The sequence below is a fragment of the Kribbella sp. NPDC023972 genome, from assembly GCF_040639075.1.
GTDB lineage: Bacteria > Actinomycetota > Actinomycetes > Propionibacteriales > Kribbellaceae > Kribbella.
On record NZ_JBEZZH010000001.1, the window covers coordinates 1,138,793 to 1,250,713 of the forward strand.

At 67.7% G+C, this 111,921-nt stretch carries 114 protein-coding genes, 3 tRNA genes and 1 pseudogene (2 of these 118 only partly in view); 52 read left to right on the top strand and 66 right to left on the bottom strand.

From position 1 onward, the window contains the following. The 6 genes from mreD to AB0F43_RS05235 form a co-directional block, all read right to left on the bottom strand. Positions 1-72, bottom strand: partial view of a rod shape-determining protein MreD gene (mreD, locus tag AB0F43_RS05210; protein WP_360470867.1) — the beginning only. The gene continues 462 nt to the left of window position 1, outside the view; only the first 72 of its 534 coding nucleotides appear in the window; its start codon is at positions 70-72; its stop codon lies off the left edge, out of view. Between the two features lies 1 nt (position 73). Next, positions 74-1,027 (bottom strand): rod shape-determining protein MreC, encoded by a 954-nt coding sequence (gene mreC, locus AB0F43_RS05215; protein ID WP_360470870.1) that lies wholly within the window; start codon positions 1,025-1,027, stop codon positions 74-76. A 3-nt stretch (positions 1,028-1,030) separates the two neighbouring features. Next, on the bottom strand, positions 1,031-2,056 hold the full coding sequence (locus AB0F43_RS05220; protein WP_360470872.1) for a rod shape-determining protein: 1,026 nt from the start codon (positions 2,054-2,056) through the stop codon (positions 1,031-1,033). Positions 2,057-2,219: 163 nt separating this feature from the next. Beyond that, positions 2,220-2,630 (bottom strand): nucleoside-diphosphate kinase, encoded by a 411-nt coding sequence (gene ndk, locus AB0F43_RS05225; RefSeq protein WP_360470875.1) that lies wholly within the window; start codon positions 2,628-2,630, stop codon positions 2,220-2,222. Between the two features lie 40 nt (positions 2,631-2,670). Next, positions 2,671-2,997: a DUF4233 domain-containing protein gene (locus AB0F43_RS05230; protein WP_360470877.1), complete on the bottom strand. Its 327-nt coding sequence runs from the start codon at positions 2,995-2,997 to the stop codon at positions 2,671-2,673. Beyond that, the gene (locus AB0F43_RS05235) at positions 2,994-4,373 is read right to left on the bottom strand and encodes a folylpolyglutamate synthase/dihydrofolate synthase family protein (protein WP_360470880.1); all 1,380 of its coding nucleotides are present in this window, start codon (positions 4,371-4,373) and stop codon (positions 2,994-2,996) included. Before AB0F43_RS05235 ends, AB0F43_RS05230 begins: the two co-directional genes overlap by 4 nt. 74 nt (positions 4,374-4,447) lie before the next feature. Between AB0F43_RS05235 and valS the strand changes: the two genes are divergently transcribed. Beyond that, on the top strand, positions 4,448-6,988 hold the full coding sequence (gene valS, locus AB0F43_RS05240) for a valine--tRNA ligase (protein ID WP_360470883.1): 2,541 nt from the start codon (positions 4,448-4,450) through the stop codon (positions 6,986-6,988). Between the two features lie 143 nt (positions 6,989-7,131). Next, positions 7,132-8,568, top strand: coding sequence for a hypothetical protein (locus AB0F43_RS05245; protein ID WP_360470885.1), 1,437 nt, complete (start codon positions 7,132-7,134; stop codon positions 8,566-8,568). 6 nt (positions 8,569-8,574) lie between these two features. On the opposite strand, the gene AB0F43_RS05250 is transcribed toward AB0F43_RS05245, so the two are convergent. After that, on the bottom strand, positions 8,575-9,501 hold the full coding sequence (locus AB0F43_RS05250; RefSeq protein ID WP_360470887.1) for an AEC family transporter: 927 nt from the start codon (positions 9,499-9,501) through the stop codon (positions 8,575-8,577). Positions 9,502-9,730: 229 nt separating this feature from the next. Between AB0F43_RS05250 and AB0F43_RS05255 the strand changes: the two genes are divergently transcribed. The 8 genes from AB0F43_RS05255 to AB0F43_RS05290 all read left to right on the top strand — a co-directional run bounded on the left by AB0F43_RS05255 (position 9,731) and on the right by AB0F43_RS05290 (position 21,276). Beyond that, positions 9,731-11,887: a DUF222 domain-containing protein gene (locus AB0F43_RS05255; RefSeq protein ID WP_360470890.1), complete on the top strand. Its 2,157-nt coding sequence runs from the start codon at positions 9,731-9,733 to the stop codon at positions 11,885-11,887. A 961-nt stretch (positions 11,888-12,848) separates the two neighbouring features. Further along, positions 12,849-14,141 carry a phosphodiester glycosidase family protein gene (locus tag AB0F43_RS05260; RefSeq protein ID WP_360470892.1) on the top strand — a complete coding sequence of 431 codons (1,293 nt, stop codon included), beginning with the start codon at positions 12,849-12,851 and terminating at the stop codon, positions 14,139-14,141. Between the two features lie 122 nt (positions 14,142-14,263). After that, the gene (locus AB0F43_RS05265) at positions 14,264-14,722 is read left to right on the top strand and encodes a YbhB/YbcL family Raf kinase inhibitor-like protein (protein WP_360470893.1); all 459 of its coding nucleotides are present in this window, start codon (positions 14,264-14,266) and stop codon (positions 14,720-14,722) included. A 117-nt stretch (positions 14,723-14,839) separates the two neighbouring features. Continuing rightward, a complete protein-coding gene (locus tag AB0F43_RS05270; protein ID WP_360470896.1) occupies positions 14,840-15,904 on the top strand; it encodes a LacI family DNA-binding transcriptional regulator in 1,065 nt (354 codons plus the stop codon). Positions 15,905-16,013: 109 nt separating this feature from the next. Then, the gene (locus AB0F43_RS05275) at positions 16,014-17,393 is read left to right on the top strand and encodes a sugar ABC transporter substrate-binding protein (RefSeq protein ID WP_360470898.1); all 1,380 of its coding nucleotides are present in this window, start codon (positions 16,014-16,016) and stop codon (positions 17,391-17,393) included. Next, entirely contained in the window at positions 17,390-18,334 is a 945-nt protein-coding gene (locus tag AB0F43_RS05280) for a sugar ABC transporter permease (protein WP_360470901.1), read from the top strand. Before AB0F43_RS05275 ends, AB0F43_RS05280 begins: the two co-directional genes overlap by 4 nt. After that, on the top strand, positions 18,331-19,182 hold the full coding sequence (locus AB0F43_RS05285; RefSeq protein WP_360470904.1) for a carbohydrate ABC transporter permease: 852 nt from the start codon (positions 18,331-18,333) through the stop codon (positions 19,180-19,182). Before AB0F43_RS05280 ends, AB0F43_RS05285 begins: the two co-directional genes overlap by 4 nt. A 42-nt stretch (positions 19,183-19,224) precedes the next feature. After that, on the top strand, positions 19,225-21,276 hold the full coding sequence (locus AB0F43_RS05290; RefSeq protein WP_360470906.1) for a beta-galactosidase: 2,052 nt from the start codon (positions 19,225-19,227) through the stop codon (positions 21,274-21,276). Between the two features lie 41 nt (positions 21,277-21,317). On the opposite strand, the gene AB0F43_RS05295 is transcribed toward AB0F43_RS05290, so the two are convergent. From AB0F43_RS05295 to AB0F43_RS05310, 4 genes are all read right to left on the bottom strand, one after another. Beyond that, the gene (locus AB0F43_RS05295) at positions 21,318-22,574 is read right to left on the bottom strand and encodes a hypothetical protein (RefSeq protein ID WP_360470908.1); all 1,257 of its coding nucleotides are present in this window, start codon (positions 22,572-22,574) and stop codon (positions 21,318-21,320) included. A gap of 6 nt (positions 22,575-22,580) precedes the next feature. Beyond that, positions 22,581-24,122: an alkaline phosphatase D family protein gene (locus tag AB0F43_RS05300; RefSeq protein WP_360470911.1), complete on the bottom strand. Its 1,542-nt coding sequence runs from the start codon at positions 24,120-24,122 to the stop codon at positions 22,581-22,583. 158 nt (positions 24,123-24,280) lie between these two features. Next, positions 24,281-24,655 carry a DUF1304 family protein gene (locus AB0F43_RS05305; protein WP_360470913.1) on the bottom strand — a complete coding sequence of 125 codons (375 nt, stop codon included), beginning with the start codon at positions 24,653-24,655 and terminating at the stop codon, positions 24,281-24,283. Continuing rightward, the gene (locus AB0F43_RS05310; protein WP_360470916.1) at positions 24,652-25,092 is read right to left on the bottom strand and encodes a cupin domain-containing protein; all 441 of its coding nucleotides are present in this window, start codon (positions 25,090-25,092) and stop codon (positions 24,652-24,654) included. Before AB0F43_RS05310 ends, AB0F43_RS05305 begins: the two co-directional genes overlap by 4 nt. Positions 25,093-25,237: 145 nt before the next feature. Here AB0F43_RS05310 and AB0F43_RS05315 point away from each other — a divergent pair, with 145 nt between their 5' ends. Next, positions 25,238-26,287 carry a helix-turn-helix transcriptional regulator gene (locus tag AB0F43_RS05315; protein WP_360470919.1) on the top strand — a complete coding sequence of 350 codons (1,050 nt, stop codon included), beginning with the start codon at positions 25,238-25,240 and terminating at the stop codon, positions 26,285-26,287. Here the strand turns inward: AB0F43_RS05315 and AB0F43_RS05320 are convergent. After that, positions 26,274-27,182 carry an AraC family transcriptional regulator gene (locus tag AB0F43_RS05320; protein WP_360470922.1) on the bottom strand — a complete coding sequence of 303 codons (909 nt, stop codon included), beginning with the start codon at positions 27,180-27,182 and terminating at the stop codon, positions 26,274-26,276. The genes AB0F43_RS05315 and AB0F43_RS05320 overlap by 14 nt on opposite strands. Before the next feature lie 124 nt (positions 27,183-27,306). Between AB0F43_RS05320 and AB0F43_RS05325 the strand changes: the two genes are divergently transcribed. Next, entirely contained in the window at positions 27,307-28,161 is an 855-nt protein-coding gene (locus AB0F43_RS05325) for an SDR family oxidoreductase (protein ID WP_360470924.1), read from the top strand. Between the two features lie 81 nt (positions 28,162-28,242). On the opposite strand, the gene AB0F43_RS05330 is transcribed toward AB0F43_RS05325, so the two are convergent. The 7 genes from AB0F43_RS05330 to AB0F43_RS05360 form a co-directional block, all read right to left on the bottom strand. Next, the gene (locus tag AB0F43_RS05330) at positions 28,243-29,862 is read right to left on the bottom strand and encodes an alpha/beta hydrolase (RefSeq protein ID WP_360470927.1); all 1,620 of its coding nucleotides are present in this window, start codon (positions 29,860-29,862) and stop codon (positions 28,243-28,245) included. 150 nt (positions 29,863-30,012) lie between these two features. Beyond that, entirely contained in the window at positions 30,013-31,308 is a 1,296-nt protein-coding gene (clpX, locus tag AB0F43_RS05335) for an ATP-dependent Clp protease ATP-binding subunit ClpX (protein ID WP_360470929.1), read from the bottom strand. A gap of 236 nt (positions 31,309-31,544) precedes the next feature. Continuing rightward, entirely contained in the window at positions 31,545-32,156 is a 612-nt protein-coding gene (locus AB0F43_RS05340) for an ATP-dependent Clp protease proteolytic subunit (protein WP_337323247.1), read from the bottom strand. Between the two features lie 31 nt (positions 32,157-32,187). Beyond that, entirely contained in the window at positions 32,188-32,811 is a 624-nt protein-coding gene (locus AB0F43_RS05345; protein ID WP_360470932.1) for an ATP-dependent Clp protease proteolytic subunit, read from the bottom strand. 114 nt (positions 32,812-32,925) lie between these two features. Further along, positions 32,926-33,189, bottom strand: a complete 264-nt coding sequence (locus tag AB0F43_RS05350) for a hypothetical protein (protein WP_360470935.1) — start codon at positions 33,187-33,189, stop codon at positions 32,926-32,928. Positions 33,190-33,326: 137 nt separating this feature from the next. Beyond that, complete coding sequence (tig, locus tag AB0F43_RS05355) at positions 33,327-34,721, bottom strand: trigger factor (RefSeq protein WP_360470938.1); 1,395 nt, start codon at positions 34,719-34,721, stop codon at positions 33,327-33,329. A gap of 73 nt (positions 34,722-34,794) precedes the next feature. Further along, positions 34,795-34,870, bottom strand: a tRNA-Pro gene (locus AB0F43_RS05360). Between the two features lie 210 nt (positions 34,871-35,080). Between AB0F43_RS05360 and AB0F43_RS05365 the strand changes: the two genes are divergently transcribed. Beyond that, positions 35,081-35,151: transfer RNA gene (locus tag AB0F43_RS05365), tRNA-Gly, on the top strand. An 82-nt stretch (positions 35,152-35,233) separates the two neighbouring features. Here the strand turns inward: AB0F43_RS05365 and AB0F43_RS05370 are convergent. After that, positions 35,234-35,398, bottom strand: a complete 165-nt coding sequence (locus tag AB0F43_RS05370) for a hypothetical protein (RefSeq protein WP_360470940.1) — start codon at positions 35,396-35,398, stop codon at positions 35,234-35,236. A gap of 118 nt (positions 35,399-35,516) precedes the next feature. Between AB0F43_RS05370 and AB0F43_RS05375 the strand changes: the two genes are divergently transcribed. The 3 genes from AB0F43_RS05375 (at position 35,517) to AB0F43_RS05385 (ending at position 37,595) form a co-directional block, all read left to right on the top strand. Further along, positions 35,517-36,014, top strand: a complete 498-nt coding sequence (locus AB0F43_RS05375; RefSeq protein WP_360470943.1) for a DUF3592 domain-containing protein — start codon at positions 35,517-35,519, stop codon at positions 36,012-36,014. 361 nt (positions 36,015-36,375) lie between these two features. Further along, on the top strand, positions 36,376-37,059 hold the full coding sequence (locus tag AB0F43_RS05380; RefSeq protein WP_360470945.1) for a hypothetical protein: 684 nt from the start codon (positions 36,376-36,378) through the stop codon (positions 37,057-37,059). Between the two features lie 59 nt (positions 37,060-37,118). Then, positions 37,119-37,595 carry a GNAT family N-acetyltransferase gene (locus tag AB0F43_RS05385; RefSeq protein WP_360470948.1) on the top strand — a complete coding sequence of 159 codons (477 nt, stop codon included), beginning with the start codon at positions 37,119-37,121 and terminating at the stop codon, positions 37,593-37,595. A 507-nt stretch (positions 37,596-38,102) separates the two neighbouring features. Here the strand turns inward: AB0F43_RS05385 and AB0F43_RS05390 are convergent. Then, entirely contained in the window at positions 38,103-38,432 is a 330-nt protein-coding gene (locus AB0F43_RS05390; protein WP_360470950.1) for a nucleoside triphosphate pyrophosphohydrolase family protein, read from the bottom strand. Between the two features lie 236 nt (positions 38,433-38,668). Between AB0F43_RS05390 and AB0F43_RS05395 the strand changes: the two genes are divergently transcribed. Next, positions 38,669-39,220 carry a kinase gene (locus AB0F43_RS05395; protein WP_360470953.1) on the top strand — a complete coding sequence of 184 codons (552 nt, stop codon included), beginning with the start codon at positions 38,669-38,671 and terminating at the stop codon, positions 39,218-39,220. Here AB0F43_RS05395 and AB0F43_RS05400 read toward each other — a convergent pair. Next, complete coding sequence (locus AB0F43_RS05400; protein ID WP_360470956.1) at positions 39,162-40,442, bottom strand: MFS transporter; 1,281 nt, start codon at positions 40,440-40,442, stop codon at positions 39,162-39,164. The two genes, AB0F43_RS05395 and AB0F43_RS05400, sit on opposite strands and share 59 nt — an antisense overlap. A gap of 189 nt (positions 40,443-40,631) precedes the next feature. Between AB0F43_RS05400 and AB0F43_RS05405 the strand changes: the two genes are divergently transcribed. The 4 genes from AB0F43_RS05405 to AB0F43_RS05420 all read left to right on the top strand — a co-directional run bounded on the left by AB0F43_RS05405 (position 40,632) and on the right by AB0F43_RS05420 (position 47,681). Continuing rightward, the gene (locus AB0F43_RS05405) at positions 40,632-42,533 is read left to right on the top strand and encodes a hypothetical protein (protein ID WP_360470959.1); all 1,902 of its coding nucleotides are present in this window, start codon (positions 40,632-40,634) and stop codon (positions 42,531-42,533) included. A gap of 323 nt (positions 42,534-42,856) precedes the next feature. Continuing rightward, entirely contained in the window at positions 42,857-44,521 is a 1,665-nt protein-coding gene (locus AB0F43_RS05410; RefSeq protein WP_360470962.1) for an ABC transporter ATP-binding protein, read from the top strand. Next, positions 44,518-46,386: an ABC transporter ATP-binding protein gene (locus AB0F43_RS05415; RefSeq protein WP_360470965.1), complete on the top strand. Its 1,869-nt coding sequence runs from the start codon at positions 44,518-44,520 to the stop codon at positions 46,384-46,386. The genes AB0F43_RS05410 and AB0F43_RS05415 overlap by 4 nt, the downstream gene beginning before the upstream one ends. A 125-nt stretch (positions 46,387-46,511) precedes the next feature. Further along, positions 46,512-47,681: an AAA family ATPase gene (locus tag AB0F43_RS05420; RefSeq protein WP_360470967.1), complete on the top strand. Its 1,170-nt coding sequence runs from the start codon at positions 46,512-46,514 to the stop codon at positions 47,679-47,681. 49 nt (positions 47,682-47,730) lie between these two features. Here AB0F43_RS05420 and AB0F43_RS05425 read toward each other — a convergent pair whose 3' ends face one another. The 9 genes from AB0F43_RS05425 to AB0F43_RS05465 form a co-directional block, all read right to left on the bottom strand. Further along, complete coding sequence (locus AB0F43_RS05425; RefSeq protein WP_360470970.1) at positions 47,731-48,633, bottom strand: pyridoxal-phosphate dependent enzyme; 903 nt, start codon at positions 48,631-48,633, stop codon at positions 47,731-47,733. Between the two features lies 1 nt (position 48,634). Continuing rightward, the gene (locus AB0F43_RS05430; RefSeq protein ID WP_360470973.1) at positions 48,635-49,471 is read right to left on the bottom strand and encodes a hypothetical protein; all 837 of its coding nucleotides are present in this window, start codon (positions 49,469-49,471) and stop codon (positions 48,635-48,637) included. Then, on the bottom strand, positions 49,472-50,200 hold the full coding sequence (locus tag AB0F43_RS05435) for a CDP-alcohol phosphatidyltransferase family protein (protein WP_360470975.1): 729 nt from the start codon (positions 50,198-50,200) through the stop codon (positions 49,472-49,474). A 186-nt stretch (positions 50,201-50,386) separates the two neighbouring features. After that, positions 50,387-50,827 carry a nitroreductase family deazaflavin-dependent oxidoreductase gene (locus tag AB0F43_RS05440; protein ID WP_360470978.1) on the bottom strand — a complete coding sequence of 147 codons (441 nt, stop codon included), beginning with the start codon at positions 50,825-50,827 and terminating at the stop codon, positions 50,387-50,389. A gap of 37 nt (positions 50,828-50,864) precedes the next feature. Next, a complete protein-coding gene (locus AB0F43_RS05445; protein ID WP_360470981.1) occupies positions 50,865-51,248 on the bottom strand; it encodes a metalloregulator ArsR/SmtB family transcription factor in 384 nt (127 codons plus the stop codon). After that, positions 51,245-51,682, bottom strand: a complete 438-nt coding sequence (locus tag AB0F43_RS05450; protein WP_360470984.1) for an SRPBCC domain-containing protein — start codon at positions 51,680-51,682, stop codon at positions 51,245-51,247. Before AB0F43_RS05450 ends, AB0F43_RS05445 begins: the two co-directional genes overlap by 4 nt. 46 nt (positions 51,683-51,728) lie before the next feature. Further along, positions 51,729-52,229, bottom strand: a complete 501-nt coding sequence (locus AB0F43_RS05455) for a hypothetical protein (protein WP_360473022.1) — start codon at positions 52,227-52,229, stop codon at positions 51,729-51,731. Positions 52,230-52,264: 35 nt separating this feature from the next. Then, the gene (locus AB0F43_RS05460) at positions 52,265-53,359 is read right to left on the bottom strand and encodes a PP2C family protein-serine/threonine phosphatase (RefSeq protein ID WP_360470987.1); all 1,095 of its coding nucleotides are present in this window, start codon (positions 53,357-53,359) and stop codon (positions 52,265-52,267) included. A 63-nt stretch (positions 53,360-53,422) separates the two neighbouring features. Next, positions 53,423-54,250 (bottom strand): DNA-formamidopyrimidine glycosylase family protein, encoded by an 828-nt coding sequence (locus AB0F43_RS05465; protein WP_360473024.1) that lies wholly within the window; start codon positions 54,248-54,250, stop codon positions 53,423-53,425. A 10-nt stretch (positions 54,251-54,260) separates the two neighbouring features. On the opposite strand from AB0F43_RS05465, the gene AB0F43_RS05470 reads away from it, so the two are divergent. Then, positions 54,261-54,464 carry a hypothetical protein gene (locus tag AB0F43_RS05470; protein WP_360470990.1) on the top strand — a complete coding sequence of 68 codons (204 nt, stop codon included), beginning with the start codon at positions 54,261-54,263 and terminating at the stop codon, positions 54,462-54,464. Here AB0F43_RS05470 and AB0F43_RS05475 read toward each other — a convergent pair. From AB0F43_RS05475 to AB0F43_RS05485, 3 genes are all read right to left on the bottom strand, one after another. After that, the gene (locus tag AB0F43_RS05475; RefSeq protein WP_360470992.1) at positions 54,428-54,895 is read right to left on the bottom strand and encodes a ribose-5-phosphate isomerase; all 468 of its coding nucleotides are present in this window, start codon (positions 54,893-54,895) and stop codon (positions 54,428-54,430) included. The two genes, AB0F43_RS05470 and AB0F43_RS05475, sit on opposite strands and share 37 nt — an antisense overlap. Before the next feature lie 20 nt (positions 54,896-54,915). After that, entirely contained in the window at positions 54,916-55,719 is an 804-nt protein-coding gene (locus tag AB0F43_RS05480; protein ID WP_360470995.1) for a hypothetical protein, read from the bottom strand. Positions 55,720-55,795: 76 nt separating this feature from the next. Continuing rightward, entirely contained in the window at positions 55,796-56,410 is a 615-nt protein-coding gene (locus AB0F43_RS05485) for a DsbA family protein (protein WP_360470997.1), read from the bottom strand. Between the two features lie 109 nt (positions 56,411-56,519). On the opposite strand from AB0F43_RS05485, the gene pepN reads away from it, so the two are divergent. Both pepN and AB0F43_RS05495 read left to right on the top strand, forming a co-directional pair. After that, entirely contained in the window at positions 56,520-59,090 is a 2,571-nt protein-coding gene (pepN, locus tag AB0F43_RS05490) for an aminopeptidase N (protein ID WP_360471000.1), read from the top strand. A gap of 72 nt (positions 59,091-59,162) precedes the next feature. Then, complete coding sequence (locus tag AB0F43_RS05495; protein WP_360471002.1) at positions 59,163-59,693, top strand: hypothetical protein; 531 nt, start codon at positions 59,163-59,165, stop codon at positions 59,691-59,693. Here the strand turns inward: AB0F43_RS05495 and AB0F43_RS05500 are convergent. Further along, positions 59,690-60,829, bottom strand: coding sequence for a serine hydrolase domain-containing protein (locus AB0F43_RS05500; RefSeq protein ID WP_360471005.1), 1,140 nt, complete (start codon positions 60,827-60,829; stop codon positions 59,690-59,692). The two genes, AB0F43_RS05495 and AB0F43_RS05500, sit on opposite strands and share 4 nt — an antisense overlap. 414 nt (positions 60,830-61,243) lie before the next feature. On the opposite strand from AB0F43_RS05500, the gene AB0F43_RS05505 reads away from it, so the two are divergent. After that, positions 61,244-61,822 (top strand): hypothetical protein, encoded by a 579-nt coding sequence (locus AB0F43_RS05505; protein ID WP_360471008.1) that lies wholly within the window; start codon positions 61,244-61,246, stop codon positions 61,820-61,822. Here the strand turns inward: AB0F43_RS05505 and AB0F43_RS05510 are convergent. The 6 genes from AB0F43_RS05510 to AB0F43_RS05535 form a co-directional block, all read right to left on the bottom strand. Further along, positions 61,792-62,385, bottom strand: a complete 594-nt coding sequence (locus AB0F43_RS05510; protein WP_360471010.1) for a GNAT family protein — start codon at positions 62,383-62,385, stop codon at positions 61,792-61,794. The two genes, AB0F43_RS05505 and AB0F43_RS05510, sit on opposite strands and share 31 nt — an antisense overlap. After that, on the bottom strand, positions 62,382-62,780 hold the full coding sequence (locus AB0F43_RS05515; protein WP_360471011.1) for a DUF5130 family protein: 399 nt from the start codon (positions 62,778-62,780) through the stop codon (positions 62,382-62,384). Before AB0F43_RS05515 ends, AB0F43_RS05510 begins: the two co-directional genes overlap by 4 nt. Continuing rightward, the gene (locus AB0F43_RS05520) at positions 62,767-63,048 is read right to left on the bottom strand and encodes a hypothetical protein (protein WP_132207581.1); all 282 of its coding nucleotides are present in this window, start codon (positions 63,046-63,048) and stop codon (positions 62,767-62,769) included. Before AB0F43_RS05520 ends, AB0F43_RS05515 begins: the two co-directional genes overlap by 14 nt. A 68-nt stretch (positions 63,049-63,116) precedes the next feature. Next, complete coding sequence (locus AB0F43_RS05525) at positions 63,117-63,620, bottom strand: hypothetical protein (protein ID WP_360471015.1); 504 nt, start codon at positions 63,618-63,620, stop codon at positions 63,117-63,119. 173 nt (positions 63,621-63,793) lie between these two features. Further along, complete coding sequence (gene malQ, locus AB0F43_RS05530) at positions 63,794-65,911, bottom strand: 4-alpha-glucanotransferase (RefSeq protein ID WP_360471018.1); 2,118 nt, start codon at positions 65,909-65,911, stop codon at positions 63,794-63,796. A gap of 47 nt (positions 65,912-65,958) precedes the next feature. Beyond that, entirely contained in the window at positions 65,959-66,957 is a 999-nt protein-coding gene (locus tag AB0F43_RS05535; RefSeq protein WP_360471021.1) for a hypothetical protein, read from the bottom strand. A gap of 68 nt (positions 66,958-67,025) precedes the next feature. On the opposite strand from AB0F43_RS05535, the gene AB0F43_RS05540 reads away from it, so the two are divergent. Further along, on the top strand, positions 67,026-67,826 hold the full coding sequence (locus AB0F43_RS05540) for a mechanosensitive ion channel domain-containing protein (protein ID WP_360473027.1): 801 nt from the start codon (positions 67,026-67,028) through the stop codon (positions 67,824-67,826). 92 nt (positions 67,827-67,918) lie between these two features. Here the strand turns inward: AB0F43_RS05540 and AB0F43_RS05545 are convergent, their stop codons facing one another. From AB0F43_RS05545 to AB0F43_RS05560, 4 genes are read right to left on the bottom strand one after another with little or no spacing between them, the layout of a single operon-like run. Next, positions 67,919-68,347 (bottom strand): OsmC family peroxiredoxin, encoded by a 429-nt coding sequence (locus AB0F43_RS05545; RefSeq protein WP_360471024.1) that lies wholly within the window; start codon positions 68,345-68,347, stop codon positions 67,919-67,921. A 28-nt stretch (positions 68,348-68,375) separates the two neighbouring features. Further along, on the bottom strand, positions 68,376-68,795 hold the full coding sequence (locus AB0F43_RS05550; RefSeq protein WP_360471027.1) for a globin: 420 nt from the start codon (positions 68,793-68,795) through the stop codon (positions 68,376-68,378). Between the two features lie 15 nt (positions 68,796-68,810). After that, entirely contained in the window at positions 68,811-69,233 is a 423-nt protein-coding gene (locus AB0F43_RS05555; protein WP_360471030.1) for an acyl-CoA thioesterase, read from the bottom strand. Further along, a complete protein-coding gene (locus tag AB0F43_RS05560) occupies positions 69,230-69,655 on the bottom strand; it encodes a thioesterase family protein (protein WP_360471032.1) in 426 nt (141 codons plus the stop codon). Before AB0F43_RS05560 ends, AB0F43_RS05555 begins: the two co-directional genes overlap by 4 nt. A gap of 91 nt (positions 69,656-69,746) precedes the next feature. On the opposite strand from AB0F43_RS05560, the gene fabG reads away from it, so the two are divergent. Together fabG and AB0F43_RS05570 are read left to right on the top strand one after the other, a co-directional pair. After that, complete coding sequence (fabG, locus tag AB0F43_RS05565; protein ID WP_360471035.1) at positions 69,747-70,502, top strand: 3-oxoacyl-ACP reductase FabG; 756 nt, start codon at positions 69,747-69,749, stop codon at positions 70,500-70,502. Positions 70,503-70,523: 21 nt separating this feature from the next. Further along, a complete protein-coding gene (locus AB0F43_RS05570) occupies positions 70,524-70,979 on the top strand; it encodes a MaoC family dehydratase (RefSeq protein ID WP_360471038.1) in 456 nt (151 codons plus the stop codon). 57 nt (positions 70,980-71,036) lie between these two features. Here the strand turns inward: AB0F43_RS05570 and AB0F43_RS05575 are convergent, their stop codons facing one another. Continuing rightward, positions 71,037-71,921, bottom strand: coding sequence for a GNAT family N-acetyltransferase (locus tag AB0F43_RS05575; RefSeq protein WP_360471039.1), 885 nt, complete (start codon positions 71,919-71,921; stop codon positions 71,037-71,039). A 108-nt stretch (positions 71,922-72,029) separates the two neighbouring features. Continuing rightward, complete coding sequence (locus AB0F43_RS05580; protein ID WP_360471041.1) at positions 72,030-72,938, bottom strand: GNAT family N-acetyltransferase; 909 nt, start codon at positions 72,936-72,938, stop codon at positions 72,030-72,032. Positions 72,939-73,204: 266 nt separating this feature from the next. Between AB0F43_RS05580 and AB0F43_RS05585 the strand changes: the two genes are divergently transcribed. Then, positions 73,205-73,771: a hypothetical protein gene (locus tag AB0F43_RS05585; protein WP_360471043.1), complete on the top strand. Its 567-nt coding sequence runs from the start codon at positions 73,205-73,207 to the stop codon at positions 73,769-73,771. Positions 73,772-73,801: 30 nt separating this feature from the next. On the opposite strand, the gene AB0F43_RS05590 is transcribed toward AB0F43_RS05585, so the two are convergent. Genes AB0F43_RS05590 through AB0F43_RS05600 form a run of 3 tightly spaced genes read right to left on the bottom strand, consistent with a single transcriptional unit; the run spans position 73,802 to position 76,934 of the window. Further along, positions 73,802-74,557, bottom strand: a complete 756-nt coding sequence (locus AB0F43_RS05590) for an SDR family oxidoreductase (RefSeq protein WP_360471045.1) — start codon at positions 74,555-74,557, stop codon at positions 73,802-73,804. After that, on the bottom strand, positions 74,557-75,777 hold the full coding sequence (locus AB0F43_RS05595; RefSeq protein WP_360471048.1) for an acetyl-CoA C-acetyltransferase: 1,221 nt from the start codon (positions 75,775-75,777) through the stop codon (positions 74,557-74,559). Before AB0F43_RS05595 ends, AB0F43_RS05590 begins: the two co-directional genes overlap by 1 nt. A gap of 11 nt (positions 75,778-75,788) precedes the next feature. Further along, complete coding sequence (locus AB0F43_RS05600) at positions 75,789-76,934, bottom strand: acyl-CoA dehydrogenase family protein (protein WP_360471050.1); 1,146 nt, start codon at positions 76,932-76,934, stop codon at positions 75,789-75,791. Between the two features lie 72 nt (positions 76,935-77,006). Between AB0F43_RS05600 and AB0F43_RS05605 the strand changes: the two genes are divergently transcribed. Then, positions 77,007-77,606, top strand: coding sequence for a TetR/AcrR family transcriptional regulator (locus tag AB0F43_RS05605; protein ID WP_360471052.1), 600 nt, complete (start codon positions 77,007-77,009; stop codon positions 77,604-77,606). 42 nt (positions 77,607-77,648) lie between these two features. Here AB0F43_RS05605 and AB0F43_RS05610 read toward each other — a convergent pair whose 3' ends face one another. Further along, positions 77,649-78,224: a YceI family protein gene (locus tag AB0F43_RS05610; protein ID WP_360471055.1), complete on the bottom strand. Its 576-nt coding sequence runs from the start codon at positions 78,222-78,224 to the stop codon at positions 77,649-77,651. A 139-nt stretch (positions 78,225-78,363) separates the two neighbouring features. On the opposite strand from AB0F43_RS05610, the gene AB0F43_RS05615 reads away from it, so the two are divergent. Further along, entirely contained in the window at positions 78,364-78,822 is a 459-nt protein-coding gene (locus AB0F43_RS05615; RefSeq protein ID WP_360473030.1) for a MarR family transcriptional regulator, read from the top strand. 3 nt (positions 78,823-78,825) lie between these two features. Here the strand turns inward: AB0F43_RS05615 and AB0F43_RS05620 are convergent, their stop codons facing one another. Continuing rightward, the gene (locus AB0F43_RS05620) at positions 78,826-80,184 is read right to left on the bottom strand and encodes an NAD(P)/FAD-dependent oxidoreductase (RefSeq protein ID WP_360471057.1); all 1,359 of its coding nucleotides are present in this window, start codon (positions 80,182-80,184) and stop codon (positions 78,826-78,828) included. 90 nt (positions 80,185-80,274) lie between these two features. On the opposite strand from AB0F43_RS05620, the gene AB0F43_RS05625 reads away from it, so the two are divergent. Together AB0F43_RS05625 and AB0F43_RS05630 are read left to right on the top strand one after the other, a co-directional pair. Next, positions 80,275-80,724, top strand: coding sequence for a MarR family transcriptional regulator (locus AB0F43_RS05625; protein WP_360471059.1), 450 nt, complete (start codon positions 80,275-80,277; stop codon positions 80,722-80,724). 43 nt (positions 80,725-80,767) lie between these two features. Further along, on the top strand, positions 80,768-81,652 hold the full coding sequence (locus AB0F43_RS05630) for an aminoglycoside phosphotransferase family protein (RefSeq protein ID WP_360471062.1): 885 nt from the start codon (positions 80,768-80,770) through the stop codon (positions 81,650-81,652). Positions 81,653-81,703: 51 nt separating this feature from the next. On the opposite strand, the gene ettA is transcribed toward AB0F43_RS05630, so the two are convergent. Next, positions 81,704-83,386 carry an energy-dependent translational throttle protein EttA gene (ettA, locus tag AB0F43_RS05635; protein WP_360471063.1) on the bottom strand — a complete coding sequence of 561 codons (1,683 nt, stop codon included), beginning with the start codon at positions 83,384-83,386 and terminating at the stop codon, positions 81,704-81,706. Between the two features lie 149 nt (positions 83,387-83,535). On the opposite strand from ettA, the gene AB0F43_RS05640 reads away from it, so the two are divergent. Further along, positions 83,536-84,081, top strand: coding sequence for a single-stranded DNA-binding protein (locus tag AB0F43_RS05640; protein ID WP_360471066.1), 546 nt, complete (start codon positions 83,536-83,538; stop codon positions 84,079-84,081). Between the two features lie 214 nt (positions 84,082-84,295). Here the strand turns inward: AB0F43_RS05640 and AB0F43_RS05645 are convergent, their stop codons facing one another. The 3 genes from AB0F43_RS05645 to AB0F43_RS05655 form a co-directional block, all read right to left on the bottom strand. Continuing rightward, the gene (locus AB0F43_RS05645; protein WP_360471069.1) at positions 84,296-85,975 is read right to left on the bottom strand and encodes a YfjP family GTPase; all 1,680 of its coding nucleotides are present in this window, start codon (positions 85,973-85,975) and stop codon (positions 84,296-84,298) included. Further along, positions 85,972-89,502, bottom strand: coding sequence for an AAA family ATPase (locus AB0F43_RS05650; protein WP_360471071.1), 3,531 nt, complete (start codon positions 89,500-89,502; stop codon positions 85,972-85,974). Before AB0F43_RS05650 ends, AB0F43_RS05645 begins: the two co-directional genes overlap by 4 nt. A 90-nt stretch (positions 89,503-89,592) precedes the next feature. Continuing rightward, positions 89,593-91,053: a PrsW family intramembrane metalloprotease gene (locus AB0F43_RS05655; RefSeq protein WP_360471074.1), complete on the bottom strand. Its 1,461-nt coding sequence runs from the start codon at positions 91,051-91,053 to the stop codon at positions 89,593-89,595. 146 nt (positions 91,054-91,199) lie between these two features. Between AB0F43_RS05655 and AB0F43_RS05660 the strand changes: the two genes are divergently transcribed. Beyond that, positions 91,200-91,276: transfer RNA gene (locus tag AB0F43_RS05660), tRNA-Arg, on the top strand. Between the two features lie 59 nt (positions 91,277-91,335). Here the strand turns inward: AB0F43_RS05660 and AB0F43_RS05665 are convergent. The 3 genes from AB0F43_RS05665 to AB0F43_RS05675 are packed head-to-tail and all read right to left on the bottom strand — an operon-like array spanning position 91,336 to position 92,545. Continuing rightward, positions 91,336-91,923 (bottom strand): integrase core domain-containing protein, encoded by a 588-nt coding sequence (locus tag AB0F43_RS05665; RefSeq protein WP_360471077.1) that lies wholly within the window; start codon positions 91,921-91,923, stop codon positions 91,336-91,338. Then, positions 91,851-92,351, bottom strand: a complete 501-nt coding sequence (locus AB0F43_RS05670) for a hypothetical protein (RefSeq protein WP_360471080.1) — start codon at positions 92,349-92,351, stop codon at positions 91,851-91,853. Before AB0F43_RS05670 ends, AB0F43_RS05665 begins: the two co-directional genes overlap by 73 nt. Next, the gene (locus AB0F43_RS05675) at positions 92,318-92,545 is read right to left on the bottom strand and encodes a helix-turn-helix domain-containing protein (protein ID WP_360471082.1); all 228 of its coding nucleotides are present in this window, start codon (positions 92,543-92,545) and stop codon (positions 92,318-92,320) included. The genes AB0F43_RS05670 and AB0F43_RS05675 overlap by 34 nt, the downstream gene beginning before the upstream one ends. A 639-nt stretch (positions 92,546-93,184) precedes the next feature. Between AB0F43_RS05675 and AB0F43_RS05680 the strand changes: the two genes are divergently transcribed. Continuing rightward, positions 93,185-94,102, top strand: coding sequence for a hypothetical protein (locus AB0F43_RS05680; RefSeq protein WP_360471085.1), 918 nt, complete (start codon positions 93,185-93,187; stop codon positions 94,100-94,102). A 23-nt stretch (positions 94,103-94,125) separates the two neighbouring features. After that, a complete protein-coding gene (locus tag AB0F43_RS05685; protein WP_360471088.1) occupies positions 94,126-94,278 on the top strand; it encodes a hypothetical protein in 153 nt (50 codons plus the stop codon). 205 nt (positions 94,279-94,483) lie between these two features. Here AB0F43_RS05685 and AB0F43_RS05690 read toward each other — a convergent pair whose 3' ends face one another. After that, the gene (locus tag AB0F43_RS05690; RefSeq protein WP_360471091.1) at positions 94,484-94,801 is read right to left on the bottom strand and encodes a hypothetical protein; all 318 of its coding nucleotides are present in this window, start codon (positions 94,799-94,801) and stop codon (positions 94,484-94,486) included. Next, positions 94,798-95,145 (bottom strand): peptidase dimerization domain-containing protein, encoded by a 348-nt coding sequence (locus tag AB0F43_RS05695; RefSeq protein WP_360471094.1) that lies wholly within the window; start codon positions 95,143-95,145, stop codon positions 94,798-94,800. Before AB0F43_RS05695 ends, AB0F43_RS05690 begins: the two co-directional genes overlap by 4 nt. 143 nt (positions 95,146-95,288) lie before the next feature. On the opposite strand from AB0F43_RS05695, the gene AB0F43_RS05700 reads away from it, so the two are divergent. The 5 genes from AB0F43_RS05700 (at position 95,289) to AB0F43_RS05720 (ending at position 101,026) form a co-directional block, all read left to right on the top strand. Continuing rightward, positions 95,289-96,068, top strand: a complete 780-nt coding sequence (locus AB0F43_RS05700) for an IS110 family transposase (RefSeq protein WP_360471096.1) — start codon at positions 95,289-95,291, stop codon at positions 96,066-96,068. A 499-nt stretch (positions 96,069-96,567) separates the two neighbouring features. Next, positions 96,568-97,371 (top strand): hypothetical protein, encoded by an 804-nt coding sequence (locus AB0F43_RS05705; protein ID WP_360471098.1) that lies wholly within the window; start codon positions 96,568-96,570, stop codon positions 97,369-97,371. Positions 97,372-97,380: 9 nt separating this feature from the next. After that, positions 97,381-99,897 (top strand): PqqD family protein, encoded by a 2,517-nt coding sequence (locus AB0F43_RS05710; protein WP_360471101.1) that lies wholly within the window; start codon positions 97,381-97,383, stop codon positions 99,895-99,897. A gap of 386 nt (positions 99,898-100,283) precedes the next feature. After that, entirely contained in the window at positions 100,284-100,772 is a 489-nt protein-coding gene (locus AB0F43_RS05715; protein ID WP_360471104.1) for an SOS response-associated peptidase family protein, read from the top strand. Positions 100,773-100,810: 38 nt separating this feature from the next. Continuing rightward, on the top strand, positions 100,811-101,026 hold the full coding sequence (locus AB0F43_RS05720; protein WP_360471108.1) for an SOS response-associated peptidase family protein: 216 nt from the start codon (positions 100,811-100,813) through the stop codon (positions 101,024-101,026). A 141-nt stretch (positions 101,027-101,167) separates the two neighbouring features. On the opposite strand, the gene AB0F43_RS05725 is transcribed toward AB0F43_RS05720, so the two are convergent. Continuing rightward, positions 101,168-101,752 carry a hypothetical protein gene (locus AB0F43_RS05725; RefSeq protein ID WP_360471111.1) on the bottom strand — a complete coding sequence of 195 codons (585 nt, stop codon included), beginning with the start codon at positions 101,750-101,752 and terminating at the stop codon, positions 101,168-101,170. 194 nt (positions 101,753-101,946) lie between these two features. On the opposite strand from AB0F43_RS05725, the gene AB0F43_RS05730 reads away from it, so the two are divergent. Further along, on the top strand, positions 101,947-102,270 hold the full coding sequence (locus AB0F43_RS05730) for a hypothetical protein (RefSeq protein ID WP_360471114.1): 324 nt from the start codon (positions 101,947-101,949) through the stop codon (positions 102,268-102,270). Further along, positions 102,267-102,428 carry a hypothetical protein gene (locus AB0F43_RS05735; protein ID WP_360471117.1) on the top strand — a complete coding sequence of 54 codons (162 nt, stop codon included), beginning with the start codon at positions 102,267-102,269 and terminating at the stop codon, positions 102,426-102,428. Before AB0F43_RS05730 ends, AB0F43_RS05735 begins: the two co-directional genes overlap by 4 nt. A 71-nt stretch (positions 102,429-102,499) precedes the next feature. On the opposite strand, the gene AB0F43_RS05740 is transcribed toward AB0F43_RS05735, so the two are convergent. Further along, positions 102,500-103,102 (bottom strand): TetR/AcrR family transcriptional regulator, encoded by a 603-nt coding sequence (locus AB0F43_RS05740; RefSeq protein ID WP_360471120.1) that lies wholly within the window; start codon positions 103,100-103,102, stop codon positions 102,500-102,502. A gap of 65 nt (positions 103,103-103,167) precedes the next feature. Between AB0F43_RS05740 and AB0F43_RS05745 the strand changes: the two genes are divergently transcribed. The 4 genes and pseudogenes from AB0F43_RS05745 to AB0F43_RS05760 all read left to right on the top strand — a co-directional run bounded on the left by AB0F43_RS05745 (position 103,168) and on the right by AB0F43_RS05760 (position 107,737). After that, positions 103,168-103,848, top strand: coding sequence for a molybdopterin-dependent oxidoreductase (locus AB0F43_RS05745; protein ID WP_360471123.1), 681 nt, complete (start codon positions 103,168-103,170; stop codon positions 103,846-103,848). 426 nt (positions 103,849-104,274) lie between these two features. Then, positions 104,275-104,454 (top strand): DUF2867 domain-containing protein, encoded by a 180-nt coding sequence (locus tag AB0F43_RS05750; RefSeq protein ID WP_360473033.1) that lies wholly within the window; start codon positions 104,275-104,277, stop codon positions 104,452-104,454. A gap of 104 nt (positions 104,455-104,558) precedes the next feature. Further along, positions 104,559-105,061, top strand: a pseudogene (locus AB0F43_RS05755) (hypothetical protein); the annotation flags it as partial. A 2,073-nt stretch (positions 105,062-107,134) separates the two neighbouring features. Continuing rightward, entirely contained in the window at positions 107,135-107,737 is a 603-nt protein-coding gene (locus tag AB0F43_RS05760; RefSeq protein ID WP_360471126.1) for a hypothetical protein, read from the top strand. A gap of 89 nt (positions 107,738-107,826) precedes the next feature. Here the strand turns inward: AB0F43_RS05760 and AB0F43_RS05765 are convergent, their stop codons facing one another. Beyond that, positions 107,827-108,078, bottom strand: coding sequence for a hypothetical protein (locus AB0F43_RS05765; protein WP_360471130.1), 252 nt, complete (start codon positions 108,076-108,078; stop codon positions 107,827-107,829). A 555-nt stretch (positions 108,079-108,633) separates the two neighbouring features. Between AB0F43_RS05765 and AB0F43_RS05770 the strand changes: the two genes are divergently transcribed. Further along, a complete protein-coding gene (locus AB0F43_RS05770; RefSeq protein ID WP_360471133.1) occupies positions 108,634-109,218 on the top strand; it encodes a hypothetical protein in 585 nt (194 codons plus the stop codon). A 217-nt stretch (positions 109,219-109,435) separates the two neighbouring features. Here the strand turns inward: AB0F43_RS05770 and AB0F43_RS05775 are convergent, their stop codons facing one another. Both AB0F43_RS05775 and AB0F43_RS05780 read right to left on the bottom strand, forming a co-directional pair. Beyond that, positions 109,436-110,200, bottom strand: coding sequence for a PIN domain-containing protein (locus tag AB0F43_RS05775; protein ID WP_360471135.1), 765 nt, complete (start codon positions 110,198-110,200; stop codon positions 109,436-109,438). Positions 110,201-110,502: 302 nt separating this feature from the next. Then, a complete protein-coding gene (locus tag AB0F43_RS05780; RefSeq protein WP_360471138.1) occupies positions 110,503-110,883 on the bottom strand; it encodes a Rid family hydrolase in 381 nt (126 codons plus the stop codon). Between the two features lie 478 nt (positions 110,884-111,361). On the opposite strand from AB0F43_RS05780, the gene AB0F43_RS05785 reads away from it, so the two are divergent. The 3 genes in view from AB0F43_RS05785 to AB0F43_RS05795 are tightly spaced (at most 25 nt apart) and all read left to right on the top strand, a layout consistent with a single transcriptional unit that may run on beyond the window. Then, positions 111,362-111,616 (top strand): type II toxin-antitoxin system Phd/YefM family antitoxin, encoded by a 255-nt coding sequence (locus AB0F43_RS05785; RefSeq protein ID WP_360471141.1) that lies wholly within the window; start codon positions 111,362-111,364, stop codon positions 111,614-111,616. Further along, positions 111,613-111,864 carry a type II toxin-antitoxin system RelE/ParE family toxin gene (locus tag AB0F43_RS05790; protein ID WP_360471144.1) on the top strand — a complete coding sequence of 84 codons (252 nt, stop codon included), beginning with the start codon at positions 111,613-111,615 and terminating at the stop codon, positions 111,862-111,864. The genes AB0F43_RS05785 and AB0F43_RS05790 overlap by 4 nt, the downstream gene beginning before the upstream one ends. A 25-nt stretch (positions 111,865-111,889) precedes the next feature. After that, on the top strand, positions 111,890-111,921 hold the 5' portion of the coding sequence (locus tag AB0F43_RS05795; RefSeq protein WP_360473034.1) for a GntR family transcriptional regulator. Its footprint extends 151 nt past the window's final position; 32 of the gene's 183 nt are visible here — the first part of the coding sequence; it begins with the start codon at positions 111,890-111,892; its stop codon lies off the right edge, out of view.

Below are 111,921 nucleotides of genomic sequence, written 5' to 3' on the forward strand. Positions count from 1 at the left end.
CAGCAAGGACGTCTGCACGGTGACAGCGACCATCAGGAACAGGGCCGCCAACCCGATGCGTAGAGCGATCACGTCAGTTCCCCCCTCCTGAATCGGCACTGCCTTCGGTGACGGTCGTCTGTGGTTTGAGCTGTGTACGCGGTGTCCGGGCCGGTGGACCGGTCACCACGCCGACGGTGTCGATCCGGGTCGGATCGACGTACGGCTTGATGGTCGCCGTGGACCCGAGAGCTCCCTGGTTCGGCGTGACCGAGGTGACCACGCCGATCGGCACCCCGGGCACGTACGGCGCGTTGCCGCTCGAGCCCCAGGTGACGATCCGGTCCCCGACCTTCGGCCTGGCCTTGAGATCGACCAGTTTGTAGTCGAGCGTGCCGTTCACCTCGCCCCGGCCGGAGACGAAGCCGAGCGCCATCGAGGCGTTCAGCCGGCCGCCGACGGTCGAGTTGCGGTCGCCGATCAGCAGCACGGTCGCGGTCGCGTGGGTGGTGCGGACCACCCGGCCGACCAGGCCGTCCCCGTTCAGCACGGTCATGTCGACGTGCACGCCGTCCGCCGTACCGGCGTCGATGGTGACCGTGTGGTTGAAGCTCTGCGCACTGCCGATCCCGATCACCCGGGCAGGGGTCATCGCGTACGCCGGCGCGAGTTTGAGCAGCCGATCCAGCTCGGCCGCCCGGTTGCGGGCGTAGTCGGTGGTGTTCAGATCCTGGTGGAGCTTCTCGTTCTCACTCTTCAGTTTTTCGTTCTCGGCTTTCAACCTATCCATTTCCGCGAACCGGTCGCGGAGGTTGTCCACAGGCTGCCGGGCCGAGCTGGCGGTCGACTCGAGCGGACCGAACACACTCGCCGCCGCGTGCCGCAGCGGATCCACCGGCGAGCCGGCCGAGCGGCGGGCGTCGAGCACGATCAGGGTGAAACAGGCCAGCACGATCAGGACCAGCACGGTCCGGCGGCGCCGGATCTCGCGCGGCATCCCGGCCGAACGGACCAGGCCTCGCGCCGGCGTGCCGAGGTCTTTGAGCATGGGTCAGCGCCGGTCGGTGACGAGGATACGGTTCAGGGTCTCGATGTTGTCGACACACTTGCCGGCGCCGAGGACGACGGCGTCCAGCGGGTTCTCCGCGACATGGATCGGGATGCCGGTCTCGTGCCGCAGCCGCTCGTCCATCCCCTTCAGCAGCGCACCGCCGCCGGTCAGCACGATGCCGCGGTCGACGATGTCGCCGGCCAGCTCCGGCGGAGTCTTGTCCAGGGTTGCCTTGACCGCGTCGACGATCGCGGTGATCGGCTCCTCGATCGCCTGCCGGATGCTCGCCGAGGACACCTTCACGGTGCGCGGCAGCCCCGACACCATGTCCCGGCCGCGGATCTCGCTCTCCGGCCCGTCGGTGGTCGGGAACGCCGACCCGATGGTCATCTTGATCTGCTCGGAGGTGGCCTCGCCGAGCAGCAGCGAGTACTCCTTCTTGCAGTAGTTCACCACCGCCTTGTCGATGGCATCGCCGGCGACCCGGATCGACTGGCTGGTGACGATGCCGCCGAACGAGATGACCGCGACCTCCGTGGTGCCACCGCCGATGTCGACGACCATGTTGCCGGTGGCGTCGCGGACCTCGAGGTTGGAGCCGAGCGCCGCGGCCATCGGCTCCTCGATGATGTAGACCTTGCGCGCGCCGGCCATGTACCCGGCGTCGCGGACCGCGCGCTGCTCGACCGCGGTGATCCCGGACGGTACGCAGACCACGATCCGCGGCTTGGCGAAGTACCGGCGGCGGTGCACCCGCTGGATGAAGTAGCGCAGCATCTGCTCGGCGGCGTCGAAGTCGGCGATCACGCCGTCCTTGAGCGGGCGGATCGCGGTGATGTTGCCGGGGGTCCGGCCGATCATCTTCTTCGCCTCGTGCCCGAAGGCGACTGCCTCCCGCGGTTCGTCGGTCCGCGTCGCCACCACCGACGGCTCGTTCAGGACCACGCCGCGGCCGCGCACGTAGACGAGGGTGTTCGCCGTACCGAGGTCGACCGCCATGTCGCGGCCGAGCATGCTGTTCGCCATGGAGGCGCCTCCTGCTCGATCCGGTTCTCAGGCTAAGCGCGCGACCGACGTCGCCGACGCATCGACACGGGCCCGGGTCCGGATCACCAGGTCCACCGCGTACACATCGTATCCGACCGGACACCCACCGAAATGGCCGGGCTGAACGCGCCGGAGCACCCCATCAGGGCAGATCGGGGAACCAGATCTTGATCTCGCGCTCGGCCGACTCAGGCGAGTCGGAGCCGTGCACGAGGTTCTCCCGGTTGGACAGCGACAGGTCGCCGCGGATGGTGCCGGGGGCGGCCTTGCGGCCGTCAGTGGCGCCGTTCAGGGCGCGGACGACCTCTACCGCCTCGTCACCCTCGAGGACCATCGCCACCAGCGGCCCGCTGGTGACGAACTCGCGCAGCGGCGGATAGAACGCCTTCTCGACGTGCTCCGCGTAGTGCTGGTCGGCCAGGTCGCCGTCGATCGTGCGCAGGTCCATCGCCACGATCCGGAGCCCCTTGGCCTCGAACCGGCCGAGAACCTCCCCGACCAGGCCACGGCGTACCGTGTCGGGCTTCAGCAGGACCAGGGTGCGCTGCGACATCAGTCAGACTCTTTCTCGAAATAGGTCGGGCGCGCTGAGCCTAACCGGTGTGCGCCCGCTTCGCTTCCTCGATCCGGCGGCCGAGAACGATGGCCGCCACCCAGCAGCCGGCGAAGGCCAGCCCGAGCACGAACATCACCGTGACCACGAACCCGAGGCCGACCGCACCGACCTGGACCACCCACCCGAGGGCATACCCGACCTGACTCCGCAGCAGCGCGGTCGCAACCAGGGCCAGCGCGGCCAGCCCGAGGCAGACCGGCAGTGCGATCGCGGGCCGGACGTCGGCGATCGAGATCATCACCGGCGTCACCAGAGCGAGCACCAGCGACTCGAAACCGAGCACGATCGACGCGAGTGACCTCATTGCTCGTCACCCGGCTTGCTGTCAGTCTTCTTCGGTTTCCGGACCAGCAGGGCGCGGGCCTCACCGGCGGTGACGACCGACCCGGTGATCAGTACGCCGCCGGTCCCCAGCGCGATCGCGTTCTCCTCGGCCAGCCGGATCGCGTCGTCGATCGCGTCGATCAGGTGCGGCCGGACCAGGACCCGGTCCTCGCCGAACACCTCGGCCGCGAGCTCGCCCAGCTCCTCGGCCGGCATCGACCGGTCGACGAAACTGTTCCGGGTGCACACGACCGTTTCCATGATCGGCTCGTACGCCTCCAGGACGCCGTACACGTCCTTGTCCTTCATACACCCGAGGACGCCGATCAGCGGCTGGAACGCGAACGCCTCGGAGACGGTGGCCGCGGTCGCCTCGGCGCCGTGCGGGTTGTGCGCGGCGTCGACGATGATCGTCGGGCTGGTGCGGACGACCTCCATCCGGCCCGGGCTGGTCACCTCGGCGAAACCGGCCTGGACGAGCTCGGTGGTGACCCGGCCCTCGGTCTGCGCGCTGGCGCCGAAGAGCGCTTCCACGGCCGCGACCGCGGTGGCCGCGTTGTGGGCCTGGTACTCACCGTGCAGCGGCAGGAAGATGTCGTCGTACTCGCCGCCCAGGCCCTTGATCGAGATCAGCTGGCCGCCGACCGCGACCGACCGGCTGACGATGCCGAACTCGATCCCCTCGCGGGCGACCTGGGAGCCGACCTCGGCGGCCTTGCGGAGCAGGACCTCGAAGACGTCCAGGCTCTGCTGCGCCATCACCGTCGTACCGCCCGGCTTGATGATGCCGGACTTGTCCTTGGCGATGGTGACCGGATCCGAGCCGAGGATGTGCGCGTGGTCGACCGCCACCGGGGTGACCACCGAGACCGTCCCGTCCGCGACGTTGGTGGAGTCCCAGGTGCCGCCGAGTCCGACCTCGACGATCGCCACGTCGACCGGTGCGTCCGCGAAGACGGCGAAGGCCATCGCGGTCATCACCTCGAAGAACGACAGCGGGTGCTCCTGCTCGGCGTCGACCACGTCCAGGTACGGCGCGATCTCGGCGTACGTGTCGACGAAACGCTGCTCGCTGATCGGTTCGCCGTCCAGCGTGATCCGCTCCCGGACCGACTCCAGGTGCGGGCTGGTGAACCGGCCGGTACGCAGCCCGGCCTCGCGGACCAGAGCGTCGACCATCCGCGCGGTGGAGGTCTTGCCGTTGGTCCCGGTCAGGTGTACGACGGGGTACGTCTTCTGCGGATCGCCGAGCAGCTCGACGAGCCGCCGGACCCGGTCCAGCGTGGGTTCGATCTTGTGCTCCGGCCAGCGCTGCTGGAGCTTCGCCGATACCTCGGCATAGGAGAGGTCGCTCATCAGAACGCCAGTCTAGAGATGGGGTGTGGATAACCGGTCGGAAGCACCCCTTGACAACCACTACGATTGTGCGCATGAGCCAGACGTCCCGTGTTCCAGACAAGCCCAGCCTCGAAGGTCTCGAGGAGAAGTGGGCTGCGGTATGGAGGGAGCAGCAGACCTACGCCTTCGATCGGACGGCCGAGCGGGCCGAGGTGTACTCCATCGACACGCCGCCGCCGACCGTCTCCGGATCGCTGCACGTCGGGCACATCTTCAGTTACACCCACACCGACCTGGTCGCGCGCTACCAGCGGATGCGGGGGAAGAAGGTCTTCTACCCGATCGGCTGGGACGACAACGGCCTGCCCACCGAGCGCCGGGTGCAGAACTACTACGGCGTCAAGTGCGACCCGACCCTGCCGTACGACCCGGAGTTCACCCCGCCGGCCAAGCCGGACCCGAAGAAGCAGGTCCCGATCTCGCGGCAGAACTTCGTCGAGCTGTGCGGTGAGCTGACCCATATCGACGAGCAGGCGTTCGAGGCGATGTGGCGGCGGGTCGGCCTGAGCGTCGACTGGTCGTACCTCTACACCACGATCTCCGAGGACTCCCGCCGTACGTCGCAGCGCGCCTTCCTGCGCAACTTCGCCCGCGGCGAGGCGTACCTGGCCGAGGCGCCGACGATGTGGGACGTCACGTTCCAGACCGCGGTCGCCCAGGCCGAGCTGGAGGCGCGCGACTACCCGGGCGCCTTCCACCGGATCGCGTTCCACGGCGCCGACGGACCGATTTACATCGAGACCACCCGGCCCGAGCTGATCCCGGCCTGTGTCGCGCTGATCGCCCACCCGTCCGACGACCGCTACAAGCACCTGTTCGGTACGACGGTCCGCACGCCGCTGTTCGACGTCGAGATCCCGGTCCTCGCGCACGAGGCGGCCGAGCCGGACAAGGGCGCGGGGATCGCGATGTGCTGCACGTTCGGTGACCTCACCGACGTCCAATGGTGGCGCGAGCTGCAACTGCCGGTCCGGACCGTCATCGGCCGCGACGGGCGGCTGCTGCGCGACACTCCGGCCTGGCTGGAAGGCTCGGAGCTCTACGACGAGCTGGCCGGGAAGACTGTGTTCAGCGCCCGCGAGCTAATCGTCGCGAAGCTGCGCGAGAGCGGCGACCTGGACGGCGAGCCGACGCCGACCAAGCGGATGGCGAACTTCTACGAGAAGGGCGACAAGCCGCTCGAGATCGTCTCGACCCGGCAGTGGTACATCAGGAACGGCGGCCGGGACGCCGAGCTGAAGGCCGAGTTCGTTGACCGGGGCAACGAGCTGGCCTGGGTCCCCGAGCACATGCGGCACCGGTACCTGAACTGGGTCGAGGGACTGAACGGCGACTGGCTGATCTCCCGCCAGCGGTTCTTCGGCGTGCCGTTCCCGGTCTGGTACCCGATCGACGCCGACGGCGAGCCGGATTACGACCACCCGCTGATGCCGAGCGAGGCCGAGCTGCCGATCGACCCGACCTCACAGGCACCGCGCGGGTACGACGAGTCACAGCGCGGCAAGCCGGGTGGCTTCGAGGCCGACCCCGATGTGATGGACACCTGGGCGACCTCGTCGCTCACCCCGCACATCGTCTGCGGCTGGGAGCGGGACCCGGACCTGTTCGCCCGGACCTTCCCGATGGACCTGAACACGCACGCGCACGAGATCATCCGGACCTGGTTGTTCTCCCGCGTCGTCCGGGCCCACTTCGAGAACGGCACGCTCCCGTGGGCGCGCTCGATGATCTCCGGGTTCGTCGTCGACCCGGACCGCAAGAAGCTCTCCAAGTCCAAGGGCAACGCGATCATCCCGGACGAGATCCTGACCAAGTTCGGCTCGGACGCGGTCCGGTGGCGGGCGGCGATGGCCCGTCCGGGGCTGGACTCGCCATTCGACGAGTCGCAGATGAAGGTCGGCCGGCGGCTGGCGATCAAGGTCCTGAACGCGTCGAAGTTCGTCCTCGGGTTCGGGGCGACGACGGTTGACGCCTCGGCCGTCACCGAGCCGGTCGACCTGGCGATGCTGCAGCGGCTGCGGTCCGTGGTCGCGGACGCCACGACGGCCTTCGACCGGTACGACTACACCGGTGCCCTCGAGGTCAGCGAGCGGTTCTTCTGGACCTTCTGCGACGACTACGTGGAGCTGGTGAAGGAGCGCGCGTACGGCGGGCAGGGTGAGGCGGCCGCGTCGTCGGCCAAGGCTGCGCTGGCTGTCGCGTTGTCGGTCCAGTTGCGGTTGCTCGCGCCGTACCTGCCATTTGCGACAGAGGAAGTGTGGTCGTGGTGGCAGGAGGGTTCGATCCACCAGACCCGGTGGCCGGAGCCTGATGTCGACCTCGCGGTCGCGGCCCAGGAGCCGGAGGTGCTGGACGCGGTTGCCGAGGTGCTCGCGGGGATCCGCGGGGCGAAGTCGGAGGCGCAGGTCTCGATGAAGACCGAGGTCAGCAAGGTCGAGGTCAGCGGACCGGCGGCCCGGCTGAGCCTGGCAGAGCGGGCCGAGCCCGACCTGCGCGCGGCCGGCCGGATCACCGGCGAGATCGTCTGGAGCCCGGACGACGCCGACACGGTCACCGTCGTCGCGACCCTCTGAGGTTCGCGGTCGGCCTGGCGCCCGTCTCCTTCCGAGGAGGCGGGCGCTACCGTTTCAGTTTGAACGACTACGCTGCGGAACGGCTTTCCCGATGTGGAACCATCGGGACGAACCACGCGACCGCACAGGCCCGAGGAGCCCGCATGAGCGACCCCACCACCCCGGACCGCCCCACCGAGGCTCCCACCACCCCCGCCCCCGCCCCCGGCACCACTTCACCCAAGGGCTCGGCAGCCGACGGCGCTACCTCCGGTACCACCCCTCCCTCCCCCACCTCAGCACCTGGCAACACCCCGGTCGGCGGTGCGTCCTCCGGCGACACCACTCCCGCGGACGGCACCGCCACGGCGGCAACTGGGCTGCCCGGGGACAGCGCTCAGGATGTCGGCAGTACGAGCGGCCGGAAGAAGCCCGCGGCTGGACGTGCCGCGAAGAAGTCTGCAGCTGGCGACGCAGCGGCGAGCTCCGCGAGCACGCCAGCGGAGGACAAGGCCGCCGGGGGTGGCTCGGCCGGGGCGAGCGGGCGGGATGCTGCCGGAGAGGGCACGGAGGAAGCGGGCGTTGCGGAGAAGCCTGCGGGCGGCACCGCCACGGAGAAGCCTGCGGGTGACACCGCCACGGAGAAAGCTGCGGGCGGCGGGGTGGCTAGTTCTGCTGGTGAGGCTGGTGGCGAGGCGGCTGGCGGTGAGTGGGGGGATGGCAGCGACGGCAGTGCGGATGACACTGTCGAGCTCGGGAAGGTAGTCGACGGGGCTGGCTCCGTGGACAAGCCGGCCGAGGGAGCAAACGTCGGGTCCGCCGGGGAGGGCGGGAACAAGAGTCCGGATGAGACGACAGCTGACGGTAAGCCGGGGGCTGGGGAGAAGGCTGACGGTAAGCCGGAGACCGCAAAGGCAGCTGACGGCAAGTCGGCGGCTGCGACGACGGGCGACGGTAAGCCCGGAGCTGCGGCGGCGGGCGACGGTAAGCCCGGAGCTGCGGCGGCGGGTGACGGTAAGGAGAAGGCTGCGACGACGACTGATGGTAAGTCGGCGGGTGGGGGGACGAAGTCGCGGTTTGGGTGGTTGCGGCGGGGGCCTTGGGTGTCGGTGGGTGGGGCTGTCGTTGTGCTGGTGGTGCTGGCTGTGCTCGGCTATGTGTGGGGTCTGGGGCCGATGAACAGGTTGAACGCGGAGCGAGGGATCACGCCGCCGGCGAAGCTGGCCGGACTCGACCGGATCACCGATCAGGAGATTCGTCAGAAGCTGCAAGTGGATCAGACCCGGGAGAGGCTGAGCCGGATCAACGACGGCAAAGAGGTCATGGTCGAGGCGTACGGGAGTCTCGAGGGCGACCGCCTGTTCATGCTGATCGCGCTGCGCGGAAAGGTCGACATCGACAGGACCGTGGCGGACTCCGGTGCGTCACCCGAGCAGATCAAGAAGCTCGGCCAATCCACCTGCGTTGAGACCGAAGGGCTGCCGACCCAGTGCTACCGCGGCTCGAACACACTGACCGTGATCGCGCAGTCCGCCAATGAGGGCGTCAGCGTCGACCAGGTAGCCCCTGTTGCCGAGGAAGCTTTCAACGCGATGAAGTGACTAGGCCTAGGCCAGCAGACCGGTGATGGCGGTCATCACCGGGATGGACAGCAGTGTGCTGAGCAGTACGGCGCTCCGCGCCAGGGTCCGGCTCGCACGGTAGTGGACCGCGTAGACGTAGACGTTCTGAGCGGAGGGAAGCGCCGCCAGCAGCGTCGGCGCCAGGAGTGCGGTTCCGTGGAGGTCCAGGACCCAGCGGGCCACGACATACGCGATGACAGGTTGTAGGGCGGTCTTGAGTAGGACGGCCAGTACGACGTCTCGCCGCAACGTGATCGAGTCGCGAGTACCACCACTCAAGCTGAGTCCGTAGGCGATCAGGCCGACTGGGACAGCGGCCGCCGCGAGGAGGTCGATCGGCCGCATCACCACAGACGGCAGCTGCACATCAAGTGATGCGACCAGCAGGCCGAGCAACGACGCCACCGTCAGCGGATTCCGCAGCGGCCGCGCCAGCACGGTCCGCAACGACACCCGCCGCCCAGACCCCTGCCGGTCTCCGTCGAGTACGGCGAACGCCACCGGCGCCATCACCAGCAACTGGAACAACACGATCGGCGCGACCAACGCACCATCGCCGAGCACGTACGCCGCCACTGGCACACCCAGGTTGCCGGCGTTCACGTACGACGAAGCCAGTACGCCGATCGTCGTCTGGGACCGGGTACGTCGCCAGATCAACGCGGCCACCACGACAAAAACCACCTGCACCACGAACAGGCTGATCACGTTCGTGACGAGCACCGCCGAGAAGATGGAGTGCAGATCCGCCCGCGCGACGGTGGCGAACAGCAGCGCCGGCGTCGCAACGTAGAACGCCAGCCGCGACAGCACCAACTCGTCCTGTGCCCGCAGTACGCCGAGCAAGCCGACGACGTATCCGAGGACGGCGACGGAGACGAGCGCGACGAAGGCACCGACGACGGCTGACACAGCCGATCAGGCACTCAGCGACGTAGACACGGCCGCGATCCTATACGAAACCCTTTTCTCAGCAACGGCTGACCGTTCAGACACCGGACAGACACACGCCGATCCGACAGACTGGACGACAGGTTGCCTATGGCAACTGAATACGAAAACCCCACCACTGTAGGGATTCATGCCCACAATCCCTGGTCACCAGCTTGATCGACTCGAACACTTGTTCTAATATAAGTGCATGAGAGAGACGCTGATCCCTGAACCCGGCGGCGACACCTCGGTCCTCGCCGACACAGCCGCGCATGCCACAACCCGCGTCGTCCTCTCCCCGCCCCACTACTCCGATACGCCCCTCCCGCCCGACCACGCCCACTCTCCCCGCCCACCCGACCACGCCCGGACTCCCCTTCCACCCGACGAGGTCTGGGTGCCGGACGATCTCTACCTCCTCGCGGACGCCGATGTCCCGGGCGGCCCGAGAATGATCAGCGACGAGGACCTGTGGGACGCCGAGCTGGACGCACTCCTAGGCCGGAACCGGTTTTCGCAGGTCGACGCGGTGGAGTGGGAACTGTGGAACGGCGTCGACCAAGACGACGCCGAACGGGAGATGCTGCGCCGCGACGCCCCCGCCTGGGTCTTCCTGCCGCCCGGCGGTGACCTCGCGACCGCGCTGGAGAAGACACGCCCGCAGGCCATGTCGCCGATCGCCCTGATCGAATTGATGAAAGCCGCGACAAGATTGTCCGGGTGGGCCGAATCGATCAGATCCACTGCGATGGCGTCGTTCTACCGGCAGCGCCAGGCCGAACACGTCGCGACGCCCCGACCGACCCAACTCGACACTACCGGCCGCCCGATCGACCCCGAACGTTCCTGGTATGCCGAGATTGCCCTGGCCCTCTGCCTGTCGAGAGACACCATCGGCCGCCGCGTCGACACCGCGCTGCGCCTGGCCGGCCCGCTATCCGCGACCCACACCGCGTTGAGATGCGGCGCACTCAGCTGGGGCAAGGCCCTGGCCATCTCCGAAGCCACCGCAGCCCTGCCCGACAACGCCGCACAAGCCGTCGAAGCCCATGTCCTCAAGCGCGCGAGCTCACAGACCCACGCCAACCTACTGAGATCGCTGCGCACCCAAGTTGCCAAACGCACCACCCGAGAAGCCGCCGACAACCACCGCAAGTCCGTCACCGAACGCACCTGCAAGATCGTCCCCCTCGCCGACGGTATGGCCGGCCTGTGGATCGTCCACACCGCCGACAAGATCCAGCAGATGTGGGTCACCATCCAAGCCATGGCCACACTCGCCAAACGCGACACCCCGACGACCCCCGCCACCGCCCCCGACGCGGCCACCCCACCCCGCTTCCACAACACCTCAGACAGGAACACACCCGACGCCGGCGCGCCCAGGCCCAGCACACCCGACGCCCGCACGCTGGGTGCCAGCACACCCGATGTCAGCACACCCGATGCCAGCACGTGCGGTGCTCCTACTACGCCGCACCAGCACAGCACACGAGCCGCGCCACCCGCAGACACCGAACCGGCCACGGCGCCCACCGACCCCACACCAACTGCGGCGCCTGGAAGTGCTGATCGCACCAAGACAGATAGCGATGCCAGGCCGGATCCAAGGCGCACCGGCGATCATCCCGCCACCGCTCCAGTCTCGGTTGATGGTGCGATGAAGGCTGATGGTGCGATGAAGGCTGAGGGTGCGATGAAAGACGCGCGGTCAGCCGAACAACGCCGTGCCGACGTGACGGCCGAGCTGTTCGAACACATCCTGCACAACGGCCTGGACTGGCTCGGCCGCAGACTCCCCGACCAGCACCGCCGCCGCCCCCACATCGAGGTCGTTGTCCCGGCCCACACGCTGCTCGGTCTCGACGACGAACCAGCAGAACTGTCCGGCTATGGCCCCATCCCCGCCGAGATGGCCCGCCGCATCGCCGCCGACGGCACCTGGCGGCGACTCCTCACTGACCCGGTCAACGGTGCCGTCCTCGAAGCGTCCACCACGCGCCACGACCCCGGTGCCCTCATCACCGAAACCCTGCTCGCTCGCCATCCGGTCTGCGCATGGCCTGGCTGCAATCGCATTTCCCGCGAGTGCGACCGCGACCACACCACTCCGTTCGCCCAGACCGGCACCACCAGCCTTGCCGGGCTGGCGCCGTACTGCGAGTACCACCACGTCATCAAAGACACGCCCGCCTGGGGCTGGAACACCACCAGCCACCCCGATGGCTCCATCACCCTCACCACCCCGACAGGACACCGCTACACCACCGTTCCACCCGCCCGTGGCCCGATCGCCCACGACTCGACCAAGCCGCCACTACCCACCCCTCGGCGCCCGACCGACGCCCAGCCACCACCCTTCTGAACCGCGCCAACCGGATGCAGCACAGTGCAGTAGGCACCGCCCCGTGGCCGCAGTAGGCACACCATTGCGCCCGACTTCGACCCTGCCACGCCCGAGCAGCGCGCGCGGTCATCGCCCTCACCCGCCTGCCTCCCGGCAGCCGCACACAGCCTGCTGCCTCCAGCCCTTGCCTGCTGGCACCCGCTTGCCGCGCATCACCCACGCCTGCGGCCGCCTGCCCGTTACCCACCCCACCGCGGCTGACCGCTGCCTACCCGCCACACCTGGCGGATGCGCCGACTGCCACGCGCTCCCCGCTGCTCCCTACCAGCCGCCTTACGCCCGCTCGCCACTCGCTTGCCGCGCATCCCCTACGCCTGCGGCCGTCCGCCCGTGAACCACCCCACCGCCCGCTGACCGTTGCCTACCGCCACACCCGGTGATGCGCCGACTGGCGCACGCTCCCCCGCTGCCTCCGTACCTGCCGACTCACGCCCGCCCGCCACACGCATCCCTGCTCCGTACCTGCCGACTCACGCCCGGCCGCCACACGCATTCCTGCCCCGTACCTGCCGGCCTACGACCCACCCACCGCAGGCTCCCCGCAGCTTTCTACCTGCCGCCGTTGCTCCCGCTCGCCACTCGCTGCCGGCGCCGATGCCCGTCTGCACGCCGCCGACTGCTCGTCGCGCGCCCCCACGTCCGCCGGATGGAACGACCGCAGCCTCGACGACCGCTGCCTGCTGCCTGCTACCCGGCCGCTGCCAGAGACGGTGCGACGGATTCATGGGAATGCAGGGTTGGGTGTCCAGCGCTCGGAGCAGGGCCTAGTGCTGGTGGCGACTCAGTCAATGGACCTCGGCGACATCAGGCCCCTTGGCGAGATCTCCCCCGCACCGGCACGAAACCGTAACCTGTCAGATGCTGACGAGTCAGCGGCTCGATCGGAAAGATTCCACCAGCGACGAACAGGATGGCCGGCATGACAACCTTCGCGCGACTCCCCCGCGCCGCGGTGACCGCAGCTTCCGTGCTCGCGACCGTGGCCACACTCAGCGTCGTACCCACGGCGTACGCCGACAGCAGGACCTCCGAAGCGACCAGCGCAACGCTGCCGCTCGGCGACCAGGACCTGGCCGAGACGCGGACCAGCCAGCCGCTGGCCGACGGCGTGACGCTGACCCGGATCGTGCGCGGTACCGAGCCCGCGCCGCCCGACCAGATCAACACCACGACGCGCGGCCCGTGGGTCGTCAACGTGCTCACCATCGACCCGGCCACGTCCAAGGGCAGGCTGAAGGCGACGTACGGGCCGGACCTGGCGAAGGTGGAGAAGACCTCGGACCTGGTCCGGTCGTCCGGTGCGCTGGCCGGCGTGAACGCGTCCTTCTTCACGTTCACGGCCAACCCGCAGTACCCCGGCGACTCGGTCGGCCTGGGCATCTTCGACGGCAAGCTGCTGAGCGAGCCGCTGATCGACCCGGCCGAGGCCAACCTTCTGATCGATGCCCACAGCAACAAAGTTCTGACCGGTCACCTGCGCTGGTCGGGCGAGGTCCGCAACCGCACGACCGGTGCGGAGCTGCCGCTGGAGTTCGTCAACCACCCGCCGGTGATCCCGGCTGCTTGCACCACGCTGCCCGACCAGACGACCTGCACCGAGCCGGGTGACGTCGTACTGTTCACGCCTGAATTCGCCGCCGCGACCCCGGCCGGCCACGGCGTCGAGGTCGTCCTCGACCGGCGCGGTTGCGTCGTCAAGACGTCGGCAACCCGCGGAACGGCTCTCAGCAACGGCCAGGCCTCCCTGCAGGCCACCGGCAAGGACTCGGCCGCACTGCTCGCCACCACCGCCAACGGATGCCTGACCAAGGACCTCGATGTGTCCGACCAGGGCGGCAGGAAGGTGCCGCTGCGCGACGGCCTGTACGGCGTGACCGGCCGCTATCAGCTGACGGCCGGCGGCGAGATCGTCGTACCGGACGGAACCGGCAGCTTCTTCGCCCGCAACCCGCGCACGATCGCCGGCACGACGCGTGACGGCAAGATCCTGCTGGTGACGATCGACGGACGGCAGACGACCAGTGTCGGTACGACGATGGACGAGACGGCCGCGGTCGCGGACGCGCTCGGGATGCACGACGCGATCAACCTGGACGGCGGCGGCTCGACCGCGATGGCGCTGGGCGACGGAACGCTGGTGAACCGCCCGAGTGGAGCCGGAGGGGCCGAGCGGGCGGTCGGCGACGCGATCGTGTTCGTGCCGGGCCGTTAACCACTGGCCGGCGGTCGTGCGACTCTGAAGGGGTGCGACTGCGGTTGCTGCCTCTGTTCGTGACCGGCCTGGGGGTGGCCGGATGCGGCGGCGCGCAGCCGGAGTCGGGGAAGGAGCCGGCCATGACCGCACCCAGCAGCATCTCGGTGACGAGCAGAGCGTTCCAGGACGGCGGGAGGATCCCGACGAAGTACACCTGCGACGGGGACGACGTGTCCCCGCCGCTGGCCTGGAAAGGCGTCCCGCCGGACGCCGGTTCACTCGCACTCGTCGTCGACGATCCGGACGCGCCGCGCGGGACCTTCACGCACTGGGTCGTGTTCGACCTGGAGCCGACGACCACCGCACTCGACGAAGCGCGACTGCCGACCGGCGCAGCCAAGCAGGCGAAGAACTCGGCGGGCAGGCCCAAGTACTTCGGGCCCTGCCCGCCGAGCGGCACGCACCACTACCGCTTCACCGTCTACGCCCTGTCCGAGGCCACCGGCCTGCCCGACGGCGTCGAGCTCGACGAAGCTCTCAGCGCGATCGACGACAGAGCTCTCGCCCGCGGCCGACTCACCGGCCTCTACTCCCGTTGAAGGCCCGGTGAAGGCCCGTGAAGTCACAGTCCCGTAACTGGGGATTGACGTTCCTGACTACGTAGACACATTCTGACTACGCAGTCAGAACGACTGTCCGGCATAAGGTGAGGGCCCATGACCGAGGCGAAACCGGCATCCGACGGCGGTCGCGCCCGCCGTCCGGGCAGCACAGACGTCGCCCGGCTCGCGGGCGTCTCGCAGAAGACCGTCTCGCGGGTCCTGAACGGTGAGCCGTACGTGAAGGAGGAGGTCCGCCTCCGCGTCCAGGCCGCCATGCGTGAACTCGGCTACCGCCGCAACAACGCCGCCCGGGCGCTCAACTCGGGCCGGACCCAGCGGATCGGGGTGGTCTGTCTCGGTACGGCGCTCTTCGGGCCGTCGACCCAACTGGTCGCGATCGAGCGCACGCTGCGCAGTACCGGCTACTCGCTGAGCATCGTCAACACCCTCGAAGGCGACACCGGCGGCGTCAGCGGTGCCGTCGAGCACCTGCTCGAGCAGGGTGTGGACGGCATCATCCTGTCCGAGCCGATCGACGAAGGTGACGACCAGCCGATCGACCTCGACATCCCGGTGCTCAGCTTCGGGCGATTCCCCGGCCTGAGCGCGCCATCCATGCTCTTCACCGGCGGCGACAACACCAGCGCCGGCCGCCTCGCGACCGAGCACCTGCTCGGTCTCGGCCACAAGACCGTCTGGCACGTCGCCGGGCCGCAGCGCTGGTGGGCGGCCCGGGAACGGCTCGACGGCTGGCGGAACGCGCTGGCCGCTGCCGGTGCCCCGGAACCGCCTGTGCTGGAAGGCGACTGGCTACCGGCGTCGGGTTACGAGGCCGGCCGGGAACTGGGCGCGAACGACGAGGTCACCGCGATCTTCGTCGCCAACGACGACATGGCCATCGGGGTGCTGCGCGCGCTCGCCGAGGCCGGTCGAACCGTCCCCGACGAGGTCAGCGTCGTCGGCTTCGACGACATACCGTCCGCCGCGTTCCTGACCCCGCCACTCACCACGATCCCGCAGGACTTCGACGAGCACGTCGCGCGCGGGATCGCGAATCTGGTCACGGAGATCGAGTCGCCCACCGGCGACCGCTCCCCCGCGCCGGAGCCACCACCGCTCCGGCTGGTCATCCGTCACTCCACCGCGACTCGGCGCCGGCGGAGCCGCGACCACGGCTGAACGCCGCGCTCCAACCCACGTCCGCCCCGGTCTGTCCGGGCGGTCCCTCACTCGCCGGCCAACGCCGCGTCCAGGGCGATGCCTGCCCCCATCCAAGGAGTTGTTCCACGTGTTCCGTTTCCAACGCACACCTCTGCGCCGGCGGGCTGCGCTCGCCACGGCGCTCGTCCTCTCCGGCAGTCTCGCCCTGGCCGCCTGCGGCGGTGGCGACGACGGCGACGGTGAGGCCGGGCCGGCCCAGACCGTCAGCCAGGCCGACATCGACAAGGCCATGTCCACGCCCACCGAGCTGACGTTCTGGACCTGGGTGCCGAACATCCAGAAGGAAGTCGCCCTGTTCCAGAAGAAGTACCCGGCCATCAAGGTGAAGGTGGTCAACGCCGGCCAGGGCACGCCGCAGTACACCAAGCTGCGCACGGCCCTGAAGGCCGGCACCGGCGCACCCGACGCGGCCCAGATCGAGTTCCAGTACATCCCCACCTTCTCGCTGACGAAGAGCCTGGTGGATCTTCGTCCGTATGGTGCCGAGGCGCTGAAGGACCAGTTCGTCGAGTGGACCTGGCAGCAGGTCGTCGGCTCCGGCGGCGAGGTCTGGGCCGTACCGCAGGACAGCGGACCGATGGGCATGCTGTACCGCAAGGACATCTTCGACAAGCACGGCATCGCCGTACCGAAGACCTGGGACGAGTTCGCCGCGGCGTCCCGCAAGCTGCATTCCGCGGACCCGAAGGTCTTCATGACGAACCTCGCGCAGAGCCAGGCCGGGGTGTGGTTCGGCCTGCTCTGGCAGGCCGGGGTCAAGCCGTTCGAGAACCCCACCGCCGACTCGGTCAAGGTCAATCTGAACGACGAGGGGTCCAAGAAGCTCGCCGACTACTGGGGCGGCCTGATCAAGGAAGGCGTCGTCTCGGCCGATGCTGACTTCAACGACGCCTGGTACCAGGCGCTGAACCGGGGCAAGTACGCCACCTGGCTCACCGCAGCCTGGGGCCCGGTCTTCCTGGAAGGCAGCGCGAAGGCGACCAGTGGCAAGTGGCGCGCGGCACCGCTCCCCCAATGGGACGCCGGCAAGAGCGTCTCCGGTAACTGGGGCGGTTCGACGACCGCAGTGGTGCAGGGGACGAAGAACCCGATCGCCGCCGCGAAGCTGGCCGAATTCATCAACACCGATCCCGAGTCGACGAAGATGTTCGCCACCGAGCAGTTCCTGTTCCCCGTGACGAAGGCCCTGCTGGCCGACACGTCCTTCGTCGACCGGCCGCTGCCCTTCTACGGCGGTCAGCCGGTGAACAAGCTGTTCGCCGGGATCAGCGACACGGTGGACACGAAGTTCCAGTGGCCGCCGTTCCTGGACCAGGCCTTCACCGACTGGGGCGAGACCGTCGGGAAGTCGTTCGCAAACAAGAGCGATACAGGCGCGGCGCTCGACCAGTGGCAGGACCGGACCACGAAGTACGCACAGAACCAGGGCTTCAAGGTCGACCAATGAGCATCAACACAACCGATCGGCGGCTCGACGCGCGAGCGCCGAGCCGCAGTGAGGTCCGTCGGCGGAGGCGTGGTGTGAGCCACGCCCCCACCGGCTACCTCTTCGTGGCGCCGTTCATGCTGGTGTTCCTCGCCATGCTGGTCCTTCCGCTGGTCTACGCGGCGTACCTCAGCCTGTTCCGGGAGCGGTTGATCGGTGGCACGGTGTTCGCCGGGCTGGACAACTACACCCGCGCACTGACCGATCCGCGGTTGTTGGAAGGCGTGGGCCGGGTCGCGCTGTTCTTCCTGATCCAGGTTCCGATCATGCTCGTGATCGCGTTGCTGGCGGCGCTGGCCATCGACAGCGGCCTGCTGCGGATGGCGAAGGCCTTTCGGCTGGGCATCTTCCTGCCGTACGCCGTGCCGAGCGTGGTCGCTACGCTGATGTGGGGTTACCTGTACGGCCCGGACTTCGGGCCGTTCGCCCAGGTGGCCGACAGGCTCGGGCTGGCTGAACCGAAGTTCCTCAGCAGTGACTGGATGCTCGGGTCGTTGGCGAACATCGTCACCTGGGAGTTCACCGGCTACAACATGATCATCCTGTACGCCGCACTCCGGGCGGTGCCGCATGATCTGTACGAGGCCGCGGCGGTCGACGGAGCGGGCGCGATCCGTACGGCGTGGAGCATCAAGATCCCGGCGTTGCGGCCGGCGCTGCTGGTGTGCCTCATCTTCTCGGTGATCGGCAGCTTCCAGCTGTTCAACGAGCCCTGGCTTATGCGAGCGCTGGCGCCGAGCGTCATTGACAGCGGCTACACACCGAACGTCTACGCCTACACGCAGGCCTTCACCGGCCAGGAGGTGAACTACGGCGCGGCGGTGTCGTTCTCCCTCGGCGCGGTCATCGTCATCGCGTCGTACGCCGTCCTGCTCATCACGGCGATGAGGAGCCGGTCATGAGAGAACGACGCAGCAACGTACTCACCCTCGGCATGCTGGCACTGCTCATCTACTTCCTGCTGCCGTTGTTCTGGCTGTTCGTGGCCTCGACGAAAACGGTGGGCGACCTGTTCTCGAGCTTCGGGCTGTGGTTCGCCGACGACTTCTCGCTGCTGTCCAACATCCGCGAGACCGTGACCAACGGCGGATGGGTGTTCTCGCGCTGGATGGGCAACACCGTCTTCTACGCGGTCGTCAGCGCGGGCGGGGCGGCGTTCCTCTGCGCGCTCGGCGGTTACGGCTTCGCCAAGTACCGGTTCCGGGGGAACGGGTCGATGTTCGGGCTGGTGCTCGGAGCGATCATGGTGCCGACCACAGCACTCGCGATCCCGACGTACTTGTTGTTCAGCAAGGCCGGGCTCGTCAACACGCCCTGGGCGATCATCCTGCCGTCGCTCGTCAGCCCGTTCGGCCTGTACCTGATGCGCATCTATGCACAGGACGCGGTTCCGGACGGGATCATCGAGGCCGCCCGGATCGACGGCGCGGGCGAGTTCAGGATCTTCTTCCAGGTCGCACTTCGGATGCTTGCCCCAGGCATCGTCACCGTGGTGCTGTTCACGCTGGTCACGACCTGGAACAACTATTTCCTGCCGCTCATCATGCTCAACAATCCCGATCTGTACCCGATCACCGTGGGGCTGGCCCAATGGTCGTCGCAGGCCAGCGCCGGTGGCGGCACGACCGGTGCCGTGCTGTCGTTGGTGATCACCGGGTCCTTCCTCTCGATCATCCCGCTGATCGCGGCGTTCCTGCTGCTGCAGCGGTACTGGCAGTCCGGCCTGTCCACCGGCAGCGTCAAGGGCTGACAGTGCTTGTTTGATTTGGCTTTCTACCATTGGAGAAACGCTGTGCAAGAGCGTGTGCTCTTCGGAGCTGCGTACTATCACGAATACCAACCGCACGACCGGCTCGAGCAGGATCTCGACCTGATGGCCGAGGCCCGGTTCTCGGTGATCAGGGTCGGCGAGTCGGTCTGGTCGACCTGGGAACCCGAGAACGGGCGCTTCGACCTGGACTGGTTGCAGCCGGTCCTCGACGGCGCGCACGCGCGTGGCATCGCCGTACTGCTGGGCACCCCGACGTACGCCGTACCGCCTTGGCTGGCTCGGCTCTATCCGGAGATCGCCGGTGAGCGGAAGACCGGCGAGCGGATACCGTGGGGTGCCCGGCAGGAGGTGGACTTCACCCATCCCGGGTTCCGCTTCCACGCCGAGCGGGTGATCCGCAAGATCATCGGCCGGTACGCCGGCCACCCGGCGGTGATCGGGTTCCAGGTCGACAACGAGCCGGGTAACGAACTCTTCCACAACCACGGAGTGTTCCAGCGGTTCGTGGACAGCCTGCGGCACAAGTACGGCGACGTACAGAAGCTCAACGACGAGTGGGGGCTCGTGTACTGGTCGCACCGGCTGTCGGACTGGGCCGACCTGTGGACACCGGACGGCAACTACCAGCCGCAGTACGACGTGGCGTGGCGACAGTTCCAGGCCGACCAGACCACCGAGTTCATCGGCTGGCAGGCCGACATCGTCCGCGAGTACGCCCGCCCGGACCAGTTCGTCACCACCTGCATCTCCTACGAGCGCCCGGCCATGGCGGACGACGACCTGGTACGACGCCTCGACGTGACCGCAGGCAATCCGTACTACGCAATGCAGGACGGACTGCTGCACCCACAGACGAGTCCAGCCCGGCAGAGCTGGACGACCACCGGCACCTGGGCGCTCTACCTCAGCGCGGACCGCATGTACTCCTCACAGCAGCGACCGTTCCTCGTCACCGAGACGAACGCGCAGTCGATCGGATTCCCGTGGGACAACCGGCCGGCGTACGACGGCCAGTGGCGGCAGGCAGCGTGGGCACTCGTGTCGCGCGGGGCGAAGATGATCGAGTACTGGCACTGGCATACGCTCCACTTCGGTGCGGAGACCTATTGGGGTGGTGTGCTCCCCCACAACGGCAAGCCGGGCCGGACCTACCAGGAGATCGCCCAACTGGGTGCGGAACTGGAAGCCGCCGGCGAGCTCGTGGCGGACCTGACGCCCGACAGCGACGTGACCATGCTGTACTCGCTGCCGAGCAAGTGGTTGATGCAGAAGTACCCAGCGCTGTCCCACGAGGACGGGAGCCCGGACGACCGGGCGTATCACGGCCTGTTCGATCCCTTCTATCGTGGAGCTTTCGGTGCCGGGCTGCAGGTGCAGATCCAGCACGTTAGCCAGTTCACCGGGGCAGCGCATCCAGTGCTGGTGGTGTCGGGCCTCTACCTGGCCGACGACGCCTTGCTGGAGCGGCTGGTCGCGTACGCCGCGGCCGGCGGTCATCTGGTCGTCGGACCGCGCACTGGGTACGCCGACCAGGAGGCGCGGGCTCGCACTGCCACCATGCCTGCCGGACTCGCTGCAGCGGCTGGTGTCTCGTACGACGAGTACAGCAACCTCAGCACCGACTTGCCGGTCCGCGCCACCGCCGACTCACCGCTGCAGCTTGGCGATGACGCGGCCGCGACACGGTGGGCCGACGGACTCCAGGTCGACGGAGCCGACGTACTGGCGAGCTATGAGCACCCGCACTTCGGGCGGTGGCCGGCGATCACCACGCGGGCGCATGGTGAGGGCCGGATCACCTATGTGGGCACGGTTCCCAATGGTCCGCTCGCGGTCGCGCTGTTCCGCTGGCTCGCACCTTCGCCATGGACCGATCTGCCTTCCAGCGTGACCGTCACCTCGGCAACCGCGGCCGACGGCCGACGGCTCCGCTTCGTGCACAACTGGTCGTGGGACAGCCTGAGTATCGACCTTCCGGCCGCGCTGCACGACGTACTCGCAGACACGGCGGTGAGCGACAAACTCGACCTCGGGCCGTGGGACGTACGGGTTCTGGTGGAACCGGCTCAGTAGGCCGATTTGAGGCGGCCGGCCGGTTGGCCGGCCGCCTGCTGTCACCAGCTGTTGTTGGAGAAGTCTTGGCCCAGGTAGATCTGGTCGTAGGTGTTGCCGTCATTGTCGTCGGTGTAGGCGACGGCGACCTGGGCGTACGGCGAGACAGCAACCGTCATCTGTTCCTGGCGACCACCCGGGACCGAGTTGAGTTGCTGGGCTGACAGCCGGCCGGTGTCAGTGCCATTGGTGCCGAAGCCGCGGACCCAGACATCCAGGTCGGCGGCCTGGACCGTCCAGCCGACGACCGTCTGGGACTGGTCGTCGATGCCGATCGACGGCGCCTTGGCCCCCGCCGCGACCTGGACGTCGGCGAACCGAGCGGCGCCGGTAGCGGTGAAGCTGCGGGTCCAGGCACCCGCCGTACCGGTGTGGTCGGACTCCCACGCGACCGCGAAGTCGCCGTTGAAGTTGGCCGCCACCGACGGACGCGTCTGCTGGCCGGTGGTGTTGGAGTTCGCGACCCGGCGAGACAGCGTGGCCGCACCGTTGGTCCGGCCCAGCCGGATCAGTCCGATCTCGTACGACGAGTTGGCGTCGCCGTCGTCGTCCCACACAACGACAGCGTCACCGGATGCGGACACCGCCACATCCGGGTTGTGGTGCTGTCCGGTCGTGGTCGACGCGGTGACTTCCCACGCACGCGTGGTCGGACCGGTGAACCCGGCTGCCTTCACAGTCGCCGGCGCAGTGCCCTGAATGTCCTCCCACACCGCGGTGAACGACACGGCACCACTGGTCGGAGCGCCATCCGGGTCCACGGAGACGCGAGGGTTGAGCTGCTGACCGGTCGCACTGCTGTTGGCTGAGCCCGAGGCAGTGACGGTTCCCGCGGTGTTCACCACGCGATAGGGGATGTTGTAGAAGCCGTTCCCGTCCGGATCGTCCTGCCACACGACGACCGCGTTGCCCTTGTCGTCCAGTCCGACGTCCGGGTGCAGATGCCGCCAGGTTGTCACACCGCTGCCGCCTCCCGCGGACAGTCTGACCTCGTACAGCGCCGTACCGTTGCGGAACGTCCGAAGGTAGATCTCGCTGTGCACGTTGGTCGTCGCGTCGTCGGTGTCGCGGTCGTCCTCCCACACCACAGCGACGTAGCCATTGCGGTTGGTCGCGATCGCCGGATTGTCCTGGTCGCCCGTCGACACGCTGTTGGCCGTCGACCAGGTCGGTGCTGCGATGTGGGCCTGAGCGGGCGGCGCGATGAACGCGAGGGAGGACGCCGCCAGTGCGGTGATGGCCAGTGTCTTCTTCATCATTCCCCCTCACACAGCCTGCAGGCCGGGCCGGCCTTCTTCGATCACGAACGACTTCACCGTCGACGCCGCGGCACCGTGTTCGCTCACCTTCGCGACGGCCCGGAAGTCGGCCCGCAGCTGGGTCGGGCTGATCGTCGTACGGACGTAACCGCGCCGGTTGTTGAAGAACCTCAGCCACGGGTTTGTTGCCACGTCCGGGATCGTGGTCGAGCCGTCGCCGTCGCCGCCAGAGGTCGCCGAGCTGGTGACGAGCTCGCTGCCGATGGTGGCTGAGCTCGCGTTGCCGTAGTCCGCCTTGAGATCACTCGCCCAGGCACGGTGCACATCACCTGTGAGTACGACGGGATTGCGCGTCCCCCGAGCGACCCAGCCCTGCTGGATCCGGGCCCGCGAAGCGCGGTAACCGTCCCACGAGTCCATGCTCCCGGCACCGGACGAGTTGAAGCGGCGGGCGAAGAACACCTGCTGACCGAGGATGTCCCAGGTGCCGTAGTGCTGGGCCAGTCCGTCGAGCAACCAGGTCTCCTGCGCGTTGCCAGGCAGACTGCGCGACGCCAGGTCCGCGTCCGAGCACACCTGCCAGCCGTCACCACACGCCTGGTCGTTGCGGTACTGCCGGGTGTCGAGCATGTGGAAGGTGGCGAGGTTCCCCCACCGCTGCCGGCGGTACAGCGGGATGCTGTTGCCACTGTTGGCCTGCGCCGGCCGCAGCGGCATGTTCTCGTAGTACGCCTGGTACGCCGACGTCCGCCGAGCCGTCCACTGTGCGCTGGTGAGTGACGGCGTACTGTCCGCCCGCACCATGTTGGCGTAGTTGTTCTCCACCTCATGGTCGTCGGGTACGACGAGCCACGGCGCGGCCGCGTGGGCGGCCTGCAGGTCCGGATCCGTCTTGTACTGCGCATAACGCCGGCGATAGTCCGCGAGCGTGACGATCTCGGTGGTGCCGGCATGTGTCCGCGGCCGTCCGGTCGCGGCGCCGTATTCGTAGATGTAGTCACCCAGGTGCAAAATCAGGCCCGGGTTGTCCTCGGCCATCCGGCGGTAGACCGTGTAGTAGCCCTCCTCGTAGTGCGCGCACGAGGTGAAGGCCATCACCAGGTCACGCCCGTTGGTGCCTACGGCGGGCGCGGTCCGCGTCCTGCCGACCGGCGAGAGGTGACCCTGGGCGCGGAAGCGGTAGAAGTAGTCCGAGTCGGGATTGAGGCCACCGGCAACGACATGCACCGAGTGGGCGGCGGCGTACGTCGCGGTGACCGAGCCGGACGCGACGAGCGTGCTGAACGTGTCCGTGGTGGACACCTGCCAGTCGACGGTGACGTTGGTGTTCGCCATCCCGCCGTGGCCGTCGGCGTTGAGGGGTGACGGGGCCAGCCGGGTCCACAGCACGACGCTGTTGGCGTCTGGTTCACCGGAGGCGATTCCCAGCTGGAACGGGTACGGGACTGCCGCGGTCGCCGCGATCACGGCCGAGCGGACCGGGAGTGCACTGACACCGGCGGCGGCAAGCCCGCCGAAGACAAGGGTTCTGCGACTGATTGGGCTCATGAGCCTCACCTTCACTACTACTCAGGGCGGTGGTTCCCCGGCTGGATCCTGCACGTTCCAGGTGAGGGGACGGAGCCATCCGGGGAACCTTGAGAGTGGGTGGTGCTTGATACCCATAGTGAGACAGTTTGCGTAACTTTCCTACCGCTCACAGCTGCCTAATTGAAGGCAAGTGCGAGCAGAACCGCGGCAGGAACCCCTTCCATCACGGCGTTGAGCCACAGCTTGGGCTGCGAGACGACCAGCACGACGGCCATGAACGTGTGCTGAGCCGCGGTGAAGATGATCAGCGCCTCGCCCTGCAACAGATGACCGGTCTGCACGAGGACGACGCCCGCCACCAGCGCGATCCCGGTGGTCAGGTTGTACCAGCCCAGGTTCACGGTCCAGAGCCGGACCGCGTCGAAGTCACCAGGCTTGGTGAGAAACATCGGATACAGCCTCGGGTGCCGGTACAGGAACGACTCCATCACGAAGACCACGCCGAGCATGACGGCGATCGCCACCGCCAGCACCTGCGCCGCCGTACTCATGACGGAGCTCCGGCGAGCGTGACCCCGTGCCGGCTCGAGATCTCCCCCAGCGCGGCGTAGTCGGTCGGGTCGGCGGTCGCCAGGTCGGCGAAGAACTCACCCATCTTCCCGGTCTGACTGACGGCCAGGAACTTCGCCGTCGGGGTCAGCACCGAGAACGTGTTGAGCGTTCCGGCCGGGATGCTGATCGACGAGCCGGGACCGAGGTCGTAGCCCTGGTCGCCGGCCTGGACCAGGATCCGGCCCTGCAGCACGTAGAACGCCTTGCTCCAGGCCTCGCTGTGCGGTGGTGCGGCCAGTCCCCTTGGCGCGTCGACCTCGAAGATCTCGTACTGCGCGCCGGTGTGCTCGCCACCGACCTTGACCGTGACGGTCGCGTCCGGAGCGACGTACTCCGCACCCGTGCCGGCTGTGCTCAGATGAACCGATTCAGTCATGATGCCCTCTCCTGAGAGTTTGGTTGACCTGACCGTAGGAAGCGCCCGGCAGCGGAACCATCCCGTCCAGCTGGGCTTGTCGCGGCAGCGGAATCCCCACATTTCGGGGATAGGCGGCCCGGTGACAGCGGCGCATACTGAGCGCATGTGGGAGGGCCGGGCGCGAGCCGCGCGCCGGGACATCGCGGCACTGGCGACGTCAGGGATGGGCGTCACGCAACTGCATGCCGCCGCGATCGAGGTGCTCGAGCAGGTCGTCGGCAACGATCTGACCTGCTGGGCGGCGATGGATCCGGGCACGCTGGTGATCAGTTCGATGACCAGTGGCCGCGTCCACATCCCGGCGGAGTACGAGCCGAAGCTGGCCGAGACGGAGTACGCCGCGGACAACCCGAACTCGTTCGCCGAGCTGGCCCGCCGGCCGTACCCGGTGGCGCGGCTGTCCGACCTGCCGTACCGCGAGGTCGTCAGGCACCGCCGGCTGAACGAGGTGTGGCGGCCGCTCGGGATCGAGTACGAGGTGCGGGCGGCGTTCACCGTCGATGGGGACTGCTGGGGCGCGGCCGGCTTCGTCCGGGGCGGGACGGAGTTCACCGATCGCGAGGTGGAGTTCCTCGGATCGGTGGCACCGGCGATCGGCGCGGCGACGAGAGTGGCGGTACGTACCGATGCCCACGGGTATCAAGGAGGGGTCGGACCGTCGATCGTGGTGACCGGGCCGAGCGGCGAGCCGCGCGCGGTCACCTCGGCCGCGCAGAGCTGGCAGGACGCGCTGGACGAGATCGCCCCCGGGAGGTTCAACACCTTGCTCCGAGCCGTGGTGACAGGCACCCGCGCCGCCGCGACCGGAACGTTCCAGGCGCGGGTGCAGACCGCGACCGGCGGCTGGGTGGTCATGCAGGGCAGCCGGTTGATCAGTGACGACGACCAGTCCGAAGTCGTGGTGACGATCGAGCCGGCCTCGGGTCGTCACCTGGTCGGCATGCTGCTGGCGGCGTACGGCCTGACCACCCGGGAGCGCGAGATCTGCCTGGAGGTGATCGCCGGTCGCCCGACCGCGGATATCGCGGACCGGTTGTCGATCTCACCGCACACCGTCCAGGACCACCTGAAGGCGGCGTTCACCAAGGTCGGCGTCCGCAGCCGGGGTGAGCTCGTGGCGACACTGAGGCCGGACGACCTCACGTACCACTGACCGCCAACTGCTTGCGGTAGGCACCGGGCGCGATGCCGAAGTCGCGCTTGAACGCCTTGGCGAACGCGAACTCCGACGTGTACCCGATCTCCTTGGCGACAGTGGCCAGCGGGCGGTCGTGATCACGCAGCAGGCGGGCGGCCGTCGTCATGCGCCAGCGGGACAGGTAGGTCAGCGGCGGCTCGCCGACGGCCTCGGTGAACCGGCGAGCGAAGGCGGCGCGGGACAGACCGACATCCGAGGCGAGGTCGGCGACGGTCCAGGTGGCGCCGGGCTCCGCATGGATCAGCTCGAGGGACCGCGCGACAGCGCTGTCGGTCAGCGCCCGCGACCAGCCCGACTCGGTCGGGCAGCTCCGGTCCTCGAGCCACGCACGCAGGATGAGCACCAGCAGTGCGTCGACCAGCGCCGGTACGACGGCCGCCGCACCTGGACGGTTCGCGTCGAGCTCCTCACCGAGGATCCCGATCGCGGTGTGCAGGGTCCGATGCCGGCCCGGGTCCGCCGGCAGGTGCATGACCTCGGGCAACTTGCTCAGCATCGGATGCGGCCGGTCGCGATCGAGCAGGTAGGTCCCGCACAGCAGCAGCGACCGCGCGCCGGAGCCCTGCTCGTACACCTCCACCGACGGGTCGAACTCCACGACCGGCGACTCCGGATGGTCAACCAGCGAGTGCTCGAGACCGCGCGGCAGCAGAACCGCATCACCTGGGCCCATCGCGACCGGCGCCGAGCCGTCCGGCAGCAGCAACCAGGAGCTCCCCTGCAGCACCAGGTGGAAGGTCGCACCGGCGGCCTGCGTGAACCGCAGCCCCCAGGGTGCCCGGATGTCGGTTCGGCCAGAGGTGGCCGGCCCGGTCCGCATCGCGGAGACGACATCGGCAAGAACATCCATAGCTCGCATAATACGCCACCGCTGCAAGACGCTCAGACATAAAGAAGCGCCAAATGGACATAGAACCGCTTGATGATCGATGTCTACCCTCGGTGAGGCACACATCGACCAAGAGGAGCCCTCCATGAGTATCGTCGTCACCGCCGCCACCGGCCAGCTCGGCCAGCTCGTCATCGACGAACTGCTGCACCGCGTCCCGGCCGACCAGGTCGTCGCCGCGGTGCGGAACGCCGACAAGGCCGCCGCCCTGGCCGACCGTGGCGTCGAGATCCGGATCGCCGACTACAACGATCCGGCCACGCTGGCGACCGCGTTCCGCGCCGGCGACACCGTGCTGCTCATCTCGAGCAGCGAGATCGGCAACCGGATCGCCCAGCACCAGGCCGTGGTCGACGCCGCCAAGGAGGCCGGCGTCGCCCGGATCGTATACACCGGTGTGCTCGGTGGTCCCGAGGCCGACTTCGACCTGGCCACCGACCACAAGGCGACCGAGCAGGCGATCCTCGACTCCGGCCTGACCTACACCTTCCTGCGCAACGGCTGGTACAGCGAGATGTACACCCAGCAGGTGGCCGTCCAGCTCGAGCATGGCGTCGTCGGCGCCACCGGCGACGGGCGGATCGGGTCCGCTACCCGGCGCGACTTCGCCGCCGCGGCGGCCGCGGTACTGACCGGTGAGGGTCATGAGAAGCAGGCGTACGAGCTCAATGGCGACACCTCGTGGACGCTGGCCGAGTACGCCGCGGAGCTGTCCAAGCAGTCCGGCAAGGAAGTTGCCCACAACAACGTTCCGGCCGAGGTGCTGCTCGGCATCCTGACCGGCGCCGGCGTACCGGAACCGATGGCGCGGATCCTGGTCGACGTCGACGCCGCGATCGAGCGTGGTCTGCTGGCCGGCCGCGGCAGCGACCTCAGCCGCCTGATCGGCCGGCCGACCACCCCGATCGCCGACTCGATCGCCGCCGCCCTGCAGCAGTAGCCGGTGAAGCTGGTACGACGCACGGGCGCCTGTAACCGTACGTCGTACCAGCATCAAGAGACCGGGCCTGTTCGCGGCGGTCTACAGTCCGAAGCCCTGGAGCAGACCTGGGCCTTGGAGCAACTTCGTCTTCGTCGGCGCGGGGTCGAACGGCTTGCGGTCCTGCGCGCAGGTCGAACCGTCGGCCGGTGCCTTCAGCGTGGTGAGGTAGGTGGTGATCAGGTTGTCGGCGCAGGTGCTCTTGCCGAGCACGGTGTGGCCATACCCCTCGACCGTGACCATGCTGGCGTTCCGGTACAGGTCGGCGTACGGGCGCGTGGCCTGGTACGGCGTCGCCGGGTCGTAGCGAGTGCCGATGACCATGACCGGGGTCTTGGTGGTCAGCTTCCACGGGCCGAGGAAGGCGTCGTGGTCCCGCACGCCCATGAACTCGCACGGCTGTCCCAGCCACAGGCGCATCCGGCCGAAGTGTGGCGCCCGCTTGTCGGCGGCGTCGGCGTACTGCGGGTAGGCGAGCGGCCGACCGGACTGTCGTGCCTCGACACACGGCTGCAGCGCGGAACCGATCGAGGGGTACTCCTCCTTGCGCCGGTTCCACTCGACCAGCAACTCGGACGCCCGCGCGGCGGACTTCGCCCGCGTCGGCTGCGAAGCGCTCGCGAGCTGAGCCAGCGCGTCCGCCAGCGCCGGCCAACCGGCCGGGTCGTACAGCGAGAAGAAGCTGACCTGTACGGCCGTCTGGTATGTCACCGTGACGGTCGAACCATCCGGCAGCGTGAGGACGACGGGCTTCGCCTTCAACCGCTCGAAGGTGCTTTCGGCAACGGTCTTCGGATCGCCGAGCTTGGCCAGCGCACAGTCGTTCGGCCCGGCCTTCGCACATTCGGACAGGAACTGCGCAAATGTCTCCGCGGCACCCTCACCCTGCCGGAGCCGGTCCCCGATCGGCCGTCGGTCACCGTCCGAGCCGGAGTACCACTGCGGGCTCAGCGTCCCGTCCAGCACGAAGGCACGGATCTTGTTCGGGAACAGCCGCGCGTACGTCGCACCGAGATAGGTGCCGTAGGAGTACCCGACGTAGCTCAGCTTGTCGTCTCCGACCGCCTGCCGGAGCAGGTCCATGTCCCGGGCAACGTTCGCCGTCGAGTAGTGCGCCAGCCGGTCCGGCGAGGTGGTCCGGCAGCTGATCGCGAGCTTCAGGCTCAGCGCCGTGTACGCACGCTCCTCCTCAGGTGTCACGGGGTACGACGGCTGCCCCGCGAACGCGGCCGCTTCCTCGGCGGCCGTCGGGAAGCAGGTCACCGGATCCGACTTGCCGACCCCGCGCGGGTCGAACCCGAGGATGTCGAACCGCGACCGCACCTCGGGCTGGTACGCGGCCTGGCCCATTTGGTGCACGAAGTCCAGGCCGGACCCGCCTGGACCACCGGGGTTGGTGAACAGCGTGCCGATCTTGCGGGCGGGGTCGGTCGCCGGCAACCGGGTCAGCGCGATCGTGGTGGTCGGACCGTTGGGCCGGTCGTAATCGGTCGGCACCTCGACGGTCGCGCACTGGAAGGCCGGCAGCTCAGCACCACAACTCCCCCAGGCGATCTTCGGTATGACGCTCTTCGGGGCGGCGACTGCGGTGCTGGCGGGTGCGATCAGCGCACCGACGGCAACGGCAACGGACAGTCTTCGAAGGAATCTTGTCGGCTTCACGCAGTCGACCGTAAGCGGCTGCCCAGTCCCGACGCGTCCGCCAGCAGAGGGACCGTACGGCTCCGCCGTACAGCGGAGGGAGCGTCCACCAACAGAAGGAGGCCGGACACCGCCGTACAGCGGGCCCGGCCTGTCTTCGAGACTTCGGTGTCAGGCGGTCTTCTCGCGCCGCTCGCGCTTGCGCTCGATCTGGTCGCGGGGGATCAGCGTGGGGTTCACGTTCTCCAGCACGACCTCGCCGGTGACGACGACCTTGGCGACGTCCTCGCGACTGGGCACCTCGTACATCACGTTGAGGAGAACCTCTTCCATGATCGCCCGCAGGCCGCGGGCGCCGGTGCCGCGCAACAGTGCCTGGTCCGCGATCGCCTCGACCGCGTCGTCGCTGAACTCCAGCTCGACGTTGTCGATCTCGAACAGGCGCCGGTACTGCTTGACCAGCGCGTTCTTCGGCTCGGACAGGATCTTGATCAGGGCGTCGCGGTCCAGCGGCGAGACCGTGGTGATCACCGGGAGCCGACCGATGAACTCGGGGATCAGGCCGAACTTCAGCAGATCCTCCGGCATCACGTCCGAGTAGCCGCCGGCCTCCTTCGGCTTCTCCGGCTCACGCGAGGCGTTGAAGCCGAGGGTCTTCTTGCCGACCCGCTGCTCGACCATGTGGTCCAGGCCGGCGAACGCGCCGCCGACGATGAACAGCACGTTGGTGGTGTCGATCTGGATGAACTCCTGATGCGGGTGCTTGCGGCCACCCTGCGGGGGCACCGAGGCCGTCGTACCCTCCAGGATCTTCAGCAGCGCCTGCTGGACACCCTCGCCGGAGACGTCGCGGGTGATCGACGGGTTCTCGCTCTTGCGGGCGATCTTGTCGACCTCGTCGATGTAGATGATCCCGGTCTCGGCCTTCTTGACGTCGTAGTCGGCCGCCTGGATCAGCTTGAGCAGGATGTTCTCGACGTCCTCACCGACGTACCCGGCCTCGGTCAGCGCGGTGGCGTCGGCGATCGCGAACGGGACGTTCAGCATCCGGGCCAGCGTCTGGGCCAGGTAGGTCTTGCCGCAACCGGTCGGGCCGATCAGCAGGATGTTCGACTTGGCCAGCTCGACGGCCTCGTCCTTGGCGTGCCGGCCGGCGGTGGCGCTGCCTTGACCGTCACGGACCCGCTTGTAGTGGTTGTAGACCGCCACCGCGAGCGCCTTCTTGGCCACGTCCTGTCCGACGACGTACGCGTTGAGGAAGTCGTAGATCTCCCGCGGCTTGGGGAGCTCGGTGAGGCCGACCTCGGAGCCCTCGTTCAGCTCCTCCTCGATGATCTCGTTGCAGAGATCGATGCATTCGTCGCAGATGTAGACGCCGGGACCGGCGATGAGCTTCTTGACCTGCTTCTGGCTCTTACCGCAGAACGAGCATTTCAGCAGGTCGCCGCCGTCACCTATGCGTGCCACCGGGACAGATCCCTTCTCTGAGCAGTCGAACCGTGGGCCAAGGGGGCGTAGGCCGCTCGGACCGGGTGCCACACGGGAACCCCAAGCCCGATTCGACCGTACCGCGCCGGAGGCCGAAACGCCGCGCTCGCCGCCGCGTTGTGACTACGCCGGTGGCGAACGCGCCCCGCCCTTGACAAGGCGGGGCGGCGCGCCAGCCGGTTGTGTGACAGCACCGTCGAATCAGGTGAGACCTGTCAGACGCCGGCCGGGACCGGGGTCTTCAGGGTCTGCAGGACGTCGTCGATCAGGCCGTACTCAATCGCCTGGTCGGCGGTCAGGAACTTGTCCCGCTCGATGTCACGCGAGACCTCCTCCAGCGGCTTGCCGCTGGCGTCGGCGATCATCTTCTCCAGCAGCGCGCGCAGCCGGAGGATCTCGTTCGCCTGGATCTCGATGTCGCTGGACTGACCGTAGGTGCCCTCGGTGGCCGGCTGGTGGATGATGATCCGGCTGTTCGGCAGCGCCAGCCGCTTGCCCGGCGTACCGGCGGCGAGCAGCACGGCGGCGGCCGACGCGGCCTGGCCCAGGCACACCGTCTGGACGTCCGGCTTGATGTAGCGGACGGTGTCGTAGATCGCGGTCAGCGCGGTGAACGAACCGCCCGGTGAGTTGATGTAGATGCTGATGTCGCGGTCGGAGTCCATCGACTGCAGGCACAGCAGCTGCGCCATCACCGCGTTCGCGATCTCGTCGGTGATCGGCGTACCGAGGAAGATGATCCGGTCCTCGAACAGCTTGGTGTAGGGGTCGATCCGGCGCATGCCGTACGACGTGCGCTCCTCCCACTGCGGGATGAAGTAGTTCATGGGTGCGTCCTTTGACTGACGGAGTGGGAGATCAGGAGTTCGGGCTGCCGGAGCTGAGCTGGGCGGCGCTGGCGACCACGTGGTCGATGAAGCCGTACTCCTTGGCCTGATCGGCGGTGAACCAGCGGTCCCGGTCGGCGTCGTTCTCGACCTGCTCGAGCTGCTGACCGGTGTGCTCCGCGATCAGCCGGAACAGCTGCGCCTTGATGTGCAGCGACTGCTCGGCCTGGATCTTGATGTCGCTCGCCGTACCACCCATACCGCCGGACGGCTGGTGCATCATGATCCGCGCGTGCGGCAGCGCGAACCGCTTGTTCTTCGCGCCGGCGCAGAGCAGGAACTGGCCCATCGAGGCCGCCAGGCCCATCCCGACGGTCGCGACGTCGTTGGAGATCCACTGCATGGTGTCGTAGATCGCCATGCCGGAGTCCACCGAGCCGCCCGGCGAGTTGATGTACAGCCAGATGTCCTTGTTGGGGTCCTCGGCGTTGAGGAGCAACATCTGCGCGCAGATCGCGTTCGCGTTGTCGTCGCGAACCTCGGACCCCAGGAAGATGATCCGGTTCTGCAGCAGGCGCTGGTAGATGTGGTCGTCGAGTCCGCCGGATCCGTTGCCGCCCGCGGCGGTGGGGCTGGCTGCAAATGTCTCGTTCACGAAGCCGACATTACTGGGCGGCGGCGACAGACCTAAGGCTGGGCCACAGGTGTTCGCTCACGGCGCACCGTGTCTGCCCTGAGCGAAGTTCTTTCGCTCAGCGCAAACGGCCGGTCACCAGCCACAGAGCGCGACCGCGGCGAAGGCCTGAACCTCGCCCGAGCCTCGTTCGCGCGCATCCCCGACTCGCCCACCAGGTGCTGGAGCGATCGGTGGTACGTCGCTGTGCCGCGGCGGCACCGGCGTCGCCTGCCGTCGCCGACTTTGAGCGCCGTTCCGGACCCGGAGGCGCGGCGGGCGGCAGGCGTTCAGCACCTGGAGCGACGGATGGCCCGGCAGCCACAGGCAGGGCTCGTCGGGCAGCAGACTCGGTTTCATTCAGGCATTCCCCCGGGCGGTCTCACGTTGCGTGGGTAACGCTAGGGAATGCCGCTTTCAGATCGCTTTCAGCCGGCTGAGCAGACGACGACGGCCCGGATCCACGAGGGATCCGGGCCGTCGCGCCGTACTGCTGATCAGGCCTTCGCCGGCTCCTCGGCCGGGGCGTCCGCCGGGGCCTCGGCGGTCTCGGCCGCCGGGTCGGCGTAGGTGCCGTCCGGCTGCAGGGTCTTCAGCTCGACCACGTTGCCGGAGGCGTCGGTGACCTTGGCGTTCTCGACCAGATGGGCCAGCGCCTTGCCGCGGACGACCTCGGAGACCAGGCTCGGCACCAGGTTGTTCTCGACCGCGTGCTGGGCGAACTGGTCCGGGCTGACGCCGGAGCGCTGCGCGTGCCGGACGATGTGCTCGGTCAGCTCCTGGTCGTTCACGCTCAGCTCCTGCTGCTCGGCCACCAGGTCGAGCACGAACTGCGCCTTGATCGCGTCCTCGGAGCGCTTCTTCAGGTCCTCGTCGAACTCTTCCTGGGACTGCTCCTCGCCCTCCAGGAACTGCTCGAACGTCATCCCGGAGTACCCGAGCTGCTGCTCCAGGTTCTCCTTCCGGGCGGCCAGCTCGTCGGTCAGCAGACCCTCCGGCACCGGTACGTCGACCAGCGTCAGGATCTTCTCGAGGACGGCGTCCCGCGCCTCGCCGGCCTGCTCCAGCCGCTTGCCGCGCTCCAGCCGGGCCCGGATGTCGGCCTTCAGCTCGTCGGCGGTGTCGAACTCGGACGCGGTCTGCGCGAACTCGTCGTCGAACTCCGGCAGCTCCTGCTCCTTGACCGCGGTCACGGTCACCTCGACGTCGACGTCCTCGCCCTTCAGCGAGCCGCCGACCAGCTGGGTGACGAAGGTCTTGGTCTCGCCGGCGTTCAGCCCGATGACCGCCTCGTCCAGGCCGTCCAGCAGCTGGCCGCTGCCGACCTGGTACGACAGGCCGGTGGCCTGCGCCTCCTCGACCTTCTCGCCGTCCTTGCTGGCGGACAGGTCGATGGTGATGAAGTCCTTGTCCTGGACCGCCCGCTCGACCGGGTTCAGCGAGCCGAACCGCTGCCGCAGCGCCTCGAGCTGCTCGTCCACCTCGTCATCGGAGATCGCGATGTCCTCGACCTCGGCCTCCAGGCCCTCCAGGTCCGGCAGGGTGATCTCCGGGCGGACCTCGACCTCGGCGGAGAACTGCAGGCTCTCCTTGTCGTTGAACTCGGTCACGTCGACCTCGGGCCGGCCGATCGCCTTGACCTTGTTGTCCTGCACCGCCTGCGAGTACAGCTTCGGGAGCGCGTCGTTGATCGCCTCCTCGAGCACCGGCCCGCGACCGACCCGCTGGTCGATCACCTGCGGCGGGACCTTGCCCTTGCGGAACCCCGGGACGGTGATCTGCTTCGCGATGCTCTGGTACGCCGCGTCGAGGCTCGGCTTGAGTTCCTCGAACGGCACCTCGACGATGAGCCGGACCTTCGTCGGGCTCATGGACTCGACGGTGCTCTTCACGGTGGCGGTTCTCCTTGGTTGACGACGTTCACAGCGCGGGAACAGCCCGCACTGCAGGGGTGCTGCAGGGGGTTGGTCGGGGCGACAGGACTCGAACCTGCGGTCTCCTGCTCCCAAAGCAGGCGCGCTAGCCACTACGCTACGCCCCGCAGTGACCGCACGAGTCTAGTCGACCCAACCCAGTGCTCGCGCCACCACCCCCGACCGGCCGCGCACCACGCCGCCGCTCCTCACCCCGAGCACCGGCCAGACGATCCCTCGTCACGGCGCCATGACCCCGCGAATCCAGGCCACCGACGACCCGATCCGCAAACCGTTTTGAGTCCACCCCCGAGAATGTGGAATCATGTCCGAGCACCGCGGGTGTAGCTCAATGGTAGAGCCCCAGTCTTCCAAACTGGCTACGCGAGTTCGATTCTCGTCACCCGCTCAAACGACGGAAGGCCCCCAGCCACAGGAATCTGAGGCTAGGGGCCTTCTCTCACGTTCGGGCCGGATTCGACCGCGAGCGATTAGGGGGTCGGCACCAGCACGCCGGACGCTCCACCGTCGTCATCCCGTTTGGCCTCGCGAGCGACTACCTCGTTCAGGCGAGCCGCGATCTCCCGAGCCCTCTCGTCCGTGTTGTGTTGGTAGATCAGCGCTGCCCGCATCGTGCCGTGGCCCATCCGGTGCATCAGCTCCTTGGTCGACGCGCCACTCTTCGAGGCCAGATGGCTACCGGTGTGACGTAGGTCAGGGGGACAGGGCGAATGTGGCGTCGAGACAACGGGTGCTGCATGTGATGATCACGGCGTGAAACTGTACGAGCGCGGCGACTCCGACGAAGGACCGACATTTGAGTCCTTCGTCTTGTCGTTCGGCGCTGGCGAGTGGTCCGTGTGGCGGCTACTGATCTTTCTCGCCGCAGGACTCACCTTGGCGGGCGTATCAGCATCGTTCCTCTACGACGGCTGGGCACTCACAGCGCGAGGAGAGATCGCCCAAGCACGAGTGGTACGCACCAACTACGACGGCCGCACCAAAACCATCAACATCGTGTTCGTGAGCGGTCCCGTCGGCGAGACGGCGATCGTTGAAAGGCTCAAGCGGCGACCGGCCCAAGGTGAAATCGTGCCGATCAGGTTCGACCCGAAGAAGCCGTCCCGGGCAGCGGACCCGCAGGCATCCGTGGTGCAGTTGTGGGACTACATCTTCCTCCCGCTCGGGCCAGCAATGCTCGTGGTGACCTGGGCTCGATGGAATCGATGGCGGCGCTGCCGAGCCCCCCGAGAGGCCCCCGAAGATCCCTGAACAGCCGCCAACGACCCCGATCACAGACCATCATCCGCGCTCAGGATCGGGGATCGTCTGTCCGTTGACGCTCTTTGGGCCGGACTCGTAATGAGAAGGTTGCGAGCGATTAGCGAGCGATTACGAGGGGGCAACCGGGGTCAAGACCGGTCACCCGGCGGGCACCGGGTCAGGCTCGGCACCAGACGGTGAGCGTGCCTTCGGCCGATCTTCCAAACTGGCTACGATCAGCTCGGCGATGCTCCGACGTACGCTCAACGTTCTATCACCGAGGTCTACGAGCCGCGATCGCAGATGTGTTCGGCCCCGACGGCGTACCCGACAACGCCGACGGCTATCAGCCGCACATCAGCCTGGGTACGTGAGCACTCCGCAGCCTGCCATCACCACGCTCGACGCGATCAAACGCGTCACAGCCGACCCGGCCGACCTAACCATCAACGCCGTGTCGCTCATCGAGATGCACCGCGACAACCGCATGTACGAGTGGCAGACGGTCGAACGCACGGATCTGCCGAGATGCGTGCGGCCCCGGGCCGGGTTCTGTCATCCTACGGAAGTGCAATCGGACGGAAGAGTGCTGCCCGATCTGAGGGAGGCATACGTCCTCTATCGGCTCGGGTTTGTGCGCACGGATGATCTGCCGGATCTTGCGGCCCGCTGGCCGGCTGCTGACCTCGTGGACAACGAATCCGTCCAGCTACTCGCCGGTCATGACCCCCATGACCCGGCGATGCTGGACACGCTCATCGCCAACTCGGTCACCGAGGCCAGCGTCAGCATCCCCTCGGAGTCAGCGGAGTTGCAAGCTATCGCCGTCGACTGGGTCACCTCGACCTGGCGGCACACCGGAGATACGCGATGGGCCGTCTCCACCTTGGCGCGGCTTGGCGAGACCTACCCCGAGTTCGACCTCGGACTCTGGATTGGCCTCGATGACGAGTGGAACGGCGGCTGGGGACGGCTCGAACCAGACCTTAAGGCAGCCGCGAAGAGCGAACTCGACTACTTCACACACGGAGGCTCGGGAGCGGTCGACTCCTGACCGCACTCATTTTGCCGCTATCCGCGCAGCTGAACTAAGGGCGTGTCAGGGTGTGAGGCATGGACACTGAGGACGAGGCTCGACCGCAGATCCGCACCTTCACCGAGCAGGATCGCGAGGCGGTCATGGCGCTTGCCCCAAGATTGACCGAGGGGGTGGCTCAGTGGCGTGATCCAAGCGCCGTACTGCGTGCCGTCACCCAGTGGGTCACCGACTCTCTCGAACGCGCGAACTCTGCCGACGGTGCCGTGTTCGTCGGCGAGGTACGTGGCCGAGTCGTCGGAGCGGTGACGGTGGCCACCCGGCGGCACTCCACCGGTGAGGTAGACGCCTATGTAGGGGAACTTGTTGTCGCCTCGGGGGACTCTCGTCATGGTGTGGGATCGGCGCTAATGGCTGCTGCCGAGGATTGGGGGCGGGCGCGTGGACTGGCCCGGCTGAGCCTGGAGACGGGCGCGGCAAACACAATTGCGCGCGGCTTCTACGAGAAGTTGGGGTACGAGGCCGAAGACGTGCGGCTCAGCCGTCGCCTCTGAGCGACGACGTCCGGATCTGCCGCGATCCGTGCGGGCCGCGGGTTTGGCAGCTGTCAGGGGGCGGGGCATCCGTGGTGGTCAGATCGACGGCGCGGGATAGTTCTTCGCATGACGGACGGGTCCGAGCGCTCCCAGTCATGGACCGAACGGTGGAAGGCTCGCAGGCCGACACGTGTGATGCGGTGGGTCTGGAACGGGATCTTCCTTGCCGGATTCGGCGGCTGGCTGTGGCTGGTGGCCGAGTGGGCGAAGCATCACGGGCACGCCGACTGGGTCAGTGATACCCCCAAAGCCCCTCTACGGCGTCGTTGCGAGCGTTACCTACTGGCCTGTCGTGGTTGCGCTGCGGCAGGTCCTCTATCCAGGCGACCCCCGGACGATGCCTTGGGACGAGCGAGATGAATAGCCCCGCCTTCACGTGCCCTGACCGGTGGCCGCTGACGGTCACTCAGGTCACTCCAGTCGTGCTCGTGGTGAACAGCTCTGCGCGAAGGCCCGCGGATCAACTCAACGATTGTCGCCGCTGCCGCCGAGCATCGCTCGTTTCTGCCGGTCCGCAAGCTTGGCGATGTTGAGCTGGGCAACATCCTCGAGCCTGACATCAAAATAGTCCGCAATGACGGCGATGTACCAGAGCGTATCGCCGAGCTCCTTCTTCAGATCTTCGATATCCCATTGAGAGAAGTCGCTGTCTTTGTCGCGCACGATCTTCTTGGCTTTTTCGGCGATCTCACCTGTTTCACCTACAAGCCCGAGCAGGAGGTGAAACAGCTCGTTGTGTTTGTCTCTCGGTGCAGCTGTCTGAAGTGCTGCCTTCTGATACTCATCCAAATTCACGGCCCAACTATAGGCTGAACGACTCCGGTCGACGGCCGATCATCGAGTTCGAATCTCACGGACCTGGCGTGCCTTCTGCGCCCCTTACAGATGGTCATCAAACGGGGTGCTGCGGGTCCTAGAACGTGACCCCGGGAGCTCTCTCCGTGCACGGCGTCAGTGGCGCGCCCGCTCCAGCCTCCGCCGTCCGGCGTCCGACGGCACCCGGCGGCCTTGGGGGCGTTTAGGGTCTCGGGATGGCGATGATCGGGGACGGTACGACGCGGTTGGTGGTGATTCGGGGGAACTCCGGGTCTGGGAAGAGCAGTACGGCGCAGGAGGTGCGGCGGCGGGTTGGGCGGGGCGTCGCTTGGGTCGAGCAGGACTACTTGCGGCGGATTCTGCTGCGAGAGCATGACCGTCCCGGCCAGCCGAATATCGGGTTGATCGACCAGACGGTCCGTTATGCGCTCGACAACCGGTATCACGTGATCCTGGAAGGCATCCTCTACAGCCCGACGTACGGCGCGATGGTGCGGCAACTGGTCGCCGACCACGCCGGCGACACCGGGGTGTACTACTTTCAGATCCCCTTCGAAGAGACCCTCCGACGCCATGCCACCAAACCACTGTCGAAGGTCGTCACTCCCGAACAGTTGCGTGACTGGTACCAGCCCTGCGACCTCCTCGGCGTACCCGGCGAGCAGGTGATCGACAGCTCCAGCACCCTGGACGACACGGCCACCCGGATCATCTCCGACCTCGCCTGGTCCACCGGCGGAACGGTCGCCCACCCCGTCGAGGACTGAAGACGGCGGGGCCGCCGTCAAGCGGGGCTGTTTCCGGGAGGCTGTGCAGGGTCCGGAGCGGAGACAGCACGGCGATCAGGGTTGCTGCGAGCATGCCGATGGTGGAGATGAGCAAGGTCGCGCGGAGTCCGAGTGCCGTGGCGAGAACGCCGGAGGTCAGGGCACCCAGGGATTGACCGCCGACGACGAGGGTGCGCCAGGTGGCGCTTACTCGGCCCAGCGACCCAGGTGGCACGAGGGACTGGCGCAGCGTGCGTTGCGGTACGGCGAACAGCGACATGCCGAGGCCGGACAACGCCTGCCCCAGCAGGACGAATGGCGCGAAGCCGACCGCCAGAGCAGCGCCGGTCAGGGACGCCACGAACTGACCAGTGAGGTAGCCGCGACCGATCCCGACCAGGCGGATCCACGCGGGTGCGACGAGTGAGCCGACGACTGCCGCCACACCGAAGGCTGTGATCGCCACACCGACCAGTGCAGGCGCCCAGTGAAGCTCCCGGACCAGATAGAGCACGATCAACGGCCCCTGCAGCGAGCCGGCGACAGCGCCGACCGTCGCCGACACCGCCAAAGGCGCCAGCACCGGACTGCCGAAGAGCACCCGCAGCCCAGCCGTCAGCCGCCCCCGCGATCGCCCCGCGGACGTACGCCGAGGCTCACGGATCAGGTACGACGCCACAGCCGACACCACGTACGACGCCGCATCAAAGACGATCGCGAACGGTGCAGTCACCACCTGCACCAACAGACCAGCCACTGAAGGCCCTGCCGTGGACGCCACGTTCAGGTTGAGTAGATACGCGCTGTTCGCCCGGATGAGGTCATCCCGCCGCACGAGCGCCGGCACCAACGTCATCGACGCAGTCTCCGACACCAACGTCAGCACACCGGTCAGCACAGCAACCACGTACAGCTGCCATATCGCCAACGCCCCCACAGCCGCGCTCAGTGGGATACACCCGAGCAGTACGGCGCGCCCAACGTCCGTCACCACCAGCACCCGCCGCAGCGACCACCGATCCACCCACATACCCGCGGGCAACCCGAAGACGAGATGCGGCAGCACAGTGAGCGCCGCCAACACCCCCATCTCCACAGCCGACGCCTGCAGAGTCACCACCGCAACCAGCGGCAACGCGACAGTGGTGATCGCAGTCCCCGACGCCGACACCAACTGCCCGACCCACAGCTTCCTGAACTCACCCCTGACGATCCAAGCCATGCCCGGCAACCTGTCACCGACCCACCGTCCGCCCACCACACCTGTTCGCCCCCAGCAGAGCCTGTTCACCGCCCGCGAAAGCCCAGCTCGGTCCAGACCGGTAAGCGCTTCCGTTACCGGTCGTTACTGGCTAAGGTGCCGCCCAGTGTCGAGGGGTGCCCGGGGGAGGGCGCCAAGGGGGTTGTTGTGGTGAAGTTGCGGGTCAAGGCGGCTGCGGTCGTCTGTGCGGTCGTGCTGGTGCCGGTGATGGCGAGTCAGGTGATGGCGGCTGATCCGCCGGAGCACCTGGGTGAGGGCGTACTGGTCGCCACCCGAACGTCCACGGCCCAGGTCGGCGATGTCGGCCTGTCCGGCGCGCGGGTGGTGACAACGGACAAGACCGATCACACGCTCTGGGAGACCAGTGACAACGGCACGACCTGGACCGCAACGGGTGGTTCCAGCGAGACCAAGCCGTTCCAGCTCGAGGGGACCAGCCTGCTGACCTTCCAATCAGGCTCAGCCAAGGTCGGTGGCCTCACCGTCCCCGGAACGGACGAAGTGATCCTGGGCAAGGGCGGCAAGCTCGTCTCCCACCGCACCCCGAACGCGGCCACCGCAGAGGTGTACGACGTCGCGACCAGGACCAAGCTGGCCGACTTCGCACCGCCGTTCGCCATGTCCGACTCGACCGTCTGGAAGGTGACCGAGCCCGGACAGCTCACCGGCAAGGACCTCGCCACCGGCACGGTCAAGACAGTCCTTGTGGCCACCAACTGCACAGTCGAGCCGGACCGCGTCAACGGTCGCTGGGCCCTGCTCAGCGGCTGCAACCAGGTCGTCGACGTGAAGGGCCCCGAAGCCCCGCGCAACCTGACAGTCCCGGCAGACTCCCAACTCGGCAACGGCTTCACGGTCCAGACGACCGCCGACCAGAACCTGCTGGTCACCGACCTCAACGACCAGGCACTCGGCCAGCGCCGCTACGGACCGGTCCGCGGCGGATCGCAGCCGGCCAGTTTCCGCGCCGACGGCTCCGGCCTGGCCAAGATCGTGTACGCCGACCCGGACTCGAAACCGCGCGTGATCACACTGAGCTGGCTCACCGCGGACCCGCAGCAGCGACCGGACACCGTGGCACCAGTAATGACCAGTGCATCGGCGGGCGACCGGATCCGTGACAACACGAGCCTGTCGTTCGAGTGGGCGTTCACCGATCCGCAGGACCCCAACTCGCCCGCGACCGGGGTCGACTCCTACGACCTGCGCATCCAGCAGCGGCCCAACCGCACGTCGCCGTACGGCGCGTGGAACCAGGTCCCCGCCTGGCAGGGTCTGAAGACGACCGGCGCCAGCTACACCGCACCGATCGGCACCGACACGTGCTGGCAGGTCAGGGCTCGCGACTACGCGGGCAACCTCAGCGCTTGGAGCACGTCGTACTGCAGTGAGGTCGACGGTACGGCGCCGGTGCTGGTCACGCTGCGGATCGGCGACCGAGTCGCAGTGACGTCGCCGGTCACGTTCCGCTGGGCGTACCAGGACGACACCGACGTGGCGTCGTACGACGTCGTCTACAGGAACGCCGGGCCGGGCGTTGCCCTGGGCAAGTGGCTGTACCCACCGGACTGGCAGAACACCCGGACCACGTCGATCACCTGGGCGCCGCGGCTGGGCTGGGACACCTGCTTCCTGGTCCGCTCCCGGGACTACCTCGGCAACCTGTCCGCGTGGTCGCCGCAGATCTGCAGCGTGGCACCGCAGGATGATCGCGCGCTCACCGCGGCCGGGTCGGTCACGCGCTCCACCAGCACGCTCGCGTTCCAGGGCACCACGTCGATCCTCAAGGCGAACGGTGCCTATCTGACCAAGGCCACCGAGGCCGGCGCCCGGATCGCGCTGGTCGCCCTCCACGGCCCGGGCCAGGGCCGCGTCGACGTCTACCACGCGAACATCAAGATCGGCACCGTCTCGCTGGCGGCCACCACCACCGCCCGCAAGGTGACCTACCTGCCGATCACGCCGTTCCGCACCGGCGCGGTCAAGATCGTCTCGACCTCCACCGCCCCGGCCACCATCGACGGCATCGCCTTCCTCCGAGCCAATCCGTAGAGCTATCACGGTTCGCAATGACTGTGAGCCCCGTCACCGCGTGGTGACGGGGCTCGCCTATTGCGACACGAGGTAATTCATCACCGAGGAATGGAATTCGAAGGACAAGCGCTTACCGGTAGGCGATACTGGAAAGTGCGCCGTTTTCCGGTGGCGACCCCCAACACCCGAGCATGATGGGAAGTGCGCCCGTCCAGATGCCCTCAGAGAGACCTGCCCAAGCGCCGTCTATCGCAGCCCCTACCACCCGAGCCCCCGAACGCAGCCGCAACCTCTGGCGGCTCCGACCCTACCTCCGACCACACCGCTGGCGTTTGGCGACGATGTTCTCCACCGCCATGCTGGGCGTCGGCGTCAGCCTCACCGTTCCCCTCGTCACCCGGGCCATCATCGACGGTCCGGTCACCCGCCGCGAGCTCGACCTGCTGGTCCCGCTCGCGCTGCTCGCCCTCGGCCTCAGCATCTCCGAAGTCCTGCTGGTCTGGGTCCGCCGGTGGGCCCAGTCCCGGACCGTCAGCGACCTCGAGGCCACCCTCCGGCACGACCTGTACGTGCGGTTGCAGTCGCTCCCGATGGAGTTCCACACCCGCTGGCAGAGCGGCCAGCTGCTGTCCCGCGTCACCACCGACCTGTCCACCATCCGCCGGTTCATGGGCTTCGGCCTGCTCTTCCTGGTGATGAACATCCTCCAACTGGTGGTCGTCACCGCCCTGCTGCTGCAGCTGTACTGGCCGCTCGGCCTCGTCGTACTGCTGGCGGCGGTGCCGATCATCTGGGTGTCGCTGCGGTTCGAGAAGAAGTACCTGGTGATCTCGCGCCAGGTCCAGGACCAGCAGGGCGACCTGGCCACGCAGATCGAGGAGTCCGCGCTTGGGTTCCGGGTGATCAAGGCGTTCGGCCGGCGTCAGCACGTCCAGCAGCAGTTCGACGAGGGCGCGGTCACGCTGTTCAACACCTCGGTGGACAAGGTCCGGCTGGCGTCGAGGTTCTGGAGCTTCCTCGGCGTGATCCCCAACCTGACCCTGGTGATCGTGCTGCTGCTCGGCGCGCTCGCCGTCGGCCGGGAGGCGATCACGCTCGGCACGCTGGTCGCGTTCATCACGCTGATGCTGTCGTTGATCTGGCCGGTCACGTCCCTCGGCGCCATCCTGGCGATGGCGCAGGAGTCGATGACCGCGGCGGACCGGATCAGCGAGATCCTGGACACCTGGTCCACCATCCAGTCGGGTACCGAGGAGCTGACGAACCCCCGCGGCCACCTGCGGTTCGAGCACGTCAGCTTCCGGTTCTCACCCGACTCCCCCGAGATCCTGCACGACGTCAACCTCGACCTCACCCCCGGTACGACGCTCGCCCTGGTCGGCGCGACCGGGTCCGGTAAGACCACCCTCACCGCCCTGGTGCCGCGGCTGTACGACGTGACCGGCGGGCGGATCACCATCGACGGGCACGACCTGCGTGACCTGACCCTGGAGTCGCTGCGCGGTGCGGTGGCCTCCGCCTTCGACGACCCGACGCTGTTCTCGATGAGCGTCCGGGAGAACCTCACCCTCGGCCGGCCGGACGCGACCGAGGCGGAGATCCAGCAGGCACTCCAGGTCGCCCAGGCCGAGTTCGTCAACGACCTGCCGTGGGGCCTGGACACCCGGGTCGGCGAGCAGGGGATGTCGCTGTCCGGTGGCCAGCGGCAACGACTCGCGCTGGCCCGGGCGGTGCTCGCCAAGCCCGCCGTCCTGGTGCTCGACGACACGCTGTCGGCACTCGACGTACACACCGAGGCGCTGGTCGAGGAGGCGCTGCGCAACGTCCTCGCCGACACCACCGGCATCGTGGTCGCGCACCGCGCGTCGACAGTGATGCTGGCGGACAAGGTGGCCCTGCTGCAGAACGGCACGATCACCCACGTCGGCACGCACCACGAGCTGCTCACCGACGTCCCGGCGTACCGGCTGCTCCTCGCCGCCGAGGAAGAGGAGGTGCACGCATGAGAACCGAGCAGACACCTCCGCCGCCCGACGCCGAGGAGGAGAAGTCGCCGGAGGAATCCTGGCGGGGGTACTTCGAGGACGAGGGCGACCGGGAGTTGTCGAGGGCAACGACCATCCGGCTGAAGGAGGATTCCCGCAAGCTGCTCGGCGAGCTGCTCCGGCCGTACCACAAGCTGATCTGGATCCTGGTCGTGATCGTGGTGGTCGAGAACGGCGCGCGGCTCTCGGTGCCGTACCTGGTCCACCTCGGCATCGACAACGGCATCCCACCGATCCTGGCCGGCGAGGGCGCGACGACGCTCATCACTGTCGTGATCACCGTGTTCGCGATGGCGTTGCTGCAGGCGTTCGCGCGCCAGCTCTTCCTGATGCGGTCCGGACGCCTCGGCCAGACCGTCCTGCTCGGCCTGCGCCGCCGGGTGTTCGACCACTTCCAGCGGCTCAGCCCGTCGTTCCACGACAAGTACACCTCGGGCCGGGTGATCTCCCGGCTCACCTCGGACGTCGGCGTCATCGACGAGATGCTGGCGAACGGTTTCGACAGCCTGGTCACGGCGCTGCTGACGTTGATCGGCACGGCGATCCTGCTGCTGACGCTTGACTTCAAGCTCGGGTTGCTGGCGCTGCTGTCGTTCCCGGCCCTGATCCTGATCACCGCCTGGTTCCGGCGCCGGTCCGCCGTCGTGTACCGCCGTACCCGCGAGGCCGTCGTCCTGGTCATCGTGCACTTCGTCGAGTCGATGACCGGGATCCGCGCGGTGCAGGCGTTCCGCCGGGAGCCGCGCAACGAGGAGATCTTCCACGGCGTGAACGACAAGTACCGGGAGGCGAACCTGGAGTCGTTCCGGCTGAACGCGATCTTCATGCCGTCGATCAAGGGCGTCGGCAACATCACCATCGTCGCGATCCTCGCGTACGGCGGTTACCAGGCCTACCACGGTCACGTGACGGTCGGTGTGCTGACCGCGTTCCTGCTCTACCTGCGGCAGTTCTTCGAGCCGCTGCAGGACATCTCGCAGTTCTACAACACCTTCCTGTCCGCGAGCGCGGCGCTGGAGAAGCTGTCCGGCGTGCTCAACGAGAAGCCCGACGTACCGGAGCCGGTCAAGCCGGTGCGTCCCGGCAAGAGCCGCGGTCACCTCGAGCTGCGCAACGTGCGGTTCCAGTACGTCGACGGCGTACCGGTGCTGCCCGGCCTCGACCTGGATGTGCCGGCCGGTCAGACACTTGCACTGGTCGGTACGACGGGAGCCGGCAAGACCACGATCGCCAAGCTGGTGGCCCGGTTCTACGACCCGACCGGCGGTCACGTGCTGCTGGACGGGATCGACCTGCGTGACCTCACCGAGGACGACCTGCGCGAGCGGGTGGTGATGGTGACCCAGGAGAACTTCCTCTTCACCGGCACGGTCGCGGACAACATCCGGTTCGGCAAACCGGACGCCAGCCTCGACGAGGTGGTCGAGGCGGCCAAGGTGATCGGCGCGCACGACTTCATCATGGCGCTGCCGGACGGGTACGAGACGCAGGTGGAGAAGCGCGGCAGCCGGTTGTCCGCCGGTCAGCGACAGTTGGTCGCGTTCGCCCGGGCGTTCCTCGCGGATCCCGCTGTACTGATCCTGGACGAGGCGACATCCAGCCTCGACATCCCCAGCGAGCGGCTGATCCAGCGCGCGCTCCGGACCATCCTGGCCGACCGTACGGCGATCGTCATCGCGCACCGCCTCTCCACAGTCGAGACCGCGGACCGTGTTCTGGTCCTCGAACACGGCCGAATCATCGAGGACGGCGCTCCGCACGACCTCATCACCACCGGAGGAAACTACGCCGGCCTCCACCAGGCCTGGGAAGACTCCCTGGCCTGAGGTTGATGTGCTTGCGGGCGCGTGGGGTTGTTCCTCCCCACGCGCCCGCCGAGCGACTGCCTGTGGTGTCGCCTGCAGGTGATTCCCGGCGGATTCTGTCGGGGCGGGTCGGTAGCGTGAACGGCATGCTGACGACGCTGGCGGTGGAGAACTACCGGTCATTGCGGCGGTTGGTCATGCCCCTGCGCGGGCTGAACGTGGTGACCGGGGCGAACGGTACGGGGAAGTCCAGCCTCTACCGCGCTCTCCGCCTGCTGGCCGACGCATCCCGCAACGGCGCCGTCGCGGCCCTGGCACGTGAGGGCGGTCTTCAGTCGACGCTGTGGGCGGGTCCTGAGCACGTACGCAAAGACAGACCGGTGCAGGGCACTGTCCGGACCGGGCCGGTGGCGCTCCGGATGGGATTCGCGTCCGAGGACTACGGGTACGCCGTCGACTTCGGGCTGCCGATACCCACAAGCGGCGTACGCAACGAACCATCGGCGTTCAATCTGGATCCGGTGATCAAACGTGAGTCGCTCTGGGCCGGGCCCTTCCTGCGGCCGGCGGCGCTGCTGATGGAGCGTGGTGGCGGCGGGGCGCGCATCCGCGACAGCGATGGTCAGTGGCAGGACGGCGGGCACGTGCTCCAGCCGTTCGACAGCATGCTGAGCGAGTTCGCCGACCCCCAGCGCGCGCCCGAGCTCCTCGCCCTGCGCGAACGCATGCGAGCCTGGCGGTTCTACGACCACCTGCGGACCGACACCGATGCACCAGCTCGACGCGCCCAGATCGGCACCCGCACCCCGATCCTCGACCCGGAAGGCGCCGATCTCGCTGCCGCGCTCCAGACGATCCGGGAGATCGGCGCGAAGGGCGCGCTCGACGAGGCGATCGAGCTGGCGTTCCCCGGCAGTCGCGTCGAGATCGTCAACGCGGCCGGACGATTCGAGATCGCCTTCCGTCAGCATGGCCTGCTCAGACCGCTCTCCGGCGCCGAACTCTCCGACGGCACCCTCCGCTACCTGCTCTGGGTCGCCGCCCTGCTCACCCCACGCCCGCCCGAGCTCCTGGTCCTGAACGAGCCCGAGACCAGCCTCCACCCGGACCTCCTGCCCGCACTCGCGAATCTCGTCGTCACTGCCGCCAAGGACGCACAAGTCATCATCGTCACGCACTCCCGCCCGTTCCTCGCCGCCCTCGAGGCGCTCGCCGACGACCTCCACACCATCGAGCTCATCAAGGACCACGGCGCCACCACCATCGCCGGCCAACGCCCCCTCGACGAACCACCCTGGAAATGGCCGACGCGCTAGGTGAATCCAGATCGCGCCACCGCCGTACTCTTCGATTCGAGGACTGAAGTCACAGCTCGGGGACGTCACCGGATCCGCTGATGAGGGCAATGATCGTCGTACCGCTGGCGAACGCTCCGCGACTCACCTGGTCGACGAGTGCGTACATCATCTTGGCCTCGTACACCCAATCAAGCAGCATGCCATGTCTCGCGTCGAAATCCTCGATGAAGGCTTCCAGCTCAGGCGTCCGCTTCGCATAGCCACCGAAGTGGTAGTCACATTCGAGGCGCCACGTACCGACCCGCGAGTTATAGGTGGCCTGCTGCAGCTCGACGATCTCACCCTCGAGAAAGCCGCCACCTTTCAGGACCGGAACACCGACCACCAATTGATGCACGGTCAGTCCCGCTGCGACGCCGGCCAGCGTGCCGCCGGTGCCAACCGCGCAGAACAGCACGTCGAACGGCTCTGTCAGTTCGGCCGGAAGTTCTGCGCATCCGAGCACAGCGGCACTGTTGCTGCCGCCTTCAGGGAGCAGGTGGAATTCGCCGAACTCTCGGCGCAAGCCGCTGATCACGGCATCCGAGGTCTTGGCGCGGTAGGTAGTCCGATCGAGATAGGTGAGCCGCATACCGCGGGCCGTGGCGTAGGCGAGCGAGGGGTTCAGGGGCAGATGCTCCTCACCCCGGATCACGCCGATCGTCCTGAAGCCGCCGTAGTGGCCAACCGCGGCTGTGGCCCGGATGTGGTTCGAGTAGGCGCCGCCGAAGGTCAGGAGCGTATCCAGCCCGCGCTCGCGCGCCGAGGCGACGTTGTACTTCAGCTTGCGCCATTTGTTTCCGGGGATCTCGGGGTGGATCAGATCGTCACGCTTGAGCAGGACACGAACGCCCGAGCCGGCCAGGCGGTCATCGTGAAGCTCCGCCACCGGGGACGGCAGCCGAGGATCAACCGACTGAAGCTCACGCACCTTAGTCCTTGACGGATTCGAAGCGGACCAGGATGAGGGAGCCGATGGCGGACAGGATGAAGCCGGCTATGGCGCCGGGCCACCAGCCGGAACGGACGGCGTCGGCGAGGACGAAGACGCCGACGGCGGCCGGGGTGATCGTTTGGAGGGCGATCATCGGGGTGGTTGCCAGTGTCACCGAACCGCGCTGGAGTGCCAGCGAGTAGAGGATGAACGCCAGCGCCCCGCTGATCGGCAAGGTGTACGTCGTGGGGCTGCTGAGCAACTCGGCGATCGAGCCGTCCTGGAGCAATCGCGCCGAGATCGCGACGCCGGCGTACCCGAGTCCGGCCAAGAGGCCGAGCAAAGCAGTGGAGACGCCGTGTTTAGACCGGCTGGCCAAGGCGCCGAGTACGGCGATGAGCACGAGGCCGACGATGATGCCGATGGTGAGGCCTTGGTGACGGGTGCTGTCACCCGCATGGCCGGCCGATACCGCGAGCAGGCCGAGACCTACGCAGACCCCGATCACGGCGGACCATTCCAGCGCGCTCAGCTGATCTGACATCAGCCGGGTCGCCAGCAGAGCGGTGACCACGAGACTGGCTGCGATCCCCGCCTGGGCGAGGTAGAGCGGCAGCAGGCGCAGGGCGACGAAGTGCAGTGCGAAGCCGGCCAGGTTCAGTACCAGGGCGGCGAGGAAGGCCGGCTGCTTGAGCAATGCGACAACGAATCCGGCGAGCCGCCGCGGGTCCAGTTCAGACTCGGTCGGCACCTTGCGCGAACCGACGGCCTGCAGAATCGCGGCGACACCGAAAAGCACCGCGGCACCCAACGCCGCGCCAAGACCAAGAACCACCTAGGCGACCTTGCGTCGGGGTACCCAGAAGGTCAGGTACAGGCTGAGGACCCCGTAGTACAGAAGATAGGCCAGCGAGATCGCGACCACGATGGCGTTCGGGTTCGGCATCTGGGCGAGCAGTACGGCGTACGACGCCAGCCAGATCGCCGTCGTGAGCAGGTTCAGCGACCGGAACGCCTTGGTCCGGGACGGGTAGACGTACTTCACCGGGATGAAGACGAGCACCGAGCAGACCACCAGGATCACGCCGGTGGTGACCGGGCTGAGGCCGAGGATCACCACGTAGAACGCGACCACGTTCCAGTAACTGGGGAAGCCGAGGAAGAAGTGGTCGTCGGTCTTCGCGTCGACCCGGCAGAACTGGTAGCTGGAGGCAAGCAACGGCAGCGCGGCCAGGACCGCACCCCAGGCCCCCTCCGGCAGGTAGTCGCCGGTCCAGAGCAGGACGATCGGGGCGAACGCGTACGTCAGGTAGTCGACGATGTTGTCCAGCATCGCGCCGTCGAACCACGGGATGGTCTCCTTCACCCGTAGCCGGCGTGCGAGCATCCCGTCCGTTCCGTCGATCACCAGTGCGGCCAGGCCGAGCCAGAGCGCGCGGACGGCATCCCCGTCGACGGCAGCGATGACGATCAGCAGCGCGAGCACCGTTCCGCTCGCGGTATAGGCATGCAGTGCCAGTCCGGCCAGACGCAACCGCGTCGACCCGACGAACGGTTCCCGCACCGCGTCGTGTGTGGTCAGGACGACTCCCAGAACTCGGTCGACGCAGCGCGCCGGACTACTCGCGCCAGCGTCTCACAAGCCGAGGGCGGTGCCGTTGACCCCCTGCCCTTCCACGCCGGATCTGTGCGCGGACTTAACCCACCGTCCGCGCACCCGATCAGCGCGCAACCGCAGCGGTGTCCGGCCTTACCGCACCGGCTCCAGCACGAACTGGGGAATCTTGCGGGTGGTCTTGGTCTGGTACTCGGCGTACGGCGGGTAGGCCGCGACCGACCGCTCCCACCACTCGTCGTACTCCGCGCCCTCGATCTCGCGGGCGACGAACTCCTTGGTGACCTCGCCGTCCTGGAGCGTCACCTTCGGGTCGGCCTTGAGGTTGTAGTACCAGACCGGGTTCTTGGGGGCGCCGCCGAGCGAGGCGACCGCGGCGTACACGCCGTTGTGCTCGACCCGCATCACTGGGACCTTGCGGAGCTTGCCCGACTTGGCGCCGCGCATGGTGAGCAGCACGACCGGCATACCCATGATGTCGACCGCCTCGGTGGTGCCGGCCGCCTCGACCTTCTCCACCTGGGTCCGGACCCAGTCGGTCGGACTCGGGGCGTAGTCGTCGTTCTTCGATGTCATGTCACCAACTCTAATGGTGATACGTCATCATCAACAATCACGGCGCGTCGTCAGCTCCCTCCGGGGGCGCCAGCGCGGCTTCGACCTGTGCCGTTTCGGCGATTTCGGCGATCACCTTCAGGCGGCGGTCCCACTGGGCCGCGACGTCCGCCATCCAGGCTGCGGTGGCGGTCAGTGCGGCCGTGCGGAGCTCGAAGCGAACCTCGCGGCCCTCGCGGCGGCTCTCGACCAGGCCGGCTTCCCGCAGTACGGCGAGATGCTGCACCACGGCCTGCCTGGTCACGGGCAACTCGCCGGCCAGCGAGGTCGCCGTACCTCCACCGTGGGCCGCCAGCAACTCCACCACGATCCGCCGCGTCGGATCACCCAGCGCCTCCAGCACCCCATCGACCCGAACGACGGGATGCTCAGGGTCGTTCACAACGTTGGCGCCAACTCCGTGAGGGCGGCGAGACCAGCATCCCAGCCCTGCGCCGACTCCTCGGCCCGCTTCTCCTGTTCCTCCGCCGACACCTCCAGTCGATCGAACCCGCTCTCCACCACGTGCAACCTGGTCCCCTCACCTTCCGGCGTGAGGGTGAACTCCACCAGGTTCGAATTCCCCGGCAGCGGATCGACGCCCGGATCGACGGCGTACCGATACGCGAACCGCCGTCCTGGCTCCACCTTCTCCACGAATCCGAGAAACTCCCCGTGCTCGTCCCACCGCATCACCAGCCGACCGCCCGGCCGCAGATCGATCTCAGCGCCGCCGAACGCATACCACCGGGCAATGCTCTCCGGCTGAGTCACAGCCGCCCACACCACTTCCGGCCGCGCCTCGACGTACACCTCAAGCTCCACCCTGCTCTCCATACCCCCACCCTGCCATCAAACGCCTTTGACGCGCAAGTCGCCACTTTCACATCGGCAGCGCGCAGGACTGGAGTTGGGTGGCGGTGGCGATGGTGGCTTCGATCCAGCGGCGGCGGAGGAAATGGGCCTTGAGCAGGCGCTCGACGCCATCAAGGACGACCAGGCGGCCGCGGTAGGCGACCAGGTTGATCGGGTGGTCGAGGTCGGCGTCCATCACCCGCTGGTAGTGGGCGCGGAAGTTCATCGGGGTGGCCGCGACCTGGTTCGGGGTGACCTTGAAGCGTTCGCCGTCGAGCTGCCACAGCGGCAGGTCGAACATCCAGACCAGGTCGGCGACCTCCACCGGCTCGACCTTGAGGTCGAGCTCCCACAGCTTCTCCAGCTGCCAGCGGTACGGCGGGAACACGTCGCGGACCGAGTCCGGCATCGACGCGAGCAACTCCTCGAACGAGACATCGGGAGCAACCCGCCCACCAACAGCGCCGGCCTCCAACGAGACATCGGGAGCAACATCGGCGCCGGCGTCAAACGAGACATCCCTGTCCATCGTCACGACCGAGCAGGTTACGCCATCCGCAGGCCTCAGCCGCGCGCCGTGCGATGGATGATGACGATCGCGGAGTCGTCGCCCGGACCGCCCGCCGCCGCGACCAGCTCCGCGGCACCACCCTCGAACCCCTGCGCGACAAGGCGTTCCGCGTGCCCCGCCAGCCGGTCGGTCCCGCGCCCGATGTCGCGCAGCGGCGTCTCGACCATTCCGTCGCTGTAGAGGAACAGCGCATCCCCCGGCTTCAGCTGCCCGTGGTTCGCCTCGAACTCCGGTGCCTCCATCAGTCCGAGCAACGGGCCGTCGGCATCTCTGGTCTGCCAACGCCCGGACCACGCGTCGAACTGAATCGCCGGCGGATGACCGGCCGTCCGTACGTCGAAGTCCCCGGTCTTCAGGTCGACCACGACATGCACCACGGTGGCGAAGTCGTCGTCCCAGTCCTGCCGCCGCATGTACCGGTTCGCCGACGGCAGGAACTCCTCCACCGGTACGACGCCGAGCAGCCCGCCGAACGCACCGGACAGCAGCAGCGCCCGGGTACCCGCGTCGATTCCCTTGCCCGAGACATCGACCAGCGCGACCTCGAGTACGTCGGCGCGGGTCGTCGACACGACGAAGTCACCGGAGAACGTCGACCCACCCGCGGACCGGATCGCGGCCTCGGCCCGCCACCCGGCCGGCAGGTCCGGGAGTTCGCCTTGAGCGGTGAGCGTGTCCCGCAACTCCATCAGCATCGACTCGCCGCGCGTCCCAGGTACGCCGAGCTGGCTGCGCACCTTCGCGCTGGTGATGACGATCCAGCCGACCACGCCGAGCACCAGGACGAAGCCCATCTTCGGCAGGGACGACGGTTGCGACATGACGACGAACGAACCGAAGGTCAGGGTGATCAGAGTCAGCGCGACCAGTTGCCGGAAGCGCAGCAGCAGTCCGCCGAGCAGCAGCGGAATGATCAGGACGGCGGCGGGCACATGCGTCGGCCAGGCCAGGCTGAACGCGGCGAAGGCCACGGACAGCAGCAGCAGCGCGGCGAACGCCAGCCGGTTGGATCTGCGCGCGCGCCGGACCAGCGCCTCGACCCGGCGGCCGATCCGTCGTACCTCCGTGAGACCGCCGCTCTTGTTCATGGTGTGAAGAAGATAACGGGACCGACCGGTCCGCGCATCCGCTCGTAACACAACTGATGACTGTCAGCTCTTGCGAGTGAGGCCGGTGCGCTGGCACTTCGGGCACCAGAACAAGTTGCGCCCGGCCAATAGCTCGGTCCGGATCACCGAGTGGCAGACGTGGCACCGCTGCCCGTGCCGCCGGTACACGTACACCTCGCCGCCGTGGTCATCCTGGCGCGGGTCGCGGCCCATCGCCTCCGGGGTGTGGTCGTCGGCAACGGTATCGATCCGGCCGGTCTCGACGCCGTACTTCATCAACTCCAGCAGGTCGTCCCACATCCCCTGCCACTCGCGCTTCCTCACCAGATGGCCGCGGGTCATCGGATGCAGCTTCGCCCGGAACAGCACCTCGGCGCGATAGACGTTGCCGACGCCGCTGAGTACTGCCTGGTCCATCAGCAGTTGCCCGATCGGCAGCTTGCTGCGGTGGATCCGTTTCCAGGCCAGCTCCGGGTCAGCGTCGTCGCGCAGCGGGTCCGGGCCGAGACGTGCGATCAACGCCTCGCGTTCCGGATCGGTCAGCACCTCGCACACGGTCGCTCCGCGCAGATCGGCGTACGACGACTCGTTCTGCAACCGGAGGCGGACCTGGCCGACCGGTTCGGGTACGGGCGCCGGCCCGAAGTCGACCTTGCCGATCAGGCCGAGGTGGATGTGCAGCCAGCCGGCGCCCTCGAAGTCGGCGAGGAAGTGCTTGCCATGGGCCTCGGTCTGCCGCAGCACGTGTCCGTTCAGCAGTGCGGCACCGTCGGCGAACCGGCCTTGCGGGCTGGACGCCTGGACCGGGCGGCCGCCGAACGCGTCCCAGACGTCGTTCGCCAGCCGGTGCAGAGTGTGACCTTCGGGCATCATTCCTCTTATGGGGACGACAGGTGGTGCGAAAGGTGGCCGGAGCGGGCCGCCTACTCCGGCGGTTGTCGGCACGGGTCGCTCGATGCGGGCCCGCGACGTCTCCCGGCCGTCGCAGCCGGTCAACCGCCGGCCGGTGCTGCCGCCGGCGGAGGACGAGCAGGAGGCCGGCAAGGATCAGGGCAGCGGCGGGAGCTCACCGGTCGACTCGTAGGCGGACAGCATGTCGATCCGGCGGGTGTGCCGGCCCTCGCCCGAGTAGTCGGTGGCCAGGAAGGTCTCGACGAACCCGGTCGCCTCCTCCTCGGAGTGCATCCGGCCTCCGACGCTGATCACGTTCGCGTTGTTGTGCTCACGGCCGAGCCGCGCGGTGTCGGTGCTCCAGGCCAGGATCGCCCGGACCCCCTTCACCTTGTTGGCCGCGATCTGCTCACCGTTGCCGGAGCCCCCGACCACGACGCCGAGGCTGCCGTCCTCCTTCGCCACCGCCTCGCCGACCCGCAGGCAGTACGGCGGATAGTCGTCGACCGCGTCGTACACGGCCGGGCCGTGGTCGACGACGTCGTGTCCGGCAGCCGTGAGGTGCTGGACCAGGTGGTTCTTCAGTTCGAAGCCGGCATGGTCGGAGCCGATGTGCACTCGCATGGCCCGCAGTCTCGCATCCCCTACCGACGGTCCGGTACGCCGGGCACGGTCAGCGCCCCGGTCAACCCGGTCACCTCCGCGGACGCCTTCTCGTACGGCGTGCCCGCCGGATGGAGCGTGAACACCGCCACGATGACCCGATCGTCCGGCCCTACCGTCCCGGTCGTGTGCAAGGCATCGCTGACCAGATCCACCGGGCTGTCCACCGGCTTGGCCGTGTCCGTGCCGTAGCCACTCGACCCGTGGAAGCCTGACCAGCCCTGCTTGATGCTGAAATCACGATCGAAGACGGACGCGATCCCGAAGAACTGGTCGAAGCCGTCCGTTCCGTACTGCGTCGCCTGGTGCAGCTGGCCCATGACCAACTCCCGCACCGGCTGTGGCGCCTGGTCCAGGATGTACCGATAGACCTGAATCGTGTCCGCGGCCGTGATGGCGACGTACCCCCAGAAGCCCGGGTGGGTGGCGGGCGGCCCGGCCGTGTGGGTCAGGCCGAGCCGCGTCACCATCCGGTCGACGATCGCGGTGCCGCCGAGCTGTTCCCAGAAGTGACTCGCCGCGTCGTCGTCGCTGCTGCGCAACATCACCTCGATCCGGGTGCGGTCCTCGGCCGGAACGTCGTACGCCGGAGCACGATCCCAGAGGTAGTCGAGCACGATGAGCAGCTTCACCACGGACGCGGACCGGAATCGATGGTTCGCGTTGTGCTGCTGGACGAACCGCCCGGTCCCGCGGTCGAAGACGGCGTATCCCGCCGTCACGCCGTCGGGTAGGGCAACGATTTCCGACCGTTCGTCACGCATCGTCATCTGGAACCTACTCACCACCGGAGGGAAACTCTTGGTGAGCAACCTTCACCAGCTGGCGCGGATCGAAACAAGCCGTGAAGCACAGACCGAATCAGTCGAAGATCGGGCCGCGGTCCCGGGTCCGCTTGATCTCGAAGAAGCCCTCGGTGCCGGCTACCAGCCGGACGCCGTCCCAGAGCTTGCCGGCCGCCTCGCCCTTCGGTGCGGGCGTGACCACCGGGCCGAAGAACGCGCTGCCCTCGACCGCGATGACCGGCGTACCGACCTCCATCCCGACCAGGTCCATCCCGGCGTGGTGCGACTTGCGCAGCGCGTCGTCGTACCGGTCGGTGTCGGCAGCCTCGATCAGCGACGCCGGCAGCCCGACCTCCGCGAGGGCCTCCTTCACCACGTCGCCCTTGCCGTCACCGATGCCTCGGCCGTCGACGTGGATCCGCTGCCCGAGCGCGGTGTACAGCGGCAGCAGCACCTCGTTGCCATGCGCCTGCTCGGCCGCGATCAGGACCCGGACCGGGCCCCAGGCGTTCTTCAGGAGGCTCTTGTAGTCATCGGAAAGGTGGTCGCGGCCATCGTTCAGGACGGCCAGGCTCATCACGTGCCAGGTCGTCGTCACGTCCCGGACCTGCTCGACCTCGAGCATCCAGCGAGACGTCATCCAGGCCCAGGGGCAGGCGGGGTCGAACCAGAAATCGGCGGGGGCAGTCATATTCGCCATCATACAAAGTCGAACCACTTGGCACCGGTTTGGTATCCATGGCCCAATGTCGCGGGGAAACCCTCAGCGAACCTGGCAGCCAGGTGCATAGGATGCCGACATGCCTGGAACCAACCTGACGCGCGATGAGGCGCGTACCCGTGCCGGGGTGGTCAGCGATGTCAGCTACGCGGTCGAGCTGGACCTGACCACTGCCCCGAGCGGCGCTCCGACCTTCCGGTCGGTGACCACCATCACCTTCGCGGCCACGGCCGGCGCGAGCACCTTCGCCGACCTGATCGCGGAGCGGGTGCATGAGGTGACCCTGAACGGCCGCTCGCTGGACCCGGAGACGGTGTACGACGGAGCCCGCGTCCAGCTGGACGAGCTGGCGGACCGCAACGAGCTGACGGTGGTCGCGGACTGCACCTACTCGCGCACCGGTGAAGGGCTGCACCGCTCGGTCGACCCGGCCGACAAGGAGACCTACCTCTACACCCAGTTCGAGGTGCCGGACGCCCGTCGGGTGTTCACCACGTTCGAGCAGCCAGATCTCAAGGCCCCTTTCACTTTCACCGTGTCCGCACCGGCCCGCTGGGTGGTCATCTCCAACGCGCCGACGCCCGAGCCCACGCCGTACTCCGGCGAGAACGGTGAGGAGCTGGCCCGGTGGGAGTTCCCGCCGACCGAGCGGATGTCGACGTACATCACCGCTGTGGTGGCCGGTCCGTACCACGTCGTCACCGACACGTACGACGGGCCACACGGCAGCTACCCGTTGTCGCTGCTGTGCCGTCCGTCGCTGAAGGACGCGCTCGACGTCGACGACCTGTTCGAGGTGACCAAGCAGGGCTTCGAGCTGTTCGAGCAGGCGTTCGGTACGCCGTACCCGTTCCACAAGTACGACCAGGCGTTCGTGCCGGAGTACAACATGGGCGCGATGGAGAACGCGGGCTGCGTCACCCTGCGGGACGAGTACCTGTTCCGCAGCCGGACGACGCATGCCGAAATGGAGTCCCGGGCGAACACCGTGCTGCACGAGCTCGCGCACATGTGGTTCGGCGACCTGGTCACGATGACCTGGTGGGACGACCTGTGGCTGAACGAGTCGTTCGCCGAGTGGGCCAGCCACTGGGCCCAGGCGGTCGCGACGACCAAGTACGCCGGTGCCTGGACGACCTTCTGCAACGCGCGGAAGAACTGGGCCTACCGGCAGGACCAGCTGCCCTCGACACACCCGATCGCCGCGGACATGGTCGACTTCCACGCGGTCGAGGTGAACTTCGACGGCATCACCTACGCCAAGGGCGCCTCCACGCTGCGTCAGCTGGTCGCGTTCGTCGGTGAGGACACCTTCATCACCGCGCTGAAGGAGTACTTCTCCGACCACGCGTTCGGCAACACCGAGCTGACCGACCTGCTGAAGCCGCTGGAGAAGGCGTCCGGGCGCGACCTGGACGACTGGACCGAACGCTGGCTGCGCACAGCCGGCGTCAACACTCTGCGGGCCGACTTCGCCGTCGACGCCGAGGGTGCGTTCACGTCGTTCGCGATCGAGCAGACCGCGGCGGAGAACTTCCCGGTCCTGCGGCCGCACCGGCTGGCCGTCGGGCTGTACCGCCGTACCGAACAAGGCCTGGTCCGGACCGAGCGGTTCGAGGTCGACATCGACGGCCCACGGACCGAGCTGCCCGAGCTGACCGGTGCCTCCCAGCCGGACCTGGTCCTGCTGAACGACGACGACCTGACCTACGCCAAGATCCGGCTGGACGAGCGGTCCCGGGCCACGCTGGTCGACTCGATCGACCAGTTGACCGAATCGTTGCCTCGGGCACTCGCCTGGGGTGCCGCCTGGGACATGACCCGGGACGCCGAGATGCCGGCCAGCCAGTACGTCGACATCGTGCTGCGCGGTATCAAGACCGAGACCGACCTGACCGGTGTCCGGTCGCTGCTGTCCCAGGCGACCAGCGCGATCAACCTCTACGCGGCCCCGGAGAACAGGCCTGCCCTGCGGGACCGGTTCGAGGCGGCGCTCGCCGACCTGCTCGCCGGCGCCGAGCCGGGCAGCGACCACCAACTCGCGTTCGCCCGGGCTTACAGCTCCGCGGTGTTCTCCGCAACCGGCGCCGACCGGCTGGCCGCGTGGCTCGACGACCGCGACCTGCCGTCCGGCCTGGTGGTCGACACCGACCTGCGCTGGACGCTGATCGTCGCGCTGGCCCGGCTCGGCCGCATCGGCGCCGACGAGATCGAGGACGAGCTGACCCGCGACACCACGATCACCGGCCAGGAGCGGGCCGCACAGGCACGGGCCGCCCGGCCGACCGCGGAGGCCAAGGAAGAGGCGTGGCGGATCGCGGTCGAGGCCGGCGACACCCCGAATGAGACGCAGTTCCGCACCATCCTCGGCTTCCAGCAACCCGGCCAGGAGGACCTGCTCCGGCCGTACGTCGAGAAGTACCTGAGCGCGGCCAAGGACGTCTACACCCGGCTCGGCTCCTCGATGGGTGAGAACGTGCTGGTCTACCTCTCCCCGCGCAACCTGCCCGAGCAGTCGACGCTCGACGCGCTCACGTCCTGGCTGTCGACCGAGGCGTCGTCGGTGGACGCTCCCACCCAGCGCTACGTCAGCGAGGCCCAGGCCGACCTGACCCGCGCCCTGGCGGCGCAGGCCCGCGACGCAAGCTGAAACACGACACCGGCGGTCTCTCGGTGAGACCGCCGGTGTTGTCTTGGACCCGGTAGCGGTAAAACTGGGTCGGTGCCCGCTTCTGACCCCGCCCTGGCTGGTGCGGCAGCTGTTGCGCTGACCGGACTCGCCGAGGCGTACCGCCCTCGCCCTGTCACTCCCCTGATGCCCTGGCGCGACCCGCACCGCCTGGTGAAGCCGTACGTCGTCACGGCGCGCGGACGGCAGTGGGACGACCAGATGGTCGACTCCGCGCGCGCCACCGCGACCCGGCAACTGGAGTTCGACGACGCGATGGGGTCGGTCGGGCTGGCTGTCGTAGTACTGCACCTCGGCGACGACGGGGTCTACCTGGTCGTGCAGAGCTGGGCGAAGGACTTCCAGTCCCGGCTGAGCATCTTCAGCGGGATGGACGTCGACGATCTCCGGCCTGCCCCGATCGGCGCGGCCCCCTGCGTGTGGGAGCTCGAGGTGCTCAGCCACGAGCGAGCGGCGTACGTGACACACATCCTCGGCAACGGTGTCGACGTGGACGCCTGGCTCGACGACGCCCTCGACACCCGTCCACAACCGAGACGGGGCGCCATCCCGTCCGGCACCTAGGCCGCGTCGCAGATCGCGTTGTCGACCAGCTTTCTCGCGGCGCTCTCCTGGCTGAGTGCGGCCTCCATCGAGTCGTTCAGCTGGGTCGACATGGAGAGGACGACGCTGTGCCCGCCGTCCTCGGTGGACCCGAGTCGCGTCTTGTAACCGATCTGGTCACCGCTCGGGATCCACACCGTGCCACCGCAGGACAGATCTCTGGAGAAGACGCCCAGTCCGTAACGAGCGCCCGGCCACATCTGCTCGACGCTCTCGTCGACCGCGACCGTCCGCATCATCTCCTGCAACTGCGCCGGCTTCAGCAAGCGCCCGCCGAACAGCGCGCGGACGAAGACGTCCAGGTCCCGCACCGTCGAGATGTAGCCGCCGGACGCGTCCGCGTCGGTCAGCTTGGTCGTGTCGGTGTACTTCCCACTGGTGAAGCGCGTGTAGCCGTGCGCGTGCGGTCCGGCGATCCGTGGGTTCGTCCCGGGGAAGTACGTTTGGTGCAGCTTGAGCGGACGGACGATCCGCCGGTCGACTTCGTCGTACCAGGTTCGGCCGGTGACGGCTTTGATGACCAGGCCGACGAGGTCGTAGCCGGTGTTGGAGTAGCTCCAGCCCTCCCCCGGCTGGAAGTCCGGGGCGTGACTCAACCCGGCCCGGACGATCTCTTCCTCGGTGTGGGGGAGGTACCGGCGTTCGTAGTACTCCTGCGCGCTCTGGATGTTCGGGAAGTAGCCGTCGTAGATGCCTGCGGTGTGCTGGAGCAAGTGCCTGACGGTGATACGCCGGCCGTCGTAGCCGTTGCCCTGCACGAGACCTGGCAGCCACTTCTCGACCGAATCATCCAGCCCGATCCGCTTCTCGGCGACCAGTTGGAGTACGACGGTCGCCACCAGCGTCTTGTTGGTGCTGCCGATGCGGAACCTGCCGTCTGGTCGCGGCGGCTGCTGACCGTCCAGCTCGGCCACTCCACTGACCACAGTGCGCGACCCGTGCGCTGACGTCTCCCGAGCAATGACGCCGGTAACGCCGACAGCCCGGATCGCGTCGGCATCATCTTGCAGTCCCAGCCGCCCGGCCACAGCACTCGCGGGTACGACGGATGCCGCGAGCGTGACCGCGACGGTCAGGATCAGTGGCTTGAATCTCATGTCCGAACTCCTCCAGTAGGTCAAGCACTTGCCTGGAGGTTTCAGCGCCGGGGATTTCCCACCATCGCCCGCAAACCCGGACAGTGGTAGCGCGAACGCTACCCGTGAACATCAAACGATCGTTCTTCTGCGGATAGTGAGGAGGTGACCGCAGCCCGCGATCCCTTGTCCACAAGGAGATTCTCATCACGTGAGCACTACTCATTTATGTAGCTGTTCGGTCTAAGCTGCACGCAAATATCCGCCACAGGGGAATTCTGGGGAGGGACCCTTGCCGTGACACGAGTGGATCACCGGAGGCCGCCCGCCCGAGCCGCCCGGCGACAACAGAAGAGCCCTTCCCGACGCAGTGAGTCCCCGCGGGGACACGCGCGTAGGCCACAGCGATCGCACAGTGCGGTCGGCGCGGCGATCGTGGCAGCCGCCGCGATGGTCGCCGTGTTCGCCTTCATCCTGACCAGGGGATCGTCGACGCCGCCCACCGACGGTGATCTCGGGGTCGGCGCGGCAGCCGACGGCGGCTCCGCCGCGGCGGCGCCCAACGTGCCGACGCAGAGTTCGGATCCGTCGCCATCGGTCCACACGGCCAAGGCCGATCGCAAGCCGCCGGCCTCCTCCGCGGCCCCCAAGCTCAAGACGAGTGCCACCCCGAACACCGGACCCACGTCGCCGGTGTTCAAGCGCGGCCAGTGGATCGTCGTGATGGAGAAGTACGGGACCGACGGCGGCCTGGACGCCGAGCCCCTCGCCAAGGCCACGGCGGTCAAGCTGATCAACGCCGGCGTCCCGGCCAAGGCGATGCTGGTCAACGGGCAGTACCCCGGGATCGCCAACAGCTCGTTGGAGCCGGTGACGGACACGTGGATCGTCTACCTCGGCCCGGGTACGTCGTCGGCACAGATGCTGAACCTGTGCTCCGCACCGGCGACTCAACGCGCTTACAGCAGCCCCGCCTGCCCCACCTACGAACCAGCCGGCGCGCCCGCCAGCTGATCGACCAGGTCGGTAGCCAGCCGGGCGTGCAGGTGCGAGTGGTGCCGCTGCCCGGTGGTCTCGACGTAGTAGTCGCGCATGACGCCTTCCAACTGGAAGCCGGCCCGGGTCGCGACCCGGCATGAGCCCTCGTTGACGAGGGCGTGGTCGAGCGACAGCCTGTGCAGGCCGAGCCCGTCCGTGGCGAAGGCCCATCGTGCTGCCGCGTCCAGTGCCCGAGCGGCGAGTCTGCGGCCGCGTGCGGCCGGGCTCACCCAGTACGCGACGACCGCCTGGTCCGGCACGCGGTTGACGTCGCGGACCGCCATGGCACCCAGCACGTAGTCGCTGGCTGCGTCCGCGATCGCGAAGACAGCGTGGCCGCGGGCCCAGCCGTCGATCCGCGACTCGAGCCAGCGTTTCGCCCGTTGGTCCGCGGGTGTGCGGATCACCGCCATTCCCGCGGTCCACCGGAGGACGCCGGGATCCTTGAGCGCTTCCGCCACGGCCGACTCGTCCGTCCACTTGAACGGACGCAACACCACGTCGTCCAGCTCGATGCGGTGCGGCTGCAGCGGGCTCACTGCTTGTGCGGCTCGTTCGCGTGCAGGAGCGGAGCCTGGTGCGCGTGCTGACCCAACTGCTGTACGCCGGTGACCAGACCGCCGGTCAGGTCCCCGGTGGCGAACGACGTCTGCATGGCCAACGCGGCCAGGCCGGCCGAGGTGTCGCTGAGCTGCCGCTTCGCGATCGCTCCGGTGACGATCTCCAGCCGGCGTCCGGCCGGATCGACGTACACCAGGACGCTGCGGTCCGGGTCGTCCAGCTCGTTCAGCAGCTCCAGCGCGAATGGACGCGTCTCGGAGTCCGCGCCGCCGACGTACACGGAGAAGTGCAGGCCGGAGACCTCCTCGGCGTGCCGGACCGCCTTCTCGATGTCGTAGAGCTGGTCGGGGGTGAATGCGTCACCAGCTGGCACTTGCGCCTCCGGTCGAACGGGCGACGCCTGCACCGGCGCTCGCAGTGGTCCCCGGTGCGCCAGGCAGCTCGGGCAGGTTGGCGGGGTCGGGTTTGGTGGCGGTCGGCCCGTTGATCCAGACCGGCGGCGCCCACCAGGACAAGCCCGGTCGGTACCGCGGTCCGTTCGCGATCGACGGCGCGAAGACCAGGAGCGCCACCACCGCGATGACCAGTGCGGGGATGCCGACGAACACCAGCAGGGTGTGGCCGGAAACTTCAGTGATCACACCCAGAGCCTAATCCCCCGGCATCCCGTACCTACTCACGCCCTGTCAGCAACCTGCTCCTCCGGAGCTCAGCAGCCTCCACAGTTGTAGTACGTCACATCCCAGTGGTTGCTCTCGAGCGCGTAGATGTTGCCGGCCGCGCTCCGCCACTGGGCCGCACCGTCACCGCGGTCGGCGATCCGCGTGAACGTGTTACGGATGTAGTTGCCGACACAGGTGTAGAGCGAGAAGTCGACCTTGTAACCGTTGCGGTGGCTGTAGGTGCCGCTGGCGTGGCCGACCTCCGTGCCACCGGTCAGGTTGATGGCGCACCCACTCGCCTGCTTCAGCGTGCGTACGCCGTACACGGTGGTGTCGTTGATGTTGGTGAACGACGTACAGGTCGGGTTGTTCCAGTCGGAGCAGTTGCCGCTGGACGACCAGGTGATCCCGGCGGCCCGGAAGATCGCGGTCGCCTGCGAGTGCGTCATCTTGGTGACCGCGGCGGCCTGGTCGACGGCGACCACACCGGGCAGCAGGCCGGCGAGTACGGCGACGACCGGGACGAGGACGCGGCGGAGCACAGTCTTCATGGGGACACTCCTTGAAATATGGGGCGGCTATTTCAAGGAGTGCACTTCCCAAGAAAGTTATTGACGAAACTTCAGGTTGAATCAGAAACGAACATCCGAACACTGGTAGAAGGCTTGCCATCGGCGGGACCCGCGGCCGGGAAACCCTTCGGGCCTTCGACACTATGCGGTGACTAAATGTTGAGGGCGCCGATCAATCTGCGCAGCCGTTGGTTGTTCGGCAGATCCTCGATCAGCACCGGCGAGCCGTCCGGTCCACCGAGCGGCACCCGCCAGTTCGGGTACTCGTCCGTGGTGCCCGGCTGGTTCTGCGTACGGCGTTCCCCGACCGCATCTGTCAGTGACACGCCGACCAGCTTCGCCGGCGTGTGAGCGACGTACCGATGCAAGGCCTCGACGATGCGTTCGACGTCGCCGTCGGTGTCGCTGAGCAGGTGCCGTTCGCGCAGGGCGTTGAGCCACGAGTCCCGCTCGGCTTCGTCCACCTCGAGTTCCTCGGCGACGGGCCGGGTCAGCAGACCAAGCCGGTGGCGCAGCTCGACGTGGTCTCCGGCCAGGTAGCCGGCGGTCGGAGGCAGGTCGTGGGTGGTGACGGTGGCCAGGCACAGCTCACGCCAGCGCTCAGGCGCCAGTGGCTTCCCGGCGGCGTCCCGCTCGAACCACAGCACCGACGTACCGAGGATGCCGCGCTCGGTCAGGTAGTCGCGCACCCATGGCTCGACCGTGCCGAGGTCCTCCCCCACGATGCTCACACCGGCCCGTGTGGCCTCCAGTACGAGGATGCCCACCAGGGCCTCGTGGTCGTACCGCACGTAGGTGCCCTCGGTCGGCCGCTCCGGCGATGTCACCCACCAGAGCCGGAACATGCCGAGGATGTGGTCGATCCGCAGCCCACCACCGTGCCGCATCACCGCCCGGACCAGATCACGCCAGGCGGCGTACCCGGTCTCGGCCAGCGCGTTCGGGCGCCACGGCGGCTGCGACCAGTCCTGACCCTGCTGGTTGAACGCGTCCGGCGGAGCACCGACGTGGATGCCGGCTGCCAGCACGTTCTGCAGCGCCCACGCGTCCGCACCATCCGGGTGTACGCCGACAGCCAGGTCATGTACGACGCCTAGCGACATGCCGGCCGCCTTGGCCCGGGCCTGGGTACGGGCCAGCTGGTCGTCCAGCTGCCACTGCAGCCAGCAGTGGAACTCCACCGCATCCGGGTTCTCATTGCGGAAGGCGACAACAACCGGAGAGCCCGGGTCCTGCAACTCCTCCGGCCACTTGCTCCACTCCGGCCCGTGGACGTCGGCGATCGCGGCCCAGGTGGCGAAGTCGATCAGTCCTTGGCTCTCCCGGTCGCAGTACGCGCCGTACTCCGCGATCCGGCCGATCGACGGCCGGACGCCGAACAGCAGCTGCAGCGCCTCCCGCTTGGCCGCCCACACGGTGTCACGGTCCAGTGCAGTCGAGTCCTCGCTCAGCGCCCGGGTCTGCAGGCTCAGGGCCCGGACGCGATCCCGCTCGGCCGGTGCGAGGTCGCCGTACTCGTCGATGTCCTCGATGCGGAGGTAGATCGGGTTGCCGAAGCGCCGCGAGGCTGGGAGGTACGGCGAGGGCTCCATCCGCCCGGAAGTCTCCGCGGCGTGCAGTGGGTTCACCAGGACGAAGCCGGCGCTCAGGTCGGTCGCGGACCAGGCAGCCAGGTCTGCGAGGTCGTGCAGGTCGCCGATGCCCCAGGACCGGCGGGAGCGGACGGAGTACAGCTGCAGCACCCAGCCCCAGGTGCGGTGCAGCTTCTCCGGCTCCAGCTTGCGCGGGGTGACGATCAGCGTGCTGACCGCGATCTCCGGGTTACCGCCGACCCGCGCGCACAACCGGTGGTACCCGATCGGCAGGTCGCCCGGCAGTTGGAAGGTCGCCTCACCGACCTGGATGCCGTCGATCCACTCCGGCTCCACCCAGCGGTCCTGCTGCGTGATGTCCCGCCGATGCCCGCCGTCCTCCAGGTCCACCCACACCTCGACTGGGGACCCATGTGGCAGGTGTACGACGAACCAGGGCGTCCAGCCCTCCCGCATCACCAGAGTGGCCGGCAGCGTACGACGCCAGCGCGCCTGCCGGTGCTCCTCCAGCGCCATGGCCGCCTTCTCCGGCGTCGACGCGTCCACGCCAAGTGCCGCGAGTACGGCGGACACCACCTCGCTGGCGACGATCACGTGCTCGCCCTGCCAGTTCCAGTACTCCGTCGCCACGCCATGGGCAACCGCTAGCTCGACAAGGGCGGGAGTAGGAGCAGTCACCCCAGCGAGTCTGCCGCATCACCAGCCCGAACGCCCAAGACACGCCCCTAATCGGAACGGCGGCGGCTCAGCAGCAGTACGGCGACCAGCAGGACTGCACTCGCGACCACCAGGCCGATCGCGACGCCGCCGACGTTGTCGGTGAGCTGGTAGAGCGCCGTCGGCCAGATGACAAGCAGGATCGCGCAGCCGACCACGGCGTACGCCGACGCCTGCCGTCGACCGTAGGCGACCAGGAGAGCGGCCGGGCCGGCGGTGCCGACGGCGAGGGCCATGATCTCGCCGCGCTCCTGGATCAGCCAGCAGATCGACGAACTGAACATCGCGGCGCCGGCCAGCGACCACGCGGTCACCTGATCCCGGACCAGGCCGAGTATCGCCATCACGAACGCGACCAGGATGAACCCGGTCCCGGCGATCCCAGCACTGTTGGTCGAGCCCCCGGTGTCCGGAGTCAGGACATCTGCCGTGATCACCAGCACACCGACGGCCAGGATCCCAAATGTTGCCACCAGCAACGAAGAGCCGGCCAGCCACCACAGTCCGGCACCGGCCAGGGTGAGCGCTACCGCCACCCCGACGATGCGGCCGGTCTCGCCTTCGATGGCGACGTACGTGGCGAAGCCGGCCACGCAGCACCCGAGGGAGGCCAGTGCCGAACTGAGCTGCTCGCGCCGGCGCAGGACACCGAGGACCGCCGCGGCGCCGAGCAGGATCGCGGCGGCGCTCGTACCCGTGCTCACGCGGGCGGCGCGGCCCATCTCGCCCCAGTTCGCCACCGTGAGCAGCGCGACCGCCCCGAGGAGTAACGCTCCGCCAATGTAACCGAGCACCTCGACCAACGCATTCCGATGCGTCGCCGTCGGCGGCTCCTTGGGCTTCCCGGCGGGCGGCGCGGCCGGTGGCTGCGGGCGGGACCGGCCCGGGGCGGCCAGGGCCGCCGCGACCTCGGCGTCTGCCGCGTCCCGCAGCGCATCGGCCTGGTACTGGCGCAGCACGCCCGCGCTCACGAGCCTGGACAGCTCGTCATCCAGCCGGCTGGGCATGCGTCGCGTCTCCCTTGTCAGGATCACTAAGATCGGGCGGCGAGATGCCTATTCTGACCAGCTACCTTGTGTCCTTGTTCAGTCACCCCCTGTTTTCATTGCCCGGAGCCTTCCCGACCTTCTTCCGGTACGGCAATGACGGCCAGCTGGAGGTGACCGACCAGATCGTCATGGTCCCGGCCCGGATCGCCGGGCTGATCATCGGTTTCTTCGTGCTGCGCTGGGCGCTGCACAAGGTGATCCGCCGGTTCGCCCGCCGCACCGGGAACGGCGCCGTCGCCGGCGTACTGGCGAAGTCGAAGATCGGCCAGGGGTTCGTCGAGAGCACCTTGGCCAACGAGCGCCGGACCCAGCGGGCCGAGACGATCGCCTCGCTGCTGTGCAGCGCCGTGACGATCGTGCTGAGCGCTGTCACGGTGGTGATGGTGCTGGCCGAGCTCGGCTTCAACATCATGCCGGTCGTCGCGTCGGCGAGCATCATCGGCGTCGCCCTGGGCTTCGGCGCGCAGACGCTGGTGAAGGACTTCCTGGCCGGCGTCTTCATGATCTTCGAGGACCAGTACGGCGTCGGCGACCTGATCGACATGGAGAAGGCGACCGGCGTGGTCGTCGCGGTCGGCCTGCGGATCACCACCCTGCGCGGTGAGGACGGCACCACCTGGTACGTCCGCAACGGCGAGGTGCTGCGGATCGGCAACCTCACCACCCGCGACCCGGACAGCACCGCACCCTCTGGTGTCGGCAGCGCCATGGAGAAGGCCGAGGAGGCTACTCCGGACGACGAAAGTGCGGCGACCGGAACCCCGAACGGAAGCCGAGCTCCAAGTACAGCCGCTCAGCCGCAGAGCCCTCGACGACCTGCAAGGTGAGCCGCCCCCGGCCCACCGGCTCGACTCGTCGGGCCCCTCAAACACCACGCCGCCCGCGCAACGCGGTTGCGCGGGCGGCGGGTAAGTAGCTGTCAGGCCGTGAAGCTGACCTCGAGGGTGATCGGTGCCGCGAGCGCCTGGGAGACCGGGCAGTTCTTCTTCGCGCCCTCGGCGAACTCGGCGAACTGGTCGGCGGTCAGGCCGGGCACGTTTCCGACCACGGACAGCTTGATGCCGGTGATGCCCTCACCCGGCTGGAAGGTGACATCCGCCTGGGTGTCGAGCGCCGCCGGCGGGTTGCCGGCCTGCGCCAGCGCGTGCGAGAGCGCCATCGAGAAGCACGCCGAGTGGGCGGCGCCGAGCAGCTCCTCCGGGCTGGTCCTGCCGCTGGCCTCGGGCTCGGTCCGGGCGGCCCAGGTGACGTCGAACGTGCCGAGGGCGGACGACTCGAGGCTGACCTGACCGGCCCCCTCCAGCAGCGAACCTTCCCAGTGGGCCTTGGCGGTACGGGTTGCGGCCATGCTCGTGTTATCTCCTTCGAAAAAGACTTCAGCGGCCGGACACGTCGATCGCGCCCGGGTACTGCGGTTCGTCGGTGTTCACCATGCTGTGCGCCGCCATCACCATGTAGGTCCAGATCTCCTGGTCCCGATCCGGTGGCAGTGCGATCTCGTCCAGCGCGGCACGCATGTGGCCGAGCCAGCGGTCCCGGGCGCTCGGGGTGACGGCGAACGGGGCGTGCCGCATCCGCAGCCGGGGGTGCCCGCGCTGGTCGGAGTACGTCCGCGGACCGCCCCAGTACTGCTCCAGGAACATCCGGAAGCGCTCCTCGGCCGGGCCGAGGTCCTCCTCCGGGTACATCGGGCGCAGCTCGGGGTCGGCGGCGACGCCGCGGTAGAAGGCCGCCACCAGCCGGTGGAACGTCTCGGCCCCGCCGACGACGTCGTAGAAGCTCGGTTGCTCAGTCATAACTGTCCCAGTGTCTCAAGTCGTCACAACGTGCTTGAGCAGGGCGTCCCGTTCACTGGTCGCGAGCGGTCGCTTGGCATGGGTCTCGCCGTCCACGGTGACGATCACCGAGACCGCCTTCGCGTACACGTCCTCACTCTCCCCGCTGCGGTCGACGATCCGGGAGCCGAGCGTGTACGACGTCGTACCGACGGACTCGACCCAGACGTCGACGTCGTACGGCGGATGCCTGAGCAGGATGGGCCGCAGATAGTCGACGGTCTGGCTGACCAGGACACACGGGTGATCGGTGAAGAAGTCGCCGCCGGTCGCGCCGATGATCTCGGACAGGAACGCGATCCGGGCTTCCTGCAGGTAGTCGAAGTACCGGACGTTGTTGACATGGTCATAGGAGTCGATGTCAGACCAGCGGACCAGGACCGGATGCGTGAATCTCATGAGCCCACCAGTTTCGACAGGGCCTCGCGCTCGACCGGGCTGATCCGGCGCAGGCGGTTGGCGGCGAAGTCGAACGGGACCAGCCGGGTGCGTGCCTCGACGTACGTCTTCCGCTCCGGCTCGGCGTCCAGGATCTCGTAGTCGACGGTGAACGAGGCGGCCCTGATCTCGCTGATCCACAGCTCGATCCGGACCGGTTCCGGCCGGAAGCGCAGCGGCGCGCGGTACTGCACCTCGTGCCGGGCCACCAGCAGGCCGGTCTCCAGGTCGTCGGCGCCGAGTTCCTTCGCGGTCCGGAACAGGAAGTCGACCCGGGCATCCTGTAGATAGTCGACGTACCGGCCGTTGTTGACGTGGCCGAGAGCGTCCTGGTCACCCCACCGCAGCGGACAGTGGTAGACGTGGCGGTTGTGATGATCCACACGGCGATCATCGCATCCTGGGTACTTCCGGCGTGACTGAGCGTGGGTAATGTCATCCCCGGCAAGGGAGCCATGGACTGAAGGAGCAGGGATGACTGACCAGCGGGTGGCGATTGTGACCGGGGCGGCCCGGGGAATCGGCGCGGCGGTGGCACAGCGGCTCGCCGCGGACGGGAACGCGGTCGCGGTCCTCGACCTCGACGAAGGCGCCTGCGAGGCCACCGTGAAGGCGATCACCGAGGCGGGCGGCCGGGCGATCGCGGTCGGCTGCGACGTCAGCAAGTCCGACCAGGTGACCGCCGCGGTGGAGCGGGTGGTGGCCGAGCTGGGCGCGCCGACGATCCTGGTGAACAACGCCGGCGTCCTGCGCGACAACCTGCTGTTCAAGATGTCCGAGGACGACTGGGACACGGTCATGTCGGTGCACCTGAAGGGCAGCTTCCTGATGTCCCGCGCCTGCCAGGCGCACATGGTCGAGGCCGGGTACGGCCGCATCGTGTTCCTGTCCTCGACGTCGGCGCTGGGCAACCGCGGCCAGGCGAACTACGCCTCCGCGAAGGCCGGTCTGCAGGGCCTGGCGAAGACGCTGGCGATCGAGCTCGGCAAGTTCGGCGTCACCGCGAACGCGATCGCGCCCGGATTCATCGAGACCGACATGACCGCGGCCACCGCGGCCCGGGTCGGCGTCGACTTCGAGGAGTTCAAGAAGGCGACGGCCGCGACCATCCCGGTGAACCGGACCGGCAAACCCGAGGACATCGCCGCGGCCGCGTCGTACTTCTGCAGCGAGGAGGCCGGTTTCGTCTCCGGACAGGTCCTGTACGTCGCCGGCGGACCCCGGAACTAGAACAGGACTGAGGGCGGATCAATGGCGCAGTCCTTCACCGGAATCGACGAGGTCGTGCACGCGGTCGGCACCCAGCTGGGCGAGACCGAGTGGCTGGAGATCACCCAGGAGCAGGTGAACACGTTCGCCGACGCGACCGGTGACCACCAGTGGATCCACGTCGACGTCGACCGCGCGAAGAAGGGCCCGTACGGCGGCACGATCGCGCACGGGTATCTCACCCTGAGCCTGATCGCGCGATTCGGTGACGAGCTGTTCTCGGTCAACGGGGTGACCGCCAAGCTCAACTACGGCGTGAACAAGGTCCGCTTCCCGGCCCCGGTCCCGGTCGGCTCCCGTGTCCGGGCAAGCGCCTCGATCTCGAACTCGGCCGAAACCCCGGCCGGCGTCCAGGTCTCGCTGAACTGGGTCATCGAGCTGGAGAACTCGACCAAACCCGCCTGCGTCGCCGAAACCGTCGTACTCCTCGTCCCCTGATCGCTGACGTCCGAAGAACCGGCGAGACGTGGACGCACTTCTTCGGACGTGAGGGCTTCAGAGCGGGCAGATGAGGACCGCGTGGGTGGTGACGCGGTAGTAGCCGAGCCATTCGTTGACCGCGATCATCGGGGCGTTGCCGTCGTAGTTGGCGGTGTAGGCGGCCTGGACACCCGCGTCGGCGGCCCGGTGCAGGGCGGCGCACTTGACCAGCTTGGCCAGGCCGCGACCGCGGTAGTCCGGCATCGTCGCCGTCATCTGCGACCAGATCTTGGTGTGATCGCCGTGGCCGAGCGTGAAGGCGATCACCTGGTCCTCGTACACCGCCGCCATGCTGAGATCCAGCACCATCGCCGGCGACTTCCACACGCCGTCGAGCCAGTCGTCGTACGGCCGCGTGGTGATCCTGGCGTCGCCCGGCTTGGTCCGCTGGGCGACCAGGTCCGCCTCGTACAGGCTGCGCGGGTCGACCTCGTTCAGCGGCACCAGCTCGACGCCGGACGGCACGCTCGGGAGGTCCGGCGCCTTGCGCGGATCGATGCCGGCGTAGTGCACCAGCCGGGTCTGCTTGTACCCCCAGCGAGCGGCCCACTCGACGGCCGAAGGGTCCGCGAACACCCGTGCACTCGTCGCCCCGCCCGACCGCAGCTCATCGTGCGTTGCCGCTAGCAACTTCGTCCCGATCCCACGGCCGCGATGGTCCGGGCGGACCAGCACCCGCAGCTGCCCGTCCAGCGGCTCCGATCCGGCGATCAGCCCGGTGGACGCCCAGCCGACCACCTCGCCCGCATCCACCGCGGCGAACGTGCCACGGCCCGGAACGCGGACGGCCGACAGCCCGTTTCTCAGCGCCGAAGGCGTGACCACCAGGTACGGCGCATGCGCGTCGTGCAAGGCGATCGCACCGTCGACATCCCCCGGCTCAGCACGCCTGATCTCCATGCGAACTCCTTCGGCGAAGTTCCACGGAACATAACCCGTCCTCGGTGCCTACCGAGTCCGAAACCGATTACAGCTCTGTCTCAGCGCGTTTCTTAACGCGCCGATCACCTACGAGGTCAGCGGACGCAGCAGGCCCAGCTCGGTCAGCACGCGGCGATAGCCGAGCCAGTTGTTGATGGCAAGCATCGGACCGTTCTCGTCGTCGTTCGACGTGTAGGCGGCGGTGATCCCGGCCTCGGCGCAGCGACGCAACGCGACCGACTTCACCAGCTTCGCCAGCCCACGGCCCCGGTACGCCGGGATGGTCCCGGTCATCCCCGACCAGGCGCGCTCGCGGTCGGTCTCGACCGCGGTGAAGCAGGCGACCTCGTCACCGGCGACGGCGGCGATGCTGAGCGATTTGTCCAGGGCCGGACTGTTCCAGATCTCCTCGAGCCAGTCGTCGTAGGCGATCGCGTCGAGCGGCGAGTCGCCCGGCTCGTCCAGCGAGGCGATCGAGTCGGCGGCGTACGCCTGCCGCGGATCCAGCTGATCCATCGCAACCAGCTCGATCCCGTCCGGAGTCGGGGGCTGATCGGGCAGTACACGTGGATCGAGACCCGAGAAATGCAGCTGGCGTGTTCCGTCGTACCCGCGGTTCCGGGCGAACTCCAGGCCGTCGGGGTGTACGAACGCTCGGGTCCGGACGGCGCCGACCTCTTCGAGGTGCTGATGCAACCGTTCCGCCAATGCGTTCCCGATGCCTTGCTTGCGATGATCCGGGTGCACGTAGATCGACACGTTGCTCTGGCCCGGCTCGCTGGTCCAGATGTTCAGCGCGGCGGTGCCCATGGCGACCACTTCGCCGCCCGATTCCGCAACGAGAGCGAGGAAACGCTCCTCCGGCGCCGACACGGTGATCAGGTGGCGGGTGGCTGCCGGTGACATCACCTTGTACTCGTAGACCGCACGCCGTACCGCCGTCACGCCATCCGCGTCGTCGCCCACGGCCGGCCGGATCACCACCGGATTCACCATGCCCGGACCCTAACCAGCACGCAGGCCAACCGCCACGGATTAACGGCCTGGGACGAACAGCAACGCGATCGCAACAGGTGCGCGCTCACCGTGATTCTGTCGTGTGCCGGACTGGCACTAGAGTGGCCCGGTGCTGTCGGACTGATCGCCCCGACCGCCGGAAGTGCCATCGTGCTGGGACACGACGTGGTCACCGGCGGCGGGCGCTCCGCAGGCCATCCCCGCGCCCCGAGCGAAGCGAGGGATGCTCTTGACAGACCCTCCGGGTGTCAGGAGTAAATAACCGCTATGCAGGTTACGGATGGGCGGCGGCTGCCGGGGTGCTGGCCGGTTTGATGGTGTCCGACGGGCCGCGGCCCGAGTTCGTCGAGGCGTTCCGGCCGTTCGCGCCGTTGATCGGCAGCTGGGATCTCGACGTCAGTTGGTACGACGACGACGGCAACGTCACCCGGCAGACCAAGGGCGAGTGGCACTTCGCGTGGGCCCTCGACGGGCGCGCCGTCGCCGACATCTGGATCACGCCGAGCCGGGCCGCCCGCCCCACCGACGGCGACGGCGAGTGGGGTCTCACGGTCCGCATCCACGACCCGGAGCTGCAGGCCTTCCGCTCCACCTGGATGGGCCCCAAGCACGCGTTCGTGATGACGTTCATCGGTCACCCCGGCGAGAACTCGATCACCCTGGACGCTCGCGAACCGCTCGCCGCCAAAACCCGCTGGATCTTCACCGACATCAGCGAAACCGGCTTCCATTGGCGCAACGAGGACGAAGACGCCGACGGCACCGTCATCGTCCGCCAGCGCTTCGTCGCCACGCGGCCGGCTCAGCCGTAGATCCTCACCGCGGTCGCAAGGCCGTCGGTCTCAGCCGACGATCCCGCCGTTGAGAGTGAGCCCGCCGTCGATGGTGATGGTCTGGCCGGTGATCCACGACGCCTCGTCCGACAGCAGGAACCACACCAGCGAGGCGACGTCCTCCGGCGTACCCAGCCGCTTCAGCGGGTACGTCGAGGCGACCTTGTCCTCACGGCCTTCGTAGAGGGCTCCGGCGAACTTGGTCTTCACCACCGCCGGAGCCACTGCGTTGACCCGGATCTCCGGCGCCAGCTCGACCGCCAGTTCGGCCGTGACCCGGGACAGCATCGCCTTGGTCGCGCCGTACCAGCCGATCCCCGGAGACGGCGCCAGGCCCGCCACCGAGGACAGGTTGACCACCGCACCGCCGTGGGCGCGCATCCACGCGTCCCGGCAGGCCTTCACCCAGGCGATCGTGGCCAGCACATTGGTGTCGACCATCTTGGCCGCGACCGCGTGGTCGACATCGAGCAACTTGCCGTAGATCGGGTTGATGCCGGTGTTGTTCACCAGCAGGTCCACCGATCCGTACGTCGCCACCGCCGCGGCCACCACTCTCGCGCGGTGCTCGGGGTCGGCCGCCTTCCCCGCGACGGCGAACGCATGGTCCCGGCCGCCGAGGGACTCGACCGCCTGGTCGAGCGTCTCCTGCGTGCGGCCGGTGATGACGACACGAGCGCCGTCGGCCACCAGGCGCTGCGCGATCGCCAGCCCGATCCCCCGGGACGCACCGGTGATGATCGCCGTACGGCCCTCCAACGACATCAGCTGAGACGCTCGAGAATGACCGCCATACCCTGGCCACCGCCGACGCACATCGTCTCCAGGCCGAACTGCTTGTCCTCGAACTGCAGCCCGTTCACCAGCGTCGTCATGATCCGTGCGCCGGTCGAGCCGAACGGGTGGCCGAGCGCGATCGCACCGCCGTGCACGTTCAGCTTGTCCTCGTCGATGCCGAGCTCACGCGCCGACCCGATCACCTGGACCGCGAAGGCCTCGTTGATCTCGACCAGGTCGATGTCGTTGATGCTCATCCCGGCCCGGGCCAGCGCCTGCTTCGACGCCTCGATCGGACCCAGGCCCATGATCTCCGGCGACAGGCCGCTGACACCGGTCGACACGATTCGCGCCAGCGGGGTCAGGCCGAGCTCGCGGGCCTTGGTGTCGCTCATGATCACGACCGCCGCGGCGCCGTCGTTCAGCGGGCAGCAGTTGCCGGCCGTGACCGTGCCGTTCTCCCGGAAGACCGGCTTCAGCTCACTGACCTTCTCCAGCGTGGTCCCGGCCCGCGGCCCGTCGTCCTTGCTGACCACGGTCCCGTCCGGCAGCGTCACCGGCACGATCTCACGCTCGAAGAAGCCGTTGTTGATCGCCTTCTCGGCCAGGTTCTGCGAGCGGACGCCGAACACGTCCTGGTCGGCGCGGCTGATGCCCTTCAGCGTCGCCACGTTCTCCGCGGTCTGACCCATCGAGATGTAGATGTCCGGGATCAGCCCGTCCTGGCGCGGATCGTGCCAGGTCTCGTTGGTCTCGGCGTACTTCTCGGTCCGCTGCACCGCGTCGGCGAACACCTCGTTGAACGAGCTCGGGTCGCCGACTCCGGCCGAGCCGAAGTTCTTGTACCGCGACACGCACTCGACGCCGGCGCTGACGAAGATGTCGCCCTCGCCGGCCTTGATCGCGTGGAAGGCCATCCGCGCGGTCTGCGTCGACGACGCGCAGAACCGGTTGACCGTGGTCGCGGGCGTGTTGTCCCAGCCCAGCTGCACCGCGATCCGGCGAGCCATGTTGCCGCCGTGCTCGTCGTGCGGCTCCGCACACCCGACCGCCAGATCCTCGATCTGCTCACCGGTCAGGCCGACCTTGTCGACCGCGGCCTTGATCATCTGTACGGCGAGGTCGTCCGGCCGGATGTCCTTCAGCGACCCCTTGTACGCGCGGCCGATCGGCGAACGCGCGGTGGACACGATGACTGCTTCAGGCATTGCAAGTCCTTTCAGAGGCCGAGATCGCGGCCGATCAGCTCTTTCATGATTTCGTTGCTACCGGCCCAGATCTTCGTCACCCGGGCGTCCCGCCAGGCCCGCGCCACCCGGTACTCGTTCATGTAGCCGTAGCCGCCGTGCAGCTGGACACACGCGTCCAGGATCTCGTTCTGCACCTGGGCGCTCCACCACTTCACCTTCGCCGCGTCCACCGCGGACAGCCGGTCCTCGTCGTGCGCGACGATCGCGTTGTCGACGTACGCCTGGGTGACCTCGGCCTTGGTGACGAGCTCGGCGATCACGAACTTGTTGTACTGGAACGAGCCGACCGCCTGGCCGAACGCCTTGCGCTGCTTCACGTACTCGATCGTCTCGTCCAGGATCTGGGTCGCCTGGGCGATATTCGACACCGCCGCACCGACCCGCTCCTGGGCCAGTCGCTCCATCATGTGGATGAAGCCCCGGTCCACCTCGCCGAGCACGTTGTCGTCCGGGACGAACACGTCGGAGAAGAAGAGTTCCGACGTACCGGACTCGGTCTGGCCGACCTTGTCCAGCTTGCGGCCGCGGGCGAACCCGTCCATCCCGTCCTCGATCACGAACAGGCTGATGCCCTTCGCACCCTTGGCCGGATCGGTCCGGGCGGCGGTGATGACGAGGTCGGCCATGTCGCCGTTGGTGATGAAGGTCTTCGACCCGTTCACCACCCAGCCGCCGTCGACCTTCCTCGCCGACGTCTTCAGCGCGGCCAGGTCGGAGCCGCCGGACGGCTCGGTCATCCCGATCGCGGCGATGTACTCACCGGCGCAGAACTTCGGCAACCAGCGCTGCTTCTGCTCCTCGGTGCCCAGATCCACCAGGTACGGCGCCGCGCAGTCGTAGTGGATGCCGAAGCAGCTCGACAGCGACGCGGACACCTTGGAGACCTCCTCGGCGAACACGGCGTTGAACCGGTAGTCGCCGACGCTGGAACCGCCGTACTCCTCCGGCACGTCCAGGCCGAGGAACCCCTGCTTGCCGGCCTCCAGCCAGGCCGACCGGTCGATCGTCTTCTCCTCCAGGAACTGCTCCATCCGCGGCACCAGGGAGCGGTCGCAGTACTCCTTCGCGCTGGCCCGGAAGGCGTGGTGGTCCTCGTTGAAGATGACGCGTTCCATGGGCCCTCCGAGGATGTCAAACAAATGGCTAAGCGCTTGCTTAGCTTCGCCAATCTGGGGCAGGGTGTCAACGTGTCCGCAGTCACCAGCCCGCTCGTCTGGGAGCATGTCCAGCCGGCCGCCGCGCGCCGGCTGCTCACCGGCGCCATCGACGCGTTCGCCGAGCGGGGGTTTCAGGCCACCACCACTCGCGATATCGCCTCGCGCGCGGGGATGAGCCCGGCCGCGCTCTACGTGCACTACCCGTCGAAGGAGCGCCTGCTCTTCGAGATCAGCCTGTACGGCCACCGCGCGGCGCTCGACGTTCTGCGGGAGGCGGACAGCGGCCCGACACCGGCCGACCGGTTGCGCTCCATGGTGTCCGCCTTCACCGCCTGGCACGGCCAGCACCACACCATCGCCCGAGTCGTGCAGTACGAGTTGGCCGCGCTGACCCCGGAACACCTTGCCGAGGTGGCCGTGATCCGCCGAGCGATCTCGGCCCAGATCGAGCAGGTCCTCGCGGACGGCGTGGAGGCGGGGGACTTCGCCGTGACCGACCTTCCCGGCACCACTCTCGCCGTGCTCTCACTCGCCATCGACGTCGCCCGGTGGTACACACCACACCGCGGCGAGCCGGAAGCCCTGGGCAAGCTGTACGCCGATCTCGCCCTGCGCATGGTCCAGGCATAGAAGGACCCCGCACCAGCTGGTGCGGGGTCCTTTCGGGGTGCGTCAGGCCTGGAGGGCAGCCTGGACGTCCAGGTGGATGTCCACCTTGTCACCGATCAGCAGCTTGCCGCCCTCGAGCGGCACGTTGAAGTCGATGCCCCACTCCTTGCGGCTGAGCTGCGCCGACGCCTCGAAGCCGATGATGGTCTGGCCGTAGGCGTTCTGGTCCACACCGAGGAACTCGACCGCGAGCTCGATCGGCTTGGTCACGTCCTTGATGGTCAGCTCACCGGCGAGGGTGTAGTCGTCGCCGTTCGGGGTCAGGGCGGTGCTGACGAAGGTCATCTTCGGGCTGTTCTCGGCGTCGAAGAAGTCGCCGGAGCGCAGGTGGCCGTCGCGCTGCTCGCTGCGCGTGTCGACGGAGGCGAGCTCGACGGAGACGTTGGCGGCCGACTCCTCCAGCGAGTCCTTGACGACGATCTCGCCGGCGTACTCCTTGAAGGTGCCGCGGACCTTGGTCATCAGGTGCCGGACGGTGAAGCCGATCTCGCTGTGCGCGGGGTCGATCGCGTAGGTACCGGCGACCAGGCCGGGGATGCTGCTGGTCGGGGTCGTGCCGGTGGTGGTGGTCTCGCTCATGGTTCCTCTTCTGTGGGGGGTCGTACTGGTCGGGGGGCGACGCAGCCTCAAGAAGTTCAATACTCAATCTCTTGACTACGACACTAGAGAGGAACGGTTTAAATGTCAACTACATTCCCGGTACACTGATCCCGTGACGATGACGACTGAGACCCGGTGGCTCAACGCCGAGCAGCAGGTGGCGTGGCGCGCGTACCTGCTGGGCACCGCGCGCCTGATGGCCAAGCTGGACGACGATCTGCGTCAGTTCGGCATCGGTATCAACGACTACGAGATCCTGGTCCGGCTCTCCGAAGCCCCCGACCGCCGGCTCCGGATGGCCGACCTGGCCGACCGGCTGCACCAGAGCCGCTCCCGGCTGACCCACACCGTGGGCCGCCTGGAGGCCGCCGAACTGGTCCGCCGTACGTCGTGCACCAGCGACAAGCGTGGCGTCTGGGCCGAGCTCACCGACGCCGGCTTCGCCCTCCTCGAGCAGGCCGCCCCGACGCATGTCGAAGGTGTCCGCGAGAACCTCGTCGACCTGGCCACCCCGGAGGACTTCGCCGCCGTAGGCCGCGTCTTCGACACAGTCTCGGAGCACATCGGCCAGCGCTGACCTTCAGCTCACGGGCGTGATCTCGAGGGACAACTCGGCCCGGTCGGCGCCGCGATAGGCAAGCATCGAGTCACGCATCCGGCGTTTGACCGGGGGCAGGTGATTGACCGCGCGCATCGCCGTACGCAGACCGGCCAGCGCCAGCCGCCCAACCACCGGCTTGTGGACGGGATCGTCCGCCGTCATCTGCGCTCGCGACTTGATCACCGCGTCGAAGCCGTACTCGATCATCCTCGCCTCGTACGCACGGACGGCCGGGATCAACTCCTCCCGGCCATCCCGTACGGCGATCAACTGCCGGCAGAGGTTGACCGCGTCCCGCAGCGCGGTGTTCGCGCCCACCCCGCGCCCTGGCGTCATCGTGTGGATGGCGTCGCCGAGCAGCGTCACCTTGGTCGTCTCCCAGGGCTCCAGTGGCACCGAGGTCCAGATGTTCACCGGGAAGCACGTGCCGGGATCAGTCAGCTCGAACAGCCGGCGCAGATTCGGATGCCACCCCCTTGTGAGCCGCAGCGCCACCTCGACCAGCTCGTCGCCACGCAACTCCATCACGTCGGCCGGCAGCTTGTCCGCGGTCGCCGACAGACCCCAGTTGATGTAGTCGCGGGTGTTGTCGAACTGCAGCCCCGGCCAGCGGCGGATCAGTTCCTCGGTGTTGCCTCCGATGCCGCTCTTCACGTTCCCGTCGCGATCCCACTGGAACTCCATCACATGCAGGATGCAGGCCAGCCCGCGCGGGGCGTTCACCATCGAGATACCCTCGAACACCTTCGGCGGCACAAGGCTCGCGCTCTCCGCGGTGATCGGCAGCTTCCCCGCGATCGCGACGATCCCGGTCTCCTCGGTCTCCGCGTGCGGCAGGTACTGACGTCGTACGCGTGAACGCGCCCCGTCGGCCGCCACCAGCAGGTCACCGGTCGCATGCGTCCCGTCCGCGAAGTACGCCGTGACGCGATCGCCGTACTGCTCGAAGCGGGTGAACTCCTTGCCGAACTCGACCACGTCGTCCAGGCCGGTCAGTAGCACCTGCCGTAGCGTCATCCGGCTGATCGACTTCTCACTCTCCACCGGATCGGTCGCCGGCGGCAGGTCGAGCGAGAGGACCTCCTTGAGGTCCTCGGTAAGCATGTTGAAGTACTTCGGATCGCGGGCCCTGGTCGCCACGAACGTGTCGTACAGATCCCGCGGCAGCAGGGCATGCAGTGCTCGACTGCCATCTGGATCGATGCCGACCCGGTAGCCGTGCAGACCGTCCGTACGCAGGGCGTCTCGCTCGAACACGGTCACCTCGATCCCGGCGCGCTTCAGCCCGTGCGCCAGCGCGAGCCCACCTGTCCCACCACCGATCACCAGCACCTTCATTCCAGCTCCTCATCTCGGCTCTTCAAGTATCTTGGTAATCCGAGTATCTTGGCGATCCGAGAGAAATTCAAGCCCTATGCTGAGGCAGCCATGACCGGTTCCAGAGAAGAGCTCGCCGCCGAGATCCAGCAGCGGATGCTCCGGCTGATCGCGGATGTCGTCCTGTTCAACCACGCGGTCTCCGCCAAGGTGGGCCTGGGCGCCAGCGACTCCCAGTTCATGACGCTCCTGCAGACCTATGGCCCGCTGACACCGCGGCAGCTCGCCGAGCACACCGGCCTCACCTCGGGTACGGTCACCGGCGTCATCGACCGGCTGGAATCACACGGTTTCGTCACTCGCCGGCCGGATCCAGGTGATCGCCGCAAGGTGGTGGTCACGCCCGTGCCGGAGGCAATCCAGGAGAAGCTGGTCCCGCTGTACGCCGCGCAGGCCGAGCATCTGCAGGCCGTTCTGGCGGCGCGCACCGAGGCCGACCTCCGCACCATCTCCGAGTTCCTTGCGGATTCCGTCTCCGGCCAAGGTGTAGCGGAGAGCTAAATGCTTTGGCGCGGCTCGACCACAGCTTGAAGACTTTCGGGTCGTGACAGACTTTCGTCAAGACGGCCGGGCAGGCATCGATGCTGCGTTGGTACGGCGACTGATCGCGGAGCAGTTCCCGCAGTGGGCCGACCTGCCGGTGACCCCGGTCAAGGTCGACGGCTGGGACAACCGGACGTACCGCCTGGGCCCGGAACTGACAGCACGCCTGCCCACGGCCGAGAGCTACGCTGCCGCCGTACACAAGGAACACGAGTGGCTGCCGCTCCTGGCTCCGGCGTTGCCCGTGGCGATCCCTGAGGCGGTGGCGAAGGGGTCGCCGGGTCAGGGGTACCCGTACCACTGGGCGATCCGCCGCTGGATCGACGGCGAGACCGCTTCATACGAGACGGTCCCGGACCTTTCCGGCTTCGCCCGCTCGATCGCCGAGTTCATCCTTGCCCTGCAAAGCTGCGACGCGACCGGGGGGCCAGAAGCCGGTGCGCACAGCTTCTACCGCGGTGCGCCGCCCGAGTACTACCACGACGAGACGCTCGAGGCGCTCGCCGTACTCAAGGGGCGCATCGACACCGACCTCGCCCGCGAGGTCTGGGAGGCCGCGTTGGCCACCTCGTGGGACCGACCGCCGGTGTGGTTCCACGGCGACATCGCCAGCGGCAACCTGCTCGTCCAAGACGGCCGCCTGTCCGCTGTGATCGACTTCGGGACCTCAGGTGTCGGCGACCCTGCCTGCGACTTGGTCATCGCCTACACCTTCTTCTCCGGCCCGTCCCGTTCGGTCTTCCGAGACGCCGTCCAGCAGGACTCCGGGACCTGGGCCCGCGCCCGAGCCTGGGCCCTCTGGAAAGCCCTCATCACCTACAACTCGTCAGAGACCAGCCACCACGTGATCACCGAAGTCCTCGAGGACCACCAAGCCCAGCGCTGACGACAGCGCCCACCTCGCAGCAGGCAAGGTGGGCGCTGGAGCTTCTCCTGATCAGTCCCGAGTGAGCTTCCGGTAGGTCACCCGGTGCGGACGAGCGGCCTCCGGGCCGAGGCGCTCGACCTTGTTCGCCTCGTACGACGCGAAGTTGCCCTCGAACCAGAACCACTTGGCCGGCTCCTGCTCGGTGCCCTCCCACGCCAGGATGTGCGTCGCGACCCGGTCCAGGAACCACCGGTCGTGGGACACGACCACCGCACACCCCGGGAACTCCAGCAGCGCGTCCTCCAGCGACTGCAGGGTCTCCACGTCAAGGTCGTTGGTCGGCTCGTCGAGCAGCAGCAGGTTGCCGCCCATCTTCAGCGTCAGCGCCAGGTTCAGCCGGTTCCGCTCACCGCCGGACAGTACGCCGGTCGGCTTCTGCTGGTCCGGGCCCTTGAAGCCGAACGAGGCGACGTACGCCCGGCTCGGCATCTCGAAGTTGGCGACCTTGATGTGGTCGAGGCCGTCGGAGACCTGCTCCCAGACCGTCTTCTTCGGGTCCAGGCCGCCGCGCGACTGGTCGACGTACGAGACCCGGACCGTGTCACCGAGCTTCAGCGAGCCGGCATCCGGCGTCTCTTCGCCGACGATCATCCGGAACATCGTCGACTTGCCGACACCGTTCGGGCCGACCACGCCGATGATGCCGGCGCGCGGCAGCGAGAAGCTCAGGCCGTCGATCAGCTTGCGGTCGCCGAACCCCTTCTCCAGCTTGGAGACCTCCAGCACCGTGCTGCCGAGCCGCGGACCCGGCGGGATGCTGATCTCGTCGACGTCCAGCTTGCGGGAGCGCTCCGCCTCGGCGGCGAGCTCCTCGTACCGGGCCAGCCGGGACTTGCTCTTGGTCTGCCGGGCCTTCGCGTTCGAGCGGACCCACTCGAGCTCGCGCTCCAGGATCTTCTGCCGCTTGGCGTCCTTGCGGCCCTCGACGACCAGCCGCTCCCTCTTGGTCTCCAGGTACTTGGAGTAGTTGCCCTCGTACCCGTAGGTCCGGCCGCGGTCGAGCTCGAGGATCCACTCGGCCACGTTGTCCAGGAAGTACCGGTCGTGGGTGATGGCCATCACGGCACCCGGGTACTTCTGCAGGTGCTGCTCCAGCCACTGCACCGACTCGGCGTCCAGGTGGTTGGTGGGCTCGTCGAGCAGCAGCAGGTCAGGCTGCTGCAGCAGCAGCTTGCACAGCGCGACCCGGCGACGCTCACCACCGGACAGGTTGTCGACCAGCGCGTCGGCCGGCGGGCAGCGCAGCGCGTCCATCGCCTGCTCCAGCTGGGCGTCGATGTCCCAGGCATTGCGGTGGTCCAGCTCAGTCTGCAGGTCGCCCATCTCGGCGAGCAGCGAGTCGTAGTCCGCGTCGGGGTCGGCCAGCTCGGCGGAGATCTCGTTGAAGCGGTCCAGCTTCTGCTTGGTGTCGCCGACACCTTCCTCGACGTTCTCCAGGACCGTCTTGCCCTCGGTCAGCGGCGGCTCCTGCAGCAGGATCCCGACCGTCGCGTCCTCGGCCAGCCGGGCCTCACCGTTGGAGGGCTGGTCGAGCCCCGCCATGATCTTGAACAGCGAGGACTTACCGGTGCCGTTCGGCCCGACCACGCCGATCTTCGCGCCGGTCAGGAAGTTCAGCGTGACGTTGTCGAGAACGACCTTGTCGCCGTGTGCCTTCCGGACGTTGCGAAGGGTGTAGATGAATTCCGCCATACCCCAGAGCCTATGTGCTCGGACCCGCCCGACCCCAATCAGCCCGGTCAGTTGTCCACAGATCCGAAGCTCGGCGGCCCGGCACGACTCCGGGAGGTGCATCTTCTCGGGTGACAGCGACATCGCGATCAGACGGAAGGCGGGCCATCATGAGCCTCGGCGAGACCTATGTGACGGTGCAGGGCCGGGTCGGCAGCGACCCGGATTTCAAGGAGATCGGTGGACAGACGGCCCGGACGACGTTCCGGATCGCCTCGACCCCACGGCAGTACGACCGGAACCTCGGCATGTACGTCGACAAGCCGACGACCTGGTTCACCGTCGAGTGCTGGCGTGCACTGGCCCAGAACGCCTTCGAATCGGTGCATGTCGGCCAACCGGTCCTCGTCACCGGTCGACTGCGAACCCACGAATGGACCGATGAAGCAGGTGAGACCCGCAGCCGCGTCGTCCTGGAGGCGTTCTCCCTCGGCCACGACCTCACCCGAGGTACGACGACGTTCACCAAGACCCCTCCGCGCCAAGCCGGCGCCGCAGCCCCCGTTGGCGACGGAGACGCTGCCGATTCCGCGCCGCTGAGCGCTGTTCCATCGTCCAGTCCGGCCGACGCGCCCGCTTCGCCGTACCCGCCGGAGGAGTACTCCACCACCACACTCCCGCTGACGCCGACCACCCCGGAATCCGAGGCGGCATGACTATCTCAACCTTGACTTATATAAGCGACGACCGGCATTTGGGCTGCACCACAGCCGGACAGGAGCGGGAAACAACGGCGCGCACCCGGCTCGCTCCCCAACGCTCGGTTACCCCTGCCCGGTGGACACGGCCGTCGCGCCGGCTAGGGCACACCCGGCCAGCCAGCTGGTTGGGCCAGCCGGTGGACGCTGCGGTTCGACGGGTGCTGGTGGGTTAGCGACGGGCGGTGGCGAGGTTGTCGCGACAGGTGGTGTAGGCGTTGAGCTCTTCGCGGGCGGGGGCTACGACGTGGCTGTCGGCGACCTTTTCCAGTTCGGCGCGGAGTGCCTTGGCGACAAGGCGGCCGCGGCGGGCGGCTCCGCTGGTGGCGAAGAGGCGGCAGGCGAACGAGACGGCGACCCCCAGGACCGCGCCGCCGATCAGCATGATCGTGGCGTACGGGATACCGTTCCACCTCGGCAGTGGCAGATCCTCCAACTGCAGGAACCCGAACACGGCCAGCGCGGCGAGCCACAACCCACCGCCGAGTGCCACCAGGAACAGCAACCACTGGATGAACCGCACCGCACTCCACCAGCCGGGGCTGTGGCTGGCACCGAGGTCCGTCCTGGCGACGGCCTGGTCGAGCTCGTCACCGAGAGACTCCTCGCGGCGACGGATCGCCGAGCGAACGGAGTCGGCCCACGGTCGGGACAGCCCTTCGGCAGCCTTGTTGGTGATCGTGCGTACGGCGGTGTCCATCCGGGCACGCTGCACCGGCGTTGCCGCAGGCAACGAAGAGCGGGCGATCGCGACCTCCTGGGACGCGGACTTGCGCAGCGCCTTGCCTTGTTGCTTCGACACCTGATCCAGGTGCAGTCGCCGCAGCGGGTCCGGCCGGAACCGCCCGAGCCACTTGGTGACCGGCCATCCCGTCGCAGCACGAGCACGCTGCAGGTACGAGCGCCGTACGGCGTCGACCACGACCGGGACTCCGCTCGCGTCGGACAGCGCGTCGACGAGTTCGGCGATGTCGCGCTTCGCGATCTCCGGAGTCTTGGCGTTGCCACACTGGCTCGCCATCCGGTCCGCCACGCGGTCGACGTCGGCGGCAAGCCGCTCACGTGCGGACCGCTTGTTGTTGACTCGCTTGACCAACAGGGTGCGCAGCTCGTCCAACCCGTCGCCACTGACCGCGGAAGTCGCCACCACGTTCGGCGACTTGAGACCATCGGCCTTGAGCAGGCGGTCGAGGTCGTTCAGGCAGCTCTTCCGCTGGTCCGGCGTGAGCTTGTCGATGTGGTTCAGCGCGAACACCATCACGCCGGAGTGCGAGGCGAACGGCTTGATGTACCGGTTGTGCAGCGCGGCGTCGGCGTACTTCTGCGGATCGACCACCCACACCAGCATGTCCACCAGCTCGACGAGCCGGTCGACGATCAGCCGGTGCTCGACCTCGGTGGAGTCGTGGTCGGGCAGGTCCAGCAGCACCAGACCGTCGAGTTCCTCCGACTGTGCTTCCTCCAGCGAGCTGCGGTGCTGCACCTGGTGACGCCGCGGGATCCCCAGCCAGTTCAGGACTTCACCGGCCGGCTCCTCACCCCAGACGCAGGCGAGCGGCATCGAGCTCGTCGGCCGGCGGGTACCGATCGCGGCCAGGTCGAGCCCGGTCATCGCGTTGAACAGCGACGACTTGCCGGAACCGGTAGCACCGGCCAGCGCGACCACGGTCAGCTCGCCGGACATCCGCAGGCGTTGCCCGGCCCGTTCCACGATCTGCGTGGCCTCGGTGAGTACCACCGGGTCCAGCCGGCTCTGCCCGGCCTCCGCGGCCGCTTCCAGTGCCTCGATCTTCGTCAGGACATCGGCAGAGCCTCGCACGAGGCCCTTGACCGTATCCACAATTCCCGTCACGTGCAGTCCTCCACCGCGCGCGCGGCCTCCGTCAGTTGCGTGGCCGCCTCAGGATCGACCGGATGCTGGTCGAGGACAGCCAGATAGCGGGCGAACTCGGCATCCATCAGGGCATGAACCCTACCGTCAAGGTCCTCGCGGGCCTTAGTCACCAGGCTCCGGACGGCCTGATCGCCGAACACGGCCTCCAGCAGCTTCTGCCCGACCACGGCGGTTCCGGCGCCGACACCCACCTCGGCACCGGTGATTCCGGCCGTGCTGGCGAAGATCACCACCATCAGCGACAGGCCCAAGCCGTTCACGCCGTACGCGAGGATGCGAGCCGTCGAGCGCTTGTCGGCGCCCTCCTTGCGGACCAGGTCGAGCACGAAGCCCTGCCAGTCGCGGACCGCGCGGCTGGCCGCTGCCGGGAAGTCCTTCGACATCCGGCCCAGGTCCCGGTCTCCAGCAGCGAGCAACTGCCGGCCGGCGGCGGTCGATTGCCAGGACTCCTCGGCTCGTTCGGCCGCTGCTTCCGCGTGCTCGCGGAGCAACGACTCCAGGCCGGACTCGACCGCGTCGTTGAGGTCGCGGGTCGGCGGCGGCTTGCCGACCACCGCGTTCCTCATCTTGTCGCGCAGCCGGCCGACGTTGGTCTGCAGGCCCTTCAGCAGTTCGCCGGTGCCGACGAACTCCTGCCACCGGGCCAGCACCTCCCCGCGCAGCAGCGTGCCGTCCTGCGTCGCCTTCGCGATGTCCTTCACGGCCCGGTCGTACGCCGTTTCCGCGGTCGAACGGAGCTCGATCACGGTCTCTGCCTGCGCCTTGACCGCTGCCGCGAACGCCGGGGTCTTCTTGACCATCGCGGTGACGGCGCCGTGCAGGGTACGGCGAACGACCGCCGCGCGGGCCTCCGCGTCAGCGGCCAGGTCGACCAGCCAGTCCTTGATCGAGGCAACGGTCCCGGCCGGCAGCATGCCGTTGCTGTCGACAACCGTCTCCTTGATCGAGAACAGCGGCGAGTCGCCCAGTCCGCGCTCGAGCAGCATCTGCGCGAGGTGCCCGGTGATGTCGTCGATGGTGTCTTCCGGCGCGCGGTCCAGGACGACGGCGACCGCCGTACTGCGGTCGGACGCGCTCTGCAGGAAGTCCCACGGTACGGCGTCGGCGTACCGGGCTGCCGTGGTGACGAACAGCCAGAGGTCGGCCGCGGCGAGCAGCTGGGTGGCGAGGTCCCGGTTCGCCTCGACGACGGAGTCGATGTCGGGGGCGTCCAAGATCGCGAGACCCTGCGGAACGGTGTCAGCGGCAACCAACCGCAGCTGGCCCGGGTCCTCCGTGCCGCCCGGCCTGTCACCGCTGGAACGCGCCATGCCCGGCAGCACCCGGTCGCCGACGAACCAGTCGGCGTCGGCCGGGTGGTGGATGAGCACCGGCGAGCGAGTGGTCGGGCGCAGCACGCCGGGCTCGCTGACGACCTTGCCGATGATCGTGTTCACCAGCGTCGACTTGCCGGCGCCGGTCGAACCGCCGACAACAGCAAGCACCGGAGCTTCGAGCTGCACCAGCCGCGGCAGGATGTAGTCGTCCAGCTGATCCAGCATCGCCTTCTGCTGCTGGCGCGCCTCGTCAGCCCCCACCACGTCGATCGGCAACTGACTAGCAGCCAGCGCACCCCGCAGCCGCATCAACGCCGTAATCAAAGCCATAGCCGCCTGCTCAGCAGCCGCCCGCTCCGCCAACTGCTCCGCAGTCAGCTCTTCCTCACCTGCCGCATCCGCAGCCGGATCCTCGGAGGCCCGCGCTTCGCCGGACTCAGCTCCACCCTCGGCCTGCCCCGAGCCAGCCTGAGCCTGCTCGCCTAGCTCGGGTCCATCAGCCACGGCGGCCTGCTCAGCTGACCCCTCAACCGCAGCATCCGCAGACTGCTCGTCGTCCGCCCTACCAGATTCATCCGCCGCCTCAGGCTCCCGAGACGTGCCGGCAGAGTCAGCGTCGGGGGCCTCGGAGGTCCCGGCAGAGTCAGCGTCGGGGGCCTCGGAGGTCCCGGCAGACTCAGAATCCTCGGCGTTCTCAGAGGTCCCGGCAGACTCAGAGCCCTGGGGCCCCTTGGAGGTGCGAGAGGACTCAGCTGCCTGGGGGTTCTCGGACCTGCCGGCGGACTCAGCCGTCTCGGACGCAGCCTCAGCCGTCTCGGACGCAGCCTGAGGCTGCTCCCCCACCACGTCGGCTACCTCGGGCTCATCACCCGACTTACCCGCCTGGGCGGCCGCGGCTTCAGCATCCGCGTCGCCTGGCCGGTCGTGCGTCGCCTGCGGCTTCTCGGCCTCGGCCTCCGCATCAACTGGCTGGTTCTCCGTCGCCTCCGGTTCCGCGGACTCAGCCACGGCGCGACCTGGCTCGTTGTCCGCCGGCTGCGGGTCCGCGGACTCTGCTGTGCCCTCGGGCTGCTCGGACGCAGGCTGGGGCTGCTCAGCCACAGCGTCAGCTGCCTCGGGCTCGTCAGCCGACTCCCCCGCCCGGTCAGCCCCTTCGACCCGCTCGGCGGAAGCCTCGGGGTGGCCGGGTGAGGCGTCGGCCTCCGGGGCAACTGGCTGGCCGTCCGCCGACTGCGGCTCCGCGGAGTCCGCTACGTCCTCGGACTGCTCGGATGCGTCCTTGGACTGCTCGGACGCCGCGTCAGGCTGCTTGTCCGCTGCGTCAGCCGACTCGGGCGCGTCAGAAACGGCCTCGGTGTGCGTGTCAGACCGCTCGCCCGCCGCGTCAGCCTCAGATTGGTCCGCCGACTCGTCTGCCTGGCGGTCTGCGGATTCGGGGTCGTCGGTGGAGGTGCCGGGGTTCTTGGGGAGGCCGACGATGATGTTGCCGTATTCCAGAGGAAAGCCGTCCGGGGATTCGTCGGGCTCGTAGACGACACCTACCGTCGGGCGAGCAGGCTCGGTCGCTCCCGTGTCATCGGCCGGAGGTTCGGCCATGGCTGCCGCGGGCTCCTCGACAGCAGGTACCTCGGCCCCTGCAGGCTGATCGTCATCGGCAGGCGTGTCCGCAGGCTCCTTGGCGTCGGCGGCAGGCGCGTCCGCAGACCCTTCGGCGTCAGCGACAGGCGCGTCCACGCGCTCCTGGACGCCAGCAGCCGTCGTGTCCGCGGGCTCCTCAACGTCAGCGGAAGACGTGTCCGCCGGCTGCTCGGCGTCTGCCTTCACCTCGGCGTCGGCGGTGTGCGTCGGCTCCACCTCGGCCGCCGGGGTCGGCTCAGCCTCGGCCGTGGGTGTGGGCTCCTGCTCAGTGGGCTCGGGTGCGGCTGGCTTCGGGTCGGCTGGGGTGGGATCGGCCGTGGTGGGGGCCGGCGTGCTGATGTCGGCGGGTGGGCTCGACGGGTCCGGCGTACCGGCGGACTTGCGGCGACGACGGCGCCAGAAACCTTTGCCTTTGGCATCCGACTGGGCGACCAGGTTCGCCAGCTCGTGGGCAGGCTGATCCCGGTTCGGAACGCGCGGCTCCTCCGAGCGCTCCGAACCTTCACCAGCTGCTGACCTGATGTCAGCCACGGCGTCCGCCCACGAGCACAGAGTGCCCGGTCGGACAGCGCAGAAGCAAAGTCATCGTCATCCCCGTTTGGCGGCGTGGACGGGTGGCAGTCACTGCGATGGTGGATACGGACCGTATCCTCCCGGCGGTCCTTGTTGACCAGGGGGTCCCGGTGGGTAACCGGGCTGGCCCGCTGGGTAACCGGCTTGACCCGAGGGATACCCGGCCTGCGCGGGTGGGTAACCACCCGGCGGCGGACCCCCTGGTGCACTCGGACCCGGCCCCGGGTACGGCGGACCACCCGGCCCCGGAAACTGGGGGGTGGCCTGAGCGAAGGCCGGCATCGGCGGGAACGGGACGCTGGGACGCCGTGCGCGCAGTTCGTTCAGCAGCCGCTTCTCGGTCTCCAGCGCGTCCGGGCCGATCACCTGGCGGACGATCTTGTCCCGCAGATAGGCCAGGTCGGTGGCGTTGCGCTGGAACGCCTTCGCGGCGGCTTCCGCCTCGGCGCCGTACCGCCTCGCGTTCTGCCGTAGCGCCTTGCGGCCGCGCAGTGTCGCGATCAGCGGTACGTCCTGGGCGACCAGCCAGCCGAACCGGACGTAGTCGTACAGCCGCGACGCGATCATCTTCCCTTCCCGGGACCGCATCACGAGGGCGAACACGACCATGCCGATGAAGATCGGGACCATCAGGAACAGGTACGCCATGAAGAACCCGGCGCCCTGCGCCCAGCTCGCGAACGCGTTCCAGAGCGCGTGCGCGAGGACGGCGGCCAGGTAGCCGACGATCGGCGCCAGGAACCGGACCGCCGTACTGCGATGCCGTACGGCGATACCGATGCCGATCGCGGTGAACGACGTGAAGAGTGGATGCGCGAACGGGGAGATCAGGCCCCGGAAGAAGAACAGTACGAACACCCCGCGCAGCCCGGCATCGCTCCCGGCCTCCTCGGAGAGCTGACTGAAGATGCGGCCGTAGTAGAGGATGTTCTCGGTGAAGGCGAACCCGACGCCGACCATGCCGGCGTACACCAGGCCGTCGATGATCCCGTCGAACTCCTTGCGCCGGACCAGCGCGAGCAGCAGGATCACCGATCCCTTGGCGAACTCCTCCACCGGCGGAGCGACGAACACGGCTGAACGGTTACCCCCGCCGCCGGTCTCCTCCATCCAGTGCGAGACCTCGGTGTTGATGAAGATCGCGGCCAGAGTGGCGATGAACGCACCCCAGCAGAGCGCGAACAGAACGTACTTGGTCGGCTCCGGTTCGTAGCGGTCCAGCCACAGATACAGCGCGATCACCGGGATGACGGGGACGAACGCGAACACCAGCCCCCAGGTGAAGCCGCCCGCGCCGGTCGACTTGGCCACGATGCCGAAGATCACCAGGCCCGCGATCGCGAACACGACCGCGATCACGATGCCGATCAGGATGCCCTGGTTGCGCCGCTGGCCGGGGACGGGATGGCTGCCGAGCACATTCGGCTGCGGATACGGTCCGCCGGGCGAGTACGCCGACCCCGCCGCGGGTTGCGGCGATCCGGCCGGGCCTGGTGAGGGGTAACTCATGCCCGCAGCCTAGTTGGGCGGCCCACCGGGTGGCAGAACCACCCACGCAGCGTTACCGGGATGGAACGACAACCCTGTACTTCGACCCGCCCGGAGGAACCCACGCGCACGATCCCCCTCCGATCTGAGAGACTCTTCCCTGCCACGCGCCCGTAGCTCAGCTGGATAGAGCGTCGGACTTCTAATCCGTTGGTCGCAGGTTCGAATCCTGCCGGGCGCGCCATGTGATGTCTCAAGACATAGGCGACAGCCGAACCCACGATTCGTGGGTTCGGCTGTTGGTTATTTGGGGTGTTTGCGGGTGGGGCCGGGTGGCCGTCCGGTGGGCTGGTAGTCCTTGGTGGGGTCGAGGACCAGTTCGCGTAGGAGTTCGCCGGTGGCGGCGTCGACGACTCTGATGTCGAGGTCGTGGACGAGCAGGAGAACGTGGGTTCGGGCGTGGGTTCGGCCGATGCCGAGGTGGTGGTGCCGGCCGTTCACGCGGAGGGTGACCACGCCGGTGTCGTCCACGCGGTCGGTGCGCACCCGGTGGTGAACCTCGCCGGTCCGGTCGGTGCTGGGGGTGGCCTTGGGGCGGGCGGTGTAGGCGGTGGCCGGGGTGGCTCGGTGCGGCAGGGACCGGTGCGGGCGGTGCTGGTTGTAGGCGGCGACGAAGGCGTCGAGCAGGGCCTGGAGTTCGGTGATGGTGGTGGGCTGGACGGGTTGGGCTCGCAGCCACTTCTTCATCGTCTGCTGGAACCGCTCGACCTTGCCGCAGGTGGTGGGGTGGTTGGGGCGGGAGTTCTTCTGGACGGTGTTCAGCTTCCGCAGCTCGGTCTCGAGGCCGTTGCGGCCGCCTTTTCCGCCCGATAGCCGGGTGGTGTAGACCATGCCGTTGTCGGTGAGCGTGGAGGCCGGGATTCCGTACTTCGCAACGGTTTCGCGGAACGATGTGACCACGATGGGCCGGTCATCCGGGGGTGGGCGGTGACCGAGAGGGCGTAGCGGGAGTGGTCGTCGAGCCAGGTGATGATCTCCACGTCGACCCCTGGTGAGCCGTCGGGGCGGGTGAGGCGGTAGTGGGTGAAGTCGGACTGCCAGCACTCGTTCGGCTGTTCCGCGGCGAACCGCAGGTACGACGATCTGGGCCGCTTGGCCGGGTCCGGCACGACCGCGCCTGCCCGGGCCAGGACCCGGTGGATCGTCGCCCGCGACAACCTGACCTGGTGGTGGTGTTGCAGGTGCCAGCCGATGGTGTCCGCGCCGGCGTCCAGGCCCTGCTCGGTCAGCTGTTTGCGCAGCGTGAGTACCAGCTCCACCGTCTCCGGTGGGTGGCCCGCGGCGAGGTCCTCGGCCGCCGCGACCGCGGCTCGAACGCCGCCTCACCCTCGGCCAGATACCTGGCCTTCAGTTTGTAGACCCACGCTCGATGCACCCCGTACCGCAGGGCCACCTCACACGCCGTTTGACCCTCGACGAACAAAGCAGTGATGACCAACCGAGCCTTCGACATGCCCGAGCGTCCAGCCCGCCAGCTCTGTCGCCGATCACCTGAGACACGTGTCGCCTATGACTTGAGACATCTGTCGCCGATGTGTTGAGCCACAACACTGCCGGGCGCGCCAAAAGAAAGTGCAGGCGAGGAACGGAACGGGCAAGGTGTTGGCGCTGGGCACCGTGGGCGCGGCCAGGGTCTCGGAGCTACTCGCCAACCCGAATGACGAGGGTGCGCCGTGGCCCTATCGTTGTACGCTCCCCTTCACAGTCACCGGAGTACCTGGAGGCGAAGAGTTCTACTCCATTGAGGTATCCCACCGTGGCGAAGTGAGGTACACCCGAGGCGACCTGAACGAGCCGGTGCTGCTGATCCTTGGGAGACGCCAAGCCGACCGAGTACCCGACCGCTACGCCGGTCAAGACCGTTGCACCACCCACCGATCCGTCATCGCGGAATGCGTGGCTGCACCGAAGGCCAGCACCAGGACAACGGGAGACCGTCCTGCCGCTCGCGCCACCCTCAATGACGACGAGTACGCTGACGCGGTCATCGCCTACACCGCTGGGCTGACGTCTTGATGGGCTAGCCACAACTGAATGTGCTGCACCTCGGGGGGACCGGGGTGGTCTGGGGTTCTCTGGAGGGGACTACTCGATGAAGCTGCGGCGCTTTGCGCTCGTTCTGACTGGTTTCGGTCTGCTGGCCGCCAGTACCAACACCACTGCTGCTACTACTGCCACCGCCGCGCCGGGCTCAGCCATCGCTGCAGCCGCGACCTGCTGGAACTCGGTCGTCTGGCCGACCAAGGCGAACGTCGTGGACACCGTCGACGTCACCGCGCACAAGCCGCCGGCTCCGGTGTCACCGCCGTACGTGTACTCGAAGTTCTTCGCCACCCGCTTCATGGACAGGTGGTACCTGGCGTGGAACGCCGCGGGCACCCAGTACTACGCCTTCGGCCTGTTCCTGCTGGGCTCGAACCTGTACCGGCACACGACCGTCCTCTCGGGAGGACGCCCGGCGCAGTCGAAGGCGGTCAGGGTCGGCACCGGCTGGGCGAGCTTCAAGTCCATCGCCACCTCGAACTATCCCCTCAAGGGATCCCGGCCCGCGTACCTGTACGGCCTGAACAGCAACGGCAACCTGTACCGCTACGCCCCGAACGGCGCTGGGTACCGGTCGGCCGGCTCGTTCGCCGGCTTCCGGGGTTTCAAGACGATGACCATGATCAGCGAGGAGAGGGCTTACGACACCCTGCTGATGACCACGACGGCCGGTGCGCTCTACACCATCCACATCCCCACCACGGCCGGCGCGAAGCCGGTGGTGAAGCTGATCCGGAAGTCCGGCTGGGCGGCATACGAGTCGCTGGTCGTCAACAAGTGCGGCGTCAACGGGGCTACGATCATCATCGCCGTCGACCACGACACCAAAGCCGGCTACCAGTACGGCTTCAGCAGGTTCAACGGCACAGCCACCGCGATGATGTCGTACGGCAAGGTCCCGGTTGTCTTCAACGGACTCAACCACACGTCCCAGATCGGCTTCCAGTTCGTCCTCCTGGGCGAGTAGCAAATTCCACTTCCACCCAGGACGTGTCAGGTCGTCTTACCGAGGTCGATCATGCCGTCCTGACTACTGGCGAGACCTTCATCCACTCGACCACGTTCCACGACTATCTCGGCGCCGTTCGGATCAGGTACCGCCTCCATCTGACGATGGTCGACGGTCGGCCCGTGGTGGACTGAGAGTTCGACGACGTTTCCGGATGCCCATAGCGCCTGGTCGACTCTCAACAACGGCTCCCGTGGGGCACCCCGCCATCAGGCTGTCACTGGGCCTTTGGGCCTCAACGCCGACGCGCTCGATGAGCGCCAACTGGCTGAGAGTAGGTGGCATATCGGCTTGCGAGTGAGCCGTCGTCCGCGCTACGGAGCGCGTCGTTCCGTCCGGTCATGGTTTGCCGAGCCAGGCCAGGGCCGCGACGACTAGTGCTTCGACGCCGGTGGTCAAGGTCGGCTCGATGACGGGGGCGAAGTACGGCGAGTGGTTGCCCGGTAGCTGATCCATGCGGCCCTCGGTGAACGCGGCGATGGTGGACTCGGTCTCGAGACCACCCCAGAACCAGAACACGGTGGGGACCTGCAGCGCCTCGCCGAACACGCCGACATCCTCGCTGGCGTTGACCTGTGGCATCTGATGGATCCGTTCCGCGCCGAAGTGCTCGATGAACGCGCCGATGGTGGCCTCCGTCGTCTCTGGGTCACTCACCAGCGCAGGCACGCTGGAGAACCATTCGAGATCGGTTCCGCCACGGCGGCGCTGGCCGCGGACTCGGCTCGGGCAATGCGCTCGATGGCGCCGCGGACGAGGTCACGCGTCTGCGGGGTGTAGGTGCGGATGTTGACCCCGAGTTCGGCCTTGTCCGGGATGATGTTGTCTTTCGTTCCTGCCTGCAGACGGCCGACGGTGACGACAGCCGACTCGGCAGGCGGCACCTCGCGGGCCACGATGCCCTGCAGGCGCGTGACGACGTTCGCCGCCATCAGCACCGGTGTCGAGCCTGGCCCGACCGCGTCTGGGCGATCGAGGGTTGCGAAGGCATCGGCCGTCACGTCGCCCAGCGACTCATCGCCAAGGGCGAGCCCGTGGTCGACGTGCCCGCGAAGCTGTCGGCCCGGTCAGGGCCTTCGCCACCGGGCAGGGGCGCAAGACCGACGACACCGACGCCCACTCGATCGCGTTGATCGGAGTGCGGATGAGCGGCCTGCGGCCGGTTGTCGATGACGAGCGGCTCGAGCTCCTGCGGCTCCTGGTCGACCGGCGTCGCCGCATCGGCGAGGAACACACCCGGATGATCTGCCAGCTCCACCGGCTCCTGCTGGAACTCATCCCCGGCGGGGCAAAGAAGGACCTGTCCGCCGCTCAGGCCCGCGGGCTGCTCGCCGGCGTCCGTCCACGCGACCTTGTCGGCAAGACCCGCAAGCGGCACGCCCTGGAACTGGTGGTCGACCTCGAGCGCATCTACCAGCGGAAGAGGGCGGCGAACAAGGAACTCATCAAGACCACCGGCACCAGCCTGATCGACCTGCACGGGATCGGGCCCTCCGGCGCCGCCCGCCTGCTGGTCGAGGTAGACGACATCACCCGCTTCCCCGACCGCGGCCATTTCGCGTCCTGGATCGGGACGGCACCGATCGACGCATCCTCCGGCGACCGAGTCCGCCATCGCCTCTCCCGCGGCGGGAACCGTCAGATCAACATGGTCCTGCACATGATGGCCGTCGTTCAGCTCCGCAACCCCACCGAGGGCCGCGCATACTACGACCGCAAAGTCGCTGCCGGGAAGTCCGCCAACGAGGCCATGACGCCTGTCCGACATCGTCTACCGCACCATGCTCAACGACCTGGTCACCAACAGGGCGACGGGCCCGGAAGGACACCGGGGCGCGTCACTTCAATCCAGCGCGGCCGGCTCACATCCCCACGCCGACTCTTCGGACAAGTCACTTCCCGGACCCGCCAAGGCCAAGCCTAAGCCCCCGCTCCGAAGAGCGTCATGACACAGAAGGGAGCCATGAGCGGACGTTGTGGTTTCGGTCCGCCGGTGGGTTGGGGAAGTCGCTTCAGACGGCCGAGTCGGCTGACACTGGATCTGCGCCTGGAGCGGCCAGCAGCCGGTGTCGCCGCAGTTGCAGCCGAGCAGCGGGATCGCGTCGCGGTACAGGTAGTTGCCCGGGTCATCGACGTTGACGAGGCCGGATCTCGAAGCGAACCTGCATGTCGGCAGCGTCCTGGCGTCGCAAGTGCAAGAATTCCTTCACACCTCACGACCCCCATCCGAATCGCTTACCCACTACGCCGCGTGGACCGGTTCTGACAGGCCGCCGAGACTTTCACAAGCTGTGAGGGTTACCCCTTACGCATCGCCACGATTGATCACGAAACGCACTGAAGCCGCGGTTCGGATGGTTTTCGAGGGTGCGAATCGGGTCCAGGTGGGTACCGAAGTGCCATTGCTTCGGTCTGGAGGAATGATGAGTGAGGATGCAGAGCTGGTTCCGTTGTCGGATGAGGAGCTGAAGGCTCAGGTCGGAAGTGTGTTGCCGGACAAGGAGGTCGTTTCGATCCTGGACCTCAACGTCGATCTCGCGCTTGCCATTGATGCCGCGGCACCGATCGAGTTGGCGGTGGCTGCGAACGCGAATGTCGCCGCGCCGATCGACGCGGCTGTCGGCGCGAATATCTTGTCCAGCGGTTCCGAGGCTCAGGCGCTGGCCGATCAAGGTGTCCTGATCACGCAGGGCATCGATGCGGACGCTTCCGCGCACGCTGTCCAGGTCAGCGGGATCGATCAGTCCAACGACGTGGTCGATGCCGGGTCCTCCACTCCAGTGGCGAGCGGTGGTACGCCTACGAGTGGTGGCTCAAGTGCGGCGTCTGATGTAGCCAGTGGCGCGGGCACGACCGCCGGTGGAACCGAGACGCCGTCGGAGGAGAGCGCTGAAACAACTAGCGCGGAGCCTGCGGCCGAACCTGCGGCGGCTGCGGTTGTTCCGGACACTGGTTTGGAAACTCCTGATACGAGCCAGCTGCTCGATGGCAGCCTGCTGGCTGTCAACGTCAATGTCGATGCCGATGTCGACCTTGCCGCTCCTATCGCCGGCGCGGTGGCGGCGAACGCGAATGTGGCCGCTCCGATCGATGCCGCAGTCGCGGCGAACGTGGGCGCTGTCGACAGTCAGGCGGTGGCGATCGCGCAGCAGGACGCCATCATCAACCAGGACATCACCGGCTCGGCGGAGGCCAGCGCCGAGCAGACCTCCGAGATCGAGCAGTAGCCCGGATCAGTGTCCGGTTCGGAGGATTCGCCGACGCGAGCCGGCTCGGCTTGCGTCGTACCTGCCGTCGACTCGACGACCAGCGGTGTGCACGTTCGAGCGGCTGATGTGGTGCTCTTGGGTGAGATGGCCGGCTCTGGCTATCGCACCCCGCCGGCACTGGTCCGCCGCGCGGACGGGCAGATGATTCAGCTGACCAGGCTGTTGTATCTGGTGCTGGAGGCGATCGACGGTCATCGTGACGACGCACAGATCGCGGAGCTGGTGAGCGCGAGTTACGGCCGGTCTGTGTCGGCGGCCAACGTAGCGACCCTGGTGGAGAAGCTGCAGGCTCTCGGTCTGGTGCGCGGCGCGGATGGGTCGGAGCCGCGTGTGCGTAGGTCGAATCCGCTGCTCGGGCTGCGGCTCAGGTACACCGTCACCGATTCGCGTCGCACCTTGCGGATCACCCAGCCGTTCGCGCGGCTGTTCAGTCCGTGGCTCGTGGTGGGCTTCGTTGCGGCGTTCGTGTACGTGTGCTGGTGGCTGTTGTTCGACAAGGGGCTGGCGTCGGCCGCGCATGACGCGTTCCACACGCCCGGCTTCTTGTTGCTGGTCTTCGCGGTGACCGTGCTGTCGGCGGGATTTCACGAGTTCGGCCACGCGGCGGCCGCCCGGTACGGCGGGTCGACACCAGGCGCAATGGGGATGGGCTACTACCTGTTCTGGCCTGCCTTCTACACCGACGTCACAGACACTTACCGGCTCGGGCGTGGCGGGCGCATTCGCACCGACCTCGGTGGCTTGTACTTCAACGCCATCGTTGCGGTGGTGACGGTCGTCGTCGCCCAGGTGACCGGGTACGACGCGCTCCTACTGGTCGTGGTGACACAGATTCTGCAGATGCTCCGGCAATTGCTGCCGACCATCCGCTTCGACGGCTATCACGTCCTGGCAGACCTCACCGGCGTACCCGACCTGTACCACCACATCAAGCCGACGCTGACCGGCATGCTGCCGTGGCACTGGCGAGACCGTGACAACCGGGCGCTCAAGCGATGGGCCCAGGCGGTCATCACCGTGTGGTGCCTCACCGTTGTGCCGCTGATGCTGTTCGTGTTGGCCATCACCGTGGTGATGCTGCCCCGCGTACTGGCCACCGCCAGGGCCAGTGTCGAGGAGCAATGGCGATTGCTTGCCAGTGGCTGGTACGACGCGGACCTTGTCGAGGTCCTCGCCCGCGGGTTGGCCATCCTCGCCCTGGCGCTGCCGCTGCTCGGCCTGGGGCTGCTGCTGTGGCTGCTGATCGGCAGGATGGTGAGGTCCGTGTGGCGACGTACTGCGGGTAAGCCCGCGCAGCGTTCGGTCGCCGCGGTTGTCGCGTTGATGATCATCGCGGCGCTCGGGTGGGCTTGGTGGCCCGACGGCGACCGGTACCGGCCGATCACCCCGAACGAGCGGGGGACGATTACCGACTTCGTCGATCGGGCAGAGCCTGCGACCGCGCAGACTCCCACCAGCAGAAGGCAGTTGCACGAGGGAGATGTGAATCGGACACAGGTCGTGTGGCCGGCCGGAGTGAAGCGACCCACCCGTCAAAGCCCGACGTTGGCACTCGTCATGGTGCCTCGTACCGCGGACGTTGCTCGCGTGGTCGCACCGTCGACCTCATCGCCGACCGCCGTTGCACCGACAGCCGCGGCGACCGCTGCACCGCCGGAACGCCCTGGCGCTCCAGTGTGGGTGTTCCCCTTCGACAAGCCACTTCCTGCGGGGGCGGGCGACAACCAAGCGCTCGCCGTCAACACCACAGACGACACCGTCGTCTACGACATCGCCTTCGCTCTGGTCTGGGCCGAGGCTTCCTCAGATCCGGTGACGAACACCAACGAGGCCTACGCATTCGCAAGCTGCCGGCACTGCGCGGCGGTGGCAATCGCCTTCCAAGTAGTGATGGTGATCGGCGACGCGGACATCGTCGTACCCCAGAACCTTGCCGGAGCGCTGAACTACGAGTGCGTACAGTGCCTGACCTACGCACTCGCAACGCAACTTGTCGTGACATTGGACGGCCCACTCTCGGCCGATGGCATGGCGGCGCTCAACCGGGTTTGGTCGCAGTTGGCAGATCTCGCGCGATCGATCCAGCAGTACCCGCTCTCCGAACTGCGCGACCGGCTCACCTCCTTCGAGCAACAGATCCTCGGCGTCATCGCCGCCGACGGTGCGCTGACCACGCCCGACCGGCCCCAGACAGCAACGCCGACAGAACAGAACCCGACCGAGGACGGCGAAAAGTCGCCCGCCACCGAGGCTCCCACACCCTCGTCTAGACCGAACGAACCGCCACAAGTCACCCCCACGAGTACGCCGACGCCAACGCCCCTCCTACCGCCCACATCAAGCACACCCGCGTCCAGCCCGTCGGATCAGACCACATCACCCGCGACGACGCCGGATCCATCCATCCCGCCGACCACGACAGAAACGCCGACCCCCACGCCGACCGGGTCGGAACCGCCCACCACCACCCCGACGTCGCCGTGACCATTACCGTGGCTGCGCGGTCCCGGTGGATGCTCATCCCCCGAGCGCTCCGCGGCGACCGTGTTGGTCTGCTCCGCGACCCGCAGCGACGACCGGCAGGCCTGGTGGCACCGGCGCAAGCGGCGATCCGATCGAGCAAGGCATCGTCGTCCAGCACACCGGTGGCTGATGGTGCCGATGCGGCAACGGCGCGGCACAACGCACCCAGGCGGATGACGACCAGCTGATCCTCATCCGCCGACGGCGACAGCCGCTCGTAGCGGCAGCGGTTGCGTGGCACGGCTCCTCCCGATCGTCTATTGCGGAGCCGGGGGTTGGTGTTTCACCGCCGGAGGATTCGGATTCCTCTGGCACGCTGGTAGGCATGTGCGGACGCCCGGAGCTGCTTGAGACGTTCAAGATCGAGGAAGCCTTCGCTGACGAGGAGAAGGCACCGGACTTCAACGTCGCGCCAACCAAGACCAGCCCGGCCGTGCTGGCCCGGCCGCCCCGTGGGGCCGGCGAGGACGCTAAGCCGGTCCGGCAGCTGCGCAACCTCAAATGGGGACTGGGTGCCGTCGTGGGCCGAGGATCCAAAGATCGGCAACCGGATGATCAACGCCCGCGCCGAGACCGTGCACGAGAAGCCGGCGTTCAAGCGGGCCTTCAGATCGCGGCGGCTGCTGGTGCCGGTGGACGGATTCTACGAATGGTTCCCGACCCAACAGGTCGGCAAGTCGGGCAAGCCGCTGAAGCAGCTGTTCTACATCCGCCCCGCCGAGCCGGGCGGTCTGCTGACGCTGGCCGGCCTATACGAGTTCTGGCGCGATGAGTCGAAACCGGCCGACGACGCGGGGAATCCTCATGTCCGGGCCCTTACCCAGACGCCTGGCTGACCTCGTTCACGATCATCACCACCACCGCCACCGACGACGTGGGCCGCATCCATGACCAGATGCCCATGACCGTCACCCCCGAGAACTGGGAAGCCTGGCTCGATCCGCGCAACAACGATGTGGACACCGTCCGCGACCTGATGGCACCACCCACAGGGCTCGACATCTACGCCATCTCGAAGGCGGTCAACGACGTCAAGAACAACGGGCCCGACCTGCTGGAGCCGCTCCCGGCCGAGCAACCGCCACTTTGAACGACAGGCCGCGGGGTCACGACGGCCGCGGTGGTGCTGGCGTCGCTCAGGGCTTGCAGGAAGGTGCGCGAGGCCCTGTCGGCAGGCACGGCCGGGACCGGCGACACCACAGCGGGGCCGTCGGAGTCTCTCTCGACGATGTCATTCGTTGAATGCTTCGAGCCGCTGGTGCTGTGCGTCGCGGCGTCGTTTGGCGGCGGCAGCGTCGCGGGCGGCGCGGGTTAGGGCGCGCTCCAGTTTGCGGGTTCGGGCCTGTGCTGTGCGTAGCTCGCGGCGGGCTTGTTCCAGTTCGTCGGTCAGGTGTTCGATCGCGGTCTGCATGTCGGCGATGTGGTGTTCGTTGGCGTCCAGCTCGGACTCGGCCGCAGCGCGGATGTTCTCGGCTTCCTTGTAGTCGGCTTCCACTTCGCGCAGGCGGGCTTCCAGCTCTTTCCGCTGCCGCTGCAGCAGCTCCATCTGGGTTGCCTTCCTCGCCGTGCCGGCGGTGGCCTTCCTTGCCGGGGCAGCCTTTCGCGCCGGCGCCTTGGCGGCGGCGGCGCGCGGTGCGGGTGCTGTCGGGATCGCTGGTACTGCGGCTGGCTCGCCGGTCTCGTCGACTACGCCGAAGCCGACATGGCGCAGCGCGCTGTTGAGGCGTCCGCCGCGCAGCAGCTGGGCAGCGGACGGGTCGACCAGGGCGATGTCGAGAGTTTCGGCGAGCCGCTCGGCCGCAGCGGGGGCAATCACACGGCCGGAGCTGGCGGCGTCGGAGTTCGCTGCACGAGGCGTTGAACCATCGCATGCCGGCACGGGGTGAGCCGCTTCAGCCGGGCACGATCGGCCGTCATGTGGGCCTCGCCAGTTGGTCGCCGAACTCGGTCAGCTCCGCGATCTGGTCGGGCGCGATCCGGACCAGCCGATTGGCCAGCCACGCTGCGATCGTGGGTTTGCGCAGCATCTTCACTGCCGCGCTGCCGGCGCCTGCGCCGAGTCCGCTGCCGCCTCGACCCGCCACAGTGGTCGCTCCACGTGGCTGGCGGCAGCCGGCGGCGCGACCTGGGCGCCGCTGGGAGCTGTCCGGGCTGACGGAGCTGCTGCTGGCGCTGCCGTGGCTGTGGTGGAGCTGGTTATCGGTGCAGTTCATCGGTCTGCCGTCGACCACGTTGTACGTCGCTGCCCTGGTGGCCTGGGGCCTGCTCGCGTTCGGGACGCTGCATCCACGCGCGTCGTGTCGGCTTGCCGGTGGATCGCCAACGCTGGCGTGACGTACGACGTGCCGGTCAATGGCCGGCGCGGCGGTCTGGCGCCGTCGCCGGTTACTCGCGTGCGGACTCTGGCGATCGAGGAACTGATCGAGGAGGAGGCCGTGCAGGCCGAGGTTATGGTGCTTCGTGGTCGCGAGTGGCCTGATTTGCCGGGCTAGGCGGGGTTGGCGCGGGCGTAGCCCTGTAACCTGGGGTTTTGGTGGCTCGGCTGTCTCGATTTGCGCACTAATTAGGTGGTCGCCGCCCGCACGCCGCGCAGGACGACGTCCAGCACCACGTCAGCCTCGACACGGGCGGCCTCGGGGTCGGCCGCACGGGCAATGTAGAGGGCTGAGCCGTAGAGACCGCCCAGTGCGAGGTGCGCCAGCGCGTCGAGTGTGACACCGGGCAACGCGCCGCTGTCCACCAGCGGCGTCAGCACGGTCCGCAGCATTGGCAGCTCGACGCCTTCCGTGCCGCTTTCCCACGCGCGGGCCGCCAGCACGGTCACACTGTCGATGATCACGATCCGCCGGAACGCCGGGCGCAGGCAGGCGTCGAGGAACGCGGACAGGCCCGCTCGTACCGCGGCCCACGGATCCTCCTCGGCCAGGGCCGCGGCCATCACCGCCCCAGCGGTCTCGTCCAGCACCACGTCGTAGACCGCCTTGAACAGCGCGTCCTTGCCGCTGAAGTGGTGGTAAAGAGCGCCCTTCGCGAGACCCGCGCGCTGGACGATGTCGTCCATCGCGGTTGCCGCGTAGCCCTGCTCGACGAACCGCTCGCGCGCGATCCCGACCAGCAGCTCCCGGGTTGCCTCCGCCTGCCGTTCCCGCAGCCTCTTGACAGTCACCCGGCAAGCATAAAAGACTGACTGCAAGTCGGTGACCGACCGTCGGTCGGTAAAGGAGGCCCGTGATGTTGCCACTTCCGCCCGGACAACGCCGCGTCGAGGGGTTCCCGCGATTTGGCACCCATCTGCACCGGCCGCCGCCCCAGGTGCCACACGCTCCGGTGATCGCGATCAGCGGCGTCGTGCGCAAGCCGTCGGAGGTGCGGCTGCCGGAGCTCGCCACGCTTCCGCGGCGCGAGATCGTCGCCGACTTCCACTGTGTCTCCGGCTGGACGGCGACCGACCTGCGGTGGGAAGGGGTGCGGTTCACCGATTTCTTTCGCGCCTTCGTCGAACCGGCGCTCGACGCGGAGGTCTGCGTCAGCCACCTGGCGTTCGAAGGTCTGGACGGGATCAGCTCCGTGGTCGAGCTGCAGGACGCCCTGGCGGACGACGTCCTGCTCGCGGACCGGGTGAACGGGCGCCCTCTCGGCGGCGACCATGGCGCACCGATCCGGTTGGTCAGCCCCGGCCAGTACGGCTACATGAGTATCAAGCACCTGTGCCTGGTCGAGGTGTGTTCCGCTCTGCCGGCACACCGCCTCGATCGGGGCATCATCGGCCGGCTGATCGAGGGCCATCCCCGAGCTCGGGTCTGGCACGAGGAGCGCCACGGCCGCATCCCGGGACGCCTGATCCGGCCGTTCTACCGCCCGCTGATCCGCCCCATCCGCGCCCTCTGCGCGAAAGGAACGCAAGACCGATGAGACTCCCCAACGACGTGCTGAAGACCCAGGACTGGATCATCGACGACATCGTGCCCGACTTCGACGTCGAGGACGTCTGGGCCCTTCCCATCGAGGGCGGCGCGTACGATTTTCCAGCCGTCATCGAGACGCAGCAATCCCTCGAATTTCCGGCGTCCGCGCCGATGCCGGTGCGCTTGCTGTGGGGCATTCGCGACCTGCTCGGACGCGCGTTCGGGCTCGGGCGCATTTCGACATCCGCAGACGCCGCCGGCGCCTGGCCGCCCGTTCCCGGCACGGGCGAGCCGTCGCTGCTCGCGCGGCTTCCGGACGACCTCCGCGACAAGTCCCCAGCATCGCAGGTCACCGACAAGCCGTTTCGGCCGCTGTACCGCACCGGCACCGAACTCGCCGAGGAAATCTCCAACCCGGACCATGTACGGAGTGATGCACCTGGCCTGGGCCGACCAGGGAAGCGGCCGCTACCGCGCGCAGATGACCGTCTACGTCAAACCCCGCGGCACCTTCGGCAAGGCGTACATGGCCTTCATCAAGCCATTCCGCTATGCGATCGTCTATCCGGCACTCATGCGACACTTCGAACGAATCTGGTCGCAACAGCACTGACGAGCGAGTCTGTACCCCGTCAGTGCGGATTAGCACCTTGCGCCCGGGCCGTGTCCACGGCCGGTACGACGGCAGTTGTTTGACCGCGTCACGGAACCACCGTGATGCCGGCCTGTGCCGAACAGTCGTGGCGGCGAGGCGTGCGGCGGCGTGCGCCATGCACGCGGCGCTGGGGCTGGCATCAACGGTGCGGTACGACGTGAGCACGCTGTACTTCGAGCCCGACACCCGGGATGGTTTGCGCGAGCCCGGGTTCTCCAAGGAATGCCGGCTAAGGCCGCAGATCACGATCGGGTTGCTCACCGACGCGACGGGGTCCCGTTGATTTCCGCATGTCCAAGCACGACCTCCATGCCCGGCCGATCTACCACGGCGAACGCGACTCGATAGAGGCCAACCCGAGCATCGGTTTCGCGGCGCTCGCGGTCAACCGTTGACCGAAGATCGCACCGGCTGGTCGATCAACAAGTTCGTCCGCACTGCCCAGCGCTACCGCACCGTCGAGATCCGCGCCGGCCAGCAGATCCTTACCACCGAAGACCCCTCCCACCCGACCTACGGACGCACTCGCACTCACCAACTGATCGAGCACTGCACACTAAACTGATAAAACTCGGGTCCATGCCGTCGAGGTCGCCGGCCGTGGACTGCCTTCTCGCAGGGCCTGGTGCAACTGATTGGTCGGCGACCGTCGCTGCTCTCATCGCGGTCGATGAAGGCACCACCCGTCCTGTGTTGGCACGCCGAATGCTTACGGTGGTCCCACGCCACCTTGAGTCGTCAACAGCTACAGTTCAGCGGTTCGCCGACAGCGTCGAGGTGCTCGCGCTCGTTAGTTCAGCGTGGGAACGCTCGTCAGTTCAGCGTGGGAACACTGTGGGAACAAAGACGAGTCGAACTGGGACTACCAGAGTCAAGAACGGCCGAACTGGTGTTGGTTCGATACGCCTGGAGATGCGTATGTCGGTGTGATGAGCCGGTTTCCTGGACCGTGTCTCACCTCCACGATCTAGGTGCTAGAAAGCGCGCATGACCAGCGGACATCCCGCCATGATCGATGGCCTGGCGCCTTCGCAGAGGTAGCTTCAACACGCTGCCGCCGGCGATCGGCGCGCGCAAATCCCGCCTCCTTCTCGTGGCGTATGCGTCGAAGACGACGTGACGACGCGCAGACCACAGCCCCGCGAGTCGCAGGACTATGTAGTGCGTGCCGTCCCTGCGGAGCCGAATACGATCCAGTCGCCGAGCACCACCCACGCCGCGCCAAGCGGCGCCCAGAACCATGCTGTCCATGTATCCGAGTTGCCGAAGCTGAATAGGGCTGAGGCGAGGAGTAGCACGACGCCCATCCACCTGGGACGTCCCCGCAGCATTGCTACGCCGAGGAGCAGCGAACCGAGCACCAGACAGAAGAACAAACCGAGCGCGAGGTGAAGGGGACGGGCGAGGCCCAACCCCCAATGCCTGGGCGATCAGTCCAATGAGCGCGATTCCGATCCCGGTTTCTGAAAGCAAGAAGCCGACGCGCCCCAGTCCGCCGACGCGGTGACGATTGAGCGAGTACAGCCCAGCGATCCCCACAGCAACGAACGGCAGGTAGGCGAGCAGCCATGCCTCGGTCAGATGGAACGCGCTCGAATCGAACTCGGGCGGGCAGCAAGGCGGCTGAGCCTCGACGAAGGCCACCCACGTCATCCACAATGCGCCGCCAAGCATCCCGGCGACTCCGGTCCACCGGGACCTCATAACCGCCGTGATCCTGGAACCCACACGGTCAGGCTACGCCGACGGGGGTGGTCTGGAGATCTGAGCCAGTCTTGCTGTGTGATCAAACCTGGCGGAGCAGGCCTGGCGCTGAACATGCCCGTGGTCGGGGGCCGTTGACACCTATTCAGCCCGTGTTGGTGGACGGGCGAACGGGATCACGGCGTCTTTAGGTGCTCACCCCTCTCATGCTTCTGAGCCGATCGCGCTGCGGAGCAGTCGGGGGTGTCCGCCGGGGCGGGCGGGTTCGGAGCCACCACCCAGTCACGCAAGAAGTCCTAGTGAGCGCGGCAATCGGAGATGTCTCCACTTGCGGCCACTAACCGTCGACGGCGCCACCACGGCGCACAGCGATCGGCTCGGCGACTCCGCCCCACCGTGTGGTCGCCTCCTGCACTGCGCGACGAAAACCGGATGCGCTCATAGAACGGATCAGATACGCGGCACGCGCCGGTGTTACTGATGCCTCGAACCACGCTGGGCCGGCGTGCTCGCTCTGCGACATCCCAATAGCTTCGCACGGTCGAGGCTTGGGATACGTCCGACCTCGCGCTGTCAATGAGGATCGCGGCGCGGGCACTCAGCAACTGCGTGCCTGGGGCATGAGCGTCAGCTTGCTCGACGTCGCCGTGACACGGTTCGTGACTCGAACTGGAGTCATCCAGAGCTGGAGAAGGCGACCAGACGGGCCGCTGGCAACACTTCTGACGCCTGGCGAGGGCACAGTTTACGAGCTCGCGCAGCCTTTTAGCTGCAGGTCCACGGTACGAGCACGTCGCTCTTAAAATGACGTGGGGCGACGAGGGTGACGCATGGTTTTCGAGGACAGGGCTCGCGGCGGGATTGGACGGCGCTGCGGTGGGAGCCGGATGCAACAATCGGAGCCCCTGAACCCCCAGACCTGAGGAATGACTCCATGGCACCTTCCGCTCAACCGCAGAGCGCCGAGATCACCGTGAACGAGTGGGTGCGGCCCGGAGACATCCTTTGGTTCGCGGTCGGAGTCGCCATGATCCCCGCCGTTGTGTGGGTGCTGGAGATTGTTCCCGCCGGCGACCTGGTCGAGGTCGGAAACAACAGTGCCTACCCCGAGTACGTCGACACGCACCGGTCCCCCCTACTGATCCCTCCGATCCTGGTTCTGGCGATCGTGTCGGTGAAGTTCGGTTCCCAGCTGGCAAGTCCACTGGTGGCGCGACTCGACCAGGACGGGATCAAGCTGTTCGCCGACACCAGGTTCGGGTTGCGCATGAAGGTCGGCGCGCCGAAGGCTGAGGCTCCTTGGGACGCGATCAAGCGGGTGGTGCTGCGGCGCCGCCGTTCGAAACTGCTGAAGTTCATCCCCGTTCGGACGACCGTGCTGTCCTTCGAGAGACCCAGCGGCAGGCGCTATGGCCAAAGTGCCAGTTTGTCACCCTGGTCTGTGAGGAAGCTGGCTGCCGGGATCTCGCGGTTCGCTCCGAATGTCGAACTCGTCGACGAGCGCAATCCGGGAAAGCGCCGCGTGATCACGCTGTAGAGCGGTCGGGAAGCGAATACCCGCCGCAGACTCTGCCCACCCCCACCTACCTGTACCAGGGCCGTGCGGCGCGAAGTAGCTGGACTTTCCTACGGGCAGGGTCGGGTGATCGCCTGCGCGGCGTCGCGATCGGCTGCGGTGATCGGCAGCGTGTACTTGCTGGCAACCTCGAGATACCGCAGGACATGGGTGCACCGGTAGCTGCGGTTGATCGGCATCCACTCACCGGGCCCAGCGCCGTTCTTGGAGGCGTTGGCCGGGCCGTCGACGGCCAGCAGGTTCGCGGCCTGGTCGTTGGCGAAGTCGATCCACCGCTGCAGCGGCCAACGGGCCGCGCCCATGTGGCCGTGAGTACGTCGTTGCGGGTGTCGCAGCCGTTGTGGCCGCCAGGGCCTGCGTGGTCGTCGGTCCAGGTCGGCCCGAACTGGTCTCGCCTGTATCCAGGCACGTCGGGCCGGGTGGCGATGATTCGGACGCGGCGGAGTTCGGCTGAGATCAGCTTCGCCGTGCCTGTGGCTGGCTGGCTTGTGGCGGGATCGCGGGGGGATGTCGTTCGAGGCGGAGGCGCGGACCCGGCCGGGCCGGCGCCGGCTGAGGGATAGGCGCAGCCGGTCGCCGCGATACCGAGCACGATCAGGGAGGCAAGAAGCGGGCGCATCACGCGACCTTAAGGAACCGCGAGATCTCGCAGGCTCCCCGTGCCGGCTCAGCCTTATCTCAGTCACTATGAGCGGCGCAATCTAGGCTGCCGCTCACCAGTTCAGCGTGGGAACACCGTGGGAACAAAGGGCCGTCCCACTGCCGATGGCGCAGGCAAGCGCAAGAAGATCCCGCTGGCCACAGAAGCAGCACTCTGGGCCTTGAGCAGCGGCCGTTGCTACGCGCCGGGGTGTGCCATGCCAGTCGTACTTGAGGTCCGACCTGGCGTCTACCGCAAGAACGCACAATTGGCGCATGTCTACGGCGTGAAAGGCGCGCGCTACCGCCCCGACGGTCCCGCCTCAGTGCGTGACGCCTTCGCCAACCTTCTCCTGCTGCGCTATCCACACCACAGCGAGGTTGACGACGACGAGGAAAGATATCCGCCGGAGCGTCTTCGAGAGTGGAAACAGAAGCACGACGGTCCAGAGGTGGCCGCGCTCAACGGCACTACCTTGCCGGATCCTGACACATTCATGGACCTCCTCGCCGCTGTCGCAAAGCCCCCGCTCGATCGCCTCGAGTCGATCACCGAGCGACTAGAGGAAACCGGGCAAGCAACGGAGGCAACGGTCCGCGAACTGAGGTACCTCGTGGGTCTGATGTCCGCGTCAGACCCCGGCGTAGACGCCCGAAGCGCACATGACCTTGCCATCGCCGCCGAACTCCTCAGCTCCGCAAATATCGACCGGAACGCCCGCTGGCTTCTCAATGCTTCCGAGATGCTGCCAGGCGTAGTCGACCGCCTCGAGAAGTTCGCGCGACAGCTACCTCCGATGTAGCCGATGCCCGGCCTCCCAATCCCCGCTCCCGCTCAGATCGCCGTCGCCATGCCTGCTCCCTCAGCGTGATAGCTGCTGACTCCGCCGCTGGTGGCCCTGCCGCCTCGACCGGAATTCGGCCGAGGCATCCGGGCGGATCTGCGGAACCAGTCCAGCCGGCGCGCCTCGTATAGATGCTGCGGCATACCCTCCAGGAAGTGGCGACGTGAGTGGTTCGCTACTTCGGCGTCGCTGTCTCCGCCACCTGCGTCACCGCGCGCCGGCGCGCCCGCGTCGACTGGCCTTCGGTCGGCGGCGTCTCGATCGTCCTGGCGGGCTTCCTCACCAGAAGCTTGGCGCGCCGGGCGTTGAGTCCCATTCCGGTATCCATGGTCACCAGCCGGACTTCGGTGCCGGCTAGAGTCTGTAGCGCCATCGCCCGATCGATGATCTCGGCGTCGGGATCCGAGAATGGCCGGTGCGCCGGATCGTCGTAGAACACCCGCAACTCGACCCCGCCTCGAGGTATCTCTCCGCGGGCGGCCACTGCATGCCAGTCGGCGTCCTTGGGCCGGATCGACACCGTGCTGTACGGGTTGTCCAGCAGTTTGTCGATGACGGCCAGCGTCACCGAGGCCCGATAGCGCGTCTTCTGGTTCCCCGACTCCTTGAGCCGGTCGAATTCGCGAATCACCACTTCTGGAAGCACAAGCAGGACGTCGTCGAATCCGACACCGAGTTCCTCGGGCCACGGGATGCTCGCGATAACTGCGGTCGGGTCGTCGTCCTGCGTCCATGCCGGGTGGGACAGGAAAACGCTGGTATCCACTACCGCCAAGACCTTGCCTGCTGCGGCGGCCCACGTGCCAATCTGCTCTTGGAGCGTCTCGAAGGCGGCAGTAAGCAGGGCCTGCCGATCGGACGAGCATGGCGAGATCCTGGCAGGCCATCGCGGTCGCCGCCACAGATCCTGTCGACGCCTTCTCGTTGTCAGGTGCTTCATTCCACTAGCAGCTGACATCAGGCTTGATGTCAGCTGCCGCTGAACGCCCAGCTCGGTCTGGCAGTCGTCTGAGGCATCGACGACGTGGGGCCATTCGTGGGGCCAACTGGAGTTAAACAACGCTGTCAGGGAGGTCAGATGACGTCGAGAGCGCAAAGCCCGGAGCCTCACGTCGACCGGTGTGGCAACGGACGTCGGACTCATAATCCCTTGGCGTGAGTTCGGCTTCCTTCTTGTTGGCCGTGTCACCCTAAACTGGACTCGCCACGACGGCCCGACTCGGCTGCGGCTGGGGAGCTGCGTTACCCGACGAAGGCGGTCATCCGGATCGAGACAAGCAGTCCGGGCAGTTCGACACCGAGCTTGGCGACGTAGCGAGTAGGCGGCTCGGACGGGAACCACCGCGCGTATTCCTCGTTGAGGCCGGCGAAGTCGGCGGGGTCTGTGAGCAGGACGCCCACCTCGATGACGTCGTCCATGCTGGCGCCGCCGGCCTGCAGGATCATCTCGCAATTCGTCAGCGCCTGTCTCGTCTGAGCTTGGATGGTGTTTTCGGCGAGGCTGCCGGTGCTCGGGTCGATGCCGACGATGCCCGAGACGAGCACGTGGGGTCCGGCCTTGACTCCTTGGCTGTAGAGCGGCGAACTCGGCGCGTTCGCGGTCGTGATGATCTGCCGTGCCATGACGGTTCCTCCTGCTTCTCCCGCATTCCAGGACAGCATCGCAGGTTCGACACCACAGCATGCTCGACCCAATTCCGAGCTGCCGCCGGAATGGTCAATGGGAACGTCATCGCCGCGATCGGCTCGGGCAGCGCCCTGACTCGGCATGGCGATAGCAACCTTGGCTCAGGTCATCACAGCCCGGTCGGTGCGCCGGTCGCAGCGTGAGCTGGCGAGCCATCGAGACTGCCCGGTGGCACCGCGGCGCGCCAGCTGATGCGTACGGTACGGCATCGACGGGCGTGGGTGTCGGCGACGCTCGAAAATGAGGCCATAACGACGTCTTCAGGGTTCCCGGATGACACAGGCCGAGGTCGATGGTGATTTGGTTCGGGCCGAACTCGCGGGCTTCTTCGACGGTCGCACCTGCCGTTCCGAACCCTGCTGTCCGGGCCCGTTCTCCAGGCCGCGAGTGGATTCGAAGTGTACAGTTCTGTACATGAGTGACACCCTGCCAATCACCGAGGCCCGGAGCCAGTTCGGCTCACTGGTCCGCCGGGCCTCGACCCGGCGCGAGCGGACCACGATCACCGACCATGGCCAGCCGGCCGCGGTGATCATCAACGCCCAGGAGCTGGCCGACCTCGAAGACGACCTCGCAGTCGCCAAGTACCGCGCGGAGCAGGCGGCGGGGACGCTCCGTACGGTTCCGAACCGGGAGGTTCGCCAACGGCTGGGCCTGACTGAGGCGTGACTTACGAAGTCATCTGGAGCGAACGCGCGCTCGACCAAGCCGCGGGCTTCCTCAAAGACGACCCGGCAGGGCTGGAACAACTCCTCAGCACGGTCGACCTCCTCGCCGACGACCCTCGCCCGGTCGGCACCACCGAATACGGCTCACCAGACCTACGGCGCCTTCACGTCGGCCGTTACCGCGTCCTGTACGACGTCAATGACGCCATTGTGACCGTGGTCGTGATCCACGCCGGACGGCTCGGGTAGCACCTCACACCCACTGGCAACAAAACTGCGCGAAGGCATCGCCGCCGGCACGTACAA

Excerpts from the sequence above, each read along its gene's own strand:
- mreC (WP_360470870.1), bottom strand. The coding sequence starts at position 1,027 with ATGCTCAAAGACCTCGGCACGCCGGCGCGAGGCCTGGTCCGTTCGGCC.
- AB0F43_RS05220 (WP_360470872.1), bottom strand. The coding sequence starts at position 2,056 with ATGGCGAACAGCATGCTCGGCCGCGACATGGCGGTCGACCTCGGTACG.
- ndk (WP_360470875.1), bottom strand. The coding sequence starts at position 2,630 with ATGTCGCAGCGCACCCTGGTCCTGCTGAAGCCCGACACGGTACGCCGT.
- AB0F43_RS05230 (WP_360470877.1), bottom strand. The coding sequence starts at position 2,997 with ATGAGGTCACTCGCGTCGATCGTGCTCGGTTTCGAGTCGCTGGTGCTC.
- AB0F43_RS05235 (WP_360470880.1), bottom strand. The coding sequence starts at position 4,373 with ATGAGCGACCTCTCCTATGCCGAGGTATCGGCGAAGCTCCAGCAGCGC.
- valS (WP_360470883.1), top strand. The coding sequence starts at position 4,448 with ATGAGCCAGACGTCCCGTGTTCCAGACAAGCCCAGCCTCGAAGGTCTC.
- AB0F43_RS05245 (WP_360470885.1), top strand. The coding sequence starts at position 7,132 with ATGAGCGACCCCACCACCCCGGACCGCCCCACCGAGGCTCCCACCACC.
- AB0F43_RS05255 (WP_360470890.1), top strand. The coding sequence starts at position 9,731 with ATGAGAGAGACGCTGATCCCTGAACCCGGCGGCGACACCTCGGTCCTC.
- AB0F43_RS05260 (WP_360470892.1), top strand. The coding sequence starts at position 12,849 with ATGACAACCTTCGCGCGACTCCCCCGCGCCGCGGTGACCGCAGCTTCC.
- AB0F43_RS05265 (WP_360470893.1), top strand. The coding sequence starts at position 14,264 with ATGACCGCACCCAGCAGCATCTCGGTGACGAGCAGAGCGTTCCAGGAC.
- AB0F43_RS05270 (WP_360470896.1), top strand. The coding sequence starts at position 14,840 with ATGACCGAGGCGAAACCGGCATCCGACGGCGGTCGCGCCCGCCGTCCG.
- AB0F43_RS05280 (WP_360470901.1), top strand. The coding sequence starts at position 17,390 with ATGAGCATCAACACAACCGATCGGCGGCTCGACGCGCGAGCGCCGAGC.
- AB0F43_RS05285 (WP_360470904.1), top strand. The coding sequence starts at position 18,331 with ATGAGAGAACGACGCAGCAACGTACTCACCCTCGGCATGCTGGCACTG.
- AB0F43_RS05295 (WP_360470908.1), bottom strand. The coding sequence starts at position 22,574 with ATGATGAAGAAGACACTGGCCATCACCGCACTGGCGGCGTCCTCCCTC.
- AB0F43_RS05300 (WP_360470911.1), bottom strand. The coding sequence starts at position 24,122 with ATGAGCCCAATCAGTCGCAGAACCCTTGTCTTCGGCGGGCTTGCCGCC.
- AB0F43_RS05305 (WP_360470913.1), bottom strand. The coding sequence starts at position 24,655 with ATGAGTACGGCGGCGCAGGTGCTGGCGGTGGCGATCGCCGTCATGCTC.
- AB0F43_RS05310 (WP_360470916.1), bottom strand. The coding sequence starts at position 25,092 with ATGACTGAATCGGTTCATCTGAGCACAGCCGGCACGGGTGCGGAGTAC.
- AB0F43_RS05315 (WP_360470919.1), top strand. The coding sequence starts at position 25,238 with ATGTGGGAGGGCCGGGCGCGAGCCGCGCGCCGGGACATCGCGGCACTG.
- AB0F43_RS05320 (WP_360470922.1), bottom strand. The coding sequence starts at position 27,182 with ATGGATGTTCTTGCCGATGTCGTCTCCGCGATGCGGACCGGGCCGGCC.
- AB0F43_RS05325 (WP_360470924.1), top strand. The coding sequence starts at position 27,307 with ATGAGTATCGTCGTCACCGCCGCCACCGGCCAGCTCGGCCAGCTCGTC.
- AB0F43_RS05340 (WP_337323247.1), bottom strand. The coding sequence starts at position 32,156 with ATGAACTACTTCATCCCGCAGTGGGAGGAGCGCACGTCGTACGGCATG.
- AB0F43_RS05350 (WP_360470935.1), bottom strand. The coding sequence starts at position 33,189 with ATGAAACCGAGTCTGCTGCCCGACGAGCCCTGCCTGTGGCTGCCGGGC.
- AB0F43_RS05370 (WP_360470940.1), bottom strand. The coding sequence starts at position 35,398 with ATGCACCGGATGGGCCACGGCACGATGCGGGCAGCGCTGATCTACCAA.
- AB0F43_RS05385 (WP_360470948.1), top strand. The coding sequence starts at position 37,119 with ATGGACACTGAGGACGAGGCTCGACCGCAGATCCGCACCTTCACCGAG.
- AB0F43_RS05395 (WP_360470953.1), top strand. The coding sequence starts at position 38,669 with ATGGCGATGATCGGGGACGGTACGACGCGGTTGGTGGTGATTCGGGGG.
- AB0F43_RS05400 (WP_360470956.1), bottom strand. The coding sequence starts at position 40,442 with ATGGCTTGGATCGTCAGGGGTGAGTTCAGGAAGCTGTGGGTCGGGCAG.
- AB0F43_RS05410 (WP_360470962.1), top strand. The coding sequence starts at position 42,857 with ATGTTCTCCACCGCCATGCTGGGCGTCGGCGTCAGCCTCACCGTTCCC.
- AB0F43_RS05415 (WP_360470965.1), top strand. The coding sequence starts at position 44,518 with ATGAGAACCGAGCAGACACCTCCGCCGCCCGACGCCGAGGAGGAGAAG.
- AB0F43_RS05420 (WP_360470967.1), top strand. The coding sequence starts at position 46,512 with ATGCTGACGACGCTGGCGGTGGAGAACTACCGGTCATTGCGGCGGTTG.
- AB0F43_RS05440 (WP_360470978.1), bottom strand. The coding sequence starts at position 50,827 with ATGACATCGAAGAACGACGACTACGCCCCGAGTCCGACCGACTGGGTC.
- AB0F43_RS05450 (WP_360470984.1), bottom strand. The coding sequence starts at position 51,682 with ATGGAGAGCAGGGTGGAGCTTGAGGTGTACGTCGAGGCGCGGCCGGAA.
- AB0F43_RS05455 (WP_360473022.1), bottom strand. The coding sequence starts at position 52,229 with ATGGACAGGGATGTCTCGTTTGACGCCGGCGCCGATGTTGCTCCCGAT.
- AB0F43_RS05460 (WP_360470987.1), bottom strand. The coding sequence starts at position 53,359 with ATGAACAAGAGCGGCGGTCTCACGGAGGTACGACGGATCGGCCGCCGG.
- AB0F43_RS05465 (WP_360473024.1), bottom strand. The coding sequence starts at position 54,250 with ATGCCCGAAGGTCACACTCTGCACCGGCTGGCGAACGACGTCTGGGAC.
- AB0F43_RS05470 (WP_360470990.1), top strand. The coding sequence starts at position 54,261 with ATGGGGACGACAGGTGGTGCGAAAGGTGGCCGGAGCGGGCCGCCTACT.
- AB0F43_RS05475 (WP_360470992.1), bottom strand. The coding sequence starts at position 54,895 with ATGCGAGTGCACATCGGCTCCGACCATGCCGGCTTCGAACTGAAGAAC.
- AB0F43_RS05485 (WP_360470997.1), bottom strand. The coding sequence starts at position 56,410 with ATGACTGCCCCCGCCGATTTCTGGTTCGACCCCGCCTGCCCCTGGGCC.
- pepN (WP_360471000.1), top strand. The coding sequence starts at position 56,520 with ATGCCTGGAACCAACCTGACGCGCGATGAGGCGCGTACCCGTGCCGGG.
- AB0F43_RS05500 (WP_360471005.1), bottom strand. The coding sequence starts at position 60,829 with ATGAGATTCAAGCCACTGATCCTGACCGTCGCGGTCACGCTCGCGGCA.
- AB0F43_RS05525 (WP_360471015.1), bottom strand. The coding sequence starts at position 63,620 with ATGAAGACTGTGCTCCGCCGCGTCCTCGTCCCGGTCGTCGCCGTACTC.
- AB0F43_RS05535 (WP_360471021.1), bottom strand. The coding sequence starts at position 66,957 with ATGCCCAGCCGGCTGGATGACGAGCTGTCCAGGCTCGTGAGCGCGGGC.
- AB0F43_RS05545 (WP_360471024.1), bottom strand. The coding sequence starts at position 68,347 with ATGGCCGCAACCCGTACCGCCAAGGCCCACTGGGAAGGTTCGCTGCTG.
- AB0F43_RS05550 (WP_360471027.1), bottom strand. The coding sequence starts at position 68,795 with ATGACTGAGCAACCGAGCTTCTACGACGTCGTCGGCGGGGCCGAGACG.
- AB0F43_RS05555 (WP_360471030.1), bottom strand. The coding sequence starts at position 69,233 with ATGAGATTCACGCATCCGGTCCTGGTCCGCTGGTCTGACATCGACTCC.
- fabG (WP_360471035.1), top strand. The coding sequence starts at position 69,747 with ATGACTGACCAGCGGGTGGCGATTGTGACCGGGGCGGCCCGGGGAATC.
- AB0F43_RS05570 (WP_360471038.1), top strand. The coding sequence starts at position 70,524 with ATGGCGCAGTCCTTCACCGGAATCGACGAGGTCGTGCACGCGGTCGGC.
- AB0F43_RS05575 (WP_360471039.1), bottom strand. The coding sequence starts at position 71,921 with ATGGAGATCAGGCGTGCTGAGCCGGGGGATGTCGACGGTGCGATCGCC.
- AB0F43_RS05580 (WP_360471041.1), bottom strand. The coding sequence starts at position 72,938 with ATGGTGAATCCGGTGGTGATCCGGCCGGCCGTGGGCGACGACGCGGAT.
- AB0F43_RS05590 (WP_360471045.1), bottom strand. The coding sequence starts at position 74,557 with ATGTCGTTGGAGGGCCGTACGGCGATCATCACCGGTGCGTCCCGGGGG.
- AB0F43_RS05595 (WP_360471048.1), bottom strand. The coding sequence starts at position 75,777 with ATGCCTGAAGCAGTCATCGTGTCCACCGCGCGTTCGCCGATCGGCCGC.
- AB0F43_RS05600 (WP_360471050.1), bottom strand. The coding sequence starts at position 76,934 with ATGGAACGCGTCATCTTCAACGAGGACCACCACGCCTTCCGGGCCAGC.
- AB0F43_RS05610 (WP_360471055.1), bottom strand. The coding sequence starts at position 78,224 with ATGAGCGAGACCACCACCACCGGCACGACCCCGACCAGCAGCATCCCC.
- AB0F43_RS05615 (WP_360473030.1), top strand. The coding sequence starts at position 78,364 with ATGACGACTGAGACCCGGTGGCTCAACGCCGAGCAGCAGGTGGCGTGG.
- AB0F43_RS05620 (WP_360471057.1), bottom strand. The coding sequence starts at position 80,184 with ATGAAGGTGCTGGTGATCGGTGGTGGGACAGGTGGGCTCGCGCTGGCG.
- AB0F43_RS05625 (WP_360471059.1), top strand. The coding sequence starts at position 80,275 with ATGACCGGTTCCAGAGAAGAGCTCGCCGCCGAGATCCAGCAGCGGATG.
- ettA (WP_360471063.1), bottom strand. The coding sequence starts at position 83,386 with ATGGCGGAATTCATCTACACCCTTCGCAACGTCCGGAAGGCACACGGC.
- AB0F43_RS05640 (WP_360471066.1), top strand. The coding sequence starts at position 83,536 with ATGAGCCTCGGCGAGACCTATGTGACGGTGCAGGGCCGGGTCGGCAGC.
- AB0F43_RS05655 (WP_360471074.1), bottom strand. The coding sequence starts at position 91,053 with ATGAGTTACCCCTCACCAGGCCCGGCCGGATCGCCGCAACCCGCGGCG.
- AB0F43_RS05665 (WP_360471077.1), bottom strand. The coding sequence starts at position 91,923 with ATGGTCTACACCACCCGGCTATCGGGCGGAAAAGGCGGCCGCAACGGC.
- AB0F43_RS05675 (WP_360471082.1), bottom strand. The coding sequence starts at position 92,545 with ATGTCGAAGGCTCGGTTGGTCATCACTGCTTTGTTCGTCGAGGGTCAA.
- AB0F43_RS05680 (WP_360471085.1), top strand. The coding sequence starts at position 93,185 with ATGAAGCTGCGGCGCTTTGCGCTCGTTCTGACTGGTTTCGGTCTGCTG.
- AB0F43_RS05700 (WP_360471096.1), top strand. The coding sequence starts at position 95,289 with ATGAGCGGCCTGCGGCCGGTTGTCGATGACGAGCGGCTCGAGCTCCTG.
- AB0F43_RS05705 (WP_360471098.1), top strand. The coding sequence starts at position 96,568 with ATGAGTGAGGATGCAGAGCTGGTTCCGTTGTCGGATGAGGAGCTGAAG.
- AB0F43_RS05745 (WP_360471123.1), top strand. The coding sequence starts at position 103,168 with ATGTTGCCACTTCCGCCCGGACAACGCCGCGTCGAGGGGTTCCCGCGA.
- AB0F43_RS05750 (WP_360473033.1), top strand. The coding sequence starts at position 104,275 with ATGCACCTGGCCTGGGCCGACCAGGGAAGCGGCCGCTACCGCGCGCAG.
- AB0F43_RS05760 (WP_360471126.1), top strand. The coding sequence starts at position 107,135 with ATGGCACCTTCCGCTCAACCGCAGAGCGCCGAGATCACCGTGAACGAG.
- AB0F43_RS05765 (WP_360471130.1), bottom strand. The coding sequence starts at position 108,078 with ATGGGCGCGGCCCGTTGGCCGCTGCAGCGGTGGATCGACTTCGCCAAC.
- AB0F43_RS05770 (WP_360471133.1), top strand. The coding sequence starts at position 108,634 with ATGCCAGTCGTACTTGAGGTCCGACCTGGCGTCTACCGCAAGAACGCA.
- AB0F43_RS05775 (WP_360471135.1), bottom strand. The coding sequence starts at position 110,200 with ATGAAGCACCTGACAACGAGAAGGCGTCGACAGGATCTGTGGCGGCGA.
- AB0F43_RS05780 (WP_360471138.1), bottom strand. The coding sequence starts at position 110,883 with ATGGCACGGCAGATCATCACGACCGCGAACGCGCCGAGTTCGCCGCTC.
- AB0F43_RS05785 (WP_360471141.1), top strand. The coding sequence starts at position 111,362 with ATGAGTGACACCCTGCCAATCACCGAGGCCCGGAGCCAGTTCGGCTCA.